The 114,307-nt window shown below is 71.3% G+C and carries 95 protein-coding genes, 5 tRNA genes, 1 other RNA gene and 1 pseudogene (1 of these 102 cut by a window edge); 50 read left to right on the forward strand and 52 right to left on the reverse strand.

What is annotated here, in order from left to right:
- Positions 1-199: 199 nt before the first annotated feature.
- Positions 200-1,501, reverse strand: coding sequence for a hypothetical protein (locus ABIE38_RS09085; RefSeq protein ID WP_354055584.1), 1,302 nt, complete (start codon positions 1,499-1,501; stop codon positions 200-202).
- A gap of 180 nt (positions 1,502-1,681) precedes the next feature.
- On the opposite strand from ABIE38_RS09085, the gene ABIE38_RS09090 reads away from it, so the two are divergent.
- Entirely contained in the window at positions 1,682-3,118 is a 1,437-nt protein-coding gene (locus ABIE38_RS09090) for a DUF5129 domain-containing protein (RefSeq protein WP_354055586.1), read from the forward strand.
- A 13-nt stretch (positions 3,119-3,131) separates the two neighbouring features.
- Here ABIE38_RS09090 and ABIE38_RS09095 read toward each other — a convergent pair whose 3' ends face one another.
- Positions 3,132-3,866 carry a peptidylprolyl isomerase gene (locus tag ABIE38_RS09095; protein ID WP_354055587.1) on the reverse strand — a complete coding sequence of 245 codons (735 nt, stop codon included), beginning with the start codon at positions 3,864-3,866 and terminating at the stop codon, positions 3,132-3,134.
- A 122-nt stretch (positions 3,867-3,988) separates the two neighbouring features.
- Between ABIE38_RS09095 and ABIE38_RS09100 the strand changes: the two genes are divergently transcribed.
- The 11 genes from ABIE38_RS09100 to ABIE38_RS09150 all read left to right on the forward strand — a co-directional run bounded on the left by ABIE38_RS09100 (position 3,989) and on the right by ABIE38_RS09150 (position 23,799).
- Positions 3,989-5,995, forward strand: a complete 2,007-nt coding sequence (locus ABIE38_RS09100; RefSeq protein ID WP_354055589.1) for a glycosyltransferase — start codon at positions 3,989-3,991, stop codon at positions 5,993-5,995.
- Entirely contained in the window at positions 5,979-6,641 is a 663-nt protein-coding gene (locus ABIE38_RS09105) for a phosphatase PAP2 family protein (RefSeq protein ID WP_354055591.1), read from the forward strand. The genes ABIE38_RS09100 and ABIE38_RS09105 overlap by 17 nt, the downstream gene beginning before the upstream one ends.
- On the forward strand, positions 6,638-7,672 hold the full coding sequence (locus ABIE38_RS09110; RefSeq protein ID WP_354055593.1) for a decaprenyl-phosphate phosphoribosyltransferase: 1,035 nt from the start codon (positions 6,638-6,640) through the stop codon (positions 7,670-7,672). Before ABIE38_RS09105 ends, ABIE38_RS09110 begins: the two co-directional genes overlap by 4 nt.
- Positions 7,673-7,688: 16 nt before the next feature.
- Positions 7,689-9,743 carry an arabinofuranosyltransferase AftB family protein gene (locus tag ABIE38_RS09115; protein ID WP_354055595.1) on the forward strand — a complete coding sequence of 685 codons (2,055 nt, stop codon included), beginning with the start codon at positions 7,689-7,691 and terminating at the stop codon, positions 9,741-9,743.
- Positions 9,744-9,937: 194 nt separating this feature from the next.
- Positions 9,938-11,080 carry an alpha/beta hydrolase gene (locus ABIE38_RS09120; RefSeq protein ID WP_354055597.1) on the forward strand — a complete coding sequence of 381 codons (1,143 nt, stop codon included), beginning with the start codon at positions 9,938-9,940 and terminating at the stop codon, positions 11,078-11,080.
- A 242-nt stretch (positions 11,081-11,322) separates the two neighbouring features.
- The gene (locus ABIE38_RS09125) at positions 11,323-13,314 is read left to right on the forward strand and encodes an alpha/beta hydrolase-fold protein (RefSeq protein WP_354055599.1); all 1,992 of its coding nucleotides are present in this window, start codon (positions 11,323-11,325) and stop codon (positions 13,312-13,314) included.
- Complete coding sequence (locus tag ABIE38_RS09130; protein WP_354055601.1) at positions 13,311-13,802, forward strand: hypothetical protein; 492 nt, start codon at positions 13,311-13,313, stop codon at positions 13,800-13,802. The genes ABIE38_RS09125 and ABIE38_RS09130 overlap by 4 nt, the downstream gene beginning before the upstream one ends.
- Before the next feature lie 197 nt (positions 13,803-13,999).
- Complete coding sequence (locus ABIE38_RS09135; RefSeq protein WP_095717076.1) at positions 14,000-14,965, forward strand: cutinase family protein; 966 nt, start codon at positions 14,000-14,002, stop codon at positions 14,963-14,965.
- A 111-nt stretch (positions 14,966-15,076) separates the two neighbouring features.
- Positions 15,077-17,077 (forward strand): long-chain-fatty-acid--AMP ligase FadD32, encoded by a 2,001-nt coding sequence (gene fadD32, locus ABIE38_RS09140; protein ID WP_354055602.1) that lies wholly within the window; start codon positions 15,077-15,079, stop codon positions 17,075-17,077.
- Between the two features lie 87 nt (positions 17,078-17,164).
- Positions 17,165-22,249, forward strand: a complete 5,085-nt coding sequence (gene pks13, locus ABIE38_RS09145; RefSeq protein ID WP_354055604.1) for a polyketide synthase Pks13 — start codon at positions 17,165-17,167, stop codon at positions 22,247-22,249.
- Complete coding sequence (locus ABIE38_RS09150; protein ID WP_179524237.1) at positions 22,246-23,799, forward strand: acyl-CoA carboxylase subunit beta; 1,554 nt, start codon at positions 22,246-22,248, stop codon at positions 23,797-23,799. Before pks13 ends, ABIE38_RS09150 begins: the two co-directional genes overlap by 4 nt.
- A 217-nt stretch (positions 23,800-24,016) precedes the next feature.
- Here ABIE38_RS09150 and ABIE38_RS09155 read toward each other — a convergent pair whose 3' ends face one another.
- The 6 genes from ABIE38_RS09155 to ABIE38_RS09180 all read right to left on the reverse strand — a co-directional run bounded on the left by ABIE38_RS09155 (position 24,017) and on the right by ABIE38_RS09180 (position 36,606).
- Positions 24,017-27,343: an arabinosyltransferase domain-containing protein gene (locus ABIE38_RS09155; protein ID WP_354055605.1), complete on the reverse strand. Its 3,327-nt coding sequence runs from the start codon at positions 27,341-27,343 to the stop codon at positions 24,017-24,019.
- A gap of 22 nt (positions 27,344-27,365) precedes the next feature.
- Positions 27,366-30,698, reverse strand: coding sequence for an arabinosyltransferase domain-containing protein (locus ABIE38_RS09160; RefSeq protein WP_502914766.1), 3,333 nt, complete (start codon positions 30,696-30,698; stop codon positions 27,366-27,368).
- 60 nt (positions 30,699-30,758) lie between these two features.
- Positions 30,759-32,720, reverse strand: a complete 1,962-nt coding sequence (locus tag ABIE38_RS09165) for an arabinofuranosyltransferase (protein WP_354055609.1) — start codon at positions 32,718-32,720, stop codon at positions 30,759-30,761.
- Positions 32,721-32,722: 2 nt separating this feature from the next.
- Positions 32,723-33,484 carry a decaprenylphospho-beta-D-erythro-pentofuranosid-2-ulose 2-reductase gene (dprE2, locus tag ABIE38_RS09170; protein ID WP_354055611.1) on the reverse strand — a complete coding sequence of 254 codons (762 nt, stop codon included), beginning with the start codon at positions 33,482-33,484 and terminating at the stop codon, positions 32,723-32,725.
- Positions 33,485-33,769: 285 nt separating this feature from the next.
- Entirely contained in the window at positions 33,770-35,218 is a 1,449-nt protein-coding gene (dprE1, locus tag ABIE38_RS09175; RefSeq protein WP_354055612.1) for a decaprenylphosphoryl-beta-D-ribose oxidase, read from the reverse strand.
- 29 nt (positions 35,219-35,247) lie between these two features.
- On the reverse strand, positions 35,248-36,606 hold the full coding sequence (locus ABIE38_RS09180; protein ID WP_354055614.1) for a lipase family protein: 1,359 nt from the start codon (positions 36,604-36,606) through the stop codon (positions 35,248-35,250).
- Positions 36,607-36,692: 86 nt separating this feature from the next.
- Here ABIE38_RS09180 and ABIE38_RS09185 point away from each other — a divergent pair, with 86 nt between their 5' ends.
- Positions 36,693-37,514 carry an ABC transporter permease gene (locus ABIE38_RS09185; RefSeq protein WP_354055615.1) on the forward strand — a complete coding sequence of 274 codons (822 nt, stop codon included), beginning with the start codon at positions 36,693-36,695 and terminating at the stop codon, positions 37,512-37,514.
- A 62-nt stretch (positions 37,515-37,576) separates the two neighbouring features.
- On the opposite strand, the gene ABIE38_RS09190 is transcribed toward ABIE38_RS09185, so the two are convergent.
- Complete coding sequence (locus ABIE38_RS09190) at positions 37,577-37,759, reverse strand: hypothetical protein (RefSeq protein ID WP_354055616.1); 183 nt, start codon at positions 37,757-37,759, stop codon at positions 37,577-37,579.
- A gap of 327 nt (positions 37,760-38,086) precedes the next feature.
- On the opposite strand from ABIE38_RS09190, the gene ABIE38_RS09195 reads away from it, so the two are divergent.
- Positions 38,087-38,593 carry a GtrA family protein gene (locus ABIE38_RS09195; protein WP_095717086.1) on the forward strand — a complete coding sequence of 169 codons (507 nt, stop codon included), beginning with the start codon at positions 38,087-38,089 and terminating at the stop codon, positions 38,591-38,593.
- Positions 38,594-38,705: 112 nt separating this feature from the next.
- On the forward strand, positions 38,706-40,577 hold the full coding sequence (locus tag ABIE38_RS09200; RefSeq protein ID WP_354055618.1) for a glycosyltransferase: 1,872 nt from the start codon (positions 38,706-38,708) through the stop codon (positions 40,575-40,577).
- Positions 40,578-40,617: 40 nt separating this feature from the next.
- On the opposite strand, the gene ABIE38_RS09205 is transcribed toward ABIE38_RS09200, so the two are convergent.
- Entirely contained in the window at positions 40,618-41,076 is a 459-nt protein-coding gene (locus tag ABIE38_RS09205; protein ID WP_354055619.1) for a MarR family winged helix-turn-helix transcriptional regulator, read from the reverse strand.
- Positions 41,077-41,138: 62 nt separating this feature from the next.
- Between ABIE38_RS09205 and ABIE38_RS09210 the strand changes: the two genes are divergently transcribed.
- Together ABIE38_RS09210 and ABIE38_RS09215 are read left to right on the forward strand one after the other, a co-directional pair.
- Positions 41,139-41,507 carry a VOC family protein gene (locus ABIE38_RS09210; protein ID WP_354055621.1) on the forward strand — a complete coding sequence of 123 codons (369 nt, stop codon included), beginning with the start codon at positions 41,139-41,141 and terminating at the stop codon, positions 41,505-41,507.
- Positions 41,508-41,635: 128 nt separating this feature from the next.
- Complete coding sequence (locus tag ABIE38_RS09215; RefSeq protein ID WP_354055623.1) at positions 41,636-42,649, forward strand: hypothetical protein; 1,014 nt, start codon at positions 41,636-41,638, stop codon at positions 42,647-42,649.
- 24 nt (positions 42,650-42,673) lie between these two features.
- Here ABIE38_RS09215 and ABIE38_RS09220 read toward each other — a convergent pair whose 3' ends face one another.
- Positions 42,674-43,873 carry a TerC/Alx family metal homeostasis membrane protein gene (locus ABIE38_RS09220; protein ID WP_095717090.1) on the reverse strand — a complete coding sequence of 400 codons (1,200 nt, stop codon included), beginning with the start codon at positions 43,871-43,873 and terminating at the stop codon, positions 42,674-42,676.
- Positions 43,874-43,941: 68 nt separating this feature from the next.
- A complete protein-coding gene (locus tag ABIE38_RS09225) occupies positions 43,942-44,415 on the reverse strand; it encodes a DUF4442 domain-containing protein (RefSeq protein WP_017837455.1) in 474 nt (157 codons plus the stop codon).
- A gap of 204 nt (positions 44,416-44,619) precedes the next feature.
- On the opposite strand from ABIE38_RS09225, the gene ABIE38_RS09230 reads away from it, so the two are divergent.
- The gene (locus tag ABIE38_RS09230) at positions 44,620-46,119 is read left to right on the forward strand and encodes a fatty acid desaturase (RefSeq protein ID WP_095717091.1); all 1,500 of its coding nucleotides are present in this window, start codon (positions 44,620-44,622) and stop codon (positions 46,117-46,119) included.
- 53 nt (positions 46,120-46,172) lie between these two features.
- Positions 46,173-46,367 (forward strand): ferredoxin, encoded by a 195-nt coding sequence (locus ABIE38_RS09235; protein WP_095717092.1) that lies wholly within the window; start codon positions 46,173-46,175, stop codon positions 46,365-46,367.
- Positions 46,368-46,383: 16 nt separating this feature from the next.
- Here the strand turns inward: ABIE38_RS09235 and ABIE38_RS09240 are convergent, their stop codons facing one another.
- The 4 genes from ABIE38_RS09240 to wzm are packed head-to-tail and all read right to left on the reverse strand — an operon-like array spanning position 46,384 to position 49,673.
- Positions 46,384-46,983 (reverse strand): maleylpyruvate isomerase family mycothiol-dependent enzyme, encoded by a 600-nt coding sequence (locus ABIE38_RS09240; RefSeq protein WP_354055626.1) that lies wholly within the window; start codon positions 46,981-46,983, stop codon positions 46,384-46,386.
- On the reverse strand, positions 46,980-47,966 hold the full coding sequence (gene glfT1, locus ABIE38_RS09245; protein WP_354055628.1) for a galactofuranosyltransferase GlfT1: 987 nt from the start codon (positions 47,964-47,966) through the stop codon (positions 46,980-46,982). Before glfT1 ends, ABIE38_RS09240 begins: the two co-directional genes overlap by 4 nt.
- The gene (gene wzt / locus ABIE38_RS09250; protein ID WP_354055630.1) at positions 47,956-48,774 is read right to left on the reverse strand and encodes a galactan export ABC transporter ATP-binding subunit Wzt/RfbE; all 819 of its coding nucleotides are present in this window, start codon (positions 48,772-48,774) and stop codon (positions 47,956-47,958) included. Before wzt ends, glfT1 begins: the two co-directional genes overlap by 11 nt.
- A gap of 11 nt (positions 48,775-48,785) precedes the next feature.
- Positions 48,786-49,673 carry a galactan export ABC transporter permease subunit Wzm/RfbD gene (gene wzm, locus ABIE38_RS09255; RefSeq protein ID WP_354055632.1) on the reverse strand — a complete coding sequence of 296 codons (888 nt, stop codon included), beginning with the start codon at positions 49,671-49,673 and terminating at the stop codon, positions 48,786-48,788.
- A gap of 66 nt (positions 49,674-49,739) precedes the next feature.
- On the opposite strand from wzm, the gene ABIE38_RS09260 reads away from it, so the two are divergent.
- The 4 genes from ABIE38_RS09260 (at position 49,740) to ABIE38_RS09275 (ending at position 53,903) form a co-directional block, all read left to right on the forward strand.
- Complete coding sequence (locus ABIE38_RS09260) at positions 49,740-50,756, forward strand: NADP-dependent oxidoreductase (RefSeq protein ID WP_182645448.1); 1,017 nt, start codon at positions 49,740-49,742, stop codon at positions 50,754-50,756.
- 49 nt (positions 50,757-50,805) lie between these two features.
- Positions 50,806-52,245 (forward strand): polysaccharide pyruvyl transferase family protein, encoded by a 1,440-nt coding sequence (locus tag ABIE38_RS09265; RefSeq protein WP_354055634.1) that lies wholly within the window; start codon positions 50,806-50,808, stop codon positions 52,243-52,245.
- A 133-nt stretch (positions 52,246-52,378) separates the two neighbouring features.
- Entirely contained in the window at positions 52,379-53,344 is a 966-nt protein-coding gene (locus ABIE38_RS09270) for an NAD(P)H-dependent flavin oxidoreductase (RefSeq protein ID WP_354055636.1), read from the forward strand.
- A gap of 4 nt (positions 53,345-53,348) precedes the next feature.
- On the forward strand, positions 53,349-53,903 hold the full coding sequence (locus tag ABIE38_RS09275) for a PadR family transcriptional regulator (protein ID WP_354055638.1): 555 nt from the start codon (positions 53,349-53,351) through the stop codon (positions 53,901-53,903).
- Positions 53,904-53,913: 10 nt separating this feature from the next.
- On the opposite strand, the gene ABIE38_RS09280 is transcribed toward ABIE38_RS09275, so the two are convergent.
- The gene (locus ABIE38_RS09280) at positions 53,914-54,369 is read right to left on the reverse strand and encodes an SRPBCC family protein (protein WP_354056086.1); all 456 of its coding nucleotides are present in this window, start codon (positions 54,367-54,369) and stop codon (positions 53,914-53,916) included.
- 91 nt (positions 54,370-54,460) lie between these two features.
- Positions 54,461-55,501 carry an NAD(P)H-quinone oxidoreductase gene (locus ABIE38_RS09285; RefSeq protein ID WP_354055639.1) on the reverse strand — a complete coding sequence of 347 codons (1,041 nt, stop codon included), beginning with the start codon at positions 55,499-55,501 and terminating at the stop codon, positions 54,461-54,463.
- A gap of 138 nt (positions 55,502-55,639) precedes the next feature.
- On the opposite strand from ABIE38_RS09285, the gene ABIE38_RS09290 reads away from it, so the two are divergent.
- Positions 55,640-55,725: transfer RNA gene (locus ABIE38_RS09290), tRNA-Ser, on the forward strand.
- 13 nt (positions 55,726-55,738) lie between these two features.
- On the opposite strand, the gene ABIE38_RS09295 is transcribed toward ABIE38_RS09290, so the two are convergent.
- Positions 55,739-56,203 carry an SRPBCC domain-containing protein gene (locus ABIE38_RS09295; RefSeq protein ID WP_354055640.1) on the reverse strand — a complete coding sequence of 155 codons (465 nt, stop codon included), beginning with the start codon at positions 56,201-56,203 and terminating at the stop codon, positions 55,739-55,741.
- A gap of 16 nt (positions 56,204-56,219) precedes the next feature.
- On the opposite strand from ABIE38_RS09295, the gene ABIE38_RS09300 reads away from it, so the two are divergent.
- The 3 genes from ABIE38_RS09300 (at position 56,220) to ABIE38_RS09310 (ending at position 59,209) form a co-directional block, all read left to right on the forward strand.
- On the forward strand, positions 56,220-56,555 hold the full coding sequence (locus ABIE38_RS09300; protein ID WP_502914755.1) for an ArsR/SmtB family transcription factor: 336 nt from the start codon (positions 56,220-56,222) through the stop codon (positions 56,553-56,555).
- 144 nt (positions 56,556-56,699) lie between these two features.
- Positions 56,700-57,971 carry a lipase family protein gene (locus ABIE38_RS09305; RefSeq protein WP_354055644.1) on the forward strand — a complete coding sequence of 424 codons (1,272 nt, stop codon included), beginning with the start codon at positions 56,700-56,702 and terminating at the stop codon, positions 57,969-57,971.
- 2 nt (positions 57,972-57,973) lie between these two features.
- Positions 57,974-59,209 (forward strand): alpha/beta hydrolase family protein, encoded by a 1,236-nt coding sequence (locus ABIE38_RS09310; RefSeq protein ID WP_354055646.1) that lies wholly within the window; start codon positions 57,974-57,976, stop codon positions 59,207-59,209.
- 62 nt (positions 59,210-59,271) lie between these two features.
- Here ABIE38_RS09310 and ABIE38_RS09315 read toward each other — a convergent pair whose 3' ends face one another.
- From ABIE38_RS09315 to ABIE38_RS09325, 3 genes are all read right to left on the reverse strand, one after another.
- Positions 59,272-60,186 (reverse strand): alpha/beta hydrolase family protein, encoded by a 915-nt coding sequence (locus ABIE38_RS09315; protein ID WP_354055647.1) that lies wholly within the window; start codon positions 60,184-60,186, stop codon positions 59,272-59,274.
- A gap of 230 nt (positions 60,187-60,416) precedes the next feature.
- The gene (locus ABIE38_RS09320) at positions 60,417-62,213 is read right to left on the reverse strand and encodes a bifunctional metallophosphatase/5'-nucleotidase (protein ID WP_354055648.1); all 1,797 of its coding nucleotides are present in this window, start codon (positions 62,211-62,213) and stop codon (positions 60,417-60,419) included.
- 129 nt (positions 62,214-62,342) lie between these two features.
- Positions 62,343-63,401, reverse strand: a complete 1,059-nt coding sequence (locus ABIE38_RS09325; RefSeq protein WP_354055649.1) for a pyridoxal phosphate-dependent aminotransferase — start codon at positions 63,399-63,401, stop codon at positions 62,343-62,345.
- Positions 63,402-63,506: 105 nt separating this feature from the next.
- Here ABIE38_RS09325 and ABIE38_RS09330 point away from each other — a divergent pair.
- Together ABIE38_RS09330 and ABIE38_RS09335 are read left to right on the forward strand one after the other, a co-directional pair.
- A tRNA-Ser gene (locus ABIE38_RS09330) sits at positions 63,507-63,598 on the forward strand.
- Between the two features lie 48 nt (positions 63,599-63,646).
- Positions 63,647-63,719, forward strand: a tRNA-Arg gene (locus tag ABIE38_RS09335).
- Between the two features lie 71 nt (positions 63,720-63,790).
- Here the strand turns inward: ABIE38_RS09335 and ABIE38_RS09340 are convergent.
- On the reverse strand, positions 63,791-64,780 hold the full coding sequence (locus tag ABIE38_RS09340) for an HAAS signaling domain-containing protein (protein ID WP_354055650.1): 990 nt from the start codon (positions 64,778-64,780) through the stop codon (positions 63,791-63,793).
- A complete protein-coding gene (locus ABIE38_RS09345) occupies positions 64,780-65,124 on the reverse strand; it encodes a PadR family transcriptional regulator (protein WP_354055651.1) in 345 nt (114 codons plus the stop codon). The genes ABIE38_RS09340 and ABIE38_RS09345 overlap by 1 nt, the downstream gene beginning before the upstream one ends.
- Positions 65,125-65,327: 203 nt before the next feature.
- On the opposite strand from ABIE38_RS09345, the gene ABIE38_RS09350 reads away from it, so the two are divergent.
- Both ABIE38_RS09350 and ABIE38_RS09355 read left to right on the forward strand, forming a co-directional pair.
- A complete protein-coding gene (locus ABIE38_RS09350) occupies positions 65,328-66,248 on the forward strand; it encodes a DMT family transporter (RefSeq protein ID WP_354055652.1) in 921 nt (306 codons plus the stop codon).
- A 53-nt stretch (positions 66,249-66,301) separates the two neighbouring features.
- A complete protein-coding gene (locus ABIE38_RS09355) occupies positions 66,302-68,254 on the forward strand; it encodes a DUF2339 domain-containing protein (protein ID WP_354055654.1) in 1,953 nt (650 codons plus the stop codon).
- Here ABIE38_RS09355 and ABIE38_RS09360 read toward each other — a convergent pair.
- Entirely contained in the window at positions 68,209-68,664 is a 456-nt protein-coding gene (locus tag ABIE38_RS09360; RefSeq protein ID WP_354055655.1) for a hypothetical protein, read from the reverse strand. The genes ABIE38_RS09355 and ABIE38_RS09360 overlap by 46 nt on opposite strands.
- A 183-nt stretch (positions 68,665-68,847) precedes the next feature.
- On the opposite strand from ABIE38_RS09360, the gene ABIE38_RS09365 reads away from it, so the two are divergent.
- Positions 68,848-71,292 carry a glycoside hydrolase family 65 protein gene (locus ABIE38_RS09365; protein ID WP_354055657.1) on the forward strand — a complete coding sequence of 815 codons (2,445 nt, stop codon included), beginning with the start codon at positions 68,848-68,850 and terminating at the stop codon, positions 71,290-71,292.
- Positions 71,293-71,320: 28 nt separating this feature from the next.
- Here the strand turns inward: ABIE38_RS09365 and ABIE38_RS09370 are convergent, their stop codons facing one another.
- Entirely contained in the window at positions 71,321-71,911 is a 591-nt protein-coding gene (locus tag ABIE38_RS09370) for a PGPGW domain-containing protein (RefSeq protein WP_354055658.1), read from the reverse strand.
- A 45-nt stretch (positions 71,912-71,956) separates the two neighbouring features.
- Positions 71,957-72,586, reverse strand: a complete 630-nt coding sequence (locus ABIE38_RS09375) for a hypothetical protein (protein ID WP_354055660.1) — start codon at positions 72,584-72,586, stop codon at positions 71,957-71,959.
- 232 nt (positions 72,587-72,818) lie between these two features.
- On the opposite strand from ABIE38_RS09375, the gene ABIE38_RS09380 reads away from it, so the two are divergent.
- The 3 genes from ABIE38_RS09380 to ABIE38_RS09390 all read left to right on the forward strand — a co-directional run bounded on the left by ABIE38_RS09380 (position 72,819) and on the right by ABIE38_RS09390 (position 76,477).
- Positions 72,819-74,366, forward strand: a complete 1,548-nt coding sequence (locus ABIE38_RS09380; RefSeq protein ID WP_354055662.1) for an alkaline phosphatase PhoX — start codon at positions 72,819-72,821, stop codon at positions 74,364-74,366.
- A gap of 121 nt (positions 74,367-74,487) precedes the next feature.
- On the forward strand, positions 74,488-75,801 hold the full coding sequence (locus ABIE38_RS09385; RefSeq protein ID WP_354055663.1) for a cytochrome P450: 1,314 nt from the start codon (positions 74,488-74,490) through the stop codon (positions 75,799-75,801).
- A 64-nt stretch (positions 75,802-75,865) separates the two neighbouring features.
- A complete protein-coding gene (locus ABIE38_RS09390) occupies positions 75,866-76,477 on the forward strand; it encodes a putative glycolipid-binding domain-containing protein (RefSeq protein WP_354055665.1) in 612 nt (203 codons plus the stop codon).
- Here the strand turns inward: ABIE38_RS09390 and ABIE38_RS09395 are convergent.
- On the reverse strand, positions 76,461-77,399 hold the full coding sequence (locus tag ABIE38_RS09395) for a prephenate dehydrogenase (protein ID WP_354055667.1): 939 nt from the start codon (positions 77,397-77,399) through the stop codon (positions 76,461-76,463). The two genes, ABIE38_RS09390 and ABIE38_RS09395, sit on opposite strands and share 17 nt — an antisense overlap.
- A gap of 45 nt (positions 77,400-77,444) precedes the next feature.
- On the opposite strand from ABIE38_RS09395, the gene ABIE38_RS09400 reads away from it, so the two are divergent.
- The 4 genes from ABIE38_RS09400 to ABIE38_RS09415 all read left to right on the forward strand — a co-directional run bounded on the left by ABIE38_RS09400 (position 77,445) and on the right by ABIE38_RS09415 (position 79,001).
- A complete protein-coding gene (locus tag ABIE38_RS09400; RefSeq protein WP_354055669.1) occupies positions 77,445-77,969 on the forward strand; it encodes a tRNA adenosine deaminase-associated protein in 525 nt (174 codons plus the stop codon).
- A gap of 42 nt (positions 77,970-78,011) precedes the next feature.
- A complete protein-coding gene (locus ABIE38_RS09405; protein WP_354055671.1) occupies positions 78,012-78,482 on the forward strand; it encodes a nucleoside deaminase in 471 nt (156 codons plus the stop codon).
- 162 nt (positions 78,483-78,644) lie between these two features.
- Positions 78,645-78,851, forward strand: a complete 207-nt coding sequence (locus ABIE38_RS09410; RefSeq protein ID WP_354055673.1) for a CsbD family protein — start codon at positions 78,645-78,647, stop codon at positions 78,849-78,851.
- 59 nt (positions 78,852-78,910) lie between these two features.
- Positions 78,911-79,001 (forward strand) — tRNA-Ser (locus ABIE38_RS09415).
- Between the two features lie 57 nt (positions 79,002-79,058).
- Here the strand turns inward: ABIE38_RS09415 and ABIE38_RS09420 are convergent.
- Positions 79,059-79,673, reverse strand: coding sequence for a TetR/AcrR family transcriptional regulator (locus ABIE38_RS09420; protein WP_354055675.1), 615 nt, complete (start codon positions 79,671-79,673; stop codon positions 79,059-79,061).
- A 98-nt stretch (positions 79,674-79,771) separates the two neighbouring features.
- Between ABIE38_RS09420 and tgt the strand changes: the two genes are divergently transcribed.
- Entirely contained in the window at positions 79,772-81,052 is a 1,281-nt protein-coding gene (gene tgt / locus ABIE38_RS09425; protein ID WP_354055677.1) for a tRNA guanosine(34) transglycosylase Tgt, read from the forward strand.
- A 54-nt stretch (positions 81,053-81,106) separates the two neighbouring features.
- On the opposite strand, the gene ABIE38_RS09430 is transcribed toward tgt, so the two are convergent.
- From ABIE38_RS09430 to gluQRS, 3 genes are all read right to left on the reverse strand, one after another.
- Positions 81,107-81,481: a CHY zinc finger protein gene (locus tag ABIE38_RS09430; RefSeq protein ID WP_354055679.1), complete on the reverse strand. Its 375-nt coding sequence runs from the start codon at positions 81,479-81,481 to the stop codon at positions 81,107-81,109.
- Positions 81,478-82,419, reverse strand: a complete 942-nt coding sequence (locus ABIE38_RS09435; RefSeq protein ID WP_354055681.1) for a queuosine precursor transporter — start codon at positions 82,417-82,419, stop codon at positions 81,478-81,480. The genes ABIE38_RS09430 and ABIE38_RS09435 overlap by 4 nt, the downstream gene beginning before the upstream one ends.
- Before the next feature lie 114 nt (positions 82,420-82,533).
- The gene (gene gluQRS / locus ABIE38_RS09440; RefSeq protein ID WP_354055683.1) at positions 82,534-83,457 is read right to left on the reverse strand and encodes a tRNA glutamyl-Q(34) synthetase GluQRS; all 924 of its coding nucleotides are present in this window, start codon (positions 83,455-83,457) and stop codon (positions 82,534-82,536) included.
- Between the two features lie 117 nt (positions 83,458-83,574).
- Here gluQRS and ABIE38_RS09445 point away from each other — a divergent pair, with 117 nt between their 5' ends.
- Positions 83,575-83,928: a 4a-hydroxytetrahydrobiopterin dehydratase gene (locus tag ABIE38_RS09445; protein WP_354055685.1), complete on the forward strand. Its 354-nt coding sequence runs from the start codon at positions 83,575-83,577 to the stop codon at positions 83,926-83,928.
- Between the two features lie 82 nt (positions 83,929-84,010).
- Here ABIE38_RS09445 and nuoN read toward each other — a convergent pair whose 3' ends face one another.
- From nuoN to ABIE38_RS09525, 16 genes are all read right to left on the reverse strand, one after another.
- Complete coding sequence (gene nuoN / locus ABIE38_RS09450) at positions 84,011-85,561, reverse strand: NADH-quinone oxidoreductase subunit NuoN (RefSeq protein WP_354055687.1); 1,551 nt, start codon at positions 85,559-85,561, stop codon at positions 84,011-84,013.
- On the reverse strand, positions 85,558-87,123 hold the full coding sequence (locus ABIE38_RS09455; RefSeq protein WP_354055689.1) for an NADH-quinone oxidoreductase subunit M: 1,566 nt from the start codon (positions 87,121-87,123) through the stop codon (positions 85,558-85,560). Before ABIE38_RS09455 ends, nuoN begins: the two co-directional genes overlap by 4 nt.
- Entirely contained in the window at positions 87,120-89,036 is a 1,917-nt protein-coding gene (nuoL, locus tag ABIE38_RS09460; protein WP_354055691.1) for an NADH-quinone oxidoreductase subunit L, read from the reverse strand. The genes ABIE38_RS09455 and nuoL overlap by 4 nt, the downstream gene beginning before the upstream one ends.
- A 10-nt stretch (positions 89,037-89,046) precedes the next feature.
- Positions 89,047-89,346: an NADH-quinone oxidoreductase subunit NuoK gene (gene nuoK, locus ABIE38_RS09465; RefSeq protein ID WP_095717142.1), complete on the reverse strand. Its 300-nt coding sequence runs from the start codon at positions 89,344-89,346 to the stop codon at positions 89,047-89,049.
- Positions 89,343-90,095 carry an NADH-quinone oxidoreductase subunit J gene (locus ABIE38_RS09470; RefSeq protein WP_354055693.1) on the reverse strand — a complete coding sequence of 251 codons (753 nt, stop codon included), beginning with the start codon at positions 90,093-90,095 and terminating at the stop codon, positions 89,343-89,345. The genes nuoK and ABIE38_RS09470 overlap by 4 nt, the downstream gene beginning before the upstream one ends.
- Positions 90,095-90,718, reverse strand: coding sequence for an NADH-quinone oxidoreductase subunit NuoI (nuoI, locus tag ABIE38_RS09475; protein WP_354055695.1), 624 nt, complete (start codon positions 90,716-90,718; stop codon positions 90,095-90,097). The genes ABIE38_RS09470 and nuoI overlap by 1 nt, the downstream gene beginning before the upstream one ends.
- Positions 90,711-92,096 (reverse strand): NADH-quinone oxidoreductase subunit NuoH, encoded by a 1,386-nt coding sequence (gene nuoH, locus ABIE38_RS09480; RefSeq protein ID WP_502914756.1) that lies wholly within the window; start codon positions 92,094-92,096, stop codon positions 90,711-90,713. Before nuoH ends, nuoI begins: the two co-directional genes overlap by 8 nt.
- Positions 92,093-94,639 carry an NADH-quinone oxidoreductase subunit G gene (locus tag ABIE38_RS09485; protein ID WP_354055697.1) on the reverse strand — a complete coding sequence of 849 codons (2,547 nt, stop codon included), beginning with the start codon at positions 94,637-94,639 and terminating at the stop codon, positions 92,093-92,095. Before ABIE38_RS09485 ends, nuoH begins: the two co-directional genes overlap by 4 nt.
- Positions 94,636-95,982: an NADH-quinone oxidoreductase subunit NuoF gene (gene nuoF / locus ABIE38_RS09490; protein WP_354055699.1), complete on the reverse strand. Its 1,347-nt coding sequence runs from the start codon at positions 95,980-95,982 to the stop codon at positions 94,636-94,638. Before nuoF ends, ABIE38_RS09485 begins: the two co-directional genes overlap by 4 nt.
- 1 nt (position 95,983) lies before the next feature.
- On the reverse strand, positions 95,984-96,778 hold the full coding sequence (gene nuoE / locus ABIE38_RS09495; RefSeq protein ID WP_354055701.1) for an NADH-quinone oxidoreductase subunit NuoE: 795 nt from the start codon (positions 96,776-96,778) through the stop codon (positions 95,984-95,986).
- Positions 96,775-98,079, reverse strand: a complete 1,305-nt coding sequence (gene nuoD / locus ABIE38_RS09500) for an NADH dehydrogenase (quinone) subunit D (RefSeq protein ID WP_354055703.1) — start codon at positions 98,077-98,079, stop codon at positions 96,775-96,777. Before nuoD ends, nuoE begins: the two co-directional genes overlap by 4 nt.
- Complete coding sequence (locus ABIE38_RS09505) at positions 98,079-98,714, reverse strand: NADH-quinone oxidoreductase subunit C (protein ID WP_502914767.1); 636 nt, start codon at positions 98,712-98,714, stop codon at positions 98,079-98,081. Before ABIE38_RS09505 ends, nuoD begins: the two co-directional genes overlap by 1 nt.
- Positions 98,715-98,800: 86 nt before the next feature.
- On the reverse strand, positions 98,801-99,355 hold the full coding sequence (locus ABIE38_RS09510; RefSeq protein WP_354055706.1) for a NuoB/complex I 20 kDa subunit family protein: 555 nt from the start codon (positions 99,353-99,355) through the stop codon (positions 98,801-98,803).
- A gap of 25 nt (positions 99,356-99,380) precedes the next feature.
- Positions 99,381-99,740: an NADH-quinone oxidoreductase subunit A gene (locus ABIE38_RS09515; RefSeq protein ID WP_354055708.1), complete on the reverse strand. Its 360-nt coding sequence runs from the start codon at positions 99,738-99,740 to the stop codon at positions 99,381-99,383.
- A gap of 231 nt (positions 99,741-99,971) precedes the next feature.
- Positions 99,972-100,385: an Rv3143 family two-component system response regulator gene (locus ABIE38_RS09520; protein WP_502914768.1), complete on the reverse strand. Its 414-nt coding sequence runs from the start codon at positions 100,383-100,385 to the stop codon at positions 99,972-99,974.
- A 116-nt stretch (positions 100,386-100,501) separates the two neighbouring features.
- Positions 100,502-100,589, reverse strand: a tRNA-Ser gene (locus ABIE38_RS09525).
- Positions 100,590-100,695: 106 nt separating this feature from the next.
- Between ABIE38_RS09525 and ffs the strand changes: the two genes are divergently transcribed.
- The 5 genes and pseudogenes from ffs to recR form a co-directional block, all read left to right on the forward strand.
- Positions 100,696-100,790: signal recognition particle sRNA small type (gene ffs, locus ABIE38_RS09530), an RNA gene on the forward strand.
- Between the two features lie 47 nt (positions 100,791-100,837).
- A complete protein-coding gene (locus tag ABIE38_RS09535) occupies positions 100,838-102,109 on the forward strand; it encodes an aspartate aminotransferase type Ic (protein ID WP_354055710.1) in 1,272 nt (423 codons plus the stop codon).
- A gap of 506 nt (positions 102,110-102,615) precedes the next feature.
- Positions 102,616-105,183, forward strand: coding sequence for a DNA polymerase III subunit gamma and tau (locus ABIE38_RS09540; protein WP_354055711.1), 2,568 nt, complete (start codon positions 102,616-102,618; stop codon positions 105,181-105,183).
- A 113-nt stretch (positions 105,184-105,296) separates the two neighbouring features.
- Entirely contained in the window at positions 105,297-105,632 is a 336-nt protein-coding gene (locus ABIE38_RS09545) for a YbaB/EbfC family nucleoid-associated protein (protein ID WP_095717156.1), read from the forward strand.
- 82 nt (positions 105,633-105,714) lie between these two features.
- Positions 105,715-106,320, forward strand: a pseudogene (gene recR / locus ABIE38_RS09550) (recombination mediator RecR); the annotation flags it as partial.
- A gap of 156 nt (positions 106,321-106,476) precedes the next feature.
- On the opposite strand, the gene ABIE38_RS09555 reads toward recR, so the two are convergent.
- On the reverse strand, positions 106,477-107,406 hold the full coding sequence (locus ABIE38_RS09555) for an amidohydrolase family protein (protein ID WP_354055713.1): 930 nt from the start codon (positions 107,404-107,406) through the stop codon (positions 106,477-106,479).
- Positions 107,407-107,630: 224 nt separating this feature from the next.
- On the opposite strand from ABIE38_RS09555, the gene ABIE38_RS09560 reads away from it, so the two are divergent.
- Both ABIE38_RS09560 and ABIE38_RS09565 read left to right on the forward strand, forming a co-directional pair.
- On the forward strand, positions 107,631-108,344 hold the full coding sequence (locus ABIE38_RS09560; RefSeq protein ID WP_354055715.1) for an ArsR/SmtB family transcription factor: 714 nt from the start codon (positions 107,631-107,633) through the stop codon (positions 108,342-108,344).
- Positions 108,337-109,101, forward strand: coding sequence for an SRPBCC family protein (locus tag ABIE38_RS09565; protein ID WP_354055717.1), 765 nt, complete (start codon positions 108,337-108,339; stop codon positions 109,099-109,101). Before ABIE38_RS09560 ends, ABIE38_RS09565 begins: the two co-directional genes overlap by 8 nt.
- A gap of 28 nt (positions 109,102-109,129) precedes the next feature.
- Here ABIE38_RS09565 and ABIE38_RS09570 read toward each other — a convergent pair whose 3' ends face one another.
- Genes ABIE38_RS09570 through ABIE38_RS09580 form a run of 3 tightly spaced genes read right to left on the reverse strand, consistent with a single transcriptional unit; the run spans position 109,130 to position 112,326 of the window.
- Positions 109,130-109,939: a type 1 glutamine amidotransferase gene (locus ABIE38_RS09570; RefSeq protein ID WP_354055719.1), complete on the reverse strand. Its 810-nt coding sequence runs from the start codon at positions 109,937-109,939 to the stop codon at positions 109,130-109,132.
- Positions 109,936-111,228 (reverse strand): MurT ligase domain-containing protein, encoded by a 1,293-nt coding sequence (locus tag ABIE38_RS09575; protein WP_354055721.1) that lies wholly within the window; start codon positions 111,226-111,228, stop codon positions 109,936-109,938. Before ABIE38_RS09575 ends, ABIE38_RS09570 begins: the two co-directional genes overlap by 4 nt.
- A 27-nt stretch (positions 111,229-111,255) precedes the next feature.
- The gene (locus tag ABIE38_RS09580; protein WP_354055723.1) at positions 111,256-112,326 is read right to left on the reverse strand and encodes a serine hydrolase; all 1,071 of its coding nucleotides are present in this window, start codon (positions 112,324-112,326) and stop codon (positions 111,256-111,258) included.
- 213 nt (positions 112,327-112,539) lie between these two features.
- Between ABIE38_RS09580 and ABIE38_RS09585 the strand changes: the two genes are divergently transcribed.
- Together ABIE38_RS09585 and ABIE38_RS09590 are read left to right on the forward strand one after the other, a co-directional pair.
- The gene (locus ABIE38_RS09585; RefSeq protein WP_354055725.1) at positions 112,540-113,481 is read left to right on the forward strand and encodes an exonuclease domain-containing protein; all 942 of its coding nucleotides are present in this window, start codon (positions 112,540-112,542) and stop codon (positions 113,479-113,481) included.
- A 113-nt stretch (positions 113,482-113,594) separates the two neighbouring features.
- On the forward strand, positions 113,595-114,307 hold the 5' portion of the coding sequence (locus tag ABIE38_RS09590; protein WP_354055727.1) for an aspartate aminotransferase family protein. The gene runs 649 nt beyond the window's last position; only the first 713 of its 1,362 coding nucleotides appear in the window; the start codon lies at positions 113,595-113,597; the stop codon falls past the right edge of the window.

Here is a 114,307-nt window from a genome sequence, read left to right on the forward strand (position 1 = left end):
AGCAGCAACCTCACGCACCTGGCATGCACCAACACCGACAACGTCACAACACGACCTCCACGATCCGTGTTGCACCGACCACTGGAATTCACCCAGGTGCGCGCGGCCGCCGAAGTCCATTTGCGACCACTCGGCGGATGCGACGGCGCGGGGCATCGGATCGGAGGCGGCGGGGCAGCGCGGGTCGGCGGTCCCGCCCTCAGGCGGCGGACCCGACGGTCAGGCGCCGCACGGCCTCGTCACGCTGGGCCGCGTGCACCAGGGCCGGCGTGGCCTCGCCGAGGTGCTCGAGTACCGGGGTGACCGAGGTCCAGAAGCGGCTGAGCGAGCTCAGGCCCTCGTTCTCCGCGCGGGCCTGGGCGCGTTCGGCCCGGGTGTCGTCGGGGCGGGTCGGGTGGTGGGCGGCGCGCTTGCCCTCGATGCGGTCGTCCTTGCGCTGGGAGATCACGTAACCGAGCGCGAACGCGACACTCCGTGGCATCCGGCCGGACAGCAGGACGTCGGCCTCGGGGTAGTCGTCGAGCACCTGCTCGACCGCACCGGAGAGTTCCTCGACCACTCTGGCGAACGCGCGCCGGTCGATCTGCCGGCCGCTCGCGCCCGGGTACCACCGGCCGGCGGGGAGAGCCCACGGGCGGAGCGTCTCCACTCCGTCGGTGGTGGCGGTGGGACCAACGACGACGACGAGGTCCGCCGTCGCCCGCAGTGGATGCTGCGCGTCGACCTCGGGGACGGCTCCGCCCCCGTCGAGCTGGATCGAGAGCCACACGCGACCCACGGCGGTCCGGTCCGCGGGCGCGGTTGTCGCTGCCGGTCGCCCGGTATCGAGGGTGACCATCGACAGTTCGGAGTCAGGTCGGCTCCGTCGCGACAGCCAGCGGCGCTCGGCCCACATGTCGTCGCCGTCGTCGAAGTACACGGTCCGCACCCCCGTGTCCCCGCCGGGCAACCGGCGTCTGCGGGCCTCGGTGGGCAGCTCCGCGAGGTGCGTGCGCTCGCGCAGGAGGGTGTCGTACCCCACGGCCAGCGCGGCGGGGAACGCCAGGTTGGGGGCGAGGACGTAACCGGTCGCGTCGTCGTCGTCGTTCATCGCCCTCTCGAGTTCGTCCGACACGTGGTCCACGGCCCGTCGCAGATCCACCACGTCGCCGTCGGTGCCGAACCAGCCGGTCGCCGAACGGAAGTCCAGGCTCCGGGCGTTGGCCACGTCCACGGCGGCGCGCATCCGGTCCGCGCTCTCGGCGGGGAGCAGCCGCAGGTAGTAGAGGGTGCCGTTGTGGGCGATCATCCAGGCGCGGACCGCCATGGCCGCGATGAGCACGGCCAGGGTGCCGACGAACCAGGCGAGGCGGGAGGGCGAGGTGCACTCCTGCGACCACAGGTCCGGCACCGCCGAGATGGTGCAGGCCGCGTCGCGGGTGATGAGGTCCTCCGCGACCAGTCCGCCGAAGGCCGTGGTCATGGCGACCGTGATCGCGATGATCGTTTCCAGGATGAACACCGGACGAGGCTAGCGGGACGCTCCGCGAGTTCATCACCGACCTGCCTCCGGCCGTCCACGGACCCGCTCCGGACGGGCGGGCATCGGCTGAGGCGAACACACCCGGCCATTGCCCGAGCTCCCCTCCGGGTGGTCGCTCAGGGGGAGACGACGACACCGCGCCACACCTAGAGTGGACTCATGACCAGCTCGGTGTCCCGCCCCCTCCGCCTCCTGCTCGTGGTGCTGTCCGGCGCCGCGGCCCTGCTGCTGATGCTGCTCCCGCTCGCCCCGGCCGGCGCCCAGGCTCCGGCACCTGCCCCCGCGCCTGCGCAGGCCGCGGCTGTGGGCGTCGGCATCACCGACCAGGTCGGAGTGCTCTCGCCCGGGGACCAGGACCTGCTCCGTACCGAGACGGAGCGCATCGAGTTCCCGCCGCAGGTGCAGCGGGTCGAGTACCTGGTCTTCGACGACGGGAACGAGAACCTCAACGACACCACCGAGCGCTACGCTCAGTCCGAGCGGCCGGACCTCGTCTCCGAGGACCGTGAGAAGTGGTCACCCGGAACGCTGATCGTGGCCAATGACACCGAGTCGCGTCAGGTCGGCATCTACTGCGGCGACGACGTCTGCGCGGCGCTCGACATCTTCGAGGGCCGACACCTCGACGGCTCGCTGGAGGCGATGAAGGACCCGATGCGCCGCGAGAACCACGCGGTGGGCCTGCTCGCGGGCGCGCAGGCGGCGGCCGATCCCACGGTCCTGGCACCGGAACCCGAGGGCATGCCGTCCTGGCTGCCGTGGGCCCTCGGCGGCGCCGGGGTCGTGGGCGCCGGCGCGATCGGTGCGGGCGTCGCGGCGAGCCGCAAGAAGAAGGCGACGACGGCGAGGGAGCGCTACGACCGGGTCTCCCGCGAGTACGGGCGGGTCGCGGGGGAGCTCACCGGGCTGGACATCCGCGCCAACTCGCTCACCTCCCCGCTGGCCGACGACGAACTGCGGTCACAGTGGGCGGACGTGCGGGACCGCTTCCTGGCGCTGGACACCGTCATGGGCCGGATCGGTGACCTGCGGCCGGAGTCGACCGACGCGGAGTTCCGCGAGAAGGCCGCCGACATCGAGACCGCGCACACCACGGTCGACCAGATGGAGACGGCGGAGAAGAACATCGACCAGCTGTTCCGTATGGAGCAGGGCGATGCCGACGTGCGCCGCCGCCAGCTCGGGGAGCTCCACGAGGACATGCTCGCCGCCGCGCTGGGGACGGAGGACGAGCGTCTCGCCGCCGAGGCCAAAGCCCTCGACGCGCGGGCGGACGAGCTCTCCCGAGACACGCAGGCCGCCGACTTCATGGACCGCTACGCCCGGCTCGTGGTGGACTACCGGCTCGTGGTGGAGGCCATCCGGGCCCGCGAGATGGCGGATGTCGAGGCGGCGGACGACGCGGGTGACCGCCACGCGCCGAGACTGTACGAGCGGGACTGGCGCGCGGGCTACGGTTACAACGGCTTCGTGCCGTTCTATGTGGTCTCGAGCTGGCACGCCCACGACGTGCAGGCGGCCCAGGCGGCGAGTTCCACCAACACCAGCTACTCCAATGCCTCGTTCTCCGGTGGCGGCGGGTCGAGCGGCTACTGACCCCCGGGCCGCCTCAGCCCTCGACGATCTCGACCGACTCGATCGTGTGCACCGTCCGGGGAGCGCCCTGCGGGCTGCCGTCGTCCTCGATCGCCGTGACGGCGTCCATCCCGTCGGTGACGGTGCCGAAGAGGCTGTAGTCCGGCGGCAGGGAGACCCCGGAGTCGCCGGTGACGATGAAGAACTGGGAGCCGTTGGTGTCCGGTCCGGCGTTGGCCATGGCCAACGAGCCGATCTCGTACTCGCCCTCGTCGGGGAGCTCGTCGGAGAACTGGTAGCCCGGGCCGCCACTGCCGGTGCCCTGAGGGTCGCCGCCCTGGATCATGAAGCCGGGGATCACCCGGTGGAAGGTGATGCCCTCGTAGTACTTGTGGCGGGCCAGGAAGACGAAGTTGTTCACCGTCTCCGGCGCCTTGTCCTCGAGCAGGTCCACGGTCACCACGCCGGCGTCCGTGGTGATCACGGCGGAGTAGTCGGCACCGGGGGTCAGGCACATCGGCGGGGCGGAGTCGAACGAGGTGACGCGCTCGTCGGTGCCCTCGGCGGGCGGGCACTCGATCGCGTCGGCCGTTCCTCCGTCGGACTGCTCGGCCCCGGTCTGCGTCCCCGCGGTCGTGCCGGTGGCCGCGTCCTCGTCGGGAGAGTCGTCGGTGCCGCACCCGGCGAGCGCCAGGGGTACCGACAGGGCGAGGACGCCCAGGGCGGTGCGGATGGTCGGACGGGGCCGGGCTGTGGCGGAGAGCTGCATGACACAAACCTACGTGGCGTGCCCACGCCGCCGAACCCCCGGATCCGCGTGGTGGGAGGGATCGCCCCGGCCCGCCGGGTACGATCGACCCGGCTTTCGACTAGGGACGGGGACTCATCCATATGCACCACCACGGCCACCACGAACTGGTCGACGAGGTCGAGCGGTCGGTCGCCGGGCTCGCGGACCCGCTCGGTCGGGAGTGCCTCCAGCGCGTCATCCTGCCCCGGGCCGGCGAACCGCTGGACGTGAGATCGCTCTACCTCGCCGAGGCCCCCACCAACGCCCGCCGCGCGCACTCCGCCGGTCGCACCACTCTGAGCGTCGGAGCGGACTCCGAGGTCTCCTTCGCCACCTACTTCAACGCGTTCGCGGCGGCGTACTGGCGGCGCTGGACGATCCTCGGCGAAGTGGTCCTGCGGTTGACGATCCGCGGCGCCGGCCGTGTGGACCTCTATCGGTCCAAGATCGACGGCTCGCGCATCGCGATCACCGGGGACGTCGTGGGCGAGCCGGGTGAGTCAGGGGCGCACCGGGTCACGACGGTCGAGTTCGTCTGCGACCTGGGCCCGTTCGAGGACGGTGGATGGATCTGGTTCGACCTCACCTCCGACACGGACGTCGAGTTGCTCGCCGGTGGGTGGTACTCGGCCGTGGACGCGCCGGCGACCCGCCCGGACGCGGGCCCGGACGGGACCCCCGATCCGTCGGTGCAGGTCCCCAACGACCGCCGGGTGACCGTCGGGATCCCGACCTTCAACCGCCCCGGGGACGCGGTCGCGGCGTTGCGGGCGCTCACCTCCGACCCCGAGGTGGACGCGGTCCTGGACGCGGTGCTCATGCCGGACCAGGGCGACCGCAAGGTGCGCGACGAGCCCGGGTTCGCGGAGGCCGCCGAGTACCTGGGCGAGCGCCTGCGGATCTTCGACCAGCCCAACCTCGGCGGCTCGGGCGGCTACAGCCGCATCATGTACGAGGCCCGGCGGCTCACGGATTCGCCCTACATCCTGTACATGGACGACGACATCGAGATCGAGCCCGACTCGATCCTGCGGGCCCTGGCCTTCGCCCGTTTCTCACGCGTGCCGATGCTGGTCGGCGGCCAGATGCTCAACCTCCAGGAGCGCAGCCACCTCCACACCATGGGAGAGGTGGTGGGGGCCCACGACTTCATGTGGACCGCCGCCCCGCACGCGGACTACGACTACGACTTCTCCCGGTACCCCCTCACCGACCGGGAGAACCCCAAGGAACTGCACCGCCGGATCGACGTGGACTACAACGGCTGGTGGATGTGCCTCATCCCGCGGGTGGTCGCGGAGAAGATCGGCCAGCCCCTGCCCTTGTTCATCAAGTGGGACGACGCGGAGTACGGCCTGCGGGCGCGCCGGGCCGGCCACCCCACGGTGTCGATGCCGGGCGTGGCGATCTGGCACATGGCGTGGTCGGACAAGGACGACGCGATCGACTGGCAGGCCTACTTCCACCTGCGCAACCGGCTGGTGGTGGCGTCGCTGTACCACGACGGCGACCACAAGGGCATCATGCAGTCCAGCCTCAAGGCGCTGGTCAAGCACCTGGTGTGCCTCGAGTACTCGACGGTGGCCATCCAGATCGAGGCCATCCGCGACTTCCTGCGCGGTCCGGAGGCGCTCTACGACCTGCTGCCGACCGCCCTGCCCAAGGTGCGGGCGATGCGCGCGCAGTTCCCCGACGCCGTGGTCATCCCCTCGGCCGTGGACCTGCCCGCGCCCTCCGGCGGCCCCGCGGGGATCCACTCCGAGCCCCGGGGCCCAGTCCGCAAGGCCCTCGCCCTGTCCAAGGGGCTCGTCCACACCCTCAGCCGGGACGACAAGGCGCACCACGAGGTGCCCCAGGCCAACTTCCCGCCCGTGGAGGCGCGCTGGTACTCGCTGAGCCGGGTCGACGGCGCCACGGTCACCACCGCCGACGGGCGCGGAGTGGTCTACCGCAAGCGAGACCGTGAGCAGGCCGGATCCCTGTTCAAGGAGTCGGTGGCCGTGCACAGGGAGCTCTTCCGCCGGTTCCCGGAGATGCGCCGACGCTACCGTGATGCGCACACCGAACTCGTCACCAAGGAGGCCTGGAGCCGTGTCTTCGACGCCTGAGACCGCACCCGGGCCGGCCGGCCCCGACCACGTCGGCACGGGTCCGACTGTGGAGATCCCCGTCCCGACCGGTGAGGTCCGGTTGCTGGCCGGGATCCAGCGTCGGCTCCTCGCGGTTCCCGGGTCGCGTGAGGCCGCCGTGACGCTCTCGCATGTCGGCGAGCACGCGCTGGGCTGGATGGCGATCTCGGCGGTCGGCGTGGTGGCCGACCCCGCCCGCCGGAGCCGGTGGGCGATGGTCGGTGTGGGCAGCTTCGGTGCGCACGCCACCTCCGTCGTCATCAAGCGGGTCGTGCGGCGGCGGCGGCCGGATCACCCCACCGTCGCGGTGGGGGTGGGCACGCCCTCCTCGCTCAGCTTCCCGTCCTCCCACGCCACGTCCACCACCGCGTTCGCCCTGTTGGCCGGGGCGGTGAGCGGCGTCCCCGTGGCCCCCGCACTCGTTCCCGTCATGCTGGCGTCCAGGCTCGTCCTGGGCGTCCACTACCCTTCGGATGTGTTCGCCGGCGCCGCGGTCGGCGCGGGCTGCGCCGCGCTCACCCGCGCGGTCTGGCCCACGGACCCCGTCCAGCGCCTGCTGCCGGAGTCGCTGCGTGACGGCGCGCCCGGACCGCGCACCACCCCGACCCCCGAGGAGAATCGATGACCGATCAGACCGGAGTCCCGGCCTCCCGGGGCGGGGGCGATCACCACCTCCTCGGTGCGGAGCCGCACACCGCCAACGAGATCGACCTCGCCGAGGCGGAGGAGGAGGCCAAGGGCTCACCGCCCAAGAACCTGCTCGACGGCATGATCAAGGCCCTCCGGCCACGGCAGTGGGTCAAGAACGTCCTCGTGGTCGCGGCGCCCGCCGCGGCCGGTTCGCAGACGCTCACCGACACCTCGGTCCTCTTCTCGGTCTTCATCGCCTTCGTGGCGTTCTGCATGGCGGCCTCGAGCGTGTACCTGATCAACGACGCGATGGACGTCGAGGCGGACCGCGCGCACCCCACCAAGCGGTTCCGTCCGATCGCGGCCGGGGTGCTGCCCGTCGGACTGGCCTACGGCATGGCGGTGGCGCTCATCATCGCCTCGATCAGCATCTCGGTGCTGTTCACCCACCCGGCGCTGGCGATCGTCGTGGCCGTGTACATCGTGCTGCAGCTCATGTACTGCTTCGGCCTCAAGCACCAGCCGGTGCTCGACATCGCGTTCGTCTCCTCCGGGTTCCTGCTCCGCGCGGTGGCGGGCGGCGCGGCGGCGGAGGTCGAGATCTCGCAGTGGTTCCTGCTGGTCATGGCGTTCGGCTCCCTGTTCATGGCGGCCGGTAAGCGGTACGCCGAACTGAATCTGCACCTGAGGACCGGCGCGAAGATCCGCAAGGCCCTGGAGAGCTACACCCCGACCTACCTGCGGTTCGTGTGGACGCTGTCGGCGACGGTGCTCGTGCTCTGCTACGCCCTGTGGGCGTACGACCGCGGTTCCGACCCCACCCAGCCGTCCGGCTCGGCCGTGTGGCTGCAGATCTCGATCGTGCCGTTCACCATCGCGGTGTTGCGCTATGCGGTCGACGTCGACGCCGCCCAGGCCGGCGAGCCCGAGGACATCGCGCTCGGGGACCGCGTCCTGCAGGTCCTGGCCGGGCTGTGGGTCCTGACCGTCGTGATCGGCGTCTACCTCGTGCCGTCCTTCGCCTGACCGGGGTGGGCGTGCGATGTCGGAGGTGACGGCGGGGAGTCCGGGAGCAGGGCGTCCGGCAGCGGACCGGCCCCCGGCGCCCGTGGCGTCGCGGACCACGGAGCGGATCACGGAGCGGATCGCCGAGCGGCCCCGGGCCGAGCCGGCGGCCTTCTGGGGTGGCCTCGTGGTGGTGGTGGCGGTGTTCCTCGCCGGCGCGTGGCAGCGCCGGTGGATCGCCGACGACGGGCTGATCGTCCTGCGCACGGTCCGCAACCTCATCGCCGGCAACGGGCCCGTGTTCAACGCGGGGGAGCGAGTCGAGTCCAACACCTCCACCCTGTGGACCTATCTCGTCTACCTCACGCACGAGGTCGTCGGCTACCGGCTCGAGTTGGTCGCCCTCGGGTTGGCGCTCACGCTGAGCATGGTCGCGGTCGCGTGCGCGATGCTCGGCACCCGCGTGATGTACCGGGGCACCCGGCACGCCCCCGCCGGTGGCCCGATGCTGCTGTTGCCGCTGGGCGTCGTGGTCTACATCATGCTGCCGCCCGCCCGGGACTTCGCGAGCTCGGGCCTGGAGACGGGGCTGGTGATCTGCTGGATCGGCGTCATGTGGCTCGGACTGCAGCGGTGGGCCCGCGCGCCGCACCGCGAGTACCGGTTCGGTCTGCCCGCGGTGGGCACGGCCGCGATGGCGTTCATCGCCGGGCTCGGTCCGTTGGTGCGCCCGGAGTTGGCGCTGGCGGCGGTGGTGTTCCTGGTGCTGCTGGCCGCGTCGCGGCAGTCGTGGCGGCACCTGGGCTGGCTGGTCGTCATCGCCGGAACCGTCCCGGTGGTCTACCAGATCTGGCGGATGTCGTACTACGCCCTGCCCTATCCGCTGACGGCCGTCGCCAAGGACGCGGGCGGGTCCAAGTGGGACAAGGGGGCCCAGTACCTGTGGGACCTGTTGTCGCCGTATGTGCTGCTCCTGCCGCTGGCGGTGGTCCTGGTCGCCGGTCTGGTCTCGCTGTGGGCCGTGCGCCGGTCGGCCCCTGCCGCCCCGGATTCGGGCGATGCGGGTGGGGACGACGACGAGGTGGGCGGTCTGCTCCGCCTGCGCAGCCGGGTCCGCTCGACCCCGGTCGTCACGATCGCCTTCCTCGTGGTGGCCGTCATCATGCTGGCGTACGTCACCCGGGTCGGCGGGGACTTCATGCACGGGCGGGTGCTGCTGCCGTCGGTGTTCCTGTTCCTCCTGCCGGTCTCCGTGGTGCCCCTGCCGGTCGGACCCGCCCGCGGGGCGGACGACGCCCGCGTGCGCCGGGTGGCGGTCCCGGTGGTCGCCGGTGCCTGGCTCGTCGTCGTCGGGTGGGCGGTGGCCGTCGAGGTGGCCCAGGACCCGTTCCGGGACGAACCGGAGACCATCACCGCCGCGGGGATCGTCGACGAACGGCAGTACTACATCCAGCGCACCGGTCACAGGCATCCGCTCCTCGCGGACGACTACCTCGACTTCCCGCGCATGAGGGCACTGGTGAGAGAGGTCTCGACCAACCGCACGGGTGCGGTCTTCCTGCCGGTCCCGGGCTTCCAGGACCGGTGGGACGTGGTGGCCTACGACCGCCCGATGCCCGGTCTGCAGCCGTTCGAACTCCCCGACGACCCCATCAAGACGGTCGTGTTCCTCAACCTGGGCATGACCAGCATGAACCTCCCGCTCGACGTGGACGTCTACGACACCGTGGGTCTGGCCTCGCCGCTGGCCGCGCACACCGACCGCATGGAGGACGGGCGGATCGGGCACGACAAGTTCCTCCCGTACGACTGGGTGCTCGCGCGCACCGGGGTGGTCGAGGACCCGGTCAACTTCCCGCGCTGGATCGACGTGAACTGGGTCAACCAGGCCGAGGTGGCGCTCACCTGCCCCGCGACCGAGGCGCTCATCGACTCGTATTCCGGCCCGTTGACGCTGGAGAAGCGCTGGTCCAACCTGGTTAACGCATTCTCATTCGCCGAGTACCGGATCAACAGAATCCCTGCATACGAGGTGCAGAGGTGCGGGTTGCCCATGCCTGAGAAAGTGGAGAAGTACCAGGGCACTCGGTAGTGTGGCCCGTACTGTTGTCTCGAATCGATAACAGTAGGGGATCGATCAGGTCCCCGACCTGTAACACCTGTCCCAGAATAAGCGACAGTAACGATGTCGCAGTTCCGGTCCTCCCCTGGTGGGGCCGGTCCGATGGACGTCACCGATGCCCCGGGTCAACTGGGGGCACCAGGAACGAACAAAGGAACCCACGAATGTCCCAGACCACCCTCCGGCGCAAGTTCGCCGCCGGGCTCACCGCCCTGGCGACGGCTGCAGGCCTCGTCGTCGGCGCTCCGGCCCTCGTCGGCGCCCAGGCCACCGAGCAGGGCTCGTCCGCCAGCCTCGGCTCTGCCGGATCAGCAGGATCGGCCGGATCGGGCGACGCGCCCAACCTCGCCCCCGCGTTCCAGCCGGCCGCCGGCGACGAGAACCCGGTCGGTTTCCGGAACTGGCTGCGCCCCGGGTGCACCTGGGATCCGGTCGCCTCGTGGGTCCAGCTGTGCGACGTCTGGTCGCCGGCGATGAACCGCCACATCAAGGTCCAGGTCCAGCCCGCCCGCTTCGGCGGCAACGCCGGCCTGTACCTCCTCGACGGCCTGCGCGCGCGGGACGACTGGAACGCGTGGACGCGCGACGCGCAGGCGCAGCGCATCTTCCTCCAGGACAACATCACCCTGGTCATGCCGGTCGGCGGCCAGGTCTCCTTCTACTCCGACTGGGATCGGCCCATCAACCTGGGCGGCAACCTCGTCGAGTACAAGTACGAGACCTTCCTGACCCGCGAGCTGCCCGGGTACCTGAACGCCCACTTCGGTGTGCGCACGGACAACAACGCCATCGCCGGGCTGTCCATGGGCGGGTCCGCCGCCGCGATGCTCGCCGCCAAGCACCGCAACCAGTTCAAGCAGGTCTCGGTGTTCTCCGGCTACATGAACCCCACCGCGCCGGGCATGTACACGATGATCCCGCTGGCGATGTTCGACCAGTGCAAGTGCGACCCGTTCGCCATGTGGGGCCTGCCGGGCTCGCCGCGCTGGGGTCAGAACGACCCGCTGCTCAACGCGGACAAGCTGCGCGACATCCCCATGTACGTCACCGCGGGCTCGGCCATCCCCGGCCGGTACGACCAACCCTCCAGCCTGCAGGCCGTGTTCAACACCTTCAACGGCATCATCCTCGAGGGACTGTCGCGCGGATCGACCATCGCGTTCCAGAACACGCTCAACGCCCGGCCCAACCAGGCCACGTTCGACTACCGCACCACCGGCATCCACGGGTGGGGCTACTGGAACGACGACCTGATCGCCGCCCGCTCGGCGCAGATCCTGCCCGTGATGAACGCCTTCGCGTGGTGATCACGACCGGTTAGCCGACGAATCGGGCTCCGCTCAGCGAGTCCTCACCCGTCACACCGGGGCCCCGTGCGTAGATTCTCGTGCGGGGCCCCGGTCGCTTGCGTGACCACCGGGTTCGGCCGCGGGAGGGGAGCCCGCGGGCGGATGACGGACCAGGGCCCCGGGCAGAAGCTGTCCGGGTCGCGCTCGCGGCCCGTTCACCGAGACGGTCGGCGACGACGCGGCAAGGAAGAGAACCTCACATGGCGACCCCCAGCGCACACGCGAGCCCCCGCACCCGGTGGGCGTCCCTCCTGGCGGCCCCACTCGTGGTGGGAATGGTGGGCTCCGGCCTCATCGTCCCGCCGGCTGCGGGCGCCCAGGAGACCCCGGTCCGGGTGACCCCGGGTCAGGAGACTCCCGCACAGGGCTCCCCGGTCCAGGGTTCCCCGGCGCAGACCGGCCCCGGCCAGGAGGACCCGGCCCGGTCGACTTCCGAGAACCGGGTGGACTCCCCGTCCCTCAGCGTGCCGACGACCCTCCCGACCGGAGTCCGCCTGGACAAGGTCGAGTGGAAGACGGCCAACCGGGTGGCACTGTGGGTGCAGTCCCCGGCCATGGAGCAGGCGATCCAGGTACAGCTCATGCTCCCGGCCCGGTGGAACGCCGAGCCGGAACGCACCTACCCCTCGCTGCTTCTGCTCGACGGCCTGCGGGCGCGCAACGACGCCAGCGGGTGGACCCTCGAGACCAAGATCTCCCAGTTCTTCGACGCCAAGAACGCGATCATCGTGCTCCCCGTCGGCGGCGAGTCGAGTTTCTACACGGACTGGGTCGCGGACGCCAACGGCTCGGCCTACCAGTGGGAGACGTTCCTCATGGAGGAGTTGCCACCGCTACTGGCCCGCGACTGGCGGGTGAACGACAAGCACGGCGTGGCCGGACTGTCGATGGGCGGCACTGCCGCGATGATGCTCTCGCAGCGCTACCCGGACTACTTCCAGTTCGCGGCGAGTTACTCGGGCTTCCTCGACACCACGAGCTTCGGCATGCCGGAGGCCATCAAGGTGGCCATGCAGGACGCCGGCGGGTACCAGGCGGAGAGCATGTGGGGACCCCTCGGCTCTGCCAGGTGGCAGGAGCAGGACCCCAAGCTCCACGCGGACAAGCTCCGTGGCCAGAGCGTCTACGTGTCCGCGGGCAGCGGGAACACCGGGCCGTGGGACCAGCCGTCGGGTCTGCCGGACATCCCCACCAACTTCCCGGGATACGGGCTCGAACTGCTGTCGCGGATGACCACCCAGACCTTCGTCAACAAGGCCCGGGGGGCCGGCGTCGAGGTGACCGCCAACTTCCGGCCCTCGGGCACCCACACGTGGCCGTACTGGCAGTTCGAGATGATGCAGGCGTGGCCCCAGTTCGCGGGAGCCGTGGAGATCGAGAACGTCGAGCCCCCGTGTGCGGCGCAGGGGGAGATCGCCCGGGTGGCCGAGCGTCAGCCCGGCCTGGGCCCGTGTCTGACGGGCGAGTACGACGTCAAGGGCGGCAAGGCCACCGATTTCCGCTTCGGTCGGGTCTTCTGGTCGCAGCAGACGGGCGCGCACTCGGTCCTCGGGGCCATCGGCGCCGCCTACCAGGCCGAGGGCGGACCTGACGGCCCGCTGGGTCTGCCCACCTCGGGCGAGACCACCACGCCCGACGGCAGGGGCCGGTTCACCCAGTTCCAGAACGGGGTCATCTACTGGTCGCCGACCACCGGGGCGCACGCGATCCGCGGGGCGATCCGGTCGATGTGGCAGGAGCGCGGCGCCGAGCGCGGCGACCTCGGGTACCCGACCACCGACGAGGTCACCAACCCGAACAAGCCCGGCGTGGTCCAGGGATTCCAGGGCGGCACCGTCTACTGGTCCTCCGCCACGGGCCCCAGGGTCGTCGAGGGCGCCATCCTGAGCACCTACCGGGAGGCCGGCGCGGAGAACTCGGAACTCGGGTACCCGACGACCGACGAGATCTCCCTGACCACGCGTGGCGGCGCCTTCAGTCGCTTCCAGGGCGGGGCGATCTACTGGTCGCCGCGCACCGGTGCGCACGCCATCCCCCGCGGTCCGGTGTTCGATGCTTGGGGCACGGTCGACTACGAGCGCGGCCGGCTCGGCTATCCCACCAGCGCGCTGCGCACCACCCGGGACGGCCAGGTCATGGAGTTCGAGGGCGGCCGGATCACGGTGACCGGCGGCCGGGCGGAGATCTCGTGACGGCCAGGGCGGCGGCTCTCGGCGCGGCGCTCGTGGTGGTGGGCGGGATGCTCACCGCGTGCGGCGGAGGCGACTCGACGGTGTCCGGAGTCCCCGACTCCGAGACGATGGCCCCGCCTCCGGGCGGCGCCGCCACCTCGCAGGCCCGCGTCCCGGCCACCGAGGACTCGGGGCGGTTCACCGAGGCGCCGGCACCGGTGGGCTCGGACGCCCCGGGGTACACGGCCCCGGTCGTGGGCGCGCGGGAGCGCGGGTACCTCGCGGCGCTCGAGGCCCAGGACATCCAGACCGCGGAACTGTCCGACTCGCTCGTGGCCGCCGGCAACACGATCTGTCGGATCCGGACCACCGGCGGGGCCGCGGGGGAGACCACCACGATCGCCGACGCCGTGGCCGGGCAGATCTCGGTCGGCGGGTACTCGGACCGCGAGGTCGACGAGATCTCCCGGATCGTCGTGGACTCGGCGGCCGGGCAGCTGTGTCCCTGATCCGGCTCTGCCCCTGACACTGCTCGGCCCCGGAGACGGCTCTGTCCCTGACACACGGGCGCCGCTCGCGCCGCCTCGGGCGGTGAGTCGTGACACGTGCCACCGCCACCGGCGGAACCCGGCGGCCCCGTGGCGCGTTGGACCTGTCGTCGGCCGCCCGCGGACTCGTGTCGGGCGCCCGGGAAGGAGTTCGTATCGTGGCTCGTGGATCGCGTCGTGGAGGCGGCCGCCGTCTCGGGTGCTCGCTCGGAGCGCTCGTCATGGTGGTCCTGTTGGTGCTGGGGATCGGCTGGTGGATCGGCGACCGGGGGTTGCCGACAGGCCCGGACGGCCCGCTGCCCGGCCCGGCCGAGCCGGAGTTGACCCAGCCCGCGGACTGCCCCGACGTGCAGATGATCGCCGTGCCGGGGACCTGGGAGAGCAGCCCCACCGACGACCCGTACGCGCCGTCGTTCCTGCCCAACGCGCTGCTCAAGACCATCACGGACCCGCTGGGGGAGCAGTACCCCGCCGAGCGCCTGGAGGTCTTCACGGTCCCGTACGTCGCACAGTTCCGGAACCCGCAGCGCCCCGACGAGATCACCTACGACCAGAGCCGGGCCGAGGGTACGGACCGCGCGCGCGCCGAGTTGGTCGCGGTCCACGACCGCTGCCCGTACACCTCCTACATCCTGCTCGGCTTCTCCCAGGGGGCGGTGATCGCCGGCGATCTCACCAGCGAGATCGGTACCGGCAACGGGCCGGTCCCGGCGGAGCTCGTCCGCGGTTCGGTCCTCATCGCCGACGGGCGTCGACTGCCCGGCGAGGGTCAGTCCCCGGGATTGTCGCCGGGGACCGGTCAGGGGATGGAGATCTCGCTCCAACCGGTGACGGGTTTCACGCAGCTCATCGCGGGTGCCACCATGACGGGCCCGCGGCCCGGGGGCTTCGGGGCGCTCGACGACCGGACCGCCCAGATCTGTGACTCCCGGGACCTCATCTGCAACGCTCCGCTCAACGTGGTGGACGGGGCGGCCCGGTTCCAGGAGTTCGTCGCCAACAACGCCATCCACGCCATGTACGCGACCAACCCGGACGTCGTCATGGGGACCACGGTGCCGGAGTGGACCATCGGACACGTCCGGGAACTCGTCGATGCGGCACCGGAGATCGCCCACGACTGACGGCCCGACCGAGTACCGTGCATGGGCGCGACACGCCTGGCCGGGTCAGGGATTCGGAGTTCGGATGTGCGCAGGGGCACGCTGTAAGATCGACCAAGCTTGTCGCCCGGTATGTCCGAGGTCGGCGACGTCGACCATCCAGTCATCGGTTCGGAACGGAGCAACGTGGAGTTCGAGCAGTACCACGACGCCAGCGGGGCGATCGTCATCCCTGATCGCACCACCCTGGTCGACTTCGTCGAATCCAACGTCTCCGCAGCACGACGGGACCCCGCGGCGGACGGGCTGATCTACCGCTACATCGACTACTCCTCGTCGCGGCAGGGTGAGGTCGCCGAACTGTCGTGGTCGGACTTCGGTGACCGGCTCTACGCCATCGCCGCACGGCTGCAGCAGGTGGCGGAGCGGGGAGACCGCGTGGCCATCCTCGCGCCGCAGGGACTCGACTACATCGTCTCGTTCTTCGCCGCCATCCACGCCGGTCTCACCGCCGTGCCGTTGTTCGATCCGGACGAACCCGGTCATCACGACAGACTCCACGCGGTCCTCGGGGACTGCACTCCGTCCGTCATCCTCACGTCCACCGACTCGGCGGCAGGGGTCCGCAAGCTCTTCCGCGACCTGCCGGCCCGGGAGCGGCCCCGGACGGTGGCCGTCGACGCGATCCCGGCCGAGCTGGGCTCGGGCTGGACCCGGCCCGATCTGGGTGCGGACGACATCGCCTACCTGCAGTACACCTCCGGGTCGACCCGCGTCCCCGCCGGCGTGGAGATCACGCACCGGAACGTCGTCACCAACGTGATGCAGCTCTTCGACGGGCTGGGTCTGACCCGCGCCTCCCGCGGCGTCACCTGGCTGCCGCTGTTCCACGACATGGGTCTGCTCACCGTGATCCTGCCGGCGATGGGCGGCGCCACGATCACCGTGATGAGCCCCCGGGCCTTCGTGCAGCGGCCCGGGCGGTGGGTCACCCAGCTCGGGGCGATGTCCGATGGCGACGGGGTCTTCGCCGCCGCCCCCAACTTCGCGTTCGAACACGCGGCCCGCCGCGGACTGCCCCGGGAAGGCGAGTCGCTCGACCTCTCGGGGGTCACCAGCATCATCAACGGATCCGAACCGGTCACCCCCGCCTCGATGCGCGCGTTCAACGAGGCGTTCGCCCCGTACGGGTTGGCGCCGACCGCCATCAAGCCCTCCTACGGCATGGCGGAGGCGACGCTCTTCGTCTCCTCGCCCCGCAAGGACGACGAGGCGATCGTCATCCACGTGGACCGGGAGGGCCTCAACAAGGGCGTCATGACCGTCCTGGACCCCGACGCGGTGGAGGGCAACGAGGACGCCATCCCGCAGGTGGCGTGCGGGTACGTGGCACCCAGCCAGTGGGCGGTGATCGTCGAGCCGGGTGTCGACGGGTCGACCGGCGAGCACGACGGCACCGGCCGGGAACTGCCCGAGGGACGGGTCGGGGAGATCTGGCTGTACGGCACCAACGTCGGGCGGGCCTACTGGGGTCGGCCGGAGGAGTCCGAGGCCACGTTCGGGAACAGGCTCACGGAGCGGCTCCCGGAGAACTCGAGGACGGTGCGCGAGTTCGGCACCGTCCCCTCCGACGCGCGGTGGCTCCGCACGGGTGACTTCGGCGCCTACGTGGACGGCCAGCTGTACATCACCGGCCGGGTCAAGGACCTCGTGATCGTCGCCGGACGCAACCACTACCCGCAGGACCTCGAGAACACCGCGCAGGACGCCTCCGCCTCGCTGCGCCCGGGTTTCGTCGCCGCGTTCTCCGTCCCGGCCAACCAGCTCCCGATCGACGCCCGTAACGGCGCCGTGATCCCCTCCGATGACTCCTCGGAGACCCTCGTGGTGGTGGGCGAGCGCGCCCCCGGAGCGGGGAAGGCGGATCCCGGACCCATCGCGGACGCGGTCCGCTCGGCGATCTCGGCGAGGCACGGGGTCACCGCGCAGGACGTGATCCTGGTCCCCGCCGGGTCCATCCCCCGCACCTCCAGCGGCAAGATCGCCCGTCGCGCCTGCAAGACCGCCTACGTCGACGGGACGCTGCGGGGAGGCCACCAGCAGACGGCCTTCCCCGACGAGCCGGCGGAGTAGTCTCCGGGCCGCTTCACGGCACCACCGGTGCGCGGCGGCGACGGGCGAGCACACCGGACGAGACCCGATCGAAAGGCGATCCCCACGATGGCACAGAGCGAGATGACGGTAGTAGAGCTCCGCGACTGGTTGCGGGGCTGGGTCTCCCGGGCCACCGGCCTCGACGTCGCCAAGGTGACCGACGACCGCTCCCTCGAGGAGTTCGGGCTGTCCTCCCGCGACGCGGTGACCCTCTCGGCGGACCTCGAGGACCTGCTCGGTCGTCCCCTGGACGCCACGGTGGCCTACCAGCACCCCACCATCGCCTCTCTCGCCGAGTACGTGGTCAACGGTCCGGCCGAGATCGACGAGCCAGGCGACCTCCACACCTTCCGCCACCGTGGGGCGGGGATGGAGTTCGACGTCGCCGTGATCGGGTTCGCCACCCGTTTCCCGGGGGGTGCGGACTCGCCCGAGGCCACCTGGGAACTGCTGTCCGAGGGCCGGGACGCCACCAGCCCGCGTCCGGCGACCCGCTGGTCCGAGTGGGCGGGTGACTCCTACGTCCAGCAGGTCCTGGCCGAGGCCCCGGACCGGGGCGGGTGGCTCGACGACTCCGAGGTGCGGGACTTCGACGCCGAGTTCTTCGGCATGAGTCCCCGCGAGGCGGAGATGGTGGACCCGCAGCAGCGGCTCGCCCTGGAGCTCACCTGGGAGGCCCTCGAGCACGCGCACCTGCCCGCGAGTGACCTCAAGGGGCACGAGGTGGGCGTGTTCATCGGTTCGTCGTCCAGCGACTACCAGGTGTTCCTGACCTCCGACTCCGCCGCCGCCTCCCCGTACGCGGTCACGGGCGCCTCCAACTCGATCATCTCCAACCGGGTGTCGTACACGTTCGACTTCCGCGGCCCCTCGATGACCCTGGACACCGCGTGCTCGACCTCGCTGGTCGCGATCCACGAGGCCGTCAACTCGCTGCGCCTGCACGAGTCCGACCTGGCCGTGGCCGGCGGCGTCAACATGATGCTGGCGCCCGCCGCCACCATGGGTTTCGCCAAGACCGGGGCCGCGCTCAGCCCGGACGGGCGCATCAAGGCCTTCTCCTCCGACGCCAACGGCATCTGCCGCGCGGAGGGCGGGGGACTGTTCATCCTGAAGCGCCTGTCCGAGGCCGAACGGGACGGGGACGTGGTCCTCGCCGTCATCAAGGGCTCCGCGGTCAACTCCGACGGTCGCTCCAACGGGATGACCGCCCCCAACCCGGACGCCCAGGTGGCGGTGCTGCGCCAGGCGTACGCCGACGCGGGCGTGGACCCGAGGGACGTCGACTACATCGAGGCCCACGGCACGGGCACGATCCTCGGTGACCCCATCGAGGCCACCGCGATCGGACAGGTGCTCGGCCGCGGCCGCGACGCCGATCGGCCGACCCTGCTGGGCTCGGCCAAGACCAACTTCGGGCACATGGAGTCGGCGGCCGGCGCCGCGGGCCTGGCCAAGATCATCCTGGGGATGGGACACGACTCGCTCCCGCCCACCCTCAACTTCGCCGGCCCCAACCCGTACATCGACTTCGACGCCGCCCGGCTGAGCGTCGTCACGGAGAACCGGCCGTGGCCGCGCTACAGCGGCCGGGCCCTGGCCGGTGTCTCCGGATTCGGCTTCGGTGGGACCAACGCCCACGTCGTGGTGGCCGAGTACCAGCCCGCCCCCGTCCGAGCCGCCCGGACCAACGACCCGCAGGCGACCGGCGCAGAGGCCACCGACGCGATGGAGGCCGGCGCGGAGGCCACCGACGCGCAGAACACCGGCGGCGATGACACCGCCGCACCGGGGTCCGCCCCGCAGGACGACGTGGCCCGCAGTGTCGCCGAGGCGGTCGCGCGCAACGCCGAGGTCCTCGCCACCACCGGCACCTCCGCCCCCGGCGCGGCCGCCACCGTCCTCGTGGTGTCCGGTTCGCTGCCGTCCCGCCGCAAGGCCACCGCCGGTCAGCTCGCCGACTGGCTCGAGTCGCAGGACGACTCCGTGGACCTCGGTGCCGTCGCCCGCACCCTGGCCACGCGCAACCACGGCCGCTCCCGCGGCGCCGTCGTGGGCCACACCCGCACCGAGCTGGTGGCGGGACTGCGCGCGCTGGCCGCCGGCGACCCCGGCCCCGGGGTCTTCAGCGCGGACGCCCCCGCCGGCACCGGCGACGTCTGGGTGTTCTCGGGCTTCGGCGCGCAGCACCGCAAGATGGCCAAGGAGCTGTACCTGTCCAACCCGCTGTTCGCCTCGTGCCTGGACGCGGTGGATGACCTCATCGACTTCGAGGCCGGCTACCGGATGGTCGAGATGTTCCTCGACGACTCGGTCACCTACGAGGTGGAGAACGCGCAGGTCGGCATCTTCGCCGTCCAGGTCGCGCTCGTCGACACGCTCAAGGCGCTGGGCGCCAAGCCGGAGGCCGTGATCGGTCACTCGATGGGCGAGGTCGCCGCCGCCTACGCGGCGGGCGGGCTGAGCCTCGAGGACGCGGTGCGGGTGATCTGCGTCCGCTCGCGCCTCATGGGCGATGCCGAGCAGCAGGTCTCCGACGAGGACGCCGGCGCCATGGCGCTGGTCGAGTACTCGGCCGAGGAGATCGCTCAGATCATCGCCGACAACCCGCAGTTCGCCTCGATCGAGCCCGCGGTCTACGCCGCCCCCACCCACACCACGGTCGGGGGCCGTGCCAAGCCCGTCGCCGAGTTCGTGGCCTGGGTCGAGGAGCAGGGCAAGTTCGCCCGCCAGCTGCAGGTCCGCGGTGCCGGGCACACCTCCGACGTCGACATGCTGTTGGGCGAGCTGGCCGCCGAGATCGCGGGCCTGGAGCCGCGCGAGCTCACCTCCGGCCTGTTCTCCTCCGTGGACAAGGAGACCTTCTACCGCGCCGGCCACGAGCCGATCCACGCGGAGGAGTACTGGGTCAAGGGCATGCGGCACTCGGTGTGGTTCACCCACGCCGTGCGCAAGGCCGTCGAGGCTGGGTACGTGACGTTCCTGGAGTTCGCGCCCAACCCGGTGGCCGCGATGTCCGTGGCGGCGACGTGCTTCGACGCCGGCCTGATGGAGCCCAACCTGCTCCACACGCTCAAGCGCAAGGAGTCGGAGGCCGACACCCTGCTCCACGCGATCGCCCAGCTGTACGTCCACGGCCACGAGGTCAACATGGACCAGGTCGTGGAGATGCTGCACGGTTACGTGACCGGTCCCGGCCGCTACGCCGCGGTGCCGGGCACGGCGTGGAAGCGCCGGACGCTGTGGCCGACCGTCACCGCCGGCGGCGGCTCGGGCGAGGGCCGTATGCCCGGCTCCCACGTGGCACTGCCCGACGGGCGCCACGCCTGGCAGGTGCGCGCCGAGGTCGTGCCCAGCGTCGACGCCCTGATGGGCGCCGCGGCGGCGTCAGTCCTCGAGGGCGCAGTCCTGACGGCCGTGCACCGCCCGGGCGTCCTCCCGGTGGCGGGCGCGGTCACCACCACCATGACCCCGCACCCCGGGGGTGCGTCCCTGCAGGTGCACGCGCACACCGGTGACGGCGCCACGCAGTCCTTCACGCTCGTCGCCGAGTGCGCGGTGAGCGGCGGGACGCCGATCGACCCCGAGGACCAGCCGGGGCCGCACTACGTGTCGGCCGAGTCGGACGCGCCGGTGGTGGATGGTGACGACGACGACGAGGCGGACAACCGCTGGAGCCCGGACTCGGACGAGTCGATCGGCGACCGCCTGGCCCGGATCGTGGGCTCCTCGATGGGGTACAGCCCCGATGACCTGCCGCGCGAGCTGCCCCTGCTCGACCTGGGCCTGGATTCGCTCATGGCCGTGCGGATCAAGAACCGGGTCGAGCACGAGTTCTCCATCCCGCCGCTCGAGCTGCAGGCCATGCGGGACGCGTCGATGAACGACGTCGTGCAGATGGTGACCTTCGCCGTCGAGAACCCGGACAAGGTCGGCGAGCTGGCGGACCAGCAGGCCCGCGGTGAGGGCGTGGTCGACATCGCCGCCCTGCGAGGGGACGCGCCGGCCGGTGGTGACTCCGCGGCAGGGGCCGGCGCCGGTGGGTCCGCCGCCCCCGACGTCGCCATCGCGCCCCGGGACGACACCGAGCGGATGGCCTTCGGCGCGTGGGCCGTGGTCACCGGCGCGGCGGCACCCGGTGTGATCGGCACGCTGCCCGCTCTCGACGAGTCCACCCGCACCGCACTGGCCGATCGGCTGTCGGCACGCTGTGGCGGCGAGATCACCGCCGAGCAGCTGGCCGGGGCCACGACGATCGCGGAGGTCGCCGACCTGCTGCGTCCGTTCACCGAGGTGGCGGTCGAGGGCAACATCCGCGTCCTGCGCGAGGGCTCGGCCGACAGCACACCCCTGTTCCTGTTCCACGCGGCCGGCGGCTCGTCGTTCGTGTACGAGCCGCTGGTCGATCGCCTGGACGGCGACACCCCGGTCTACGGCGTCGAGCGCACCGAGGGGCCGCTGGAGGAGAGGGCCGCCGGGTACCTCGACAGGATCCGGGAGATCGCCTCGGGGCGACCCGTCGCACTGGGCGGCTGGTCCTTTGGTGGGGCCCTGGCGGTCGAGGTCGCCCGCCAGCTGCGCGCCGCGGACGACGTCGTGGCGCTGGTGGCCCTCCTCGACACCGTGCAGCCCTCCGAGCCGATCCCGGACACCCTCGACGAGGCCGAGGCGCGCTGGAAGCGGTACTCCGAGTTCGCCAAGCGCACCTACGGGTTGGACGTGGAGGTGCCGCGGGAGTTCCTCGCCGAGCACGGTGAGGACGGCGTACTGGGCATGCTGCTCGAGGGCCTGGGCGCCGAGGCGAACGCCATGGGCGGCGGGGTCATCGAGCACCAGCGGGCCAGCTTCGTCGACAACCGCATCCTGCAGAGCGCGGACCTGTCCACGTGGGCGGGCGTCGGCGCGGAGGTCTCCTTCGTGCTCTACCGCGCCGAGCGGATGCACGAGGGTGCGATCGAGCTCGAACCCCGCTACGCCCGCGTCGACCGCGACGGTGGCTGGGGCCGCATCGTCAGCGATCTCGAGGTGGTCCAGCTCAAGGGTGACCACCTCGCGGTGGTGGACGAACCCGTGGTCGGTACGGTCGGTAGGCATCTGGCGCGTCGTCTCTCGGAGATCGACGCGGGAGTACTGAAGGGATCGGACGCGTGACGGCTAGGACCACCGCGGAGAAGCTCGCGGAACTGCGGGTCAAGACCGAGCAGGCCCGGGACCCGGGCAGTGAGCGGGCCAGGGCCCGCCGGGACGCCGCGGGCCACACTCCGCCGCGGGAGCGCATCGCGGAGCTGCTCGACGCGGGCAGCTTCGTGGAGATGGGCCAGTTGGCCAAGGCCCCCGGGAGCCCGGACAACCCGTTCGGGGACGGCGTGGTGACCGGACGCGGCACCATCGACGGTCGTCCCGTGGTCGTGTACGCGCACGACAACACGGTCTTCGGCGGGTCGGTGGGCGAGGGCTTCGGCAAGAAGGTCTGCGCGATCATGGACTTCGCCCTCAAGGTGGGGTGCCCGATCATCGGGATCAACGACTCCGGTGGCGCCCGCGTCCAGGACGCCGTCACCTCGCTGGCGTATTACTCGGAGATCTCTAAGCGTCAGTACCCGGCATCGGGGTATATCCCGCAGATATCGATCATGCTGGGCAAGTGCGCCGGCGGCGCCGTCTACGCGCCCGTGACCACGGACTTCGTGGTGGCGGTCAAGGACCAGGCGTACATGTTCGTCACCGGTCCGGACGTGATCAAGCAGGTCACCGGCGAGGACATCTCCATGGAGGACCTCGGCTCCGCCCTCCAGCAGGCCAAGAACGGCAACGTCAACCACGTGGCCGTGAGCGAGCACGACGCCTTCATGTACGTCCGGAACCTGCTCAGCTTCATGCCCTCCTCGGCGGCCGAGAAGGCGCCGCGGATCAACCCCGGTCTCGAGCCGGCACCCACCGTGTCCGATCTGGAGCTCGACTCGATCATCCCGGACTCGGACAACGCGGCGTACGACATGCACGACGTGCTCATCCGGATGTTCGACGACGGCGAGTTCGTCGAGACCTCGGGCCAGTTCGCCCCCAACATCATCACCGGCTTCGCCCGGGTCGACGGCGAGTCGGTCGGCGTGGTCGCCAACCAGCCGCTGCACCTGTCGGGGTCCCTGGACATCGACGCCTCGGAGAAGGCCACGCGGTTCATGCTGCTGTGCGACGCCTATTCGATCCCGATCGTCTACGTGGTCGACACCCCCGGCTACCTGCCGGGTGTCCAGCAGGAGAAGCTCGGCATCATCCACCGCGGGGCCAAGATGGGCTACGCGGTCGCCGCGAGCTCCGTGCCCAAGGTGACCTTCGTCGTCCGCAAGGCCTACGGCGGCGCCTACGCCGTGATGGGGTCCAAGAACCTCGGCGGCGACCTCAACTTCGCCTGGCCCACCGCACGCATCGCGGTGATGGGCGCCGAGGGCGCGGTGGACCTGCTGCAGCGTCGGCAGATCGAGGAGGCCGGACCGGAGGAGGGGCCCAAGCTCCGCAAGCAGCTGATCGACATGTACAACGAGTTCATCGCGACCCCGTACTCGGCCGCCGAGCGCGGGTACATCGACGCGGTGATCGAGCCGTCACAGACCCGTCTGGTCCTGCGCGGCGCGTTGGCCCAGCTGCGCGACAAGGTCCGCAACGAGCCCCCGCGCAAGCATCCCATCGCCCCACTGTGACCCTCCTGGGCGGCTGACCCGCCCTGACCCGGATCTGACCGGCCCGCCCTCCCCGGGGGCGGGCCGGTCCTCGTCTACGGCCATCCGCGACCCCGCCCGGGGGACAGGGGTTGTGCGGGCGGAACGGTCCATGCAGGCAGCGCACCTCGGGTCGGATGTGCACAGGGGCAGCGCACCCACCTCGGGATGCGCTGCCCCTCCGCCCCGGTGGCCCGGCCTAGGTCTCCGGGTCGGTCACGAGGATCGGGCCCTCGGGCTGCCACCAGCCCCAGCGGGTCTCGGTCCCGGTGGTCACCTCGGCCGGCGCCGGCGGGTCCTCCTGGTAGGTCCCCAGCGGGGTGTACGCCTCGATGGAGCCCCAGTCCCGGTTCCAGTCGTGCCGCAGGTACGAGGGGATCGTGCGGGCGCGCTGGGCGACCTCGATCCACCCGAGCGGGCCCCCGGACTCGTACGACTGCCACGTGCTGGTGGCGGCGACCGCCAGCGGCCGGTCCGGGAGGATCCGGTACTCCGGCAGCTCGGCGACACCCGCGTAGTGCGAGAACGGCCGCTGGCACGGGAACTGCAGGCTCACCGCCCAGTCCAGCATGACGGGCGACTCCGACCCGACCAGCTCCTGGACCGTGACGAGTTCGGGCGCGCGCGGCGGGGTGATCGCCGCCCACTGGTCGGGGGTGAGGTCGTCGTCGTCGACCAGGATCCGCATGACGTCGGCCTCGGCCGGCACGTCCTGCATGTCGACCCGGAGGTTCCGCCAGGTGGGGGCGGGGCCGATGTCGAACGGTACGACGGGCTCTCCCACCACGTCCGCGCCGCCCTCGGTGGCGCGGCCGAACTCGACGATGACCTCCTGCCCGTACCTGTACAGGCCGTCGGCGTCGTAGCGGCCGATCCGTCCGGCGGCCGAGATGACCAGGAGCGGATGCGTCTCGCGGTTCTCCGGGAGCCGGTACCACCCGGTCTCGAGGTTCGCCTCGCGCTGCGGGCCCACCAGGTACGACCCCAGCACCGGGGTCGTGGCCGGGTCGAGGCCGAAGGGCAGGGCGACCGTCGACTCGTTGACGCCCTCGGCACCCTGGCCGCCGGCGGTGCCGGCACTCTCGCCGGTGGTGACGGAGGGACCGCCGCCGGGCTCCTGGGTGGTGTTGGCGGCACCTGGATCGGCCACGACCGCGTCCGCGGAGAGGTCGGGGGCGACGCCGTCCGGGGTGAACCCCGAGTTGTCGCCGGCCTCGATGGCCGCCGCGCGGTCCGCGGGGTCGATCGACCCGTCCGGGCGGGGGGTCGCGGCGAGCGGGGTGAGCATGCCGGCGTTGGCGTCGGGCTCCACCAGCACACGGTCGGCGAGCATGCACGGGTTCCCGGCGAGCGCCGAGAAGTTGCCGGCCGCGATCGTGTACGCCGGGTACTGCTTGTGGACCCCCTTGGCGAACGAGGCGACGGAGAACACGACCAGCAGACCCGCGACCACCGCGATGGGTGCGGCGGCGATCGTCCTCATCCGCCGCCGGCCCTCGCGCGTCCTGGGCGCCTGCGTGCCGATGTAGTCCTGGCGGAGGTGTTGCCACCCCGCGTAGGCGAAGGTCAGCACGGACAGGCCCAGGAGGACGGTGGCGGCGTCGATGCCGCGGACACTGGGCGCCTTGTCCCACCAGGGGATGCCGTAGCTCGAGACGTACCACCAGCCGTTGGGGCCGGCGAAGGCCAGCGCGAGCACCACCAGGATGACCCCGAGGAACACCGTCCGGTTGCGGGCGGTGCGGACCGCGGACGCGGAGATGGCCATGGCGCCGAGCGCCGCGATCGCCGCGCCGATGCCCGCGTAGACGCCGAAGTGGTGGGTCCACTTGGTGGGGGAGAACATCATGAAGAACGCGGTGCCCACCACCACTCCGACCAGGCGCCAGACGGGTCCCGAGGCCGCGCCCGGGATCTTGCCGCGGCGCAGCAGGGTGCCGATCACCATGATGAGGCACAGCAGGACCAGCAACACCGGGAGTCGACGCGAGAGCGATCCGTCGACCGTCGGGATCATGAGGTAGTAGTAGCGGACGAACTCCTCGAACCAATTCAGGTTGGGTCCGATCTCGCCACGCACCCGGATCGCCTCGAGCACCGAGGCCAGGGACTGGATCCCGAAGACGCTGATGAGCACCATGGTCCCGGCGGCCAGCACCGGGGCGACGAGCGCGAGGTGTGAGCCGACCACGCGTCCGCGCACCACGACCGTGCGCAGGACGGGGCGCAGACCCATGACGAGTGCGGCGACGGCCATCAGACCGGTGGGGCCGGTGGCCAGTGAGAACGAGGCCAGGATCACCGCTATCGCATACGGCAACATGCGTCTGGTCGCGATGGCGCGTTCGACGGAGACCCAGGTGAGCAGCGCGCCCAGGGCGATGACGGGCTCGGGCCGCAGGCCGTTGTTGAAGGCCATCCAGAAGGCCAGGAACACGGCGGCGGCGCTCCACACGACCACCGGGGTGGTGCGCGCGGCGCGGCCGAGCCGGGGCAGGACCTCGCGGCTGATGACGAGCCAGCACAGGATCGCGGCGACGAGGGCGGGGAGCCGCATCCACGGACTCGCGGTGGACACGTGCGCGAGCATCGTGAGCAGGTCGTAATAGGGGGAGCCGAAGGGCGACTCGGGTACCCCGTACCAGCGGTAGTAGTTGGCCATGTAGCCGGCGGGGTCGGCGGCCCGGGCCATCGACATGATGTACCCGTCGTCGGAGGTGTTGCCGCCGACGAAGTGCCACACACCGAGCGTGCCGATCACGGCCACGTCCGGGAGCCGGATCCTGAACCACCCGCGGGGTAGGAAGCGGCGGGACCGGCGGCCGTCGGTCTGGTCGAGCCCGTGCAGGGCCCACAGCGCCACGGCGGTGGCGATCAGCCCGATCACGATGGCCGCCCACTTGAGGATGGTCGGATCGGTGGTGAAGCGGGAATCGACCTCCACGGCCACCTCGAGGCCGTCGGGGACCACGGTGTCGGAGGGCAGGTCGGTGTAGACGCCCACGACCATCGGTCGGAGGTCGTCGGCCTCGACCCGGCGTGCGGCGTCGTCGATGCCCTCGAACCCCGCCTCGACGAAGGTCGGGGCCGCGGTCACGGTCAACTGGGTGCAGTCCCCGGCGGCCACCTGGTCGCGCGGGGCCGAGACGATGACCCGGTTGCGCGAGACCACGTCGACCGTGTCCGCGGAGGCCCGGACGAACAGTGCCCGGTCGCCGGCCTCCTCGCCACCCGCCGGGGCGGTGGACAGCAGGATCCCGCCGTCGGCGGGCAGGTCCGCGACCAGGGTGCAGGGCACGGTGGCGGTGAACCGCTGAGGCGAGTGCGCCATCAGCGGCGCGGTCACCGAGTCGACCGATCCGTTCTGTGGCCACTGCACGCTCGAGGTGGTCTGGTTGACCGGCAGGAACGGCAGGGAGAGGAAGCACAGGGTGCCCAGGAGGCCGCTGACGATGGCGACGAGGCGGAGCCTCGCGACACGGGCGTCGGCGGCGACCGGGCCGGAAGCTGCGGTGGAGTCTGACACGACGCCCGATTCTAGGCGACGGTCACTTCATGGGACCCGGCGTGGTCCAGCCCCACTGGACGGAACTGCTGCGTAAGAGGTCTGCGGGCGTCGCCCCGGGGTCGAGGGGTTCGAACCGCTGGAGGGAACCCCAGTCCCTCGACCAGTCGTGATCGAGGTAGGTGGGGACCGTGACGGCCTCCACCGTCTGCGTGGTCCACAGCAGTGGTCCGCCGCCACCGGCGCTCTGCCACCAGTTCGCGGCGGCCGAGGACTCGCGGTCGGCGAGGATCCGGTAGCGGGGGATCTCGGCGACCCCGCCGTTGTGGACGAACGGGCGCTGACACGGGAAGGCCAGGGCCACCACCCAGTCGACGAGCACCGGGTCGGTGTGGCCCACGACCTCGTCGAGGGTGCGCAACCGGGGGTTCCGGGGCGGGGTCACGGCGAGCCACCAGTCGGGATCGAGGTTGCCGTCCGTGGCCACCACCCGCACGACCTCGGCGTCGGCGGGGATCGACTCCAGGGGGATCCTGAGGTTGCGCCAGGCCGGGGCCGGACCGATGTCGACGGGGGTCGTGGAGCCCATGACCTCGAAGTCGGTGGGGCCCGCCGCACCGACCCGGCCGGGCCGGCCGTACTCGATCGTCAGATCGCCGGAGCCGATGCGGCCCGCCGCGGCCATGACCAGCAGCGGACTGTTGGGGCGGCGGGCGGGCAACTCGTACCAGGCCGACGTGAGCTCGGCGGCGACCTGGGGCCCGCGGCGGTAGGAACCCAGGACCGGGGTGGTCTCGGGGTCCAGCCCGAAGGGCAGCGCGACGGTGGAGCCGTTGACGGTGACCTCACCACGGCCGCCGGTGGTGCCGGCGTCGACGCCGTCCCCCGGTTCGCGTTCACCGGAGTCGGACAGGGCCAGCGAACCCGAGGACTCCGTGCTGTCGACCGTGATCGTGTCCGGCAGGCCGTTGGGGGCGAACCCGTTGACCACGCCCGCACCCAGCGAGATCTCCGGTCCCGCGCCCACGGCCCGGAGCAGACCGTCGTTGGAGTCCTCCTCGACGAGCACCGAATCGGCGAGCGAGCACGGCTCACCACTCAGGGCGCGCAGGTTGGCGCGCCCGACCGTGTAGGCCGGGGTCTGCACGAACACGGCGGTCACGGCGGAGACGAGCTCGAAGATCACGACGGAGAAGGCCACGATCGTCAGCGGGGCGCCGTCGATGCCGGGGCCGCGTCCGGCCCCGACCCGGCGGCGGTCGCGGGTCCGGGCGGCGGGGGTGTCCGGACCCGAGCGGCGGAAGGGGACGGCCCGGGCGACCCTGCGGGTGACCGCCCCGTCGGGCGAGTCGGGCAGGATCCCGGCGTGGATGAGCCCGGCCACCAGCAGGCACACCAGTCCGCCGATGAACGCGACGTACTGGACCTGGACCCCCAGCACGTCGGGGAAGTTGTCGGAGAACGGGATGCCGTAGTCGGAGACGTACCACCAGGTGTTGTTGGTCGCCGTGGACAGGCCCACGACGAGGCACAGCGCGGCGCCGACGAGCCACCGGCTGCGGCGCAGCGAGACGGTCGAGGACCGCAGCGCGATCACGGCCAGGACGGCCAGCGCCCCGGCGAGCCCGGCGAAGACCCCGAAGTGGTGGGTCCACTTGGTGGGGGTGAACACCAGGAACAGCAGGGAACCGGCGATCACGCCGATGAGCCGGCGTGACGGTCCGGCGGCGGCCCCGGGGATCCTGCCCCGGCGCAACATCACGGCCGTGACGAGCGCGAGGCACATCAGCATGAGCAGGACGGGGAAGCGCCGGGCCACCCCGCCGTCGGCGGACACCCCGAACAACGCCTCCCAGCGGTCCTTCTCCCCGTACCAGGGCAGGCTCGGGCCGAGCTCGGTGCGGATGCGGGTGGCCTCGAGGACGGCGGCCAGGGTCTGGTCGGCGAACACCGTGTAGAGCAGTGCCAGTCCGACCGCGAGGACCGGCCCGAGGATCGGGGCCCAGCCGACCACCTGGGCGCGCCGGCGGACCATACGGACGAACTCGCGGGCGCCCGCGGCCAGCGCGGCCACGCACATGAGACCGGTGGGTCCGGCCCCGAGGGAGAACGCGGCCACGCCGATCGCCGCGACGCCCGGGACGAGCCTGCGTGTCGCGATCGACCGCTCCACGAGCGACCAGGTGAGCAGCGCGCCCAGCGCGATCACGGGCTCGGGACGCAGCCCGTTGTTGAACGCCATCCAGAAGGCCAGGAACAGCGCGGCGCCCGTCCAGCGCGGCCGGTGCCAGGTGCGGGCGAGCCGGCCCAGGCGCGGGACCACCTCCCGGCTGATGATCAGCCAGGCCAGGATGCCGCACGCCAGGGTGGGCAGGCGCATCCACGGGCTCGCCGTGGACACCTCCGCGAACAGCCGCAGGATCTCGTAGTACCACCCCACGGGCGATTCGGGGGATCCGAGCCACCGGTAGTAGTTGGCCATGTACCCGCTGGGCCCGGCCGACCGGGCCATGGTGAGCAGGTAGCCGTCGTCGGAGGTGTTGGCGCCCACGAGGTGCCAGAACCCCAGGACGCCCACCACCACGCCGTCCACCGCTGACAACCGGGTCCACGAGCGGGGGACGAACCGGCGGTCGGACCGTCCGTCGATCCCGTCGAGGCGGTGCAGGAACACCACCGAGGCGAGGGTGGCCAGGACCCCCAGCATCATCAACACCAGCTTGAGCACCGTGGGGCTGGAGGAGTAGCGCGAGTCGACGGTGATCTCCACCGTCGACTCGCCCAGCCCGTCGGGCGCGGAGGTGGGCGTGAGGTCGGTGAACACCCCTGTCACCTGCGGTCGCATGGTTCCCGGGACGGCCGCGCTGACCGGGTCCTCCCCGTTCTCGTCGTCGTCCCCGGCCTGGCTCCCGTCCCCGCCCTGGCCCCCGACCTCGGACAGTCCGGTGAGCTCGGCCACCAGCACCCCGACCTCGGCCCGGACCCGCAGCGACTCGCAGGCCGGGTCCCGGAGGGTGGACAAGGGGACCGAGAGCAGGGTGGTGTTGCGGACCGCCACCTCGATGGCGGGGTCCCCCGCGGCGTCGGCCGACCGCTGCACTACGAGGCCATCGGAGATCCGACCGGGTGCGCCCTCGGGCAGGGTCGAGAACACGATCGTGTCGTCGGGAACCTGCGACAGCGGACCACACGGGGCGGTGATGGTCAGGTCGAGCGGCCTGCCGGAGACCAGCGGGGCGGTGACGGAGGCGTAGTCGGGTCCGGCGGTCCAGCGCACCTCGGTGCTGTCCTGGTGGACCGGGAGGAAACCGGACAGGATCGCCAGGAACGCGCCGAGGAAGCCGGTGATCACGGCCAGTCGTCTGTCGCGGTCCATCCCCGGGTACGGGTGCAGCCCGAGGGGGCGCCCGTCGCTCGCCGTCACAGTGGGCTCACCTCATCGCACCACGATCACGGCGAACGGTCCGACGTCGTGGACCTCGAAGTGGGGGCCCTCCACGGCCTCGGCGGGGATGGTGACGCCGAACCGGCGCACGTTGGGGTCGTTGGGATAGGTGTCCTCGGCCAGGCGCAGCGCGTACCCGGAACCCGACGGGCGGGCGACCACGGCGTCCGGTCGCCGCCACGGCGTGTCGTTCATCATGGCGTACAGCTCGTCACCGCTGGTGGCGTCCTCCCAGCCGAGCATCGCCTCGTTGCGCTCGTCGTACCGACCGAGCGGATTGGCGTAGTGGGAGGTGACGGCCTGGTAGGCCAGGTACGGGTGGTAGGCCAGGAAGGCGTCGGCCGTGCTGACGACGACGAGGTCGGTCTTCTCGCGGCCCGGGAACGCCTCGAGGATGACCCTGTCGACCTCGGCGTAGTGGGACTCGGGCCCGGGCGGGAAGCGGTCGGCGCGCTCGCCGTCGCCGTCGGTGTCCGTGTAGGCCAGTCGGATCTCCTCGTGCAGGTGATCGGGGATCCCCTGCGCGTGGGCGAGTGCGGCGAGGGTGGCCACGACGCCCACGACGGCGGTGGCCCGGCGACGCCGGTCGGCGGCCTCGGCGGCGGGTCGGTCGACGCCGCCCTGGCGTCCCGCGGCCCGCACCGCGAGCCCGGCCAGCTCGGCGATCGCGAAGACCCCGGCTACCACCAGCAGCAGGATGAGCACCGGTTCGAGGCGGAAGCCCAGCATGGTGGTGCCCAGCACGGTGATCGCCATGGACGCCAGGCTCCAGAGGTAGACGGCCACCACGCCCAGGCCCAGGGCCTGCGCGCGCCGCGAGGTCCACGCCCGGGCGACGATCCACACCAGCCCGGCCAGGCACACCCACCCGGTCAGGCCGCCCGCGGTCATGGGTAGCGGCAGGCGGGCGCCGGCGTCCGGGAGGTAGTGCATCGCGGTCCCGGAGTCCGCCGGGGTCCCGCGCAGCGCGGCGAGGAGGTAGGGCGCCCACACCACCAGGGCGATGAGGAGCGACCCGACTCCGATCGCCGCGAGTCGGGCCGTGGGCAGCCACAGCGGGAACGGGGCGGGTCGGGCGCCACCGGGGTGCCGGGGGTGTCGGCGGGCCATCGCGGCGACGGTGGCGACGAACGCCATGAGGAACACGGTCCCCGCGGCCAGGCCCGTGTACAGCGTGTACGTGCTGGCCGAGGCGCCCAGGAACAGGGTGGTGGCCATCGCCGCGCCGCGGCCGGCGCGCGGGGCGGTGGGGTTGACGGCGTGCCAGGCCAGGATCAGCATCGGCGGGATGAACAGCGCCACCACCGCCCCGTAGGGCTCCGGGCTGCCATAGGCCAGCATCACCGCCGTCGAGACCACGCCGACCACCGCGCCGAGGTCGGTGCGCAGCAGGCGGGTCCAGAGCACCGTGACCAGCGCGGCGGCGACCGCGAGCGACAGTATCGACCACGGTTTGTACGCGGCCCAGCCCTCCAGGCCGGCGAGGTTCGCGAACCGACCGCCCAACCAGAACCATCCCGACGGGTAGAAGGACGGCAGGTCGGCGTAGGCCATGTCGGGGAGCCCGAGTGAGGTGGCCGAGCGGCCGAGGAACTGGGTGCGGAACTCCTGGTCCACGCTCACCCCGTGCAGGTACAGCCGGGACGCGGCGAGCGGGATGCCGAGCGTCGAGGCCACGAGCAGCGCCGACCCGGTGGGGGCGGCGAGTTTGCCCGCGCGGACCAGCGCCGCCCGGCCGCCCGGCCGCTCCCCGGCGCGCGCGCACAGCACGCCCGCCACCACCAGCGCGAACGCGGCGGTCTGGCCCACGACCGTGAGCGCCCGCAGGACGTTGGAGTTTCCGTAGGCGGGGAAGGAGACGAGGGAGAAGCCGATCAGGACCACGGCGGTGACGGCCGCGGCCAGCAGCGTCGCCGCGGCCGCCAGGCCCGGCCCCCGGAGCGCCACCGGCATGGTCAGAAGGGGAGCTTGCGGAAGATCGGTCGCGGCACGTGGGTGAGCACGGCCATGACCCCGCCGAAGGCGGCGGGGGCGAAGACCGCGCCCTTACCCGCCCCGGACTTCTTGACCGCGATGCGGGCCACGTCCTCCTTGTTGATGGTCAGCGGCGCCTCCTTGACGTGCGCCGACATGCGGGTGCGGACCTGGCCCGGGCGGATCACCAGGACGTCCACGCCGTGCTCGGCGAGCGCGTAGCCCAGACCCGTGTAGAAGGAGTCGAGTCCGGCCTTGGTGGAGCCGTAGACGAAGTTGGAGCGACGGGCGCGGAGCCCCGCGGCCGAACTCATGGCGATGATCCGGCCGTAACCCTGAACCTTCATCCGCTCGGCCAGCAGGACGCCCACCGAGACCGCACCGGTGTAGTTGACCTGGGCGATCTGCACGGCCTTGCGCTGATCGGACCAGAGCTCCTCGTTCTCCCCGAGCAGACCGAACGCGACGATCGCCACGTCGACGTCGCCCCCGGCGAAGATCTGCTCGAAGGCGGCCGGGTGGGAGTCGGTGGCGGCGGCGTCGAAGTCCACCACGTCGACGGCGGTGGCCCCGGCGGCCGTCATCTCGGCCCGTGCGTCCTCGATCCCCGGGTCTCCGGGGAGGCAGGCCAGCACCACGCGCATCGGCCCCTGTTGGAGGTACTCCCCGCAGATCGCCAGGCCGATCTCGGAGGTGCCTCCGAGCAGGAGCAGGGTCTGGGGGACGCCGACGGCATTGATCATGCGCAGGAGTCTACCGAGGCCTCCCCGCCGCAACGGGGAAGGTGGCCGGGACTACCCGGCGGGGCGCGGGCCCCGCGAGGGCGGACGGACCTCGGGAGGCGCCGGGGGTGGCCTCCGCGGTGCCCGTCTCCACGTGGTGGACGGCGGGGAGACGGCGACGAGGACGACGGCGGCGGCGACGGTGCGGAGGATCATGGCGGACTCCCGATCGGCCTCCGGGCGACCCTCGTCGTCCGGGGTCACCCTATTGTGGGCCCGCCGACGACGGTCTGTACAGCCCCCGGCTCAGAGCAGTTCGAGTCGGCGGCCCATGTCGGAGACGAAGACCCCGTTCGGGTCGATCCCGCGGCGGGTGGCGATCCACGAGTCGATCTGCGGGTACATCGCGTGGAAACGCTCGGCCGGGACCCGCGAGTCCTTGGCGGTGTAGAGCCGGCCGCCCATCGACATGACCTTGGCGTCGAGCTCGTTGACGAACGCGTTCAGACGGTCGTTGATGGGGAAGTCCACGCACACGTTCCAGCCCTCCATGGGGAACGAGAGCGGGGCCTGGTTCCCGGGTCCGAAGAGCTTGAACACGTTGAGGAACGAGTAGTGGCCCGACCGCTGGATGTCGCCGATGATCTCCTTGAACCCGTCGACCGCCCCGGGCGGGACGATGAACTGGTACTGCAGGAAGCCGTCGGACCCGTACGCCCGGTTCCACTCCCCGAACAGATCGAGCATGTGATAGAAGGCCGGGAGGGTCTTGATCTTGTTCCGTGAGGTGCCGCCGAGGCGGTAGTAGACCTCGCCGATGGGGCCGAAGGTGAACTTGTTGGCCAGGCCGTTGGGGAACACGTCCGGGAACGTGACCAGCGGCTTGGCGTTCATGGCCAGCGGGTCCTTGGCGAGCTTGGGTGCGTACTCCTCGAGCTGGGCCAGCGTGGCGAGCGAACCGCGGGACACCGCGGCGCGGCCGAGCTTCGGCGGCGCGCTGATCGCGTCGAACCACGCCGACGAGTAGGTGTACTTGGACTCGGAGCCGTCGGTGTGCAGCGCGATGGTCTCGTCGAGCGAGGCCGTCTGGTCGGAGTCGGCCAGGAAGAAGGCGGTCTCGGTGCGGGTCATGGCGATCCACACCTTGAGGACCACGCCGGTGAGGCCGTTGCCGCCCACCGTGGCCCAGAAGAGCGTGCCCCCGGGGTCGTCGGACGTCCCGCCGGGCTCGAGGGTGAGTACGCGGCCGTCCGCGACGAGCAGCTCCATCCGGATGACGTGGTTGCCGAAGGACCCCGCCGAGTGGTGGTTCTTGCCGTGGATGTCGTGCCCGATCGCCCCGCCCACGGTGACCTGGCGCGTGCCCGGGAGGACCGGCACCCACAGGCCGAACGGCAGGGCGGCGCGCATGAGCTGGTCCAGGTTCACACCGGCGTCGACCACGGCGAGCGCCTGCTCGGCGTTGAGTTCGTGGATGCGGTTGAACCGGCTCATGTCCAACACGAGACCGCCGGAGTTCTGCGCGCTGTCCCCGTACGAGCGGCCGAGTCCCCGGGCCACGACCCCGCGCTGCAGGTGTGCGGGGCCGGAGGCGTTGGCGTCGTTGACCGCCGCGACGGCCGCCGAGATCTCCTCCACCGAGCGCGGGGTGAGCACGTGGCTCACGGCCGGCGAGGTGCGTCCCCAGCCGGTGAGTCGCTTGAGTTCGGTGTCGAGGGAGGACTCGGCCGGGGGGGTCTGCTGCGTGGTACTCACCCGGTCGAGGTTACCGCCGGGATCGCCGATCAGCGGCACCCCGTGGTGAACGGCACGCCCCGGGCGCGGGCGTCGACCCAGTCGAGCGCGGGCCCGACCGCTGTGTAGGCACCGGTCACGTGTTCACCGGCCACGGGCGTGTACTCCACGTCCGCACCCGCCGCGCACCACTCGTCGACCAGCCTGTGGGCGGTCCACTCCGGGACGAAGGTGTCCCCGGGGCCCTGCGACGAGCCAGGGCCGGGGCCCATCGGGACGGTCGCGTCGGCGTGCCACACTTGCACGGGCCCGGTGGGGACCTCACGGGGGTCCGCCCCGTCGGCGGGGTCAGCGCGCCCCAGTCGGTTCCGCGCCATGACCTCGATCACCGTGGGATCGGTGCGGGGGTCGACGTCGGTGAGCGCCGACAGCGGGAAGGGGGCGAGTCCGCCGACCGTGTTGGTCGACGCGCAGGCGTCGCGGAGCTGGTGTGCCACCACGTCACCGGTGTCGTTGAGCAGCGGGTACAGCTGCGGGTACTCGCGGGCCAGCCCCAGCACCGCCGCGCGGTAGAGGCCGGAGGCGAGCGTCCCGTCCATCGTGTCGAACAGGTCCGCGTAGTCGGCGGGGACCCCGCCCACGGAGGACCCGACGAGCACGCCGGTGAGCTCGGGGGCGTACACCGGCTGCAGCTGGGCGGCCCATCCGGTGGCGATCCCCCCGCCGGAGTACCCCACCTGGACCACGCGCGACCCGGAGAAGAGCGGGCCCGGGTCGCCGGCCGGGGTGAAGGCACGGGCCGCGCGGATCCCGTCCAGGACGGCCCGGCCGTTGGCCCGTCCCGCCGCGTACGCGGCCTTGGGGCCCTGGAAGTCCGTGAGGACGAGCCCGTAGCCACGATCGGCGAGGATCTGCAGGAAGGGAGGCAGCTCCATGTTGAACTTGTGGGGCAGGACGTGCGAGGGCATGCACGTCAGCCCCAGCGAATCGATGGTCACGTTGAACGACACCAGCGGCCGGGGATCCGGGCCGGGCCACGGCGTGGCCGGCTCGATGATCGTGGACACGATCTGGTGCTGCTGGTCGTGCGAGTCGGAGCTCTGGACCAGGACCTGCCATCCGCGCCCGAAGTTGCGGACGTTGTGCGGTGGGATCGACACCGGACGCGTGGCCAGGATGGTGCCGGGAGCCGTGTCGGGGTCCACAGCTGGAGGGGAGGAGTACCACGGGTCGGGCGAGGGGCTCGGGAGGTACCGCTCCGGGGTGCGCTGGTCGGGTGGGACCGGCCGGAACGCGGCAACCGGGTCGACGGGCTGGGCGCCTGCGGGGGTGCCGGCGACCGCGCACGCGAGCGCGCACGCCACGGCGAGGGCCACGGTCCCGGGACGGAGTGGGCGGCGGGAGGACATGCGCGTACGGTAGCGCGACCGTCCCGGGGGGACGACGGATCCGTGCCGCGGGTCGGCGTCGCGCGGCCCCCGGCCGCTATACGCTCGTGCGCGTGGGCGCCACGATGATCGAGCTCGGCCCCGCTCTCGTGGTGGCCGTGGTGCTGTTCGTCGTCATCGGGACGGCGGCCGCCTGGCTGGGGCGGACGGGACTGGAGCGCGAGGTCCCGTGGGCCTCGATCCGCGCCGCCGTGCAGCTCATCGCGCTCGCGCTCGTCATCGGTTACGTGGCCGACCGGGCGTGGCTGGTCGGAGTGTTCGTCGTGGTGATGGCGACGACGGCGTCGTGGGCGGCGGCCGGCAGGATGGCCCGGCGCGGCACCCCGCGGGCGCAGATGGCAGGGCCGCCGAAGACGTGGCCGCCGAAGGCGTGGGCGCTGGGGACGCGGGCCAGGGTGCGCGACGCGCTGTGGTGCGCGCTGCCCGTGGCCGTACCTCCCCTCGTCGTGGTGGCCGGCCTGATCGCCGCGGGGGTGGTGCGCCCGAACGGCCTGTCCATCATCCCCGTCGTGGGGATCTTCCTGGGCAACGCCATGGCGATCGCCGGGCTGGCCGGACGGCGGGCGCACGACGAGTTGGAGGTGCGCCACGGAGAGGTCGAGGCGGCGTTGTCGCTCGGGTTCACCGACTATCCGGCGCGAATGATGGTCTGCCGCGAGGCGGCAGCGACCGCGCTCTCCCCGTCGCTGGACCAGACGCGGACGATCGGCCTCGTGACCATCCCGGGTGCCTTCGTGGGAATGATCCTCGGCGGTGCCGAGCCGTGGCAGGCCGGCGTGATGCAGTTGTTCGTCTCGACCGGGATCCTCGCCTGCGGGGCGATCGCCCTGGTCGTCACCACCCTGCTCGTGGCGGCCGACCGGCTGTAGCGGACCCGCTCCGGGTCGGCTGCAGCCGGCCCGCTGCGGCCGGTCCGCGGCAGCCGGTCAGCTCAGGCGGAACCGCGCGTGGTCGGCGTGGAGAGGACCACCCGACCGGTGGGCGTGCACGACGGCGCCGCCGGGCGGCGGGCGGGCGTGTGCGACGGGGAGGACGTCGGGATGGCCCGGCCGGTCGGCGTGTACGAGAAGACGGTCGGCGCGTTGTCGAGGGACGGGGTGCGGTACCGGGACATGGGGTTCCTCCTGGTCGTCGGGAGAAGGATCGACGACGGACCGCCACGGGCGGTGCCGACGCGTCCTTCCGGCGATGCGGTGCGGAGGCGACGTCGGCTCACCCGGGAAATGGCGCGGACCTGGTGGTGTGGACGCCGTGAGGAGATGGGGTGGCCGGAACCGATCGCTCCCGCGGAATCGAACGCTGTCGGCGGAGGTGCCGCCCGTCTGTTCGACCAGAGGCGCGCTGGTGGGCGCGCGATGGAACGACGATCGCACGTCCGGCAGCCGAGCACAAGTGGTCGTGCCGGTGCCCGCCCGGCGCGGCCGGGACCTACGCTGTCCTGGTGAGTACACCTACCGGCGGCGCGGACATCCCGGACGATTCCGTCCTCGACTCCCTGCGCGGGGCCGTCGACCCGCTCGAAGCCCGACACGAATCCGATCCGGCACGACCCACGGACTTCCGGACCCAGGTCACCCGCTTCTTCCTCACGGGAGTCCTCTCGGCGGTCGTCGACTACGGCCTGCTGCAGCTGTTGATGCTGTTCGGCCTGGGCTACGGGCCGGCCAAGGCGCTGTCCTTCGTGGCAGGCACCCTCACGGCGTACTCCCTCAACCGCCGGTGGACCTTCCAGGCCGAGCCCTCCCGCGCCCGCTTCGTCGCCACGATGGGCCTGTACGCGCTGATGTTCGGGGTGCAGTGGGGCCTGTTCATGCTGCTGGTGCCGTGGTTCCACGACCTGGGTTGGAGTACGTTCTGGGCCACGACGATCGGCTACGTCATCGCGCAGGGCGTGGCCACGGTCACCAACTTCATCGTCCAGCGGACCGTGATCTTCCGCGTGCGCTGACCGCCCTCCCGGGTTACCGCCCGACCGGGGTTAGCCTGGACGGCGCGCCCGGGCCACCAGCCGCCCGGGAGTGAGACGACCTCCGCCCCGACTCCCCAGGAGCACCCGCCACATGGACGCCACCACCGTGACAGTCGCAGGTGCCGACACCGGTTCCGCCCCCGACGAGCGCGACCTGCTGTTGCAGCGCACCCTGTTCTCGGGCCCGCGCAGGTGGGTCAACGACGACCTGTACTCGCGGATCGTGCGGGGGGTCGTGCGCCGCACGCGCGCCGAGGTGCACCTGGACGCCGGGGCCGTCGTCGACACCAACACCTACTTCGGCCGGTTCGAGGCCTCCTACTGGCAGCGCTGGACCACGGTCACCAGCCTCACCGTGCGGGTCGCGGTGGAGTCCGAGGGGCGCCTCGACGTCCTGGTCCGCGCGTCCGACATCGGGTCCCACGTGCGCACCGTGGACGTCTTCCACCACCACGGGGACGGGATGGCGGTGTTGCACGTGCCGGTGGACACCTTCGTCGACGGCGGCGCGATGTGGCTGGAGTTCCACGCCGTGGACGCGGCGGCGACCGTGTCCGAGGTGACGTGGAGTGTGACGACGACGAGCCCGGCCCGCCGCGCGGCGGTGGCCATCTGCACCTTCAACCGGGCGGACGACTGCGCCGCCACCGTCGACTCACTGGCCTCGGATCCGTTGGTGGCCGAGCTCATCGACGACCTCTACGTGACGGATCAGGGCACCGACCTGGTCGAGACCCGTGAGGCCTTCCGGCGCGCGGCCGGGGAGTTCGGCGAGCGGCTGCACTACCTGCGTCAGCCCAATCTCGGCGGCGCCGGCGGGTTCAGCCGCGGGATGTTCGAGGCCACCGCTCCCGGTTCCACCGGGCCGGTGGATGTGCTGCTCATGGACGACGACGTTCGGGTCGAGCCCGAGACGGTGTTGCGGCTGTTCGCCTTCGCGGCCGTCACCCGCGAGCCGATGCTCGTCGGCGCGCAGATGCTGTACCTGTTCAACCCGGACTACCTGCTGGTCTCGGCCGAGCGCACGCGACTCGACCAGCTCGAGGGCGGCCTGGACGCGGACGAGTTCGCGCTGCGCGACGAGTCCGTGGTCGAGAACCGGCAGGAGCGGCGGGTGGACGCCGAGTACAACGCGTGGTGGTCCTGCCTGGTGCCGGGGGAGGCCGTGGAGAGGGTCGGTCTGCCCCTGCCGTACTTCTTCCAGTGGGACGACATCGAGTACGGGTTGCGGTGCCGTCAGGCCGGCATGCCCACCTGCACCCTGCAGGGAGCGGCCGTGTGGCACGCCGACTTCTACTGGAAGGACGGCGACGACTTCGGCCAGTTCTTCTCGATGCGCAACTCGCTGACCACCGCCGCCCTCCGCCAGGGGATCGATCCGCGCGCGATGGCCAAGAACCTGGGCAGGAGCGTCCTGCGGGCGCTCGTGGCCATGCAGTACGGCCTCGCCGCCACCCGCATGCGCGGCATCGAGGCGTTCCTCGACGGCCCCGACGGTGTCCACGGCGTCGGCGACGGCGGGCAGGCCGCCCTGGCCGCGATCCGCGCCGAACGCGCGGGATACCCCGAGACGGCCAAACTTGCCGTCGACGCCCTTCCTCCGGGGATCAGAGTGGAGCGCAAGGTGGGCATCCCCCGCGAGGACCGCGAGGACCAGGTGCTGGCCAAGCGGCTGCTCGTCCAGAAGCTCGGCCGACAGCGCGGCGGTTCCGTGGCCGTTCCCTACGAGGACGCGGCCTGGTGGCACGTCTCGCTCTTCGACGAGGTCTACGTGACCGACGCCTCGCAGACCGGGGTGCACCACCGCAAGGTCGACCCACAACGGGTCACGGAACTGCAGAAGCGCCTGGCCGCCCTGCTGGCGCGGTTCATCCGCGAGGCCCCCGCGGCCCAGGAGCGGTGGCGCGAGGCGCAGGCACGCCTCACCACGCGGGAGAACTGGGCGCGGTTGTACGAGGTGTAGGACGTCCCGGTCGGAGCGGACGGCGGTTCATCCGACGCGGTTATCGTTCCTCGCCGGCCTCGCTCAGGGACCGGACCATCCGCTGCAGCGCGTGGAACGCCTCGGCCTGTTCGTCCTCGGTCATGCCCGCCAGCATCCGGACCTCGACCGATCGGACCGCCGTTGTCGCCGCCTGGAGTTCGCGACGTCCTCGGGAGGTGAGCCGGGTGGGCAGCACCTTGCCCACAGGTGCTTCGGCCGGACGGGAGACGTATCCCCGCCGTTCCAACGTGTGAAGCACCACGCTCATCGACTGCCTGGTGACGAACGCCCCCCGCGCGAGCTCCGAGTTCGACAGACCCGGGCGCTGCGCCAGGAGCTCGAGGCACGCGTAGTGCGTCACGCTCATTCCGAGTGGCCGGAGAGCTTCTTCCATCGCTTTGCGGAGTGCGGTCGACGCTTCCTTCAGCAGGTAACCCAGGGAGGTCCCGAGATCGACCCCCTCACCGTCTTGACCCATGTCAGCATTCTGACATAGTTTAGCCGTGTCAGAATACTGACATAGACGACAGGAGAACCCCCATGCCCGCCACCGGTCCCGATTTCATCTCCTTCCAGGTGCGTGACCTCGCCGGTTCCCAGGCGTTCTACGAGCGCTATCTGGGGCTCGTACGCTCACCGGCCGGACCGCCACACGCCGTCGTCTTCCGGACCGAGCCGATCGCTTTCGCGCTCAGGGAGATCGTCCCCGGCACCGATCTCGCTTCAGTCGACCAACCGGGCCTCGGTGTGGCGATCTGGCTCCACGCCACCGAGGTCCAGGCCGTCCACGACGCTCTCGCCGCGGACGGTCGGACCATCGTCTCCGAACCCGTTGACGGCCCGTTCGGTCGCACCTTCACCTTTGCCGACCCCGATGGTTATCACGTCACCCTGCACGACCGCGCCTGAGAACCGGGCCGACCCGTTCACGTGCCTGGATCCGTCCGTCATCCACAGGGCTGACCTCTCCACAGCGAGGGTCGGTGAAGGCGGTGTCCGGTCCTGGCCGGTCGACCACGTGCCGCAGAGTGGGCGGCATGAGCGAAACCGCCCCGATCCGAGTGCAGACCTCGAGAGCGCGGGAACCGCGCATCTCAGCCCCGCCGGATCCGGCGGGGCTGCCGCCGGGCCCGTTGACCACCGCCGAACTGGTCGCTGCGGTGCCCGATCCACGGGACCGCGGCCGCTACGTCCGGATCTGGCACGGGCACTACCGGCGGGACGACCAGGTCGACGACCTCAGGCTGCGGAGCGTGGCGCTGGCCCGGAGCTGGCCCGAGGGGGTCCTGCGCGGGCGCAGCGCCGCTCTGCTGTGGGGCGACGACTCGGCTCCGGCCGATTCGCTGCCCGAGATCTGGCTGCCGGCCACCCGTCGGACGCGCGAGGGGCGGGTGTACCGCTACGGCGCGATGCCACCGGCCTCTGTCACCCAACTGGACGGGATCCGGGTCACGACACCGTTGCGAACCTGCCGGGACCTGGCCTGCGATCTGGACCTCGAGGGCGCGGTCGTGGCGGTGGAGAGGCTGTGCGCGGCGATCCCTGGACTGGCGGGGCTACTCGCGGCGGCAGCCGAGCACCCGTCCGGGCGGGGAGCCCGCCGGTTCGCAGAGGTGGTCGCGGCGGTCGAGCCCCGGTCCGTGTCCGCCGAGACGACCCGCGCCAGGCTCCGGCTGGCGGCGGCGGGGTTCGGCGGATTCTCCGAGGGACACCGCATCAGGATCGCAGGGCGCGCCGTGTCGCTCCCTCTTGCCGACCCGGCCCTGCGTTGTGCGGTGGTGTTCCCGGACGGGCTTGGTGTCGAGCGCTACCGGTCCGCCCTGCGCCGGGCGGGGTGGACGGTCATCGTCGTGCGGGGGCCGGGCGCGCCCGGCCGCGCCCCCCGCCCGGCCGGCGCGGTTCTTCCGCAGCAGGGGAAGGGGTGTGACCCGGGTGTGGATGGCGTGCTCCCGGCGCTGCGGTCACTGTGGCCGGGGGCCCTGCTGCTCCCGCCGCTCCCCGGGGAACCGGTCGCCGATCCCCTCGGGATGTGGGCCGGCCGGAGCGCGTAGAGACCGGTCGGCTGGTGTGGTCGGTCAGCGGGTGTAGTCCGTGGCGCGCTCGTAACGGGCGTGATCGTCCCAGACCCGGCGCAGCAGTTGTTCGAGTTCCCAGACGTCGCCCTCGGAGCCGAAGTACTTCCGGTCGATCGACTTGAGCTTGTCCTCGTTGTCGAGGATCTTGGCCCACAGCTTGGCGCGCTCGACGGGGTCGTCGGTGAAGTTCTTGTTGAGGTACTCGTGCGAGTGCCGCTTGAGGTTGCCGAGCACGGTGAGCGCCTTCCCGGCCGGGCTCACCAGCGAGGCCACGACGGTCACCACGAGCACGGCCACGATGACGCCCAGTGACAGGTAGGTCGGTACCTCCACCACGTCGACGTGCTCGCCCTGGTTGATGAACGGCAGGTTGTTCTCGTGCAGGGCGTGGAGGATCAGCTTGACGCCGATGAAGCCCAGGATCGCCGCGAGGCCGTACTTGAGGTAGACGAGGCGGTCGAGGAGGCCGTCCAACAGGAAGTACAGCTGGCGCAGACCGAGCAACGAGAACGTGGTCGCGGTGAAGACGATGAAGACGTTCTGGGTGAGGCCGAAGATCGCGGGGATCGAGTCCAGCGCGAACATGATGTCGGTGCCGCCGATCGCCACCATGACGATCATCATCGGCGTCATGACCTTCTTGCCGTTCTCGATGGTGAACAGCTTGTCGTGGTCGTAGTGATCGGTCGCCGGGATGAACTTCTTGGCCAGGCGCACCACGACGTTGTCGGCGTCGTCGTCCTCATCGTCCTCGGCCAGGAGACGGCCCGCGGTGATGATGAGGAACAGTCCGAACACGTAGAACAGCGCGCTGAACGCGTTGAGCAGCGCCGCGCCGACGAAGATGAACCCGGTCCGGGCGATGATCGAGAACACGATGCCGAACAGGAGTGCCTTCTGCTGTCCCGCGCGCGGGACCTTGAAGCTGGTCAGCAGGAGCAGGAAGACGAACAGGTTGTCCACCGAGAGCGCCTTCTCGGTGATGTAACCGGCGAAGTACTCGACGCCCATCTGGTTTCCGCCGAAGATCCACACGAGGAAGCCGAAGACGATCGCGATCCCCACGTACATCGCCGACCAGATGGCCGACTCCCTGAGCGTCGGGATGTGTTCCTTGCGAACGTGGAAGAAGTAGTCGAACAGGAGGAGTCCGACGATCAGTCCGACGGACAGCGACCAGGCGAGCGGGGTGGCTCCCAACGGGATTCCTTTCCGAGGAGGGCCGGGGACCGGATAATCCTACGCGCCTCGGGCCGGATCGCCTTCGGTCAGCTCTTCCGTCGGATGAACATCGTGTGCTGCGCCTCCACGACCGTCGTGCCGCGGCTGTCGCTCACCACCGCGGTGTGGACGACGCTGGTGCTCGGATGGTCGGCCAGTCGCTCCCTGATGGCGTCCGCCTCCGGGCCGGGGACGTCCACCACGCACCGCAGTCGGCCCCGGCCGGGGGCCCGGAAGTCGATCGTCGCGCTCTTGGTCCACACCTGGTACCCGCCACCGAGCTGCCCGGACAGCAGGGCCCCGTAGAGGACGTCGGTCGCGGCGAACAGTGCGCCGCCGAACGCGGTGCCGTTGGTGTTGGCGGTCCACGGTGCGACGTGCATGCTCAGCTCCCCGCGGGTCCAGTCCGGGGCGATGTGCCGGATGCGGATCCCGGACCCGAGCAGAGGGGGGTACAGCGAAGCCAGCAGGGGGAACGCGCGGGGACTGGAGGTGTAGCGGTGCAGCAGGGTCTTGGGCACGCGTCGATCCTAACTTACTCGTGAGTCAGTTCCGGCCCACGGTCGAGCGGGCGCACGGAGGCGGGCCTGCGGGGCGGGGTGCCCGACGAAGTCTCTGGACAAAAAGAGGGTCCCTGTCTAGACAAACGGCTGATGTTTGTCTAGATTTGACGCACTAGGTGGCGTGCGACACACGCCGCCGGGCTCGATCAAGGGAGACTTGTGATGCACACCGACCTCCAGGCAGGGGAGACCGCGGCGCAGCCGTACCCTTGGACTGACGGCAAGCGATACCTGTGGCTGCTCGGGCTCATCCCCGCCGGCGCCCTGTTCATCTCTCTCGGCTTGTTCTCGTGGTTCTCCCACGCCGGGTGGGGCACCGCCGCAGTCGTGGCGTGGTTCGTCGCCCCCTTCGTCGTGTTCGTCTTCATCCCTCTGCTCGACATGGTCGTCGGGGTGGATGGTCGGAACCCGCCGGAGGAGGTCATCGAACGCCTGGAGGCCGACCCCTTCTACCGGTGGTGCACCTACCTGTACCTCCCGGTGCAGTACGCCGCCCTGATCTTCGCCTGCTACCTGTGGACCGCCGACGACCTGTCGTTCTTCGGCCACGAGGGCGGGCTGGGGCTGGTGGCCAAGATCGGCGTCGCCTGGGCCGTGGGCATCGCGGGGGGCATCGGCATCAACACCGCCCACGAACTCGGACACAAGATCCAGAACTCCGAGAAGTGGCTGTCCAAGATCGCGCTCGCCACCACGGCCTACGGGCACTTCTACATCGAGCACAACCGGGGACACCACGCCCGCGTCGCCACCCCGGAGGACCCGGCCAGCTCGCGGCTCGGTGAGTCGTTCTGGGCCTTCCTCCCGCGCAGCGTCATCGGCTCCCTCATCTCCGCCTGGGAGCTGGAGAAGAACCGCCTCGAGCGCCTCGGCAAGTCGCCGTGGACCCTGCGTAACGACAACATCAACGCCTGGCTCATGACGCTGGTCCTGTTCGGCGGACTCACCGCCGTCTTCGGACTCGAGGTCCTGCCCTGGCTGATCCTGCAGGCGGTGTACGGGTTCAGCCTGCTGGAGGTCGTCAACTACCTCGAGCACTACGGACTGCGCCGTAAGAAGCTCGACAGCGGCCGCTACCAGCGGTGCCGGCCCGAGCACTCGTGGAACTCCGACCACCTGGTCACCAACATCTTCCTCTACCACCTGCAGCGTCACTCGGACCACCACGCCAACCCGATGCGGCGCTACCAGGTCCTGCGCACCACGGACGACGCCCCGCAGCTCCCCGCCGGGTACGCCGCGCTCATCGTGGTGGCCTACTTCCCGCCGATCTGGCGCCGGATCATGGACCACCGGGTGCTCGACCACTACGACGGCGACGTCACCAGGGCCAACATCCAGCCGTCCAAGCGGGAGCGGATCCTCGCCCGCTACGGCGACCCGTCGGCCACCGGCGCGAGCACCGCGACCAGCCGGTCCTCCGCCCCGGCCGCCACGGCGACCGCCGTCCTGGATCCCGAGCCCGACGTGGACGCCGTCCGCGGCGCCGTCTCGCCGATCGGCACCTATGCCTGCCCCAACTGTGGACACCACTACGTCGAGTCGCTGGGTGAGCCGCGGGAGGGCTTCGCCCCCGGCACGCCGTGGTCGGCGATCCCCGACGACTGGCAGTGCCCGGACTGTGGCGTCCGGGACAAGGTCGACTTCGTTCCGGTGAGCTGACACTGGCCGGCCGTGACACCCGTGTACCCAGTGTTCCAACCAGGAGGTTTCCCATGAAGATCGCGATCGACCCGGACCGGTGCGAGGGGCAGGCGGTGTGCGTCGGCCTCGCCCCGAAGGTCTTCGCCCTGGGCGACGACGACGAGGTGGTGCGCCTGCTCGTGGAGGAGGTCCCCGAGGAACTCCAGAAGAGGGCTCGCAAGGCCATCGAGAAGTGCCCGATGGCGGCGCTCCGCGAGGCCGGGTAGGCCGTCGGCCAGAGCTCTAGGCCGCCGGCCAGGTGGAGGGGTCCCGACCGGTACGCGCGAGAGCGGCGTGCCGGGCCGGGACCCCTTCTCCGTCGAAGCCCGGTAGCGGAGCGGAGAACAGCTCGGGGGCCGGGTCGTCGGCGAGATCGGTCCGGACGAAGTCGAGGACGGCGTGTTCGAGCTCGTCGCCCCACGGAAGGTCGACCCCCTGGGAGACCGACAGGTCCCAGGCGTGGACGGCCAGATCGAAGGTCTGCTGCGCGAGGTAGTGCACCATCGGCGCCCGACCGTAGGAGAGGTGGACCTCGTCGTCGGTCGGGGTGCCCCGCCACGCCGCGGCCACCGGCGCGCGGAGGGTGTGCCAGTAGGCCACGAGCTCGGGACCGCTGGCCCCGCTGAGCCGACGCAGCGGCTCCTCGAGGTCTCCGGCCACCTCGTCGACCGTCCCTCCGGCCAACAACCCCGGGACCCACATCTGCTCGTCCACGACGTGGGCCAGCACCTCACGGGCGGTCCACTCGCTGCACGGGGTGGCGGCGTCCCAGTCGGTGACCATCGGTAGGACCCGGTCGTACAGGTCGACGGCCCGGGATTGCAGGGCGATCCAGTCGGTCATGGCTTGTCGAACCGCTCGCCCGCGCCCAGCCGCTGCAGACGCATCCACTCGCGCAGGCCCGCCGGATCCCGCCTGGTCACCAGGAAGTACCACCCGAAGCGCAGGATTTCCTGGGGGATGAGGCGCCGGTTGCCGGGCTGGGTGAGCACGTACCCGCGATTGCGGTAGGTGAAGTGCCGCTTGACCGGGTCGTCGGGGAACTGGGTGTGCATGCGCCCGCCGAGGATCGGCTTGAACTCGTCGGAGCCCTGCGGGTGCAGGTACGCGGTGGTCAGGCAGGTGCCGAAGGGCAGTCGGGAGCGCACCAGGCGCCGGTGCATCTCGACCTCGTCGCCGCGGATGAACAGCCGCAGGTCAGGGACGCCCACGCGGTCCAGGCAGTCCGCGGTGAACAGCGCCCCGTTGAACAGGGAGGCGATGCCCGGCAGCAGGTCCGTCTCCGCCCCGGAGGAGCCTCCCGCGCCCGGGTCGCCTGCCGCGCCGCCCTCGCCGTCGGCGAACAGCTCGCTGCGCCAGCGCCGCCACACCACGCCGCGGCGCAGCGGGAACGCCAACCGGTCGGGCTCGGCGAGGTCGCACACCACCGGAGAGACCTCCGCCAGCCCGTGGCGATCCATGCAGGCCATCAGCGTGGCCAGGACCTCGGGGCCCTCGGGGCGGCCGTCATCGTCCGCGCACCACACCAGGTCGGCGCCCGTGGCCAGGGCGTGCAGCATGCCCAATGCGAAGCCGCCGGCGCCGCCGAGGTTGTGCCTCGAGCCCACGTAGGTGGCCTCCACGGGCTGCGACTCGACGAGCTCGCGCACCGACTGCTCGTCGGCGTTGTCCACCACCACCAGGTGGTCGATCGGCCGGGTCTGCCCGGACACCACCTCGAGCGAGGCGCGGAGCTGGTCGAGCCGCCGGTGGGTGACCACCACGGCCACGACCCGCCGGGTGTCCGCGCTGGTCCCCGCGGCCCCGCCGGACGCCTCAGCCCTCACTCTTCATCCTCTCCATGTACGCGGCGATCGACCGCCCGGCCTCGGGGCCCTCGTAGGCGGTGACGATCTCTTCGATGCTGCCGCGCTGCCGGATGCGACCGTGGTCGATCCACATCGCCGAGTCGCACAGCTGGGCCAGGAATTCGTTGGAGTGGGAGGCGAAGACCAGCATCCCGGACCGGGAGACCAGGTCGGCCAGCTTGATCCGCGCCTTCTTCATGAACTCGGCGTCCACCGCGCCGATACCCTCGTCGAGCAGCAGGATCTCGGGGTCGATCGAGGTCACCACGCCCATCGCCAACCGGACGCGCATCCCGGTCGAGTAGGTGCGCAGAGGCATGTCCAGGTAGTCACCGAGCTCGGTGAAGTCCGCTATCTCGTCGACCTTGGCCTTCATCTGCTTGCGGGTCTGGCCCAGGAACAGGCCGCGGATGATGATGTTCTCGTACCCGGTGATCTCCGGGTCCATCCCCACACCGAGGTCGAAGACCGGCGCCACGCGCCCTCTGATCCGGGCGGCGCCGCGGGTGGGCTCGTAGATGCCGGACAGCAACCGCAGCAGTGTGGACTTGCCGGCACCGTTGTGCCCGACCAGACCGATGCGGTCCCCCTCCCGGAGGGAGAGGGTGATGTCCCTCAGGGCCTCGACGACGACGACGTTGGACGAGTTCCGGCCGATCGCGCCTCCGGCGGAACCGAGGACCGCCTTCTTGAGAGAGCGCGACTTGGCGTCGAAGATCGGGAAGTCCACGCACGCGTCCACGCAGTCGATGGACACGCCGCCGGGGGTGGGTGTGGCGGGGCTCATGGATATACCTCCTACACCCAGTACGGGACTCGGGAGCGGAACCGGCGCAGGGCGACAAAGGCGAGGATGAGCCCCACGGCCGTGCAGGCCAGGACGATCCACCAGTGGTACGCGGCGACGGGCTGGCCGATCATGGGGGCGCGCACGATCTCCAGGTAGTGGTAGAGCGGGTTGAGCTCGGCGATGCGCGCCCGGTCCGCGATGTCCCCGCCCTGCTCGTACAACGTCTGCGTGGTCCACACGATGGGGGTCATGTAGAACAGCAGCTGCACCATCGAGTCCAGCAACGGGGCGATGTCGCGGAAGCGGGTGGCGAGGATGCCGAACAGCATGGCCACCCAGACGCCGTTGACCATCAGCACCGCCAGCCCCAGGACGGCCAGCAGCAGGTCCCATCCCAGCGGCCGCGGGTAGATCATCATGAGCACGACCCAGATCACCAGGTTGTGGCACAGGAACAGGAACTGCCGCCACACCAGGCGGTAGACGTGGACGCTGAGCGCGCTGGGCAGCTGCTTGATCAGGCCCTCGTTGGAGATGAAGACCTCCGAGCCCTCCTTGATGCAGCCAGAGATGAAGCCCCAGAGGATCAGGCCCACGGTGACGTGCGGGAGGAACTCGGCCAACGGGATCTGGAAGAGGATCGAGTACAGCAGCCCCAGCGCCGTGGCCATGACGCCGGTGGCGATGGTGATCCATAGGGGCCCCAACGTGGAGCGGCGATAGCGCTGCTTGATGTCCTGCCAGCCCAGCGAGAGCCACAGCTCCCGCTGACCCAGCCCCTGGCGGAGGTCGGCCACGGCCCGGCGGAAGGTGTGGGAGTCGCTGACGATCTCACTGCGGACGCGCTCGTCGGGGAGCGTCGCCGAAGCGGGGTCGGGAGTGGGCTGGTCCTGCACGAAGGCGAAGCCTACTAGAGGTGTGGCCGGTGGCAGCCCCGCAGACAGGGCGCGTACACATGAGTGATGACGACCAGTACCCAGATCCAGCTCGTCAGCCGCCCCCGCGGCTGGCCGACCCATGACGACTTCCGCACCGTCGTCGTCGACCTCCCCGCGATCGCCGAGGGCGAGGTGCGCGTGGCCAACGAGTACCTCTCCGTCGACCCCTACATGCGCGGCCGGATGAACGAGGGCCGCTCCTACATCCCGCCGTTCGAGCTGAACGAGACGATGACCGGCGGCGCCGTCGGGCGTGTCGTGGAGTCCCGCTCCGACGCCCACCCGGTCGGGGCGGTCGTGATGCACGACCTCGGCTGGCGGGACGTCGCCCAGGGCGACGGCCGGCAGTTCCGGGTGGTGCAGGAGATCGAGGGCGTTCCCGTCTCCGCGTACCTGGGGATCCTCGGGACCACGGGCCTCACGGCCTACGTGGGGCTCCTGCACATCGGGCGGTTCCAGAAGGGCGAGTCCGTCTTCGTCTCCGGCGCGGCCGGTTCCGTCGGGTCGGCCGTCGGGCAGATCGCCCGGCTCATGGGCGCCTCGAAGGTCGTCGGCTCGGCCGGGAGTGCGGAGAAGGTCGACAAGGCCACCTCGAGCTACGGATTCGACTCCGCGATCAATTACAAGGACGGACCGGTCCGCACGCTCCTGCGCGAGCACTTCGGTCGCGAGAACGGCGAGGGCATCGACGTCTACTTCGACAACGTCGGCGGCGACCACCTCGAGGCCGCGCTCGACCTGATGAACGACGACGGTCGCCTGGCCCTGTGCGGCGCGATCAGCTCCTACAACGCCACCGAGCGCTCGCCCGGCCCGGACAACATGTGGCACGCCATCACCCGCGGGCTCACCCTGCAGGGCTTCACCGTGAACAAGTACATGCACCTGTTCAAGGAGTTCGCGGAGAAGGTCGGGCCGTGGGTGGCCTCCGGCGAGATCGTCTTCGACGAGACCGTGGTCGAGGGCATCGACAACTCGGTCGACGCGTTCCTCGACCTCATGCGCGGGGCGAACGTCGGGAAGATGCTGGTCAAGATCTGATCAGCGGGGTCGGCCCGGGCGCGACCCCACCGTGGGGCAGGGTGGACCCATGACGTCGACTCCTCGAGCCGCGCCCGCCTCCCGCCTGCGACGACGGGCCCGCCGTCGGCTCGACGCCACGAGGGCGGCCGCGGACGCGCGCTGGGGTCGACCCCGGGAGGTCCACCGTCCCGTCTACCTCATCGCCCCGGCCGGCCACCCCAACCACGGCGACGAGCAACTGCTGGCGGGGTGGCTGCGGTACCTCCGTCACCGGTTGCCCGGCACCCCCGTGGTGGTGGACTGCCACACCCCGGGGCAGGCGGCGGTCCTCCATCACGGCGAGCACCCGGACGTCCTGTTCACCGACACGCTGTGGCGCCTGGCGGGGGAACACACGGGCGCGGTGGAGGCCATCGGGTTCTGTCGCTCCGCCGTGGGCGAACTCGGGGTGCGACCCGCGCTCGCGTCGGGCATCGACCTGCTGCGCAGCGCGTCGGTCGTGCACCTGATCGGCGGCGGGTACGTCAACGACCTGTGGCCGCACCACCTCGGCGTGGTCGCCGCGGCGGGAGAGGCGGGCCGGCTGAGCGGGGCGCACGTGGTGGCCACGGGCCAGGGGTTCGTGCCGTGCGGGGACCCCGGGCTGTTGGCGGAGGCGTTGCGGGACCACCACCTGGTCACCGTCCGCGACGCGGCCTCCTCCGGGCTCCTCGAGGGCACGGGGGTGCCCGTCCGCCACGTGGCCGACGACGGGTGGCTGGCGCTGTCCTGCGCGGGGGGAGTGGAGGCCGGTGACCACCCCGTCTACTCCCCCGATCCGGACACCTGCCGCGATCTGGTGGTGTGTGCCCAGTCCGACCTTGTCGAGCCGGAGGTGCTCGCCGACACCCTCGGGCGGGTCCTCGCCGCGTGGGCGGTGCCGGGGGAGCGGATCACCGTGGTCGAGTCGATCCCCGGTGGGGACCGGGTGGTGTGGGACATGGTGTGTGACCGCGCGGAGGCCGCGGCCGGCACCGGTGCCGCGTCTGCCGCCGGTGGCGGACCCGGCGGACAGGGCGACGACGACGAGGTCGGCCGCGCCCTCGCCGACCTGCAGTTGCCCCGCGCGCGCTTCGTGCCGTTCCAGGAACTGTGGTCCACGGGACTGCCAGCCAGGCCAGGGCAGGTCTGGCTGACCACCCGATTCCACCCGCATCTCTTCGCGGCGGCCCGCGGCGCCTCCGGGGTGGCGCTGCGGACGGGGTCGGACTACTACGACGTCAAACACGGGTCTCTGCTGGCCGCCGGGTCGCCGTGGCGGTCGGTGAGAGCCGAGGAGGGGCTGAGGGCTGGGACCGATGGGACCGACGCGGCCGATGGGGCCGACGCGGCCGACTCGACTGGGATCCCTGCGATGCCAGACCCAGCGATGCCCGACTCGGGCGGCTTCGCTCCCGCGACGGTCGCCACACTGGTGTCGGGGGCGGAGCGGCTGGCGGAGGAGATCTACCCGGCCGGTGCGCGGTGAGGTGATGCGGTGAGGTGATCCGGACACTTCGCCGGGGTGCGTCCGGATCTTTGTGCAACTAGTTGCACAAAACCGTGGGCGGCCGTACGGTCGGGGGAAAGTCGACCACATCCCGGTCCCGAAAGGACTGCTCATGGCCCTTCCCTCCGTCCTCGCCGGCCCGCTCACCGTGCCGGTGGTCGCCTCGCCGATGTTCATCTACTCCGGCCCAGAGTTGGTGGCCGCGCAGTGCCAGGCCGGCGTGATCGGGTCGTTCCCGGCGCTCAACGCACGACCGCAGTCGGTCCTGGGGGAGTGGCTGGACCAGATCACCGAGAGCAACGCGGCCTACGCCGCGGCGAACCCGGACCGGTACGTGGCCCCGTTCGCCGTCAACCAGATCGTCCACCGGTCCAACGACCGGCTCGAGCAGGACCTGGCGACCGTCGTCGAGCACGAGGTGCCGATCGTCATCACCTCCCTCGGTGCCCGTACCGAGGTCAACGACGCCGTCCACTCCTACGGCGGCATCGTGCTGCACGACGTGATCAACGACAGGTTCGCCCGCAAGGCCATCGAGAAAGGCGCCGACGGGCTCGTGGCGGTGGCCGCCGGCGCCGGGGGACACGCCGGGACGCAGTCTCCGTTCGCCCTGATCCAGGAGATCCGGGAGTGGTTCGACGGCCCGCTGCTGCTGTCCGGGGCGATCGCGCACGGTCGCTCGATCCTCGCCGCCCAGGCCGCCGGCGCCGACCTGGCCTACGTGGGGTCGGCGTTCCTCGCGACCGAGGAGTCCCGCGCGGCCGCGGAGTACAAGCAGATGATCGTCGACAGCTCGGCCTCCGACATCGTCTACAGCAACCTGTTCACGGGGATCCACGGGAACTACCTCCGGGGCAGCATCGAGGCGGCCGGGTTGAACCCCGACGATCTGCCCGTCTCGGATCCCACGGCGATGGACTTCGGCTCCGGTGGGGGCGCGGACTCCAAGGCGTGGCGCGACATCTGGGGCGCGGGCCAGGGCGTCGGCGCGGTCACATCGACGGGGTCGGTCCGCGACCTGGTCGAGCGGCTCCGCGCGGAGTACGAGCAGGCGGCGTCCGCTCTGGCAGCGCGCTGACACCGTGTCGCTGAAGTTCGCGATCCTCACCGCCCTCACCGAGCGGGCGGGGAGTGGGATCGAGCTGGCGCGGAGGTTCGACAAGTCCATCGGGTACTTCTGGCCGGCGACCCACCAGCAGATCTACCGGGAGCTCGATCGACTGGGGGAGTCCGGACTGATCCGGGAACTCCCGCTCGAGGGCGCCCCCTCCCGCGGCAACCCGCGCCGATTCGAGGTCACCGAGGACGGTCGGAAGCTGCTCACCGAGTGGATCCGGGAGCAGGACGAGCCCGATCCGATGCGGTCCACCATGGCGGTGCGGGTGCGTGCCGCGGCCGCGACGGGGGCGGTCCACGAGGTCCGGGAGGCGCTGACGCACCACCGCGACCAGCGGTCCGCCAACCTCCGCCGCTACCGTGAGATCGAGGACAGGGACTTCGCCCGGCCCGATCCGGGGAACGCTCGCGATCTCCTCCAGCACCGGGTACTCACGCTGGGGATCCAGGTGGAACAGGCGTGGGTGAGCTGGTGCGACGAGGTGCTCGAGATGCTGGACCGCCTACCGGCGGGCCGGTAGGCGCACCGGCTCAGTTCGCCAGCGCCGATTCGAGCGAGGCCAGCGACGCCTCGAGGAAGTCGGGCCCGAACGGTGGCATCCCGCCGATCTCGGCGGCCTGCTCCTGGGACGTCGCCGACCAGTCGTACCGGAGGGTGACCTCGGTGGACGCGCCCGCGGGGGCAAGGTCGTACCGCCAGCGCCACCCGCCGGTGGCGATCTCCCCGGTCGCGTCGGGCTGGCCCGGCTCCCATTCGATCGTGCGGTCCGGTTCGAATGCCGTGACCACGTTGTGCATCACGTAGTGGCCGCCCGCGGCCTCGATGTACATGTTGATCACGAAGACGTCGCCGACGCCTCTGATGATCTCCGACGTGACCGCGTCGCGTACCCAGTCCCCGGGTTCGGTGTCCTTGTGGCGGGTCGGGTCGGTCAGCAGCGCGAAGATCTCGGACGGAGGCGCCGGGATCACGCGCGTCGCGGTCATGGAGGTGGGGGCCCCGTGCTCGGCATCGGGGTCGTGGGCGTCAGCGGTGGTGGACATCGTCGGGGTCTCCTCGGTCTGTCGATGGTCAGGGTCAGTCGACGGTCAGCAGGATCTTGCCGTGGCTCTCGCCCGAGTCGAGCAGGCTCAGCGCCTCCGCGGCCCGCTCCAGCGGGATCTCACGCGAGACGCGGGTGGTCACGTCTCCCGCCGCGATCATCGGCCAGACGTGGTCCACCACCTCCCTGCAGATGCCGGTCTTTCCGCCGGGGCCGTCCACCGGGCGGGCCCGGAGGTTGGTGGCCAGCACACCTGCGCGGCGCGGGAGCAGGGCTCCGAGGTTCAGCTCGCCCTTCATCCCGCCCTGCATGCCGATCACGATCACCCGGCCGTCCGGGGCGAGTGAGGCGATGTTGGGCTCGAGGTACTTCGCGCCCATCACGTCGAGGATCAGATCGACGCCACGGCCCCGCTCGTCGTCGTCGGTCCACTGCCTGACCCGGTCGGGGAACTCGTCCTCGCGGTAGTCGATGACGAGGTCGGCCCCGAGATCGCGACACTTCCGGACCTTCTCCGGGCCTCCGGCGGTGGTGGCCACGCGGGCGCCGAGCGCGCGGCAGACCTGGATGGCGTGGGAACCGATGCCGCCCGCCCCGCCGTGTATCAGCACGCGCGGGGCCCCGAGTTCGGTCTCTCCCCAGCGGGCGTGTGCCGAGAGGAGGCCGCGGCCGAGCCCGCCCGTCATGACGAGGTTGGACCACACCGTGCAGGCCACCTCGGGCAGGGTCGCGGCCTCGTGCAACGACACCCCGACCGGAACGGGCATGACCTGTCCGGCGGGCACGGCCACCTTCTCGGCGTACCCGCCGCCGGCCAGGAGTGCGCACACCTCGTCGCCGACGGCCAGGCCCTCGACGCCCTCGCCCACGGCCGAGATCCGCCCCGAGCACTCGAGGCCGAGGATCTCCGACGCGCCGGGCGGGGGCGGGTAGTGCCCCTTGGACTGCAGCAGGTCGGCGCGGTTGACGGCCGTGGCCGCCACGTCGACCAGGACCTCACCGGGGCCGGGGAGCGGATCGTCGACCTCGGTCAGCTGGAGGGAATCGGGACCGTTGCGATACTCGATGGCCTTCATGCCCTCGACCGTAGCCGCGATGGCCCCGGTCGGCAGCCGGGCTGGGTGTGAGCGGGAGGGGTCCACTACGATGAGCGGCGTCGTCACCGCGTGTTCCACGTGGAACCACGCACTCGAGCGTGTCGCGGCCGACGACGGGGAAGTGTGGCAGAGCGGCCGAATGCACTCGCCTTGAAAGCGAGCGTGCCTCAACAGCACCGGGGGTTCAAATCCCTCCACTTCCGCCCCTGGGTGGGTTCAGGAGTAGAAGCCCTCCCGCAGGTTGATGCCGTGCTCGACCCACGCCTTCAGGGCGGTGAGCATCATCGTCCACCCTGCGCAGTTGCCGAAGGCGTTCTCCGCGCCGCCGGGCGTCACGCGCCAGGCCCTCTCGGTGATCGTGACCAGCGTTCGTGCACCGTCGTCGATCGGTTCGAACTCGAAGACCGTGGTGGTGTCGTGTTCGGTGGCGTCGACTCCCTCCCACCTGATGACCAGGCGCCGGGGCGGGTCCGCCTCGACCACCGTCACCGGGAAGCGACCCGGGAAGTCGGCGAAGTCCCACGACACCTGTGTGCCCGGTTCGAGTCGGCCGCGCGCGCCTCCGGTCGCGAAGTAGCGGGACAACTGCTCGGGGTCGGCCACGGCCTCGTAGACGGCGTCGACGGGCCGCGCCACGCGCCCCGAGACGGTGAAGGTCAGTTCTTTCAGCTCTCCAGACATGTTGTATATTTACAACATGTCTGTCGGTGAGCGCAAGGGTCCGGGCGATGACGACGCCGTGTTCAAGGCCCTCGCCGCCCCGATCCGGCGTCGCATGCTGGACGCGCTCAAGGACTCACCGCGCACGACCGGCGAGCTCTGTGCCCTGTTCGCCGAGAGCGACCGCACCACGGTGCTGCAGCACCTGCGCGTGCTCGAGCGGGCCGACCTGGTGACGGGGCGCAAGGTGGGTCGCGAACGCCACCTGTCACTCGCGCCGCTGCCGATCAAGCGGATCCACGACCGGTGGATCGGTGAGTACGCCCGCGCGGCGGTCGATCTGCTCGACCGACTCGACGAACCAGGCGAATAATGACCTGTTTACACACAGCGGTCACTGCTGGGATGATCTGAGAGGTCATCGTGGTGAGCGCGAGGGTCCGTCCACCGCCGTCGAACGGCGACCCGGCTCGCACATCATCATCCTTAGAGCGCGACGAACCGCCTGGAGTGCGACATGGTCGGCACGAGCACCGCCATCCGTCAGACGCGTGGGGGTGTCGCGTGCGCCCTCACCCTCCTGTTCCTGTTCTGTGCCGGTCTCGGCGCCGGTGCGGGATCGGCCGGAGCCCAGTCCGCGGCCCCGCCACCAGTGCCCCTCCCGTCCGCCGACCCGTTCTACACCCCCGACGGACCGATCGCCGATCTCGCGCCGGGAACGGTGATCGAGAGCAGGACGATGACCTACGGCTCGCTCGAGTTCGCCACACCACTCACCAGCACCCAGGTGCTGTACCGGACCACCGACCAGGCGGGCGCCCCGAGCGCCACGGTCGCGACGATCCTCAGACCCCTGGTCCCGGGGCCGCCGAGGGTGATCTCCTACCACATGGCCTACGACGCCCTCGGCGCTCAGTGCGACCCCTCGTACACCCTGACCGGGAACGGAACGCCCGGTCAGGCGGGCATCGCCGAGCAGGGCGTGATCGCCGGGTACCTCGCGGCCGGGTTCACCGTGGTCGTCCCCGACTACGAGGGGCCCGACCTGGAGTGGACGATCGGGCGCCAGTCCGCGCACGCCGCCCTGGACGGCGTCCGCGCCACCATCGCCCACCTCGGACTGCCCGCCGCGACCCCGGTCGGACTGGCCGGATACTCCGGCGGGTCCGTCCCCACCCAGTGGGGTGCCGAGATGGCGCCGACCTACGCCCCGGAACTCAACATCGTCGGCGCGGCCGCCGGAGGGCTCCCGGTGAACGTCGCACACAACCTCCCCTACGTGAGCGGGAGCACCACGTGGGCCGGGGTCATCCCCGCACTGGTCGTCTCCTACCAGCGCGCCTACGGCATCGACACCGACAGCTTCCTCTCCGACTACGGACGCCAGCTCGTCGAGACGGTCAGCTCGGAGTGCATCAACGCCTTCGCCGCCGACTACCCCGGACTCACCGACGCCCAGATGGTCCGCGCCCCGTACACCTCCCTGCTGGACATCCCGGCGGTGGTGAGCGCGATCGGGGACAACGTCATGGGCTCCACCGGCACACCGCGGGTCCCGATGCTGCTCGCCGTGGGCAACGTCGACGGGATCGGGGACTCGGTCATGGTGACCGCGGACGTCGCCGGCCTGGCGTACGAGTACTGCACCCGCGGCGTCGCCGTCACCTATGCGCAGTACGACGGCCTCGGGCACTCCGAGGCCTTCGTGCCCTTCCAGGTGCAGACAGCCCAGTTCCTCACCGACCGGTTCGCCGGCGTCGCCCCCACCTCCAACTGTCAGGGGACCTGACCATGTCGACCTTCTTCTCCGCCCGCCCCCACCGCGCACTGAGCAAGGGCTTCTACAAGGACCCCGACTTCGACTACGAGGTGCGGTGTCTTCTCGGCGCCGTCGCCTACGGCGCCGCCGAGGCCGGCGAGATCCTGGCGACCGTCGACGACGTCGGCGACGGCGATCACGACCACTGGTTCCGGGCCTGGCACGACCTCGGGAGCAGGGTCCACGCCGCGGCGGACCGCGAGGCGGCGGCAGGGCGGACGGTGACCGCGTCGGCGGCCTACCTGCGCGCGGCCACCTACCTCGCGGTCGCGGTGAACGCGGCGAGCGGCCTGCAGTCCGAGGACGAGCTGACGTCCACCTTCCGCCTGCAGCGATCGAGCTGGGAGCGCTTCGTCGACACCACCGACCGGATCGTCGAGCGCGTGACGATCCCCTGGGAGCAGGACCCGATGCCCGGGTGGTTCCTCCGGCCGTCCACCGATCCGGAACCCCGTCGGACGCTGGTCATGGTCAACGGCAGCGACGGTGCGACCAGCGGGCTCTGGCACAACGGCGCGGCCGGCGCGCTCGCTCGCGGATACAACGTGCTGCTGTTCGACGGGCCGGGGCAGCAGTCGATGCTGTTCGAGCGCGGGATCGGTTTCCGCCCGGACTGGGAGTCGGTTCTCGCCCCCGTCGTCGACCTCCTCCTGGGTCGCTCGGACGTCGACCCCGGGAGGCTCGCCGTCTACGGGATCAGTCAGGGCGGGTACTGGGTGTCGCGGGCTCTGGCCTACGAACACCGCTTCGCCGCCGCGGTCGCCGACCCCGGTGTCGTGGACGTGGCGGCGTCGTGGACCACACACATCCCGTCCAACCTGATGTCGCTGTTCCGGGCGGGCAAGAAGGAGGCGTTCGACCGCGACATGTCCCTGGGGATGAAGTTCTCCGCCTCGACCGCGCGGACGTGGGCCTTCCGCGCCCGACCGTACGGGGAGACCGGGTACTTCGACACCCTTGCCGCGGTCCACCGCTATGCGCTGACCACCGACGAGATGGCGGCCATCACCACCCCGCTGCTCGTGACCGATCCCGAGGACGAGCAGTTCTGGCCCGGCCAGTCCGAGCGACTCGCCGCCGGCGCGGGCGGCCCCACCGAACTGGCGCGGTTCACCGCCGCCGAGGGCGCCAACTTCCACTGTCAGCCGTTGGCCAGACAGCTCACCGACGCGAGGATGTTCGGTTGGCTCGACTCGGTCCTGGCCTGACCGCCTGACCGCCTGACCGCCTGACCGCCCGACCACCGGGTCCGCCGCCCGCGAGAACGCGGTCAGGCGGTCGTCTCGTGCAGTTCCGCCGCCGACACGTGGCGGATGATCTCGAGCACCCGGGGGTAGGCGCGGGAGTCCCCGGACACCAGCGAGACGTGGTCCTCGTCGTTGAACATGACCAGCTTGGCCTTCCCGCCGGCCCGGGTGACCGCGTCCACGTAGCGCTGGGAGTTCTCGGGCGCCACGGTCACGTCGCGGGCCCCGTGCATCGCGACCACCGGTGTGCCGGGGTCGATGTTCTGGATGGGGTCCACCTTCGCGTACCGCCCCGGGACCTCCGCCGGGGTGCCACCGATCGCCGTGACGATCCTGTCGTCGCCGTGGGTGGCCGCGTAAACCATGTCCAGGGGACCGGCGATCGAGACCACCCGCGTCGGGCGGAACGCCGGCTTCGCGCCGACCTCGTCGTCGTCGAGCAGGTGTCGGGTGCCGCCCCACACGGCGAGTTGGGCTCCCGCGCTGTGTCCCACCACCAGTTCGTCGTCGGTGGTGATCTGCGGGAACCTCTTGTCCACCTCGACCACGTGGTCCAGTGCGCTCGCGACGTCGTGGAAGGTGGTCGGCCATCCACCGCCGGAGCCCACCCGCCGGTATTCGATGTTGTAGACGGCCATCCCGCGGCTGGCGAGTTTGCGGGCGAGCGGATCGAAGGAGTCGGCCCCGATCTGGTCCTGCCACGCCCCGCCGTGGATGAGGACCGCCAGGGGGATCGAGTCGACCCGCTGTTCCCCGGCGGGCAGGTAGAGATCAGCCCAGTTCTGGTCCGGATCGGGGGAGCCGTGCGTGGGGTACTCGAACCGCTGGACGGTCACCTCGTCGAGCCTCGCCGGGGCGCCCGGATCGGTCACCACCACCGGCGCCGCGCCGGTGGACACACATCCGGAGCCCAGCGCCAGGACGGTGGTCAGGCCCATGCTGATCCGCGCGGCTCTCCTCGGGCGGGAACAACGACGTCGCTGTGGCATGGGCACCAGTTTTCTCAGGATGAGTACAGGTCGAAGGCGGACCGGCTCGTGCTGGACGCGTCGGCCGATCGCGCCGATCCGGTGGGGGGCCCGGATCGGGTGATGAAATCGATCTTAGAATGCGCGACGCGAAAATACTAAGAAGCACCCGGAGTGGGAGGTGGTCCCCACCGGGTCGGCTACCGGACGACCCGGACCCGTCCCGGCTCAGGGGCGCTCAGCGGGCCCTCGTCCTCCACGTACCGGAGCAGGGCGTCGATGTCCGTGAGTCCGGCCTCGCGGCGATCCCCGCGCTCGGCGAGGGGCGAGCCGTTGAACTCCGGGGAGGCGAGGAACTCGTTGACCACGACGGTGTACTCGCGGGCCGGATCGACTGGTTGGTCGTCGACCCGGAGTTCGGTGACCCTGGCGCCGACCGGTCGACGTGCATCCACGGTGTAACTCACGTTCGACGAGACCGCCGGCCCGTTGTCGCCGATGTCGTCGGCGAAGTGGTCGAACGCCGCCTGGAGCTCCCGGCCGGTCACGGTCACCAGGTAGAGGCGGTCGCCGTAGGGCTGCACGGTGTGCAGGGTCGCGTAGTTCAGGGGGCCCTGCGGCAGGTCCGTGCGTAGCGAGTCCGGGTTGGACAGAGCGAGCTGCGCACCCCGGCCCCGGGTGGCGTGGAGCTGGCAGTCGGCGATGACGTCCGCCAGGGGGGACTCCCCGTTGGCGTCCATCCGCCGGGGGATCGTCTCGGTGGCGGCGCCCAGGGGCGTGCGGGCCGCCGGGGCGGCGGCGGCTCCGGCCTGGCGCACGAGTTCCTCGGTGCCGGGATCGGGTTCGATGTCGAGGTTCACCGTCTGGTTGAACGCCGAGGTCTGGGGACGGATCACGTCGCCGGTGGCGGGGTCGACCGCGAGGTCGACGACGGTGACCGACCGGCCGTGGGACGCGGGCGCCACCACCACCCGCTCGTCGTTCTCCGCGTCCCGCACCCGGCAGGTCGCGGGACCGCCCGAGGCGCCGACGATCAGCGCGTCGACGGCGGGGTCCAGGCGTTTGACCAGGTCCAGGTCGGTGAGTTCGTCGGGGCAGGCGCCGGGGTCGAGGTTGCCGTGCACGGTGGTGGACTGCACCAGGCCCACGATCGCCTCCACGCCGAGGAACTGCAGCGCCTCGACGGTCTCGTTGACCGCCTTGACGGGGTCGGCGAGCCGGGTCGTGGTCTCCGGGGCGCTGTCGGAGGGCAGCGTGACGGCCACGACCCCCACGCGGACGTCGCCGATGCGGTGGATCGCGAAGGGGAAGGTGGGAGCCGCGTCGGGGGAGGGGACGACGTTGGAGGCCAGGAACGGGAAGGCCGCGCCGCGGAACGGTGGCAGGGGCGGGTCCACCCGGCAGTCCTGCTCGGTGCGGCACCCCGGACGGACCAGGGAGCGGACGTGGTCGGCACCCTTCTCCAGCTCGCGCCTCCCGACTCCGGCGCCGTCCACGCCGAGACGGTTGAAGAACTCGATGGTCGGCCGGTCGCCCAGCAGCGCCGCCTCCGGAGCGGTCCCACCGATGGAGTCTCCGGTGGCCAGGAGCATCGCGTCACCTGCCTGGTCGCGCAGCTTGCCCACGGTGGCGGCCAGGTGGGCCCCCCCGCCCGCCGGCCGTACGTTTCCCGAGCCGTCCCGGAGTTGGCCCTGGAACCCCACCGGCCGGGTCAGCGCACCGGAGAACTCGCCGATGCCGAGGATGCGCACCGACTGGGCCTCCTCCGAAGGCGTCCAGGGTCGGCCGGACTCGCCGGTGCGGGCACCGGCGAGCGGGGCGGCGGCGAGGGTGAGGACCAGGGCGCCGATGGCCACGATCACCAGCGTGGCGAGCGCGGTCCGGCGGAGCGAGGGGGAGCCCGGTCCGAGAAGGTCTGCCGATGGACGTGAGCCGGACCATACGCGGGTGCCGACCAGCGAGTAGTTCATGTCGTCCCATGAACTCTGCTGTCTCATCCGGCTCCTTCGATGTCCTTCGGTGTCGATACGTCGCGGGCACGCGTGATCACGAGCGGGAGTACCGCTCTGCGCACGCGAACCCCGCCCACTGTGCCGGTGTGAGGTCACGGGAGCCCGCCGGAACAGTCACGTTCCGGTCACAAAAGCGCGTGCGGCATCGATCAGGCGGTCGTTCTCCGCCGCGTCGCCGATCGTCACCCTCACCCCGTGGCCGGCGAAACACCTGGTGACGACGAGGTGGTCGCGGCAGTGCGAGTCGAATGCGGCCGCGGTGTCACCGAGCGGCAGCCACACGAAGTTGGCCTGGCTCTCCGGCACGGCGTGACCGAGATCGATCAGCGCGTCCCGGACCCTCGTTCGTTCGGCCACCACCGCGTCCGTGCGGGCGCGGAGTTCGTCGCCCGCGTCGAGGCAGGCGATCCCGGCGGCCTGGGCGAGCGAGCTCACCGAGAACGGGACGACCATCTTCCCCACCGACACCACGAGGTCCGCCGGCCCGGTCAGGTAGCCCACGCGCAGCCCGGCCAGGCCGTACGCCTTGGAGAACGTGCGCAGAGCCACGACGTTGGGCCTGGCCATGGACTCGGCCACACCGTCGACCGGGTTCTCGGACCGGACGTACTCGTAGTACGCCTCGTCCAGCGCCACCGTGACCCGCTCGGGGACCCGGTCGAGGAACGCGGTGAGCTCGGCGTGGGAGACCGCCGGCCCGGTGGGGTTGTTGGGGGTGCACACGAAGATCAGCCGGGTCCGGTCGGTCACGGCGTCGGCGATCGCGTCGAGGTCCAGGGTGCCGTCGGTCCGGTTCGGGACCGCGACCGGGACGGCGTGCGCGATACGCGCGATGATGGGGTACGCCTCGAACGATCTCCAGCCGAAGAGGACCTCGTCGCCCGGCGCGCACACCGCCTGGACGAGTTGCTGGCACAGGGCCACCGATCCGCAGCCCGCGGTGACGTTCCGTGCCGGGATGTCCAGGAACTCCGACAGTCGCGACACCAGCGCACCGGCGGTGATGTCCGGGTAGCGGTTCGCCCCGGCCGCGGCCTCCGCGATGGCCGCCGCCACGCTCGGCAACGGGCCCGCGGTGGTCTCGTTCGAGGCGAGTTTGACCGCACCCGGGACGGTGGCGCCGGGGACGTATGTGGGGATGGCGTCGAGGTCGCTGCGCACGTCGGGGGACATGCGTACAGAGTAGGACCACCGGATGACGGCGGGGTGTCCGGCCGTTTTGCGCACCGCGCCGACCGGTGTGTACTGTTATCCCTCGTTGGCTCAGCAGAGCCTCCAGGAGGCGTGCCAGAGCGGCCGAATGGGACTCACTGCTAATGAGTTGTCCTCCTTAAAGGGGACCGGAGGTTCAAATCCTCTCGCCTCCGCCATGCCGGAGCACCGGGTGACCGGTTGAACTGGCACGACAGATGAATAATGCGCCCGTAGCTCAATGGATAGAGCACTTGACTACGGATCAAGAGGTTAGGGGTTCGAGTCCCTTCGGGCGCACAGCAGCGGTACCGGCAACGCCCTCGTCCACGCGGACGGGGGCGTTCGTCGTTCGTCCCCCCGCCGACGACTCACCGGGCCGCGGTCGTGTCCCGCCGATGCGCCCGGAGGGTCTCGACCTGGTCCCAGATCACGATCACCCAGACGGTGGCGATGACACTCCATCGGATCGCCGCGGCCGGCAGGTCGTCCCCGCCGGCCGAGACGAGGTCGGGGTGGATCACCGAATCCTGGCTCAGGACCAGGGCCGTGAGGAAGGCGCCGAACGCGACGTCGGAGACCACCTCGACAGCCAGTCGCCGCCGGGAGGCCCCCGGGCGGGCCAGGCGCCGGATCTGTACCAGTGCCAGCACCCCGATCAGGGCCAGGTAGCCCGCGAGCCAGACGGTGGGGATGTCCGGATTCACCACCGGTTCGCCGCCGTTGAGGTGGCCGATGTAGAGGAACGTCGACGGCACGAAGGGCACGGCGGCCAACACCGCGAGGAGGTTCAACGAGACGATCGCGTCGATGCGGGTGTCCGGCCGGGCCCGCGGATGGTCGAGTTCCGACGGGTCCCAGGTGGCCGACGTGGTGAGGGGGTTGCGGTCGCCCTCGGGCGTGGCCCGCTCGACGATCACCACGATCAGCGTCCAGGCCGCGAACGCCCACAGCAGGGCGGACACCACCCCGCTGACGACCTCACCGATGAGGCCACCCAACTCGGCCTGTGGGGCCGTCACCACGTAGACGATCGCGCTCGTGAGTGCCGCCAGGGCGCCGACGATCGGCAGGAGCCAGCGCACGACACGCAGCCACGCCGGGTAGACCTCGGGGCCGATGAGGTAGTGCCGTGTGCCCGAGTAGCGGCGCGCCAGCGCGGCGGGGTCACCGAGCCGGCCGAGCACGGCGCGCTCGATCGAGTCGGGGTCGGGCGGTGCGTCGCCGTCGCCGGGCCGGTCGAGCTCGGCCGCGACCATGTCGTCGATGGTCGCGGAGATCTCGGCGGAGATGTCGTCGCTCGCGCTGCCCGGCAGCCGCCGGACCACCTCGGCGATGTAGCGATCGGTCAGGGTGGACATCACGTCTCCGCCTTTCGCAGATCGGTGTAGGCGGCGCCCAGTGCCCGCCATTCGGAGTGGAGCACGTCGGCGGTCTCGGCACCGAGCGCGGTGGTCTCGTAGTACTTGCGGGGTCGGGGTTCCTCGGTCCGCCAGGTGGAGGTGAGCAGCCCCTGCCCCTCCAGGCGACGCAGCAGTGGGTAGAGGGTGTTGGCCTCGGTCGAGATCCCGGCCTCGGCCAACGTGGTGAGCAGGGCGTACCCGTATCGCGGTCGGCTGCAGGCCAGCAGGCTCGCCAGGACCACCGAGCCGCGCCGGAGTTCCTGCAGGTGGGTCCCCAACACCGCGTCCACGCCGTCGCTCATGCCTCACACGGTACTGTGCGGCACACAGTATGTGAAGGGGGGTCCGCAGGGACACCCGGCTCGAGACCGGAACGGTGATCGTCGACCTGGAGGGCGACCGCCCGCCGCTGCCCCCGCCGTCGCGGCCGAGGTCGTGTGCCGGGGCCGGGGGTGGGGCCGACGGTACGACGACGACGAGACGGGCCGCTTCGTAGGCTGTGCCGATGTCCCAGCCCGCTCGAGATGCGCTCCGCCGCAATGCCGGCCATCTGGCGTCGGTGGCACTGGTGATCATGTGGAGTTCGGGCTACGTCGGCGCGGAGCTCGGGACCCGGACCGGTGGGACCTCGCTGCAGCTGCTCGGCTGGCGGTTCTCGATCCTCGGGGTCCTGCTGCTCTCGGTCTGCCTGGTGCTCGGTGTGCGGTTGACCGACCGGCGGGCGTGGGCGCGGCAGGCGGTGCTGGGTCTGTTCAGTCAGGCCGTGTTCCTGTTCATGATCTTCGAGGGTGTCGCCCGCGGCGTCGACGGCGGGACGGCGGCGCTGATCGCTGCGCTGCAGCCACTGCTCGTGGCGACGGTCGCGGGCAGGTTCCTCGGGGAACGGACCACACCGGTCATGTGGATCGGCATGCTGCTCGGGATGGCGGGCGTCGTGGTGGTGGTCTCGGGCGGCCTGGGCGCCGGCAGCGCCCCGTGGTGGGCCTACCTGTTCCCGGTGGCCGGGATGCTGAGCCTGGCCACGGGGACGGTCCTCACCCAGCGCCTCAGGCCCACGGAGACCCTGCTCCAGTCCATCACCATGCAGTCGGTCGTCGCGGCGGTGGCACTGGTCGCCGCGATGCTGCTGGCCGGGCAGGGCGCGGTGCCCGCCGAGCCCGAGTTCTGGGTGGCGGTGGCCTGGCTGGTGTTCCTGTCCACGCTCTGCGGGTACGTCCTCTACGTGTTCGTCACCCGAACCCGGGGCGCCACGGTCGCCAGCGTCCTGCTCTATCTGACCCCGCCGACCACCATGGTCTGGGTGTGGCTGATGTTCGGGGTGCCGATCACTCTTCTCGCGGTGGTCGGTATGGCGGTCAGCGCGGTCGGCGTGATCCTGGTGCTGCGGTCCCGGGCCGCGGCGCAGGCGGAGCGCGAACGGCGGTAGGGCCCGGCAGGGAGCCTGTGGACGGGGGGACCCGGACGGGAGACTATTCAGGGGTGAACCCGGAACAGCCCGACCACGTCCAGCGCACACTCGCCGACCTCGACGCGAGGCTCGGGCGGATCACCGCCGAGGTGGCGGAGGTCCGGAGCGGACTGGCGGCGCTCGGTCGGCAGGCGCGGCCCGTGCAACCGGACCAGCCCGTCCAACCCCTGCAGCCGCCCCACCCCGCCCCGGGGGCGCCTCGCCCCGGCCCCCGACCCGCCTACGCGCAGCCTCCCGGCCCCGGGCGGGACTCGGTGTGGCGAGCAGGGGCCCCGCAGACCGGTGGTCCCGCGCTCGGCGGGTACCGCCCTGCCGGTCCGGTGGACGGGCCCCACCCGCAGCCGGGCCCCGCCCCTGCAGGGCCCGGGTGGCAGCGGCGCACCGCGCAGGCCCGCCCGCGCCGGGCGCCACGGTTCACCGCGGCCACGGTGATCGCCGCGATCGGCGGCTCCGTGATGCTGGCCGGGATCGCGTTCCTCCTGGTGGTCGCCATCCAGGCAGGGCTCTTCCCGCCGATCGCCCGGGTCGTCGCCGCGGCGGTGCTGGCGCTGGTGCTGGTCGGGCTGGGGTTGTGGTTGCAGTCCCGCCACGAGGCCACGCCCGAGCGCCCGATCAACCCCGGCGCGTTGGCCCTGGTCGGCACCGGTCTGGCGGCGGCCATGCTGGACGTGATCGCATGCACGACCCTCTATCAGTGGATCCCTGTGCCGGCGGCGTACATGTTCGTCGGCGGGTTGGCGCTCGCGGGTATGGCCCTGGCGCAACGATGGTCCTCGGGACTGCTCGCCTGCCTGGTCTCGGCCGGCACGATGGTGCTGGCCCCGTTCATCTCCACGGGCGTCGAGCTCCCCGTCTTCCTCGTGATCCTGGCCATCGCGACCGCCGTACTCGGCGCCGAACTCGGGATCGCGGTCAGGGTGGTGTGGTCGGTGTTCCCGGCACCGGTCCTCGCGGGCTACCTCACGCAGACGCATCTCCACGACCGGGGCGAACAGATCGCGCTGATCGTGGCGGCCCTGGTCTTCGCCGCGGTGGGCGTCGGGGTGGCCTGGGTCGACTCCGTGCGCCGCCGCCCGGCCCCGGAGAACGCGGCCCTCGTCGTTGTCCCCACCGCCGTCCCCCTCCTGCTCCTCTCCGGACTCGTCCTCCTGCGGCCGGGCTGGCCGGTCGGGGTGGTCCTGGCCGCCGCCTACCTCACCGTCGCCGTGCTCGCCGGACGCCGAGCCCACGAGTCGGGACCGGTGCTGCTGTCCGCCGTCTCGGGGGTCGTGGGCAGTGCGCTGCTGTTCGGCGCCTGGGTGGAACTGGGCGGACGGGAGATGACGAGCCTCGCACTCACCCTCAGCGCCACCGGGTACCTCGTGGCCGCGGGCCTGTGGGGTCGCCGCTGGGTGGACTGGGTGGCCGGCATCGGCGCCGCCATCGCACTGATCGTGTACCTGGTCGTCAACGAGCCGTTCCTCGCGCTCGACGAGCGTCTGGCGGTCCGCGAGCTGACCTACTGGGACGTGGTGGCGGCGTTCGCGGTCACGGTGCTCGCCGTCGCCGCGACGTGGTGGGCCTCCCGGCGGGTGCCCCGCCAGGCGTCCAGGGTGGTGATGGCGGGTGCCGTGGTGGCGCTGCTGGCCTTCTCGGTGATGGTCGTGGCGGCCGGAGTGGTGATCGGTGACCTGGCGGGCGCGGCGCGCAACGGCTTCCTCGTGGCCCACCTGGTGGTCACCGTGCTGTGGATCAGCTGCGCGGCCTGGTTGGTCCTCACGCCGAGGCCCCGGCTCTCGGACGCCCGCAGGATCGGCTTCGTCCTGGGGTCGCTCGCCCTCGCCAAGTTGCTGTTCCTCGACCTGGCCACGCTGCCCGGTCTGTTCCGTGTGCTGTCCTTCATCGCGGTGGGCGCGGTGATGTTGGCCGTGGCCGTCCGCTACCGCAGGGACACCGAGCCGTCCGGGAGCGGATCCCCCACGTAGACGCGGAAGGCGCGCGGTTCGGCGCCGGACATCAGGACCTCGACCTCGGGGTGGTCGACCTCGTCCGGATCGTCCGAGGGCAGGCTCCAGACCACTTCGCCGGAGTCGGTGAGTTCTCTGAGCGCGAGGCGCGTGGCGCGCACCCACGTCACGTGCCTGAGTGCCGGCTCATCACGGAGCTCGTCTTCGGCCATGCCCTCCCGGAGGTCGACCATGAGACGTTCCCCGTCGGGAGCCTCGTACGCGGTGCACACGTGGTCGACGAGGACGGACAGTGGCCACGACGGACCGGAGCCGAGCAGATCGACGATGATCATGCGCGCATCGCCGACCTGGCAGGCCGTCGGTGTGGTGAGGACGTGGAGCCTGTCGGCGACGTCCTCCGTGATCTCGATGAACTGAACGGTCATGATGAACCCCTGTTCCGGCGCGACGGTCGACGGCGGACCGCGAGGCGCGGCCCGGGCCGACGTCGACTGTGACGTAGATCATACAATACGTCGGTGGCCGACGAGTCTCGGCCAGATGACGATCCCGGAAACAAGCACGTGGGATCCCGTCGGAACCGCAGGTCAGTGGATAGGCTCGACCGCGTGACCACTCTGCAGACCGGGCCCTCAGACGACACCACGGCTGGGCAGTCCGACGCCTTCACGCTGTCCTATTCCGGGTTTGATCCCGGCGAGGAGGGGCTGCGCGAGACGCTCACCTCGACGGGCAACGGGTACCTCTGCACGCGGGGCGCGGCCGAATGGGAGGACGCCGACGGTGTCCACTACCCCGGGACGTACGTCCACGGCCTGTACAACCGCGCGACCACCATGCTCGGCGGCGTCCCGGTACACAACGAGGACCTGGTCAACCTGCCCAACTGGCTGCCGCTCAAGCTCCGGATCGGCGGCGCGGAGGTGCTCCGGCTCGCAGAAGTGGAGATTCTCGACTACAGGCACGAACTCGACCTGCGGTCGGCCACGCTCACCCGGCGGCTGCGGTTCCGGGACAGGGAGGGTCGCGAGACCGAGTTGGTCAGTCGGCGGTTCGTCTCGATGGCCTCGATGCACCACGCCTACCTCGAGTGGACGATCACCCCGCTCAACTGGTCGGGAGAGGCCGAGGTGGTCACCGCGCTCGACGGTCGGGTCACCAACGACGGCGTGCCCCGCTACCGCCAGCTCGAGAGCGACCACCTGCGCCCGGGGAGCACGCTCTTCCCGGAGCCCGAGGTCATCGCCATCAAGGCCCACACGCGGCAGTCCGAGGTGGTCGTCAGCCTGGCCGCCCGGACCCTCGTCCACACGGACGGGGAGAGGATCGACGTACCGCGGGCGGATTTCCGGACCTCCGACTACATCCAGCAGACACTGCGTCTGGACCTCGAGCGCGGGGTCGCGGTGACGGTCGAGAAGTCGGTGTCGCTGTTCACCTCGCGCGACCCCGCCACCGGGAACACCATGACGCGCGCGCACCGGTCGGTGATCCGTGCCCGGCCCTTCGACGCCGCCTACGCGCACCACTGCGAGGCATGGGGCCGGTTGTGGCAGGCGTGTGACATGCGGGTGTTCGGCGACGACGAGGCGCAGCACCTGCTGCGGGTCCACATCAGCCACATCCTGCAGACCTGCTCTCACCACACCGCGGACCTGGATGCGGGGGTGCCCGCCCGCGGGATCAACGGGGAGGCCTATCGCGGCCACATCTTCTGGGACGAGCTGTTCGTCTTCCCCTTCCTCACCTTCCGGACCCCCGATGTCACCCGGGGACTGTTGATGTACCGCTACCGCCGCCTGTCGGAGGCGCGGGCGGCGGCCGACGCCGCCGGCTACGAGGGCTTCATGTTCCCGTGGCAGAGCGGGTCACTGGGAACCGAGGAGACCCAGGAGGTCCACCTCAACCCGATGTCCGGTCGCTGGGACGAGGATCTGTCGCACAATCAGCGCCACGTGAGTGCGGCCATCTTCTACAACGTCTGGCAGTACGTCACGCTCACCGAGGACACGATGTTCCTCGAGTACCGGGGGGCGGAGATGATGCTCGGCATCGCCCGCTTCTGGTCGTCGATCGCCCACTACTCGCCGGAGCGGGACCGCTACGAGATCCACGGCGTGATGGGGCCGGACGAGTACCACGAGAAGTACCCCGGGGCGTCGGAGGCGGGTCTGCGGAACAACGCCTACACCAACGTCTTCGTGGCCTGGATCTGCGACATCGCCGCGAGCCTGCTCGACCTTCTGCCCGAACCCCGGGCGGACGAGGTGCGCGCCCGGCTCGAACTGCGTGACGAGGAGGTCACGCGGTGGAAGGACATGAGCCGGAAGATGTTCGTCCCGTTCCACGACGGGGTGATCAGCCAGTTCGAGGGGTATGAGGACCTCGTGGAGTTGGACTGGGACTCCTACCGCGCCCAGTACGGCGACATCCAGCGATTGGACCGGATCCTCAAGGCCGAGGGGGACACCCCCGACCGGTACAAGCTCGCGAAGCAGGCCGACGCGGTGATGCTGTTCTTCCTCTTCAGCGACTCCGAACTCAGGCGCATCGTCGGACGGCTCGGTTACGACTTCCCGGCCGACGCCGCCAGGCGCACCATCGAGTACTACGACCGTCGGACCTCGCATGGATCGACCCTGTCCTACATCACCCACGCCGGCGTGCTGGCGCGCTTCGATCCGGACGCCTCCTGGGAGCGGTTCAAGGTGGCGTTGGCGAGCGACGTCAACGACATCCAGGGCGGCACCACCCGCGAGGGGATCCACATGGGGGTGATGTCCGGGACGGTCGATCTGGTCCAGCGGTTCTACGCGGGCATGCGGGTCAGTGGCGGGATGCTGCGCCTCGACCCCAACCTGCCCAGCGGCATCGACGGTGTGTCCTTCGACATGACCTACCTGCGTTCCCCGCTGACGGTGACGGTGATGAGGGACCGGGTCACGGTCCAGCACCGCGACGGGGTGATCGACGCGATCCCCGTCAAGGTCCGGGTGGGTCGGGAGGAACGGATGGTCGCGGTGGGCGGGGAGGAGACGTTCAGCCTGACGTGACGCCCGGTCAGTCCGACGTGACGCCCGATCAGTCCGACGCGACGCCCGGCCCGGAGGGGGACGCGGCCGGGTACGGCCTCCGGTCCGGCGTGAGGTCGTGCCTCGCGCGGCGCCGTTCCTCTCTCTCCCGGTGGCGGGCGGCGTGGCGTTCCCTCTCGCGTTCGGTCTCCACCTCGTGGTCGTACGGGTTCCCCCGGAAGCGACGGATCGAGTAGGCGATCAGAATCAGGCCGATGAGGCCGGAGGCGATCAGGCTCCCGCCGGTGCCCCATCCGCCGATGAACCACCAGTCGGGGTCGAAGGGCCACCACCGTGGCGCCGGGGGGTGCTCGCCCCAGTAGATCCCGAGTCCGACCAGCCACGCCACGCCGAGCACCGACGCGGTGATCCTCGGCCAGGTCTGCACCCCTCGGGACGCGCCCTCGAGGGCCATGCGTTTGACGGGGTCGACCCGCTTCTCGAACCACTCGTATTGCTGGGAGAGCACCACCATGCCCGCGAACAGGGTGAGCAGCCCGGGGCCGGGCAGGAACAGGGCGGCGATTCCCAGCACGACCAGCGTCCACCCGAGTGTCTCGAGTGCGAGGCGCTTGGCCGCGACGTAACCGAGTCTTCTCACCAGACCATGGTGGCAGAGATCGGCCGGGACGGTACCGCGGCGAGGTCAGGCCGGGACCGGGGAACCGAAGGCCCGTGCCGCTGTGACGCCCGCCTCGAGGTCGACCTCGGGCCAGCCGTCGGGGGAGTGCAGGACGGCCGCCAGATCCCGGGCGGACAACCGCGCCCCGGCCGACAGGAGTGCGTCGACCGCGCCGGTCGACGGGGCGTCGAGGAGGGTCTCGTCGGCCAAGTCGTCGACGATGTCCCGGACGGCCGCGGCGGTCACCGGGTAGATCTCCGGGTCGAAGCCGTCGTCGGTCGGCTGGTCCAGCCGCCACCAGGTGGCGCCGTCCCAGCCGTACAGGAAGCCCAGGTAGAGGCCCTTGGACCGGGCGTGCTCGACCCCGCGTCTCCACCATCCTGGGGCGTCGCCGACGAGGTCCGTCCCGGCCTCTCCGGCGCGCCCGCTGCCCTCGGTGAGGGAGAACTCGTGGTGCCAGCCGGCGAGGAGCGCGCGCCCCTCGCCGGGCCGGACGAGGGCCATCCACATCCCGTCCGCGCCCGCCCAGTGCAGGGCCGAGGGGGTGGGCGGCGAGTGCTCCAGGCCCACCGCGGCGCGCACGGCGGCGTCCACGGCGAGGAGGGCGGCGATGTCGTCGGGCGTCGAGTCCAGGTCCACCGGGAGCAGGGCCATGCCGGTCACACTAGGCCAATTCCAGGACGCGGTCGATGGCCCGTCGGTGAACACTCGGCGAGTCCGGGATGGCCTGTCGGGACGGTGTCGCGGACCCTCGGACGCCCGTACCGGGTCTGCGCCGCGCGTTCATGTGCGCGACACCTGAACAGCGCGTTCCCGTTTCCCCCGGATCCTAGTGTCCAAGCTCGCGCGTCGGAACGGCCGGCCGCGGGGAGAGGACACCGGAACCATGGGAGAAATCAACATCGATCGTCGGCGATTCCTCGCCGGCGCGGCCGCCGTCGGCGCGGGGGTGTACGTTACCGGCAACCTCACCGGGACCTTCACCGGCTCCGGCGCCACCGCGAGCGCGACGGGCGTCGGCACCGAGGGGTACGGGGACCTTGTGCCGGACCCGAACGGCCTGCTCGATCTGCCGGAGGGCTTCACGTACTCGGTCGTCACCCACGCGGGCGAGCACTCGATGGAGGGCGGCGCGGCGTCCCCGTCCGATCCCGACGCCGCCGGGTACTTCCCGGCCTCCGGCCCCCTCGGTTCCCTCACGGGAGCACTCGGTTCGCTCGGTGACCTGGTAGGTGCGGGGGGTGGCTTCCTCATCCTCAACCACGAGATCGGCGGTAGCGAGCCGCATGTCGTGCCGGTGACCGAGGGCATCACCTTCGACGATCAGGCGGGTGGAGGGTGCACGGTGATCGCCGTCGACTCCCGGGGTGGTCGCAGGTCGCAGTACGTAGGCCTGGCCGGCACGGTGAACAACTGCGCGGGCGGCGTCACCCCGTGGGGCACGTGGCTCACCTGCGAGGAGACCGAACTCCGCGCCGGCGGCAGATCGCTCGCTGGAAAGACCGCGTCGGTGGACCACGGCTGGGTCTTCGAGGTCTCGCCGGACCCGGCGCTCAACCGTGCCCAGGCCACGGTGCCGCTCAGGTTCCTCGGTCGCTTCGCCCACGAGGCGGTCGCGGTGCACCCCACCACCGGCGTCATCTACCTCACCGAGGACGCCGGCAGTCCCAACGGCCACGTGTACCGCTGGACCCCGCCGGCGGGCTTCCGCCCCGGCACCGGCTCGCTCGCGGAGCTCGCCCGCTCCGAGGGCGGGGACACGGCCGGAACCTTCGAGATGATGCGGTGCGTCTCGGGCGGCGCGCACGTACCGGACCTGTCGGTGGCCACCACGGTCGGCACGACCTACCAGGTCGAGTGGGTCGTCGTCCCGGGCCGCGATCGGCTCGCCGAGACCACCTCGATCCGCAAGCAGTCCTACGCCGAGCGCGGAACCCGCTCCCGCAAGCTCGAGGGCGCATGGTGGAAGGAGGGCGCGTACGTGGTGGCCTCGTTCGCCCGGATGGGCGACGGTTCGGCGGCCGAGCACGACGGACAGGTCTGGCGTATCGCGCCGGACGGTGCCTCCATCACGCTGTACTCGATCTTCGGCCGGAACCCGGACCCGTCCGTCGAGCTCGCGGACGGCGGGGGCTTCGACGGTCCGGACAACATCACGGTCTCGCCCCACGGTGGCATCGTGATCTCCGAGGACGGTTCCGGGATCCAGCACGTCGTGGGCGTCGACGAGCGTGGCCGGGCGTACCCCATCGCACGCAACCGCGTGAGCAACTCGGAGTTCGCCGGCCCGGTGTTCAACGAGGACGGTTCGGTGATGTTCGTGTCGATCCAGGGCGACGGTTACACCTTCGCGGTGACCGGCCCCTGGGCGCGTCTGGCCGGTGGTGCCGGGGCCGGCACCGGTTCGCTCGGCAGCGCGGGTCTGGGAGCCTGAGACCCTTCGCCCGGCAGGACGTGTCCGCGCCGCCACCCCCGCAGCCGGGGAGGTGGCGGCGCGGGGCGGCGCGTTCGCCGGTCCGGCTGCGGCGACACCTGACGACTCCTACGGTGTCACCATGAACAGTGTGACCACAGACGACGGCGTTCCCTCCGGCCCACGGCTACCCGGCCTGGTGCAGGCCCTGCTCACACTCTCGGCTCCCGCGGTCGTCTTCCCGGCGGCCGCCAGAAGGTACGGGGTCCCGTTCAAGCTCGACCTGATGCCCAGGGGCCGGACGGTGGTCGCCGTCGCCGATCCCGCGGACGTCAAGGACGTCTTCGCCGGTTCGCCGTCGGTCTTCCACGCGGGCAAGGGCAACGAACTGCTGCGTCCGCTGCTGGGGGAGCACTCTCTCCTCCTCCAGGACGGCGACGAGCACGCGCGCGCCCGCCGGCTCCTCGCGCCGGCGTTCGGGCGCCGCGAGATCGAGGGGTACCGCTCACTGGTCGAGGAGGTCACGACCGAGCAGTTGGACCGCTGGCCGCGATCGGGCCGGGTCCGTGCGCACATCCTGTTCAACGAGCTCACCCTCGAGGTGATCCTGCGCGTGGTCTTCGGGGTGACGGACTCGGCACGTCTCGACCGGATCAGGCCGATCGTGGCGCGGGCGGTGGACGCCGGGCCGGTGGTGATGATCGGAATGGGCATCATGCCGCTGCGCCGCTTCCGGCCGTGGAGCCGGCAGGTCCGGGACCTCGCGACGATCCACGCGTTCCTGGGCGAGGAGATCGAGGCGACCCGCCGTGACCCGGCGCTGTCCGAGCGGCGGGATCTGTTGGCACTGCTGGTGCGGGCGTCCGCCCAGGACGCGCAGGGGTTGTCCGATCAGGAGCTGCGCGACCAGCTGATGACCCTGGTGGCCGCCGGACACGAGACCACGGCCACCGCCATGGCGTGGTCGGTGCTCGAGCTGGCCCGGCACCCCGGGATCCAGGACCGCTGTGTGTCCGAGATCGCCGCCGGCGGCACGGAGTACCTCGACGCCGTGCTCAAGGAGTCCCTGAGACTGCACCCCGTGGTCCCGATGGTGATGCGGGAGCTGCAGGAGCCCGCCACCGTCGGCGGCCGCACCTACCCGCGGGGGATGACCATCTCGCCGTCGATCATCCTGGCCCACCGGGCGCCGGCCGCCTACCCCGGGCCCAAGGAGTTCGATCCCGGCCGGTTCCTCGGCGACGTCCCGACCCCCACCACCTGGTTGCCCTTCGGCGGCGGCGCCCGCCGGTGCATCGGTGCGTCCTTCGCCATGATGGAGGGCGAGGTGATCCTCCGGCAGGTGTTGGAGCGGTATCAGCTCGGCCGCGTGGGCAGTGGCCACGAGTGGCCCAGGGCGCGGAACGTCACGCTGTATCCCTGGCGACGCGCGCGGGTGGAGCTGCGACCGAGGTGACACCGGGTCGCCGCGACGGGCCGATGATGTGCGTTTCGGTGGAGATTTTCCTACCGTAGGAGGGGTGAACGCTTCCCAGTCGCCCTCGCCGCAGGTCGAAGCGCCTCGCGCCTCGGCTCCCCGCATGTACACGTGGATCTCCGAGACGGGCAGGGTGATCGAGCAGGTACGGCTGGTCCGGAAGGGCGATTCCTCCCGCGCCCGGGGCCGGATCGTGTCCGCCGCGCACCCCGACCACCAGGCGTTCACGCTGGAGTACCAGGTCGAGATCGGATCGGACCTGGCCCCTCACCGGGTGCAGCTGACCGTCTCCACCGAGGAATACGAGCGCACCATCGACCTGGTCCGCGACGCCGAGGGATCCTGGCTGCTGGACGACCCCTCCGACACCCGCTCCCGCGTGGGCGGCGACGGGGTGGTCGACGTGGACGTGACGTTCAGCGTGTTCTTCGCCAGCGTCATCAGCCGACGGCTCGGACTGCACTCGCAGCCGGGTTCGGTCGAGCAGCGGGTGCTCTCGGTGGACTCCCTGACGCTCGACGTCACCGAGGACTCGGTCACCTTCTCCAGTGACGACGAGAAGGTCCACGGGATCACGGCCACCGCGGCCACGAGCGCGACCGTCGACTCCGACGGGTTCATCCTCGACGTCACCGGGCTCAGCCGGCGGGTCTGACCTCCAGCCCGGCGGCCCCGGCGGCGCGGAGGTCCGCGAGCCAGCCCGGTGCGCCCGGGGTCACCGACACGGCCGTGCCCGCGCGCCCCGCCTGCGCCTCCTCGTAGGCCCGGCGCGCGCGGTGTCCCTCGTCGACGAGCGCCCCGAGCGCACCCTCGCCGGCCAGCGAGTCGCGGGCGGCCGTGAGATCCGCCAGGCACTCATCGAGGACGGTCAGCAGCGCGTCCCGGTTCGGTTCGCAGATCGCCCGCACGAGGTCGGGCGCGGTGCCCGCCACGCGGGTGCCGTCGCGGAACGACCCCGCGGCGAGGGCCAGGGCGAGGTCTCCGCCCCGGGCCCCGGCCGAGGCCAGTGCCTCGGCCACCACGTGGCCCAGGTGGGAGATCCTGGCCACGGCCGCGTCGTGGTCGGCGGAGGTGGACGAGACCACCCGGGCGCCACAGTCCACCGCCATCCGGGCCACACGGGACCAGGTGTCGGGATCGGCGTCGTCGTCCGCGGCCACGAGCCAGGTCGCACCGCGGAAGAGGCCCGGGTCGGTGGCCGCCCAGCCGGAGTCCGCCGTCCCCGCCATGGGGTGGCCGCCCACGAACCGCGCGCCCAGCCCCCGTTCGCGCACCGCGGCCAGGACCGGCCCCTTGACGCTCACCACGTCGGTCAGCGCGGCCCCGGGTGCGTGCTCGGCCACCGCGTCGAGGACCGCGCCGAGGGCGGGCAGGGGGACACCGATGACGACGAGGGCGTCCGTCCGCGCGGCCCGGCGGAGCGTGTCGGCCAGATCCGTCGAGACGTGGAAACCGGCCGCCGTCGCCGCCTCCGCGCCGGGGGTCGAGCGGTTCCATCCGAACGCCCGATCCGGGCCCAGGACCCGCAGCAGCGAACCGCCGATCAGGCCCACTCCGAGCACGCACACGTCCGTCACCGCCGCCACCTGACAAGGTTCTCACAGCAGACTACGGTTGGGCCCATGGCCAGCACCTCCGACCGAAACACCCGCGACAGCGACAGCACCGACGACGCCGTCACCGGTTCCGCTCTCGGGGTGTTGCAGGCGGGCGGTTCATGGCAGATCACCAGACTCGATGACACCGCGCTCACCAGTCTCGACGACGCGGCGCGGCAGGTCCGCTCCCTGCGCACCGAGGGGGCGTCGTTCGGCCTCGTCGACGTCGATCACGAGTTCTTCGTGATCCTGCGTCCCGGCCCGTCCGGGATGCGCCTCATGCTCTCCGATGCGACCGCGTCCCTCGACTACGACCTCGCGGCCGACGTGCTCGACGAGCTCAACGTGGACCTCCCGGACGAGGATCTCGAGGACGCCGACCCCTGGGGCGAGGGGGACATGGCGATCCTCGAGGACGTGGGGTTGCCACCGGGGGTGCTGGAGATCATCGTGTCCGAGACCGACCTCTACGCCGACGAGCAGCTGCAATCGCTCGCCGAGCGGATGGGGTTCGGTGAGGAGCTCGAGCGGCACCTACCCGACTCGTGAGGCGGTCGTGCTCGTGAGGCCGTCATGCCTGTGACGTCGCCCATGTCACCGACGTCGCCCCGATCCGCGGACGAGCGGCTGGTACGGCGGGCCCTAACGGTCGCCGGCGACACCCCCGACGGTGATGTACCGGTCGGCGCGCTCGTGGTGGGCCCGGACGGTCGGGAACTGGCCGCCGCCACCAACCGGCGCGAGGCCGACGGCGACCCCTTCGCCCACGCCGAGATACTGGCCCTGCGCGAGGCGGCCCGGGTGCTGGGCGACGGGTGGCGCCTGCAGGACTGCACCCTCGTCGTGACTCTCGAGCCGTGCACGATGTGCGCGGGCGCCGCGGTCGCGGCGCGCGTGGGCCGGATCGTCTTCGGCGCGTGGGAACCCCGGACCGGGGCCTGCGGGTCGCTCTGGGACGTGGTCCGCGACCGCAGGCTCGTCCACCGCCCCGAGGTCCGGGGCGGGGTGCTCGAGACCGAGTGCGCGGCGCTGCTGGAACAGTTCTTCCGCGCCCGGCGGTAGCGGCGCTCCCGTCCGGCGCTCCCGCCCGGTGTTTCCGTCAGGTGTTCCCGTACGGCGGTGACGGGATCGTGACCGCGGTCCGGTGGAGGCCCGGCGCACATCTCCGTACGGTGGATGAGGAGAGGCGCCGGGCACCGGCGCCGCGATCGAGAGGAGCACCACATGGGTGTGGGAGACAAGTTCTCGAACAAGGCCGAGGAGCTCGGGGGCCGCGCCAAGGAGTCGGCGGGCGCCGCATCGGGCGACCGCGACCTCCAGGCCGAGGGCCAGGCGGACCAGGGCAAGGCCGGCATCAAGCAGGGCGCCGAGAAGCTCAAGGACAAGGCCAACGAGGCCGCGAGCAAGCTCACCGGCAACGACAAGGCCTGATTCGCCCCGGCGAACAGGCGATTTCCGCCTGCGGCCGCTCGTGAAGTAGCCTGATCGGCGGTGGCGTGTCCGAGCGGCCGAAGGTGCAGCACTCGAAATGCTGTGTTGGGTAACCCCCAACCGTGGGTTCAAATCCCACCGCCACCGCCACGGGAGGGTCCCGGAACTCATCGGAGTTCCGGGACCCTCCTCATTTCGGGACACATCTCATCGAGCGTCGTCACCCGGGAAGACGTCGGCGACGAAGTCCGGCAGGGCGGCGACCGCCCGGAGCGTGGTGATCGCGGAATCGATCACGGTCTCCTGGGGCAGCCCGGACTCCTCGCCCAGTAGCGCCAACTCCTCGACGCCGGCCAACCAGGCGCGGGTGAGCACCAGGGCCATCGGGCCGGGCCGGGAAAGCCCGATGCTGTGGAGGATGCGCAGGCTGATGGTGCGGTGCATCCCGTCCACGACCTGCTCGAGGACCGGGTCCACGGACCTGCCCGACCGCAGGACCGCCACGTAGTTGTCGCGGCGCCGCTGGATGTAGCGCACCAGTGCGGTGATGATCGCCCGGGTCCGGTCCTCCGCGCTGGCCCCCTCCGGCACCTCGGTGAGCGACAGGACGTGTTCCGCGGCCGCGTTGACCACCGCCGTGAGGTAGTTCAGTTTGGTGGGGAAGTAGTGGAAGAGCAGGCTGCGCGAGACCCCGGCCCGCTCGGCCACGTCATCCATCGACAGTGCGTGGAACGGCACCGTCTCGAGGAGCCTCACCCCCAGGACCACCAGTTGGTCGCGGCGCTCGTGCCGGGAGAGCCGTCGGCCACTCGTACCGGGCATCGCTCACCTCGTCGTCGTCGTCGATTCCTGCCGTCGTCGATTCCCCCCATCGTAGGGCCAGGGCCGGCCCCCCGGATCGTCGTGCCACGATGGGACCCATGTCGGATCACACGCCCCCCACCCCACGCGCGACCACCTTCGACGTGGGGACCCGGATGGTCCTCGAGGGCACCGCGGGGGGCCGCACCGGCGTCATCCACACCCCGCACGGTGACATCGCCACCCCGGCGTTCGTGCCCGTCGGCACCAAGGCGACCGTCAAGACCCTGACACCGGAGCAGGTCCGCTCGACCGGCGCGCAGGCCGTCCTGGCCAATGCCTACCACCTCTACCTGCAGCCCGGCCACGACGTGGTGGACGCCGCCGGCGGGCTGGGTGAGTTCATGCGCTGGTCCGGGCCCACCTACACCGATTCCGGCGGCTTCCAGGTGATGAGCCTCGGGGTGGGCTTCAAGAAGGTGATCGAGATGTCGGCGGGCGCGGGCAAGGCCCCGGACGACTCCGCGACCAACAAGGGCCAGGGGAGGCTCGCGAAGGTCGACGAGGACGGCGTCACCTTCACCTCGCACCTCGACGGCTCGCCGCACCGCTTCTCCCCGGAGGTGTCGATGCGGATCCAGCACGGACTGGGGGCCGACATCCTGTTCGCCTTCGACGAGCTCACCACGCTCATGAACACCCGCGAGTACCAGGAGAGGTCGGTCGAGCGCACGCGTCGCTGGGCGCAGCGGTGCCTCGACGAGCACGAGCGCCTGTCGGTGGAGCGCGGGCACCGGCCCGGCCAGTCACTGTGGGGCGTGGTCCAGGGCGCGCAGTTCGAGGACCTGCGGCGGCAGGCCGTCCGCGGGCTCGTCGAGATGAGCGACCGCGCCGAGGAACAGGGGCGGCGCGGGTTCGGCGGCTACGGCATCGGCGGGGCGCTGGAGAAGGAGAACCTCGGCACCATCGTGGGTTGGTGCACAGAGGAACTGCCCGAGGACCGGCCGCGCCACCTTCTGGGGATCAGCGAGCCCGACGACATCTTCACGGCCGTGGAGAACGGTGCCGACACCTTCGACTGTGTCGCGCCCACCCGGCTCGCCCGCCACGGCGGGATCTACACACTCGACGGCCGGGTCAACGTCACCCGGGCCCAGTTCCGGCACGACCACAGCGCGCTCGACCCCGAGGGGCCGTCCGAGGTCTCGCGGGAGTACAGCCGCGCTTACCTCCATCACCTGTTCAAGGCCAAGGAGTTCCTCGGTTCGACCCTGCTCACGCTGCACAACCTCGCCTTTGTGGTGCGGCTGGTCGACGAGGTGCGCGCCGCGATGGACGCCGGGCCCGAGGCTTACCTGGCGTACAAGTCCGAGTTCCTGGGGCGGTACTACTCGACGTAGCAGGAGTGCCGACGCGGGGGCAGCCGTGGGCGCGGACCCCGGCGGAACTCCGGGTCAGCCGTCGAAGTAGATCGAGTGATGCAGCGAGCAGCTCGGGTTGAACGGCGCCCCGCAGGCCGGGCACCCGTCTGTCTCCAGGTACTCAGCGATCGACAGCGTGGTCCGGCAGACGCCACAGAGGATGGCCGGGGCGTCGAACTCGGCCCGCGGCCACGCCGAGACCGCGTGGTCGGCGGCCTCGGCGTGGCAACGGAAGCACGGGTAGAACTCCCGGCAACAGTGGAAACGGATCGCCACCACGTCCAGGGGCCCGCCGTAGTGGACGCAGCGGGTCTGGTCGTCGACGGTGGCGCCGAGCACGCGCAGCGATGGCCCGCCCGCGTCGCCCGCGCGGCCCGGGTCTCCCGCACGCTCGTCGTGGGAGGTCATGCCCTCGAGTCTGCCAGGGGCGATCCGGCCTCGGTCGACCCGGCCAGGGCGGTCTGATAGCTGGGCTCGCGCTTCTTGATCCACGCGATCACGACGTACGTCACCGGCAGCAGGACCGCCTCGACGAGGGTCTTCCACACGAACCCGATCACCACGTAGTTCCAGTAGTCACCCGACCCGAGCACCATCCCCAGGGCGGGTGCGGCGATGGTGCAGAAGACGATGGTGTCCGCGAGCTGCCCCACCACGGTCGAGCCGAGCAGTCTGGCCCACAGAGTCTTCTCCCCGGTGCGGCGCTTCATCCACACCAGGACGTAGCTGTTGAGCAGCTCGCCCACCACGTAGCCGGCCAGACCGGCCAGGAAGAACTGCGGGATCACGCCGGCCACAGCCTCGAACGCGTCCTGGTTCTCGTAGAACGGGGCCGGCGGCAGATGGACGGTGAACGTGAAGCTCAGCGCGGCCAGCGCCAGGACGGCGAAGCCGGAGAGGACGACCCGGCGCATCGCCTTGAAGCCGTACACCTCGCTGATCACGTCGCCCAGCACGTACGCCAGCGGGAAGAGCAGGAAGGCGCCGTCGGTGACGAGCCCGTCGAGGCTGAGGAACCCGAGCTCGAAGCTCAGGTCGGGGAAGAGCAGGACGCCCTTGGTGCCGGTGACGTTGCTGATGAGCATGACGCCCACGAACAGGGCGATCAGGTAGCCGTAGTACGGGCTGGCGACGGTGGCGAAGACCGCGCGGTCGGTCCCGCTGCGGTCGGTCGGGGTCGGGGTCGGGTTCGCGGTAGTGGTCTCGCTGCCGAGGTCGGCGCCCGAGCGGGGACCGGAGGTGGTCGGGTCGGAGGAGTCCCGGGTGCTGCGCGCCGGCTCGGGAGTGGTCCCGTCCGGCCGCCCAGGCCCCCGAGGATCAGGGTTCTGCTGCGATGAAGTGGTCACGGGCGTCGATTATCCGCGCAGACGCGCCCGACCGGCGAATCCACCGACCCCCCCGACCCCGATCGCCCGGATCTCGAGGGGCCGGGGCTGGGGGCGGGGCTCGAGGGGCGAGGGTCAGGCGACGACCCAGGGGCCGGACCGCAGCGACCCGGGAGTGACCACCCCGCGCAGCGCGTCGATCGAGTCCGCGCCGGACGGTCCACCGAGAGACGCCACGATCCGGGCGACGGCCGCCCTCGTCGTCGTCCCTTCCCGCGCCAGGTCGGCCAGGGTAACCGCCCCGTCCCGCTTGGCCAGGCGCTCGCCGGCGGCGTTGACCGCCAGCGGAACGTGGACGTACTCCGGCCGGCGCAGGCCGAGGAGATCGGCCAGATATGCCTGGCGGGGGGTGGACGGCAGGAGGTCCTCGCCGCGCACGACCTGGTCGACGCCCTGGTCGGCATCGTCGACGACGACGGCGAGGTTATACGCCCACACGCCGTCACCGCGTCGCAGCACCACATCGTCCACAACGCCTGTATAGGGGCCGTGGGCCAGGTCGTCGACGGTGAGCTCGGGGATGCCGGCGCGCAACCGCAGGGCGGGCACGCGACCAGGGCCGAGTGCCTCTCGGCGGGTTGCCCGCTCGGCCTCGGTCAGGTTCCGGCAGGTTCCGGGGTACGCGCCGGGCGGGGAGTGGGGGGCACGCGGCGCCTCGGCGATCTCGCGGCGCGAGCAGTAGCACTCGTAGACCAGTCCGCGGTTGGTGAGGCGGCCGGCGGCGGCGGCGTAGGCCGCCCCTCGCTCGGATTCCCACATGATCTCGCCATCCCAGTCGATCCCGATCGACGCCAGGTCCTCGAGCTGCCGCTCGGCCATGCCGGGGCGGGCGCGCGCGGTGTCGAGGTCGTCGACGCGCATGCGGAACGCGCGACCCGAATCCCGGGCCAGCACCCATGCGACCACCGCGGTGCGCAGGTTGCCCAGGTGCAGGTCGCCCGACGGGCTGGGGGCGTACCGGCCGGCGCCGCGGGGAGGCTTGCTGGCGGGGGAGTCCACGTTCTCAGGGTAGGCCGCGCGCCCGGGGAGGTCGGAGGTGGCGGACCTGCCTGGTGCTGCGTCGAGCCGGCGCGCCGCAGAATGCCGGGCACGGCGAGAGGTGCCAGACTGGACGACATGAGCGCAGACGCCGAGAACGCACGCCCCGACGCCGACGACCGGGCCCGCCTTACCGAGGAGCAGATCGCCGAAGGTCTGGCAGACCTGCCGGGCTGGGCATACTCCGAGGGATCGCTGACCTACACCGCGGTGTGCGAGACCCCGCAGGCCGCGATCAATCTGGTCGCCGCGATCGGGCAGGCCGCCAATTCGCAGGATCACCACCCCGACCTGCTGTGGAGCTACGACGAGGTGACCCTGGACCTGCGGAGCCACGACGTCGACGGCGTGACCCGGCGGGATCTCCGGCTGGCCCGGTCGGTCTCGGCGTTGTCCGGGGAGTTCGACGCCACCCCGCTGGGCATGGACTGACCTACCCCATCGAGAAGAGCGTTCCGCACACTTGCTCTCGGCAGATGCGGGCGGAACGCTCTTCTCGATGAGGACTGAAGGCTCACCAGGCGAACGTCGAGGCGGCCTCTGCCAGATCGAGGAGCGGCTGCGGGGCGATCCCCAACGCCAGGGTGAGCACCGTGGCGGCCGCGACCACGGCCAGCGTCACCGGCTGGCGGGCGAAAGCGACGTCCGGTTCGTCGCCGTCGCCGTCGCCGTCGCGGAAGAACATCACCACGATCACGCGCACGTAGAACGACGCCGCGATCGCGCTGGTGAGCACGCCGATCACCACCAGGGTCACCGCGCCCCCGGCCACGGCCGCCGAGAAGACGGCGAACTTGGCGATGAACCCGCTTGTCAGCGGAATTCCCGCCAGGGCCAGCAACAGCACGGCGAACGCGCCCGCCACCAGCGGCTGACGCCGACCGAGTCCGGCCCAGGCCCGCAGGTCGTTGATCTCGGCACCGTCGGCGTCGCGGACCAGCCCGGCCACCGCGAACACGCCCACCGTGCTGACGGCGTACGCCGCGAGGTAGAACAGCATCGCTATCGCCCCGGCGGCCTGGACCGCGATCACCCCGGTGAGCAGGAACCCGGCGTGGGCGATGGAGGAGTAGGCCAGTAGCCGCTTGACGTCGTTCTGCGCGACGCCCACGATCGTCCCGACGATCATCGTCAGCGCCGCGATCACCCACAGCACGGGCGCCCAGTCCGCCTCGAGCCCGGGCACCGCGGTGTGGAAGAACCGCAGGATCGCGCCGAACGCGGCGACCTTGGTGCCGGCGGCCATGAACGCGGTGATCGCGGTGGGCGCGCCCTGGTAGACGTCGGGCGTCCAGGTGTGGAACGGCACGGCGCCGACCTTGAACAGCAGGCCCACCGACATCATGGCCACGCCGATGAGGATCAGCGAGCTGGCGCCCTCGGCCTCCACGACGCCGGCGATCCCACGGAAGTCCACGGTCCCGGCGTAGCCGTACACCAGCGCGACGCCGTAGACGAAGAACGCCGAGGAGAACGCGCCCAGGAGGAAGTACTTGACCGCGGCCTCCTGCGAGAGCAGCCGTCGGCGCCGGGCCATCCCGCACAGCACGTACAGCGGCAGGGAGAGCACCTCAAGCGCGATGAACAGCGTGATCAGGTCGTTCGCCGCGGGGAACAGCATGAGGCCGCCCGTGGCGAACAGCGCGAGCGGGAAGACCTCGGTCTGGGTGAATCCGGCGCGTTCGGCCTCGCGTTCGCCCGAGCCGCCGGGGGCGACGGCGGCCTGTGGAGCGAAGCCCGCGAGCACCTTCCTGCGGGAGGCGGACGGGATGACGGTGCGTTCGCCGATCAGCACCCCGGCCCCGATGGCCACCACCACCGTGAGGCCCTGCAGGAAAAGCGCGGGGCCGTCGACCGCGACCGCACCCTCGGCCGTGACGATCCGGGTCCCGGCCAGGAGGACCACCGAGACGAGCGCGGCGGCCAGACCGATGAGGTAGACGGCCATCTGTGTGGCATAGCGGCGCCGCGCGGGGACGAACGCCTCCACCAGCACGCTGACGATCCCCGCGCCGAACACCACGAGCAGCGGCGCGAGCGATCCGTACGCGATGTCCGGGGTCATCGGGTTCCTCCCACCAGTGCGACGGTGTGGGCGACCGCCGGTTCGATCACGTCCAACGCGGGCTGCGGGTAGAAGCCCAGCACGATCAGCGCCACCACCAGCGGGATCACCACCACGAGTTCCCGGACGTCGAGATCCGGTGTCCGGGCGAGTCCGGGTGCCGGGGGTCCGCCCATCACGCGCTGGTAGGTCCACAGGATGTAGATCGCCGCCAGGACGAACGTGCTCGTGGCGAGCACGGCGGCCACCGGGTACGGACCGAAGGTCCCGACGAACACCAGGAACTCGCTGACGAACGGGGCCAACCCGGGCAGCGAGAGGGTGGCCAGGCCGGCGATGAGGAACGTCCCGGCCATGACGGGCGCGACCTGCTGCACGCCGCCGTAGTAGCCGATCTCCCGGATGCGGTGCCGGCGCACCAGGAACCCGGCCACCAGGAACAGCGCGGCGGTGGCGACGCCGTGGTTGACCATGTAGAGCGCCGACCCGGCCGCGGACTGCTCCGTCCGGGCGAAGATCCCCAGGACGATGAACCCGAAATGCGAGATGGAGGCGTAGGCGATCAACCGGAGCAGGTCGGTCTGGGCGATGGCCATCACGCCGCCGTAGACGATGCTGATCACCGCCAGCGTGACGAGCACCGGCGCCGCCGTGGCCGCGGCGTCCGGGAACAGCGGCAGGCTGTAGCGCAGCATCGCGAACGTGCCGACCTTGTCCACGACCGCCATCATCAGCACCGCGGAGGCGGGGGTCGCGGCCACGGCCGCGCCGGGCAGCCAGGTGTGGAACGGCCACAGCGGCGCCTTGATCGCGAAGGCCAGGGTGAAGGCCGCGAACATCAGCAGCGCCACGCCGGTCGGGATCTCGAGCCGGCCGTCCGCCACGGCCGCGGTGATGAGGCGGTGGTCGAACGTCCCCGCCCCGATCGATCCGCCGTCCGTCCGAGCAGCCCCCAGCCCTGCGCGGGCGGTGAGCACGTACAGGCCGATCACCGCGACGAGCATGACCAGCCCACCGAGGAGGTTGTAGATGAGGAACCGCACGGCCGCCGCCGCCCGGTCGGCTCCGCTGGAATCGCTGCGGCCGAATCCGCCGATGAGGAAGTACAGCGGGATGAGCATGGCCTCGAACGCGACGTAGAACAGCAGCACGTCCAGGCTGGTGAACGCCACCAGCGCCAATCCCTGCGTGGCCAGCATGAGCGCCGGATACGCCTGCGCGCGGCGACTGTCGGACGCGGCGACGTCGTGCCACCCGGCCAGCAGGAGCAGCGGCATGAGGGCGGCCGTGAGCAGGACCAGCACCAGCGCGATCCCGTCGAGCCCGAGCGTGTAGGAGGCGCCGAAGGCGGGGATCCACGGGCGGGACTCGACGAACTGGTGGGTCTCGCCGCCGGGGTCGAACCCCACCGCGAGCGCGACCGCCACTGCCAGCACGACGAGCGAGGTGGCCAGGGCGAGGGGCCTGGCCGCGCGTCGCGCGCCGGAGGGCAGGACGACGACGACGAGGGCGCCGATCAGGGGCGTGAGCCACAGCGCGGAGAGCAGACCGAGCCCGTTCACAGCACACCTCCGGCCGACATGGCGGCGATGATCAGGGCCGCGCCGAGGAGCATGTACAGCGCGTAGGAGCGGGTGAGTCCGGATTGCAGGAGTCGGCCGCGGGCGGACAGGAGCCCGATCGCCGCCGCGACACCGCCCGTCGCGCCGCCCACGACCCTGCGGTCGACCACCGCGGTGCCCGCGACCAGGGCCTGACCCGGCCGCATCAGCACACCCTCGTTGACGGCGTCGGCGTACAGGTCGCGGCGGGCGGCGCGGGTGAGCGCGGAGACCTCTGAGGGCGCCTGCTCCGGGATGTCGGCGCGGCCGTACCGTCGCACCGCGACCGCGATCCCGGCGGCCACGACCACCAGCGAGGCGGTGGTGACCAGCCACACCGGTAGCACGTGCTCGGCGTGATGCTCGCCCACGACCGGGGCCAGCCAGCCCTCCAGCCGTCCGCCGATCGCGAGCAGGGCCCCGGAGATCACGGACCCCACCGCGATGAGGATCATCGGCGCCGTCATGGACACCGGAGACTCGTGGGGATGGGCTCCCTCCCGCCATCGCTGCCGGCCGAAGAAGGTCAGGATCATCACGCGCGTCATGTAGAAGGCCGTCAGTCCGGCTCCGAGCAGCGCCACCGCGCCGAGCAGGTATCCGGCCGCTCCGCCGCCGCCCACGTCGAACGCCGCGGAGATGATGCCCTCCTTGGAGTAGAAGCCGGAGAACGGTGGGACGCCGATGATCGCGAGGTAGCCGAGTCCGAAGGTGACAAAGGTGACCGGCATGACCGCGCGCAGGGCGCCGTAGCGGCGCATGTCGACCTCGTCGTCCATCCCGTGCATCACCGAGCCCGCGCCGAGGAAGAGCCCGGCCTTGAAGAAGCCGTGGGTGAGCAGGTGCATGATCGCCAGTGCGTATCCGGCGGGGCCGAACCCGGCGGCCATGACCATGTATCCCACCTGGCTCATGGTGGAGGCGGCGAGCACCTTCTTGATGTCGTCCTTGGCGCAGCCGATCACGGCGCCGAACAGCAGCGTCACCGCGCCGACGGCGATCACCGCGGTCCGCGCCGCCGGGGCCGCGTCGAAGATCGGGTTGGCCCGGGTGATCAGGTAGACGCCGGCGGTGACCATGGTGGCCGCGTGGATCAGCGCCGAGACCGGGGTGGGGCCCTCCATGGCATCCCCGAGCCACGACTGCAGCGGCACCTGGGCGGACTTGGCGCAGGCGCCCAGGAGCAACAGCAGGCCGAGCGCGGTGACCAGGCCGGAGCCGACCCCGGGCGCGGCACCGTCAGCACCGTCGACGGCGGCGAAGACCCCGTCGAAGGACAGGGTGCCCAGCTGCGTGACCATCACCATCAGGGCCACGGCGAGCCCGATGTCCCCGACTCGGTTGACCAGGAACGCCTTCTTGGCCGCCGTGGCCGCGGACGGCTTGTGCTGCCAGAACCCGATGAGCAGGTAGGAGACCAGGCCCACGCCCTCCCACCCCAGGTAGAGCACCAGGAAGTCATCCGCCATCACCAGCAGCAGCATCGCGGCCAGGAACAGGTTGAGGTAGGCGAAGAACTTGCGTCGCGCCGGGTCGGCGGCCATGTACCCGGTCGAGTACACGTGGATGAGCAGGCCGACGCCGGTGATCAGCAGCACGAACACCATGGAGAGCTGGTCCAGTCGCAGGCCCATGTCCACGTGGAGGTCGCCCACCGAGATCCAGGTGAACAGCGTCTGTTGCAGGGTCCGGTCGGCGGCCCCGCGGCCGGCCATGGCGGCGAACTGCCAGGCGGCCGCGCAGAACGCGGCCAGTGCGGTGGCGCATCCCAGCACGTGCCCCCACGGGTCACTGCGGCGGCCCAGGATCAGCAGGAGGGCGGCGCCGAGCAGCGGCAGGCCGGGGATCAGCCACAACGTCACATCAGGAGTCATCCGCGCGTCCTCAATACCTGAGCAGACTGGCGTCGTCGATCGAGGCCGATCGGCGGGAACGGTAGATGGCCATGATGATCGCCAGGCCGATCACGACCTCGGCCGCGGCCACCACCATGACGAAGAACGCGAACACGTGACCGCCCACGTCGCCGTGCATCCGGGCGAACGTCACCAGGGCCAGGTTGGTGGCGTTGAGCATGAGCTCGATGCACATGAACACCACGATCGCGTTGCGCCGCAGCAGGAACCCGGCCGCACCGATGGTGAACAGCACGGCCGAGAGGTAGAGGTAGTTCTCCGGGTTCACGGTCGTCCCCCCTCGCCGGACTCCAGCTCCCCGCCGCCGCCGTGCCGGCGCAGTACCTCGCTCACCGAGTCGGTGGAGTCCGAGCCGTCGGGCAGCCGTGCCGGCATGTCGGCGGAGTTGCGACGCGCGTAGACGCCGGGGCTGGGCAGGGGCGTCACGCGGGCGTGGCCGTCGTGCTGCCAGTCCAGGAAGCGTTGCTCGGACATCTCGCGCTGGGTCCGGCGTCCGGAGAACCGCTCGCGATGCGCCAGCACCATGGCGCCCAGGGTCGCGATGATCAGCAACACGCCGGTGAGCTCGAACGCCCACACGTGGCGGGTGAACAGCAGCTCGGCCAGTGCGGGCACGTCGTTGTGGTCGGCGTCGAAGCCGGTGAAGGGGGGCAGCTCCGCGCGGGCGAGGCCGGTCGCCAGGAGGACCCCGAAGCCGAGCCCGGCGACGATCGCGGCCACGCGGTGTCCGCGGATCCGCTCCACCAGGGACTCCGAGGACTCCACGCCGATGAGCATCACCACGAACAGGAACAGCATCATCACTGCGCCGGTGTAGACGACGATCTGGCCGACGCCCAGGAACACGGCACCTTGCGCCATGTACAGCACGGCCAGGGCGACCATCGTCATGGCCAGGCACAGGGCGGAGTAGACCGCCTTCTTGGCGGAGACCACCCCGAGTGCGCCGACGACGACGACGACCGCCAGCACCCAGAACAGGACCGACTCGCCGGTGGACACCGGTGCCCCGGCCATCAGGACCCGTCCCCGTGTGCGGGCGCGCCCTGGGTCGTCGGGGCAGCCTCGCCCGGCGCCGCCCCGTGGGGTGAGCTCTGCGCCGCCCCGTGGGATGCGTGCTGCGCGGCCCGGAGGACGTCGCCGCGGTAGTAGTCGGCGTGCGTCGTGCCCGGGGCCATGTCGTGGGGGGCGGGGACCATCCCGTCGAGCATCGGCCCCAGCAGGTCCTGCTTCTCGTAGATGAGTCCGGCCCGGTCGTCGCCGACCATCTCGTACTCGTTGGTCATGGTCAGCGCGCGGGTCGGGCAGGCCTCCACACAGAGCCCGCACCCGATGCAGCGCAGGTAGTTGATCTGGTAGATCCGCCCGTAGCGCTCGCCCGGGGAGTAGCGCTCCTCCTCGGTGTTGTCGGCGCCCTCCACGAAGATCGCGTCCGCCGGGCAGGCCCACGCGCACAGCTCGCAGCCGATGCACTTCTCGAGGCCGTCGGCGTAGCGGTTGAGCTGGTGGCGGCCGTGGTAGCGGGGAGCGGTGGGGACCTTCTCCTCCGGGTACTGCTCGGTGTGCTTCTTGCGGAACATCGTCGCGAACGTGACACCGAACCCGGCGATCGGTTCGAGGATCCTCGGAACCCTAGGCATTGCGGGCCTCCTCCGATGAGGTGCGCAGGGGCGTTGCGCTGCGCTGGGACAACGCGTCTTTCTGGGACAACGCGGTGCGCTGGTGGGGCAGCGGTGGGACGGGGAACCCGCCCGCGACCGGGTCGAAGGGCGCCGGGTGGAGGGCGTCCGCGGCGGACCGAGCAGAACCGGCGGGCCCCCCGGACCCGGCCGGCCCACCGGAACGGGGAGCGGCGGCGCCAACGCGGTGGGGGCGGGTGCCGATCCGGGAGCGGAGGGCCACCACGATCACGACCGCGGCGATCACGCCGGCGGTCACCAGCGCGATGGTCAGACCGTCGTAACCGGCGTTCGAGAACGCCCGGATGCTCGCCACGGCCATCACCCAGGCCAGGGAGACGGGGATGAGCACCTTCCAGCCGAAACCCATGAACTGGTCGTAGCGCAGCCTCGGCAGGGTGGCGCGCAACCAGATGAACAGGAACATGAAGCCCCACACCTTGATCACGAACCACAGCAGCGCCCACCACCCGGAGTCCGCGCCGTCGATCAGGGAGAACGGCAGCGGGGCCTGCCAGCCGCCGAGGAACAGGGTGGCCGCCAGGGCCGAGACCGTGGTCATGTTGACGTACTCGGCCAACATGAACATGGCGAACCGCAGCGACGAGTACTCGGTGTGGAACCCCCCGACCAGTTCGCCCTCGGCCTCGGGGAGGTCGAAGGGCGCCCGGTTGGTCTCGCCGACCATGGAGATCACGTAGATGAGGAACGAGGGCGCCAGGAGGAACACGAACCAGACCTCGGACTGGGCGGCGACGATCCCCGAGGTCGACATGGTTCCGGCGAACAGGAACACACCCACGAAGGACAGTGCCATCGCGATCTCGTAGCTGATCACCTGCGCCGTGGACCGCAGCCCGCCGAGCAGGGGATAGGTGGAGCCGGAGGACCACCCTGCCAGCACGATGCCGTACACGCCGATCGACGTGACGGCCAGGATGTAGAGCACCCCCACGTTCAGGTCGGTGAGCTGCAGCGGCGTCCGGTGTCCGAAGATCGAGACCTCGGGGCCGAAGGGGATCACGGCGAACGCCATGAACGCCGGGATCACCGCGATGACCGGGGCCAACAGGAAGATGGGCTTGTCCACCCCGGCGGGGATCAGTCCCTCCTTGAGGGCGATCTTGACGCCGTCGGCGAGGCTCTGCAGCATGCCCAGCGGGCCGACCCGGTTGGGCCCCACCCGCATCTGCATCCAGGCGATGACCTTGCGCTCGAGGTAGATCGCCGCGAGCACCGTCACCACGAGGAACACGAAGACCGCGAGCACCTTGAGCAGCACCAGCCACCACGGGTCGATGCCGAAGGCGGACAGGTCCGAGTAGCCGACCGAGGTCACGAGGCCACCTCCCCGGCGCCGATCCGGACGACGTCCCCCGCGGCCGCGGCGAGCGTGGCGTTGACGGTCGACCCGGGTGAGTTCTGCGGCAGCCACACCACGCGATCGGGCATCCCGGTGACCGCGCAGGGCAGGGTGATCGATCCGCTCTCGGTGGAGACTGTCACCGGTTCGCCGTCCGCGACGCCGGCCTCGAGGGCGGTGGCCGCGGAGAGCCTGGCCACGGGGGTCCGGGCCGTCCCGGCCAGGTGCGGTTCGCCGTCCTGCATCCGTCCCGAGTCGAGCAGCATCCGCCAGGTGGCCAGGACGGCGTGCCCGGCGGCGAGTTCGGAGTTCCGCTCCCGGCTCGGGGGAGCCGACCTCGTCGTCGTCGTGGTGGTCGACGGCGCCGTCGTGGCCTGTCCCTCGTCGGCCGCCGGCCGCGACCCCAGGGTCTCGCCCACGGCGGCCAGTTCCCGGCGAACGGACTCGACGTCGGTGAGGCCGAACCAGGCGCCCATCTCCTCGGCGAGGGCGTTCAGGACCCGGTGGTCGGGGAGGGCGTCACCACCGGTCAACGCGGCGGCGAAGGGTCGCTCGCGGCCCTCCCAGGTGAGGAAGGTGCCGGCTTTCTCGGCCACGGGTGCGACCGGCAGGACCACGTCGGCGCGGTCGCTGATCTCGCTCCGGCGCAGCTCGATGCTTACCACGAACCCCGCGGCGTCGATCGCGGCGAGGGCCGCGCGGGGGTCGGGCAGGTCCGCGGCCTCGACCCCGCCCACCAGCAGCGCGGTCAGGTCCCCCGAGGCGACCGCGCGGAGCTGGTCGTCGGTGGACCGGCCGGGTGAGTCGGGCAGCGGCTCCGAGCGCCACAGGTCGGCCAGCGCGCGGCGGGCACCCTCATCGGTGACGGGCCGGCCTCCGGGCAGCAGGCCGGGCAGGCAGCCCGCCTCGAGGGATCCCCGCTCGCCGGCCCGACGCGGGACCCACGCCAGGCGCGCCCCGGTGGCCTCGGCGAGTGCTTCCGCCGCCGGCAGCCCCCCGGGGACCGCCCCCAGTCGCTCGCCCACCAGGATGACGGCGCCGGGAGCGCGCAGGAGTTCGGCCAGGTCGGCCAGCTCGGGCCCGTTCGAGCCCGCCACCCGGGCCAACGCGGCGAGGACCCCGGGCTCGTCACCCGGCACCGTCGGCACGAGCGTGGCGCCGGTCTTGCGCACCGACGGCGTCGCGAACGGGGCCACCGAGAAGACCCGCACCCCGAGGTCGCGCGCGGCCCTGCGCAGGCGGAGGAAGACGATCGGCGACTCCTCCTCGGGGTCGAAGCCCACGAGCACGACCACCGGGGCGGTCTCGAGATCGGCGTAGGTGACCGCCCCGGCCCCACCCGGGCTGCGGCCGACCACCTGCCGGGCGAGGAACTCCGCCTCCTCGGAGGACTGATGGCGCGCACGGAAGTCGATGTCGTCAGTCCGCAGGACTGCTCGGGCGAACTTGGCGTAGGCGTACGCGTCCTCCCGGGTCAGTCGCCCACCGGTCAGGACGCCCGTGCGACCGCGTGCGGCGGACAGCCCCGCGGCGGCCGTGGCGAGCGCGGTGCTCCACGGGACCGGCACCAGGCCCCCGTCCCGGCCACGGATCATCGGCGTGGTGAGGCGGTCGGGCTGCCTGGCGTAGGCGAAGGCCCACCGGCCCTTGTCGCAGTTCCACTCCTCGTTGACGTCAGGGTCGTCACCGGCCAGCCTGCGCAGGACCTTCCCGCGGCGGTGGTCCGTCCGCTGCCCACAGCCGCTGGCACAGTGCTCGCAGACGCCGGGGCTCGAGACCAGGTCGAACGGGCGTGCCCGGAAGCGGTACGCGGCACCGGTGAGCGCTCCGACGGGGCAGATCTGGACGGTGTTTCCGGAGAAGTACGACTCGAAGGGCTCGTCCCCGTAGACCCCCACCTGCTGCTGGGAGCCCCGTTCCATCAGGTCGATGAACGGATCGCCCGCGATCTGGTCCGAGAACCGGGTGCACCGCGCGCACATCACGCACCGCTCGCGGTCGAGCAGGACCTGCGACGAGATCGCGATGGGCTTGGGGAACGTGCGCTTGACCTCGGTGAACCGGGAGTGGCCGTGGCCGCTGGACAGTGCCTGGTTCTGGAGTGGGCACTCTCCCCCCTTGTCGCAGACGGGGCAGTCCAGCGGGTGGTTGATCAGCAGGAGCTCCATGACCCCGCGTTGGGCCTTGTCCGCGATCTCGGAGGTGAACTGGGTGCGCACCACCATGTCCTCGGTGACCGGGGTGGTGCAGGAGGTCACCGGTTTGGGGGCGCCCTCCACCTCCACGATGCACTGGCGGCACGCGCCGGCAGGCTCGAGCAGCGGGTGGTCGCAGAACCGCGGGACCTGCACCCCGAGGCGTTCGGCGGCGCGGATCACGAGCGTGCCGGCGGGCACGGAGACCCGGCGACCGTCCACGGTGAGGGTGACCAGGTCCTCGTCCCCGCCGGGCGTCAGGTCGGCCACGGTGTCGTCGGCGCGCGGGGTGATCTTGTTGGGCACGGGGTCACCGGTGGTCATCGGGCCACCTCCTCGGTCCGGGCGAAGACGGTCGAGCGGCTGTGGTCGAAGGGGCAGCCGCCCGGGATGTGGGCCAGGTACTCGTCCCGGAAGAGCGCGATGGACGACATGATGGGAGCGCCGGCGGCGTCGCCGAGTGCGCAGAACGACTTGCCGACGATGTTGTCCGAGATGTCGAGCAGCCGGTCCAGGTCGCTCTCGGTCGCGGTGCCGTCCTCGAGCCTGCGCATGATCTGCACCAACCAGAACGTGCCCTCGCGGCAGGGTGTGCACTTGCCGCAGGACTCGTGGGCGTAGAACTCCGACCAGCGCAGCACGGCCCGCACCACGCAGGTCGTGTCGTCGAAGATCTGCAGCGCCTTGGTGCCGAGCATGGAGCCCTCGGCCGCACATCCCTCGTAGTCCAGCGGCATGTCCAGCTGGGCGTCGGTGAGGATCGGGGTGGAGGAACCACCGGGGGTCCAGAACTTGAGGGTGTGCCCCTCCCGGATACCGCCGGCGTGATCCAGCAGTTCACGCAGGGTGATCCCGAGCGGCGCCTCGTACTGCCCGGGCCGGGTCACGTGGCCGGACAGCGAGTACAGCGTGAAGCCGGGGGACTTCTCCGAGCCCATCGAGCGGAACCACTCGGGCCCGTGCTGGAGGATCGACGGGACGCTCGCGATGGACTCGACGTTGTTGACGACGGTGGGACAGGCGTAGAGGCCGGCGACGGCCGGGAACGGGGGACGGAGCCGGGGCTGACCTCGACGCCCCTCGAGGGAATCGAGGAGTGCGGTCTCCTCACCACAGATGTAGGCGCCGGCGCCCGCGTGGACCACGATGTCCAGGTCGAACCCGCTGCCCAGGATGTCGCGGCCCAGGAACCCGGCCTCGTAGGCCTCGGCGACCGCGGTCTGCAGGCGCCTCAGCACCGGTACCACTTCGCCACGCAGGTAGATGAACGCGTGGGAGGCGCGGATGGCGTACGCCGCGATCGCCATCCCCTCGATCAGGACGTGCGGCGTGGCCAGCATGAGGGGCATGTCCTTGCAGGTGCCCGGCTCGGACTCGTCGGCGTTGACCACCAGGTAGTGGGGCTTGGCGGCGGGGTCGGAGGCGTCGGGGTCCTCGGGGGAATCGGGGCCATGGGCCTGCGGGATGAAGCCCCATTTGCGGCCGGTGGGGAAGCCCGCCCCGCCCCGGCCGCGCAGACCCGCGTCGAGGACGGTGGAGATGACCTCGTCCGGGCCGGTGGCCAGGGCGCGTCGCAGGCCCACGTAGCCGTCGTTGGCCAGGTAGGTCTCGAGCGTCCAGCTCTCCGGGGCGTCCCAGTAACGGCTGAGGTACGGCGCGAGCGGCATGTCAGGCCTCCTCGTCGGTGGGGGCGGAGGGCTGGGGCCCGGATGTGTCGGCGTGGGTATCGGGCGCGTCGGGCGCCCGCATCCCGGCAGCCTTCGCGGTACGCAGACCGGTCAGGGTGGGCCCGCCCGGCGCGCCGTCATTGGCGCCGGGGCGCGGGTCGGGGAAACCCGCGAGGATGCGGGCGGTCTCGCGGAAGGTGCACAGCGGGGCGCCACGGGTGGGGGTCACCGACCGCCCGGCCCGCAGGTCGTCGACGACCCGCCGGGCCGAGGCGGGGGTCTGGTCGTCGAAGAACTCCCAATTGACCATCACCACCGGGGCGTAGTCGCAGGCGGCGTTGCACTCGATGTGCTCCAGGGTCACCCGGCCGTCGTCCGTGGTGCCGGGTCCGTCGAGGTCCAGGTGGTCGGCGAGTGAGGCGAGGATCTCGTCGCCGCCCATCACCGCGCAGAGCGTGTTGGTGCACACCCCCACCAGGTAGTCGCCCGTCGGCGTGCGGCGGTACATCGAGTAGAATGTCGCCGCCGCCATCACCTCGGCCGCGGTCAGGTCGAGCACCCCGGCACAGAACTCGATGCCGGCCGGGGTGATGTGACCGTCCTCGGCCTGCACGAGGTGCAGCAGCGGGAGCAGCGCCGACCTGTCCTGCGGGTAGCGGGCCACGATCACGGCGGCATCGGCGGCCAACCGCTCCCGGACCTCGTCCGGATACGTCCGCCGTGCGCCCGGGTGGACGATCGCGCCCGGTTCGTCGGGCTTCTGACCGAACTGGAGGAAGACCGGCTCGCGGCTCATCGGTCCACACCCCCCATCACCGGGTCGATGCTGGCGACGGCGGCGATCACGTCGGCGAGCATCCCGCCCTCGCACATCGCGGCCACCGCCTGCAGGTTGGTGAACGACGGGTCGCGGTAGTGGACGCGGTACGGGCGGGTGCCGCCGTCCGAGACCATGTGCACTCCCAGTTCGCCGCGGGGCGACTCGACCGGCACGTATACCTGTCCCGGGGGCACCGCGAACCCCTCGGTGACCAGCTTGAAGTGATGTATCAGGGCCTCCATCGAGCTGTCCATGATGTGGCGGACGTGCTCGGCGGAGTTGCCCAGGCCGTCGGGGCCCACCTTGAGCTGGGCGGGCCACGCGATCTTGGGGTCGTCGACCATCACCGGGCCGGGTTCGAGCCGGTCCAGGCACTGCTCGACGATCTTCAGCGACTCCTTCATCTCGTCCACGCGTATGACGAACCGGTCGTAGCAGTCGCTGCCCGACCCGGTCACCACGTCGAACTCGTAGGTCTCGTACCCGCAGTACGGATCGGTCCGGCGCACGTCGTGGGGCAACCCACTGGCCCGCAGTACCGGTCCTGTCACCCCGAGGGCGATGCACCCGGTCAGGTCGAGGTAACCCACGCCCTCGAGCCGCATCTTCCAGATCGGGTTCTGACGCAGGAGGAGCTCCATCTCGCGGATGCGCCCGGGCATCACGTCCAGGAGTTCGCGCACTTTGGGCACGGCCTCGTCCGGGAGGTCCTGGACCACCCCGCCGGGCCGGACGTAGGCGTGGTTCATCCGCAGACCGGTGATGATCTCGAAGACGTCCAGGACCATCTCCCGCTCGCGGAAGCCGAACAGCATGGGGGTACTGGCGCCGAGCTCGAGGGCGCCGGTGGCGAGCGCGACCATGTGCGAGGAGATCCGGTTGAGCTCCATGAGCATCACCCGGATGACCGACGCCCGCTCCGGGATCTGATCGGTGATCCCGAGCAGCCGCTCCACCCCGAGGCAGTAGGCGACCTCGTTGAACAGCGGCGAGAGGTAGTCCATCCGGGTGACGAAGGTGACGCCCTGGGTCCAGTAGCGGTACTCGAGATTCTTCTCGATGCCGGTGTGCAGGTAGCCGATCCCGCAGCTCGCGCGGGTGACGGTCTCGCCCTCGATCTCGAGGATGAGCCGCAGTACCCCGTGGGTGGACGGGTGCTGGGGGCCCATGTTGACGACGATGCGGTCGTCGTCGGCGTTCCGTGCCGCGTCGCTGATCGCCTCCCAGTCCTGCCCGGTCGCGGTGAGGACGGTGTCCGAGTCGGTTCTGTCGGCCATCAGCTGTAGGCCCTCCGCTGGTCCGGGGGCGGGATGGTCGCGCCCTTGTACTGCACGGGGATACCGCCGAGCGGGTAGTCCTTGCGCTGCGGGTGGCCCTCCCAGTCGTCAGGCATCTGGATGCGGGTGAGTGAGGGGTGTCCGTCGAAGTGGACGCCGAAGAAGTCGTAGGTCTCCCGCTCGTGCCAGTCGGTGGTCGGGTAGACCCTGGTCAGGGACGGGATGTGCGGATCGGAATCGGGGGCCGAGACCTCCAGCAGCAACCGGCGGTTGTGGGTGATCGACTGGAGCGGATACACCACGTGGAGTTCGTGGCCCGCGGCGTCGGGGTAGTGCACCCCGCTCGCCCCGAGCGACATCTCGAAGCGGAGTGTGGGGTCGTCCCGGAGCGTCAGCGCGACCGCCGGCAGATGTCGGCGTCGGACGTGCAGGGTCAGCTGCCCGCCGTGCACCACGATCTTCTCCACCGCCTCGTCGAAGGTCGGTCCGCCCCGCGACGCCAGTGCGGCGGTGAGCGCGGCGACCACCTCGTCGTCGTCCCCTCCGTCGGGCGGCCGGGTACCGCCCGGCATGTCGACGGGGCGCACGAGCCCGCCGAACCCGGAGGTGTCCCCGGAACCTCGCACCCCGAACATGCCGTGGCGGACCCCGACCGTGGTCGGGTCGGATCCGGTCGGGCCCGCGGGGTCGGGGGCATCGGCCGGGACCGGACGGTCGCCGGTCACCGGAACATCCCCTCGACGGGGATGAGCGGACGCTGGTCCAGGGCCGCCTGCTCCGCCGCGCGGACGGCCTCGGCCCGGTTGGCGCCGAGGGGCATGTCCTGGATCTTGTCGTGCAGGGTGATGATCGCGTGCATGAGCATCTCGGGCCGCGGGGGGCATCCGGGCAGGTAGATGTCCACGGGGACGACGTGGTCGACACCCTGGACGATCGCGTAGTTGTTGAACATCCCGCCCGAGGACGCGCACACGCCCATCGCCAGCACCCACTTGGGTTCGGCCATCTGGTCGTACACCTGACGCAGGACCGGGGCCATTTTCTGGCTGACGCGGCCGGCGACGATCATCAGATCGGCCTGGCGGGGGGAGGCCCGGAACACCTCGGTCCCGAACCGGGCCAGGTCGTAGCGTCCACCACTGGTGGCCATCATCTCGATGGCACAGCACGCCAGTCCGAAGGTGGCGGGCCAGAGCGACCCCTTGCGCATGTAGCCCGCGAGTTGCTCGACCGTGGTCAGCAGGAACCCGCTCGGCAGTTTCTCTTCCAGTCCCATGACTGTCTCCTCCTCCCGGTTCCGGTCAGTCCCAGCTCAGTCCGCCCCGACGCCACTCGTAGGCGTAGGCGACGGAGACGTTGAGGACGAACAGGGCCATCGCGGCCAGTCCGAACAGCCCGAGGTTGTCGAAGTGGACGGCCCACGGATAGAGGAAGAGGATCTCGATGCCGAAGATGATGAACAGCATCGCGGTGAGGTAGTACTTCACCGGGAACCGTCCGCCGCCGACCGGCTGCGGGGTGGGCTGGATGCCGCACTCGTAGGCCTCGAGTTTCGACCTGTTGAACCGGCTCGGGCCGGCCAGCGAGGAGACCAGGGAGGAGAAGACGGCAAAGGCGACGGCGACGGCTCCGAGAGCCAGGATCGGCACGTACTCGTTCATCGCGTCACTCCTCGCGCGTTCCTCGGGAAGGCACCTGTGGGCAGACTTCTCCTGCAACCGCATGGGATCGTCGGCGACCGTGGTGGTGGGTTCACGGCCCGCCGTCTCCCTGTCGGATCCGGGTGTCCCGGTCCTCGACTGTGACTCTACTCACATTGCTTTGACGTGTGCCTGGACTTTCGGCAGGCGATCTGCGGCGGTCCGTGGCGGCTTTCCGTGTCGGCCCGGAGCTCAGGCCGGCGCGAGGAGCGAGGTGACCGTGTCCCGCAGGCGCAGCGGGTCGATCGGGTGCGGGACCGACGCGTCGGCCCGGGACCAGTCGGCCAGCCACCGGTCGTCCGCGCGTCCGAGCAGTACGAGGATCGGCGGCGTGTGGTCGAGCTCGTCGCGCAGCTGCTTGGCCAGACCCAGCCCGCCGGTGGGGGCGGCCTCGCCGTCGAGGATCGCGAGGCCGATCCCCCCGGCGTCCATGTGCTCGATCACCACCGGCGCCGTGGCGACCTCGGTGAACTGCAGTCGGGGGAGGTCGGGGTGCGGGCGCGTGCCCAGTGCGGACATGACGCGGCCGCGGGTCGCGGCGTCGTGGCTGTAGACGAGCACCCGCAGCTCGACGTCCGGACTGGTGATCTGGGTCACGTCCGCGATGCTACCGAGCGGGCTCGGCGCCGGTGCGGGTTGCGGTGGACGCGACTCGTGGTGCGGCGAGGGCCGGGAAATGGGAGACGCGGCCCGGGCTCGAGAGCACCGGGCCGCGTCTGCGGCGGAGGATAGGGGATTTGAACCCCTGAGGGGCTATAAACCCCAACCCGCGTTCCAGGCGAGCGCCATAGGCCACTAGGCGAATCCTCCGTGGACGAGAGTACCCAGCGCGGCCAACCACTGGCAAACCATCCGGGAATCACCGGCCACATCCCGGGCTGCGTGCAGCGGCGGAGGCGGCACGGCTAGACTCGTCACCGGACCCCGCGCGGCGTCCATCCTGTGAACTCCCCCAGGGCCGGAAGGCAGCAAGGGTCAGCGGGCTCTGGCGGGTGCGCGGGGTCCCTTTACGTCTGGGTACACACACCACCGACGATGTCGACCCCCCGGAGGCCACTATGGCGCTGTCCGATCTCTCCGCCGACGAACTGACCCGACTCGAATCGGAGTTGTCGTCCGAGTACGACACGCTCGCCGACCGGGGGCTGTCCCTGGACCTGACCCGCGGCAAGCCGTCGCCGGAGCAGCTGGACCTCTCCGAGCGACTCCTGGCGCTGCCGGGGGAGGGCGACCACAACGCCGGCACGACCGACGTCCGTAACTACGGCGGCGGCGCCGGTCTGCCGGAGCTCCGCGGGATCATCGCCGAACTGCTGGGGGTGGACGCCGGCCGAGTGATCGCCCAGGACAACGCGAGCCTGTCGATCATGTACGACCTGCTGACGTTCTCGATGCTGTTCGGTACGCCCGACTCGGAGCGTCCGTGGAAGGACGAGCCGAAGCTCCGCTGGTTGTGCCCGGTCCCCGGGTACGACCGGCACTTCGGCATCACCGAGGCCCTCGGTATCGAGATGATCCCCGTGACGATGGGGCAGGACGGTCCGGACATGGACGAGGTGGAGCACCTCGTCGCCACGGACCCGTCGATCAAGGGCATGTGGTGTGTGCCGATCTACTCCAACCCGACCGGCACCGTCTACAGCGACCACACCGTGTCCCGGCTGGCCCGCATGGCCGCGGCCGCCCCGGACTTCCGGGTGATCTGGGACAACGCCTACGTGGTCCACACGCTGACCGAGGACTTCCCCAAGGTGCCCGATGTGGATTCGCTGGCCGCCGAGGCCGGGCACCCCAATCGGTTCCTGCAGGTGTGTTCGACGTCCAAGATCACCTTCGCCGGGGCGGGCGTGTCGTTCCTGTCGGCCTCCGAGGCCAACCTCGACTGGTACCTGGGGCACACCGGGATCCGGTCGATCGGCCCCAACAAGGTCAACCAGTTGGCCCACGCGCGCTTCTTCGGTGACGCCGACGGGGTACGGGACCACATGCAGAAGCACCGCGAGATCGTGGCCCCGAAGTTCGAGGCGGCCGCCGCCGCGCTGGACCGGAGGCTCGGCGGGTACGACGTGGCCCGCTGGACGAGTCCCGAGGGCGGGTACTTCATCGACCTCGAGGTGCCGGACGGCACCGCCACGGAGACCGTCCGCCTGGCCAAGGAGGTCGGGGTCGCGCTGACCCCGGCCGGTTCGGCCTATCCGTACGGGCAGGATCCCGACGATCGGCACATCCGTCTGGCCCCCACGTTGCCGCCACTGGTCGAGGTCGAGACGGCGATGGACGTGGTGGGGCTGTGCGCGCTGCTCGCCGCGAGCCGCGATGCGCGAAACTGATGTAACAGCACCTCCCCCTTCGTTAATCACCGTCCCCCGAGGAACGCCAGCGCTGCGCGCCTGCGTATGCCCTCCGGCTCGGTTCGCCACGCCGCTTTCACCTGCGAGACGTGCCCGGACGTGATCTACAACACGTTCCCATTTGGTGGGCGTGCCGAAGCGGACCGCGGCGGTGGCGCTGACGTGCACGTATGTCGGCCGCCGCATAGTTGAGCAATAGTCAACGAAGGGAGGTCCTTGATCCCCGCAGGTCGGCATGGTTGTATCTCTACCGTCCGGACCCCACAAGGGATCGGGCACCGGAGTGCGGCTGAGGGGCTGCGAGGGGCCGGTGCTTCGATCCTGGTCCGGAACCGCGCCGCGAGGGTCTGAGGGGGCCCGCACCGCCGCGCGAGGGACGTCGGGAGGGGCTGCGGAGACGCGGCCCCTCCGGTCATTTCCGGAGGTAGTGTCCCGGGACGCGGAGGGCGGACCTCGTCGTCGTACCCCCTGGGTACCCTCTACACGTGGCCCTCTATCGGAAGTACCGCCCCGCCTCCTTCGCCGAGGTCGTGGGCCAGGAGCACGTCACCGAACCGCTGTCGGTGGCCCTGTCCTCCGGTCGCATCAACCACGCCTATCTCTTCTCCGGCCCGCGCGGGTGCGGCAAGACCTCGTCCGCCCGCATCCTCGCCCGGTCGCTGAACTGCGTGGAGGGACCCACGGCCACGCCGTGCGGGGAGTGCGACTCGTGTGTGGCCCTGGCGCCCGGGGGTACGGGCACGCTCGACGTCACCGAGCTCGACGCGGCCAGCCACGGCGGCGTGGACGACACCCGGGACCTGCGCGAACGGGCGTTCTTCGCGCCGGCGTCGTCGAGGTACCGGGTGCTCATCATCGACGAGGCGCACATGGTCACCAATGCGGGCTTCAACGCCTTGCTCAAGATCGTGGAGGAGCCGCCGGAGCACCTGATCTTCATCTTCGCCACCACCGAGCCGGAGAAGGTGCTGCCGACCATCCGCTCGCGGACGCATCACTACCCGTTCCGTCTGCTCACGCCGTCGTCGATGCGCGGGCTGGTCGAGCGGATCAGCGAGCAAGAGGGGGTGAAGGTCGAACCCACGGTCTTCCCCCTGGTCATCCGGGCGGGTGGCGGGTCGCCGCGTGACACGTTGAGCGTGCTGGATCAGCTGATGGCCGGCGCCGGCGAGGACGGCATCACCTATCCGCGGGCGGTGAGCCTGCTGGGGGCCACCGAGGTCGCGTTGATCGACGACACCGTGGACGCGCTCGCCGCGGGGGACGGGGCGACGCTGTTCCGGACCGTCGACAAGGTCATCGAGGCCGGGCTGGATCCCCGCCGGTTCGCCGCGGACCTGCTCCAGCGGTTGCGGGACCTGATCATGGTGCAGTCGGTGCCGCAGGCCATCGAGCGCGGGCTGGTCGACGCCCCGGTCGAACAGGCCGACACCATGCGGCGCCAGGCCGAGAACATCGGGCCCGCAACCCTCGCGCGGTGTGCGGACATGGTGCACGAGGGGATGGGGTCGATGCGCGGCGCCACCTCGCCCAGGCTGCTGCTGGAGATCCTCTGCGCCAAGCTGCTCCTGCCCTCAGCCGACGACTCGATGATCGCGCTGCTGCAGCGAGTCGAGGCGCTGGAGTCGGGCACCGCGCCGGCGGTCACCGCCCCGCCCGACGGGGCCCGAGTTCGCGACGGGGGTCCGGCCGGAGCGGGTGGGGCTTCGCCGGACGACGACGAAGGGCGCCCCGGCCCGGGCGGCGCACCCGGCACGCAGTCTCCGCCCCAGGCGGAGGGGCGGCCGAAGTTCGTGCGCCGATCCCAGACACAACCCGCCGAGCCGCAGGAGCCGCAGGGGGACGCGGCGACTCGGCAGCCGCCCGCGCCCGCCGCACCCGCGCCCGCGCCGGTTGCGCACGACCCCGCGCCGCATTCGCGCGAACCCGAGCCCGCGGCCCGGCCGGTACAGGCCACGCCCGATGGATCGGCCGTGCCCGCCGAGTCCGTCGCGCAGCAACTGGCAGAGAACCAGCGATCGACCGGTGGTCCCTCGGTTCCCGACCCCGCGCCGCGCGACGCCGCACCCGAGCCTGCCGCGGACGTGCCCTCCGACGTGAACGCGGGCCCCGCGACCCCGCCTCAGGCCGCGCCCGCGGAACCCGAAGAGTCACGATCCTCCGCAATCCGGTCTGCCCCTGTCGAGTCCCCACGGGCGCCCGCGTCCGAGTCCGCGCCCTCACCCGAGTCGGCGCCCGCCGCGGAACCGATCGCGGACCCGTGGCGGGAGCCTGGAGCGGCACAGGACCAGTCGCAGGACCGGGGCCAGGACCATCCGCAGCCCGCGACCGGGGCTCGGCCGGGGCCTGCCGTGGAGCCCGGGCCTGAGCCTGAGCCCGCCGCCGCTGCCTCCACCACCGCTGCCCCCGGCATGGAGGCCGAGGACATCCGTCGCGCGTGGCCGGCGATCCGCGACGCGGTCCGCAGGAGGACCCGCACCGTCGAGGTGATGCTCGCCGGCGCGACGGTCGCCGGGGTCGACGGCCGGGTCATCCACCTCGTCCATGACTACGCCCCGCTGGCCAAGCGACTGTCCCAGCCGCACAACGCCACCGCGATCACCGACTCGGTCACCGAGGTGGTGGGCGGTGACTGGACCATTCGCTGCACCTCGGGTGGAGCCGCGGCCACCGCGGCGGGCGGTGCCCCGGCGCCCGCTCCTGCCCGTGGCGCGGCCCCGGCGCCAGCGGACGCGCCCGGGAGCGCGCAGCAACCCGAACCCCAGGGGTGGCAGCGCCGGCTACGCGGCGGTGACGGCGGTCAGGGTGCGGGATACGGGCGCTCCGGCGAGGCCGGTGCGCCCGGTGGCGGTTACGACGACATCCCGCCGCCGCCCGAGGAGCCCGAGCCGGAGGCCGGGGGACCCGACGGTCCGCCACCACCCCCGGTGAGCGAGGAGGAGATGGTGGACGAGGCCCGCAGCGGGCCGCAGAACATCGATCACCGGACCGGCGAGGACATCGCTCTCCAGTTGCTCAGAGAGCACCTCGGGGCTCGACCGCTCGAGCGCTGAGCGGCCCGGCCCGCCGCGCGGCGGGGCACGCTGTCCGATGGTGCGGTTACCCTGGGTTCCGACCGACCGGGGCCGCCCCGGCTTAGATGAGGCACCAGCCGAAAGGACCCCCCATGCAGCCCGGACCCGACATGAACGCCCTCCTCGAGCAGGCACAGCAGATGCAGGCCCAGCTCGCCCAGGCGCAGCAGGAGATCGCCGCGAGCACGGTCGACGGCCAGGCCGGTGGCGGACTCGTCACCGTCACCATGCGCGGCACGGGCGAGGTCACCGGTGTCACGGTGGACCCCAAGGTCGTGGACCCCGAGGACATCGAGACCCTCCAGGATCTGCTCGTCGGTGCGTTCGGCGACGCCCACACCAAGGTCCAGCAGCTCGCGGAGTCGCGGCTCGGCCCGCTGGCCTCCGGCGGCGGCCTCGGCGACATGATGGGCGGCCTGGGCATGTGAGCCCGGCGGGACCCGGGGAGCTCCGGGACCCGCCACCCGGCGTCGAATCCGTCGCCGGGAACGACACAGCACAGGAACGGCGATGTACGAGGGACCAGTCCAGAACCTGATCGACGAGTTCGGCAAGCTGCCGGGCGTCGGTCCGAAGTCCGCGCAGCGGCTGGCCTTCCACCTCCTGCAGGCGGAACCGGAGTCGGTGGAGCGGCTGCGTTCCGCGCTGCAGGCGGTGGTCGACGGCGTCACGTACTGCGAGGTCTGCGGCACGGTGTCGGCGGCCGAACGCTGCCGCATCTGCTCCGACCCGCGGCGCGACCCCACGCTCATCTGTGTGGTGGAGGAGCCCAAGGACATCGAGGCCATCGAGCGCACCCGCGAGTTCCGCGGGCTCTACCACGTGCTCGGTGGCGCGCTCGATCCCATCAACGGCATCGGGCCCAACGAGCTGCGCATCGCCGGCCTGATTAGGCGGGTCGGGGAGGAGTTCGAGGGCGAGGAGATCGCGGAGATCATCATCGCGACCGACCCCAACACCACCGGCGAGGCCACCTCCACATACCTGGCCAGATTGCTGCGGCCGTTCCCCGAACTCGTGGTGAGCCGCTTGGCCTCGGGCCTGCCCATGGGCGCGGATCTCGAGTTCGCCGACGAGCTGACCCTGGGCAGCGCCCTGTCCGGCCGCCGCATCCTGTCAGGCGGCCCCTCCCAGCCCGCGCGGTCGGGAGGCGTGCTCCGTCCCGAGCAGAGTGAGCCACGGACCCCCCGGCCGTTCCCCGAACCGTCTCCCGAACCGGCAGAGCAGCGAATGCAGGGAGCGGACAGTGACGCGGCGGGCCGGACCGGTCTGTCAGAGGTCGAAGAGCCTCGCGGCGTTCCCGTGCCACACCGCCCGTAGCCAGTCGTCGCCCATCCCCAGTCCCGCCAGGGCGTCGAGTTGGTGCGCGAACGGGTAGGGGATGTTGGGGAAGTCGGTCCCCAGCAGGATCTTGTGCCCCAGATCGGCGAGCCGCCCGCGCTCTGAGGCCGGGAACGGGCTGATCTCCTCGACGAAGTCGGTGAACGCCATGGTGGTGTCCAGGTAGACGCCGCTGTACCGCTCGGCCAGGTCCAGGAACTCCGAGTACTCACCCATGCCCATGTGGGCGATGATCAACGGGAGATCCGGGAACCGCTCGAGAACGTCCGCGACCGGCTCCGGGCCCGTGAAGGGGCCCGCCACGGGGCCGCTGCCGCAGTGGATCACCGTGGGCACCTGCGACTCCGCGAGTTGGCCCCACACCGGGTCCAACAGCGGATCGCGAGGGTCGTACTCGCCCACCTGGATGTGCGACTTGAACACCCGGGCCCCGGCCTCGATCGCGTCCCGGACATAGTCGCCCGCGGTCGGCTCGGGAAAGAAGGTCGCGGTGTGTAGGCAGTCGGGGTGCCGAGAGGCGAAGTCCGCCGACCACGAGTTGAGCCACGCCCCCATGTCCGCCTTGTGTGGATAGAGCATCGACGAGAACGCCAGCACCCCGTACGACCTCAGGCGGGCGACGCGCTCGTCCTCGGCCTCCCGATAGGTGATCGGCCACGTCCGGCCGATCTTGGGGCCGGCGGCGTCGAAGTAGTCCCACACCTTGGCCATCACCCGGTCGGGCATGAAATGCGTGTGGACGTCGATGATTCCCGGAAGACCCAGCGGCTCCCACAGGGCGCGTACCTGTGCCGCCTCGTGCGCGGGATCAGGAGGGGTCACGGAGCCGGCGAGGGTGGCGGTGCCGTGGTGGATACACATGGATCCGAGCGTAGGCGAGCGCTGCCAAACGGCCGGCTGATCGGGTTCGGCACGGGGGCGTCCACCCCCGGGTCATGACCGCTGTGACAGCACGCCCCCCGGGTCATCACCGCCCGGGAGCACTCACCCCGAGCGTAGGAGATCGGGCCGGCGAGCAGGTCTCGCCTGTCGAGCGCCGACGAAAAGATTCTTCTTGACAACATTGTTTGTCGGTAGGAGGCTGGATGCCACACAACGGGAGGGCCGGGGGCATGCAGGACATCGGAGTGATCGACAGCGCCGAGGTGGCGACTGCTGCCCTGGCCCCGATCCGCACGCGCCTGTTGGCCGAACTCTCGGAGCCGGCGTCAGCCACCACGCTCGCCGCCCGCCTGGGTGTGCCGAGGCAGAAGCTCAACTACCACCTGCGGCAGCTCGAGAAGCACGGGCTGGTGGAACTGGTCGAGGAGCGACGGCGGGGGAACGTCCACGAACGGATCCTGAGGGCCTCGTCGTCGTCGTACGTCGTCTCTCCCGGGGTGATGGGACGGACCCAGCCGGCCGTCGGCGCCGACCGCGACCGGGCGTCCCCACGGTGGCTGCTCGCGCTGACCTCGCGCATGGTGCGCGAGGTGGGTGACCTGATCGTCGGGGCGCGTCGGACCGGCAAGCGGGTCGGGACGTTCGGTCTCGACGGCGAGGTGTGCTTTGCCACCCCGGCGGACCGCGCGGCGTTCGCGGACGAACTCACCGACGCGGTCACCAGGCTCGTGTCCAAGTACCACGACGACTCCTCCGATGGGGGCCGCCGACACCGGCTCATCGTGGGGATGCACGCCGTCCCACCGGGGAGCGCCGACACCGCCGGGAGCGCCGGGCCGTCCGAGCGCGCTGACTCATCTGGCAGCGACCCAACCGAGAGCGACCCATCTGAGAGTGAGGAGAGAAACGATGTCTGACCAGCACAAGCGGATCGAGAAGTCCATCGAGCTCGACGCCACCCCGGAGGAGGTGTGGGAGGCCGTCGCCACCGGTGAGGGGATGGCGTGCTGGTTCGTGCCGCACCGGTTCGACCCGCCGGAGGGAGGAGTCGGCGCCCGCGTCGTGTCCGACTTCGGATCCGGCAACGTCTCGGAGGCCACGGTTCGGGAGTGGGAGCCCGGGCGACGGTACTCGTCCTCTGCGGACGGCCAGCCCCAGGTCGTGGAGTTCCTCGTCGAGGGCAGGGACGGCGGCGGAGCCGTGCTGCGGCTCATCCACAGCGGAATCACCGGCGAGGACTGGGAGGCCGAGTACCACAGCCACGGCTGGGACGGCTTCCTGGAGAATCTCCGCCGCTACTTCGACCACTTCCGCGGTCTGCCGCCGACCACCGTGTCGATCATCGCGTTCACCGACCTCGACAAGGACGGCATCTGGGCGCGGTTCGACGACGCACTGGGCATCGACCGACAGCCGGCGGTCGGCGACACCGTGCGCCTGACACCCGACGGGCTCGACCCGATCGACGGCGTCGTGGAGGTGGCCGAACCGGGAAACCTGGGCATCCGTAGCAATAGTGGCGCCCACTTCTTCAGCGGGGACGGGGCATGGGGCATGGTCACCGTCGTCCACTACTACTTCGGCGAGGAATTCGACCGCGACGCGCTCACCGCCGGGTGGCAGCGCTGGACCGACTCGCTGTTCCCGCAGCCGGCCGCCCCACCGACGGACTGACAGCCCCCGCTGGCGGACCGGGCAGGGGTCAACGGCGGGCGGCCGCCAGGCGTTCGCGGCGCAGCTGCTCGACCGCCGGCACCTCGACGGGCGGCAGCGAGTCCACGCCGAGCGCGCGGCTCAGCAGCAGGTCCGCCAGCTCGGGATTCCGCGCGAGCACCGGGCCGTGCATGTAGGTCGCGATCATCGACCCCTGCACCACCCCCTCGACCCGCCCGCCGGCGCGCGCGGGCTCGCCGGCCGGGACGCCGTTGCCCACACCCGAGGTGGCGCGTCCGAGCGGGGCCGCATCGGGGCCCAGCACGGTGGCGCCCATGTGGTTCTCGAAGCCGGTCAGGGTCTGGGTGAGCCCGGCCAGCTGCGGCTCCACCACCAGCTCGCCGATCGAGCGGGTGGCCTGCGGCGAGGTGGTCACGTCGAGCAGGCCCAACCCCGGAGCACGGGAGCCGTCGGCCACCATGAACCACTCGCCGAACACCTGCATCCCGGCGCAGATCGCCAGCACCGGCACCCCGCGCGCGACGGCCCGCTGCACACCGGGCGACCCCGACAGGTGCCGGGACGCGAGCTTCTGGGCGGTGTCCTCGCCCCCGCCCACCGTGTAGATGTCGCACGAGTCGGGAACGGCGTCGTCGAGGGTGATGCGGACGATCTCGGCGTCGTACCCGCGCCACCTCAGGCGCTGGCGCAGGATCAGGGAGTTGCCGTCGTCGCCGTAGGTGCCCATGACGTCGGGCAGCACCAGGCCGATGCGCACGGTCGACTCGGTGGGCCGCGGGGAATCGGGGGAGACGGTGTCGAGCGGTGAGGCGGAGGCCCCGGCGTCGCGGTCGGTCATCGCTGCTGCTCCTTCCGGGCGGCGATCGCGCGTCCGAGGTCGCGGAACGCGGTGTAGTTGGCCAGCACCTCGACCCGTCCGGGCGGGCACCGCCTGATCGCGGTCAACGGGTCGGGCTCGAGTCGGTGCTCGACCCCGGCGTAGCTCAGGCGCACCGACAGGTCCGCGGCGCGCTCACCGGAGGCGTACACGGACACGCCCTCGAAGCTCTCGAAGCGCACGTCCCACAACCACGACAGGTCCACGCCGTCGGCGACCTGCCCGTTGACCGCGATCACCAGGCCGTCTGCCGAGGTGTCGATCATGCCGAGCGCCTCCTGCCAGCCGGCCGGGTTCTTGGCCAGCAGCAGGTGCGCGGCGCGGCCGTCCACGTCCACTGTCGAGTAGCGGCCCGCCACGTCGTCGACGCCCTCGACGGCCCGGACCGCGGCCGCGGGATCGGCGCCCATCGCCACGGCCGCGGCCACGGCCTGGGCGGCGTTGCCGCGGTTGGCCCGCCCCGGGATGGCCAGACTCATGGGCGCGGTGAAGCCGTCGGGCCCGTGGATCGCGTCCTCGGTGACCCACCAGTCCGGCTCGGGCCGGGCGAACCGCCGCCCGTCGGGCAGGGTGCCCTTCGCCTGCCAGCGCACGGCGCCGGTCTCGTCGACCGTGCGGGTGATCGGCTCGCCGGTCCGCGGGCAGCTCACCGAGTCGCCCGCCCACGCGTTGCCGGCCGCCACCCACACCACCGACGGGTTGTCGAAGGCGACGGAGGTGATCATCACGTCGTCGCAGTTGGCCACCACCGTGGCCTGCGGCTGCGCTGCCACCCCGGCCCGCAGCCGCCGCTCGATGGAGTTGATCTCACCGACCCGGTCCAGCTGGTCGCGGCTCAGGTTGAGCAGGACGATCGCCTCGGGGTGGGTGTTCTCCGCGACCGCCGGGGTGTGCAGCTCGTCCACCTCGATCGCCGCGAGCGGGGCCGCCCGGTCGGCGCCGAGCGCGGAGACGATCCCGGCGTCCATGTTGTCGCCGTTGGCGTTGGAGGCCACCGGGGCGACCGTCGACAGCGCGGAGGCGACCATCCTCGTCGTCGTCGACTTGCCGTTGGTCCCGGTGACCAGCACCGTCCGCCGCCCGGCGGCGAGCTGGGACATCAGGCCGGGGTCCAGCTTGAGCGCGACCAGCCCGCCGATCATCCCGCCCGACCCGCGGCCGGACACCCGCGAGGCCCACGTGGCCAGACGGGAGACGGCCACGGCTGCGCGGCCACGGGGGGTCAGAGCGGAGTGCGCGCGGGAACTCATGCGACGAGTCTAGGCAGGGGCGCCCGCTCAGAAACGCGCCGCACCGCCGAGCGCCCGCGCCACGTCCCGACCCAGCCCGGCGATCACCTCGTCCGGTGTGTCCCACGGCCCGGCCGCGGTGCCGATCACGGCGATCGCGTACCGGCCGGAGGTGGTGTTGACCACGGCGATGTCGTGGGACTCGGAGTCGGTCTCGCCGGTCTTGTTGGCGGTGGACCCCGCGGGCAGGTGGGCCGGGAGCTTCCACAACCGCTCCTGGTCGCTCATCAGACCGAGCACGATCCGGGCGACCGCGGGCGAGGTCAGGGCCTCGCTGCCGGACGCGCGACCGTCGGCGGCCCGGACCAACTCGGTCAGGTACTCCACGCTGCCGCGGGCGCTGACCCGGCTCCAGTCGCCGGTCCACTCCCAGCGGAAGGCGCCGCCGGTGTGGAACTCGTCGGCCAGGTCCACCCTGTCGGCCACGTCGTTGATCGCCTCGATCGGGTCGTCGGTGTCGGGCGCCTCCGGGCCCTCGACGGAGAGGTCGTAGAGCAGGTTCGCGGCCTCGTTGTCCGAGACGGCGACGGCCTGCTCCAGCAGGTCACCGAGGGTGCCGTAGGGGGTCTCGGCAATGGGGTCGGCGTCCCAGGCCTCGAGCGCGGCCACCGCGTACGCCACCTTGATCACCGAAGCCGCGTAGCGGGGCTCGTCGTCGCCCGAGCACACGACGCGCTCATCCGGCGAGTCGATCGCCAGGACGCACGCCGCCAGCTGGTGGCCCGCTTCCCCCGCCTCGGTCACCGCCCCGGACAGCAGCGGGCCCACTTCTCGCCAGCCGGACGGGACCGGCCGCATGCGGTGGGCGGTGTCCTCCACGCGGCCGTCGGGCACGGAGGTGGAGGGCTGGGCCGAGGCGGGACGGGTGCTGGCCGACGCCGTGTCCGGGCTCCCCAGCTCGGTCCCCGGAGCGGTCATCGCCACGCCCAGCAGCGCCGCGAGGCACAGCGCGCCGTAACCGCCCGCGGCCAGTCGGAACAGCCGCCGGGTACGCCGTTGCGCCCGCACCGGCGCGTCCCGCAGGCGAGCGGCGGGGGTGTCCGACCGGTACCGCGCCACGGGCTCTCCTGGGTCTGGCCGGACCGGCGGTGGCCGGCGCTCTGAGCTGTCGGCCTCGACAGTAGTCCGCCGACGCGACCCGGCGGAATCGGGCAGATGGACGGCAGGTGGCGGGAAAAGCGGCTGGGAAGCCGGAGATGTCGGGGCGGTCTGCCACGATAGGCGGACGCGGGCAGAGGTGGTCGGCCCGGGCGGCACGGGAGACGGGGTGGCATGAGCGGCTGGGTGGTGGTGGACGTCGAGACGTCCGGGATGAGGCCGTCGGTCGACCGGGTGCTGTCGGTGGCGGCGGTGGTGATCGACGACGACGGCGAGGTGGTCGAGGAGTTCGCGACCCTGCTCAACCCCGGGGTCGATCCGGGGCCGGTCCACGTGCACGGCCTCACCCCGGCTCTGCTCGCGGGCAAACCCCGCTACGCCGACGTGGCCGCGGACCTGGCCCGGGTGCTCGACGGCCGCACCGTGGTGGCCCACAACGCCACGTTCGACGCGTCCTTCCTGGCCTCGGAGGCGCGGCGGGCCGGACTCGAGCCGCCGCTGGAGCGGTTCCTGTGCACCCTGGACTTCGCGGGCCGGCTGCACCTGTCCACCGCCGACCTCAAGCTGGTCACGCTCGCCGCGCACTTCGGGGTGGAGCAGCGGGCCGCGCACGACGCCCACGACGACGCCCTGGTCCTGGCCGGGGTGTTCTCGGGGATGCTGCAGGTGGCCGCGGCCAAGGACGTGCAGCCGTCGGTGCGCGAGCTCGAGGGCATGCTGGCGGACCCGGTGACCGGCTTCCTGGTCTCGCGCGTGTGGGCCGATGCCCTCGCGGCGCCCAGGCTCTGGCGGCCGGCCGGGCGGCTGAAGCGTGGCGGCGGGCTGGTGCAGGGCATGGAGGTGGTCTTCACGCAGGACGTGGACCGCGACCCGGAGGAGATCGCCGGCCTCGTCGTCGACTCGGGTCTCTACCTGGCCGACCGCATCTCCTCCCGCACCTCGCTGGCCGTGTGCGACGCCCCCGGCGCGGTCCGGGGCCGCGCGGCGTTCGCCCGCAAGAAGGGGCTCGAACTGGTCCCGTTCGCCCGATTCGAGGAGATGCTCGCCGACGTGGCGCCCGGGCGGCCCGTCGCGGGCGCCCAGGCGGTGGACAGCGCGCAGGAGGCGCTCTTCTGACGCGTGGCTGCTGACGCGCGCGTTCCGCATCGTGGGGCGCCGGTCCGGGAGGGCGCCGCGGAACTGACATGATGGGCTGCGGCCCACGTCGTCGACAACAGGAGTACCGTCCCGTGCCCGCACCCCAGAACGCCGCCGCCCGCGAGGTCTACGAGAAGGAGCGGGCCCACGTCCTGACCCCGTGGTCCGCCTGGGGCGCCAGCGACCCGATGGTCGTCACCGCCGCAGAGGGCTGCCACCTCACCGACGGCGACGGCAACCGCCTGCTCGACTTCACCTCCCAGCTGGTCAACACCAACATCGGCCACCAGCACCCCGTGGTGGTCAAGGCCATCCAGGACCAGGCCGCCGACCTGTGCACCATCAACCCCGCGCACGCCAACGCCGCCCGGGCCGAGGCCGCCCGGCTGGTCGCCGAGGTCGCCCCCGCCGGCATGAACCGCGTGTTCTTCACCAACGCCGGCACCGAGGCCGTCGAGCACGCCGTCCGCATGGCGCGCCGCCACACCGGCCGACACAAGACCCTCTCTGCGTTCCGCAGCTACCACGGCGCCACCACCACCTCCATGAACCTCACCGGCGACGCCCGCCGCTGGGCCAACGACCACGGCAACACCGGCGCCGTGCACTTCCACGCGCCCTACCTGTACCGGTCGCAGTTCTACGCCGAGAACGAGAAGCAGGAGTGCGACCGCGCACTCGAGCACCTGGACTCGCTCATCGCGCTGGAGGGCCCGGACCACTTCGCGGCCCTGATCATCGAGTCGGTGCCCGGCACGGTCGGGATCATGGTGCCGCCGGCCGACTACCTGCGCGGTGTGCGCGA

Source organism: Dietzia sp. 2505 (assembly GCF_040546785.1).
GTDB lineage: Bacteria > Actinomycetota > Actinomycetes > Mycobacteriales > Mycobacteriaceae > Dietzia.

Excerpts from the sequence above, each read along its gene's own strand:
- nuoI (WP_354055695.1), bottom strand. The coding sequence starts at position 90,718 with ATGCCTAGGGTTCCGAGGATCCTCGAACCGATCGCCGGGTTCGGTGTC.
- ABIE38_RS09560 (WP_354055715.1), top strand. The coding sequence starts at position 107,631 with ATGCCACACAACGGGAGGGCCGGGGGCATGCAGGACATCGGAGTGATC.
- ABIE38_RS09240 (WP_354055626.1), bottom strand. The coding sequence starts at position 46,983 with ATGACCGACTGGATCGCCCTGCAATCCCGGGCCGTCGACCTGTACGAC.
- ABIE38_RS09410 (WP_354055673.1), top strand. The coding sequence starts at position 78,645 with ATGGGTGTGGGAGACAAGTTCTCGAACAAGGCCGAGGAGCTCGGGGGC.
- ABIE38_RS09210 (WP_354055621.1), top strand. The coding sequence starts at position 41,139 with ATGCCCGCCACCGGTCCCGATTTCATCTCCTTCCAGGTGCGTGACCTC.
- ABIE38_RS09270 (WP_354055636.1), top strand. The coding sequence starts at position 52,379 with ATGGCCCTTCCCTCCGTCCTCGCCGGCCCGCTCACCGTGCCGGTGGTC.
- ABIE38_RS09095 (WP_354055587.1), bottom strand. The coding sequence starts at position 3,866 with ATGCAGCTCTCCGCCACAGCCCGGCCCCGTCCGACCATCCGCACCGCC.
- ABIE38_RS09470 (WP_354055693.1), bottom strand. The coding sequence starts at position 90,095 with ATGGCCGGGGCACCGGTGTCCACCGGCGAGTCGGTCCTGTTCTGGGTG.
- ABIE38_RS09300 (WP_502914755.1), top strand. The coding sequence starts at position 56,220 with ATGTCTGTCGGTGAGCGCAAGGGTCCGGGCGATGACGACGCCGTGTTC.
- ABIE38_RS09100 (WP_354055589.1), top strand. The coding sequence starts at position 3,989 with ATGCACCACCACGGCCACCACGAACTGGTCGACGAGGTCGAGCGGTCG.
- ABIE38_RS09325 (WP_354055649.1), bottom strand. The coding sequence starts at position 63,401 with ATGTCCCCCGACGTGCGCAGCGACCTCGACGCCATCCCCACATACGTC.
- ABIE38_RS09535 (WP_354055710.1), top strand. The coding sequence starts at position 100,838 with ATGGCGCTGTCCGATCTCTCCGCCGACGAACTGACCCGACTCGAATCG.
- nuoF (WP_354055699.1), bottom strand. The coding sequence starts at position 95,982 with ATGCCGCTCGCGCCGTACCTCAGCCGTTACTGGGACGCCCCGGAGAGC.
- ABIE38_RS09125 (WP_354055599.1), top strand. The coding sequence starts at position 11,323 with ATGGCGACCCCCAGCGCACACGCGAGCCCCCGCACCCGGTGGGCGTCC.
- ABIE38_RS09505 (WP_502914767.1), bottom strand. The coding sequence starts at position 98,714 with ATGTTCGGGGTGCGAGGTTCCGGGGACACCTCCGGGTTCGGCGGGCTC.
- ABIE38_RS09405 (WP_354055671.1), top strand. The coding sequence starts at position 78,012 with ATGTCACCGACGTCGCCCCGATCCGCGGACGAGCGGCTGGTACGGCGG.
- ABIE38_RS09380 (WP_354055662.1), top strand. The coding sequence starts at position 72,819 with ATGGGAGAAATCAACATCGATCGTCGGCGATTCCTCGCCGGCGCGGCC.
- ABIE38_RS09315 (WP_354055647.1), bottom strand. The coding sequence starts at position 60,186 with ATGGGCCTGACCACCGTCCTGGCGCTGGGCTCCGGATGTGTGTCCACC.
- ABIE38_RS09090 (WP_354055586.1), top strand. The coding sequence starts at position 1,682 with ATGACCAGCTCGGTGTCCCGCCCCCTCCGCCTCCTGCTCGTGGTGCTG.
- ABIE38_RS09555 (WP_354055713.1), bottom strand. The coding sequence starts at position 107,406 with ATGTGTATCCACCACGGCACCGCCACCCTCGCCGGCTCCGTGACCCCT.
- nuoE (WP_354055701.1), bottom strand. The coding sequence starts at position 96,778 with ATGAGCCGCGAGCCGGTCTTCCTCCAGTTCGGTCAGAAGCCCGACGAA.
- ABIE38_RS09445 (WP_354055685.1), top strand. The coding sequence starts at position 83,575 with ATGAGCGCAGACGCCGAGAACGCACGCCCCGACGCCGACGACCGGGCC.
- ABIE38_RS09310 (WP_354055646.1), top strand. The coding sequence starts at position 57,974 with ATGTCGACCTTCTTCTCCGCCCGCCCCCACCGCGCACTGAGCAAGGGC.
- ABIE38_RS09180 (WP_354055614.1), bottom strand. The coding sequence starts at position 36,606 with ATGTCCTCCCGCCGCCCACTCCGTCCCGGGACCGTGGCCCTCGCCGTG.
- ABIE38_RS09345 (WP_354055651.1), bottom strand. The coding sequence starts at position 65,124 with ATGAGCGACGGCGTGGACGCGGTGTTGGGGACCCACCTGCAGGAACTC.
- nuoL (WP_354055691.1), bottom strand. The coding sequence starts at position 89,036 with ATGACTCCTGATGTGACGTTGTGGCTGATCCCCGGCCTGCCGCTGCTC.
- ABIE38_RS09200 (WP_354055618.1), top strand. The coding sequence starts at position 38,706 with ATGGACGCCACCACCGTGACAGTCGCAGGTGCCGACACCGGTTCCGCC.
- ABIE38_RS09430 (WP_354055679.1), bottom strand. The coding sequence starts at position 81,481 with ATGACCTCCCACGACGAGCGTGCGGGAGACCCGGGCCGCGCGGGCGAC.
- ABIE38_RS09575 (WP_354055721.1), bottom strand. The coding sequence starts at position 111,228 with ATGAGTTCCCGCGCGCACTCCGCTCTGACCCCCCGTGGCCGCGCAGCC.
- fadD32 (WP_354055602.1), top strand. The coding sequence starts at position 15,077 with ATGTCCGAGGTCGGCGACGTCGACCATCCAGTCATCGGTTCGGAACGG.
- ABIE38_RS09165 (WP_354055609.1), bottom strand. The coding sequence starts at position 32,720 with ATGCCGGTGGCGCTCCGGGGGCCGGGCCTGGCGGCCGCGGCGACGCTG.
- nuoN (WP_354055687.1), bottom strand. The coding sequence starts at position 85,561 with ATGACCCCGGACATCGCGTACGGATCGCTCGCGCCGCTGCTCGTGGTG.
- pks13 (WP_354055604.1), top strand. The coding sequence starts at position 17,165 with ATGGCACAGAGCGAGATGACGGTAGTAGAGCTCCGCGACTGGTTGCGG.
- ABIE38_RS09120 (WP_354055597.1), top strand. The coding sequence starts at position 9,938 with ATGTCCCAGACCACCCTCCGGCGCAAGTTCGCCGCCGGGCTCACCGCC.
- ABIE38_RS09160 (WP_502914766.1), bottom strand. The coding sequence starts at position 30,698 with ATGGACCGCGACAGACGACTGGCCGTGATCACCGGCTTCCTCGGCGCG.
- ABIE38_RS09305 (WP_354055644.1), top strand. The coding sequence starts at position 56,700 with ATGGTCGGCACGAGCACCGCCATCCGTCAGACGCGTGGGGGTGTCGCG.
- ABIE38_RS09375 (WP_354055660.1), bottom strand. The coding sequence starts at position 72,586 with ATGGCCCTGCTCCCGGTGGACCTGGACTCGACGCCCGACGACATCGCC.
- ABIE38_RS09515 (WP_354055708.1), bottom strand. The coding sequence starts at position 99,740 with ATGAACGAGTACGTGCCGATCCTGGCTCTCGGAGCCGTCGCCGTCGCC.
- ABIE38_RS09285 (WP_354055639.1), bottom strand. The coding sequence starts at position 55,501 with ATGAAGGCCATCGAGTATCGCAACGGTCCCGATTCCCTCCAGCTGACC.
- ABIE38_RS09420 (WP_354055675.1), bottom strand. The coding sequence starts at position 79,673 with ATGCCCGGTACGAGTGGCCGACGGCTCTCCCGGCACGAGCGCCGCGAC.
- wzt (WP_354055630.1), bottom strand. The coding sequence starts at position 48,774 with ATGAGCCCCGCCACACCCACCCCCGGCGGCGTGTCCATCGACTGCGTG.
- ABIE38_RS09260 (WP_182645448.1), top strand. The coding sequence starts at position 49,740 with ATGACGACCAGTACCCAGATCCAGCTCGTCAGCCGCCCCCGCGGCTGG.
- ABIE38_RS09565 (WP_354055717.1), top strand. The coding sequence starts at position 108,337 with ATGTCTGACCAGCACAAGCGGATCGAGAAGTCCATCGAGCTCGACGCC.
- ABIE38_RS09340 (WP_354055650.1), bottom strand. The coding sequence starts at position 64,780 with ATGTCCACCCTGACCGATCGCTACATCGCCGAGGTGGTCCGGCGGCTG.
- ABIE38_RS09350 (WP_354055652.1), top strand. The coding sequence starts at position 65,328 with ATGTCCCAGCCCGCTCGAGATGCGCTCCGCCGCAATGCCGGCCATCTG.
- ABIE38_RS09115 (WP_354055595.1), top strand. The coding sequence starts at position 7,689 with ATGTCGGAGGTGACGGCGGGGAGTCCGGGAGCAGGGCGTCCGGCAGCG.
- ABIE38_RS09280 (WP_354056086.1), bottom strand. The coding sequence starts at position 54,369 with ATGACCGCGACGCGCGTGATCCCGGCGCCTCCGTCCGAGATCTTCGCG.
- ABIE38_RS09570 (WP_354055719.1), bottom strand. The coding sequence starts at position 109,939 with ATGACCGACCGCGACGCCGGGGCCTCCGCCTCACCGCTCGACACCGTC.
- ABIE38_RS09400 (WP_354055669.1), top strand. The coding sequence starts at position 77,445 with ATGGCCAGCACCTCCGACCGAAACACCCGCGACAGCGACAGCACCGAC.
- tgt (WP_354055677.1), top strand. The coding sequence starts at position 79,772 with ATGTCGGATCACACGCCCCCCACCCCACGCGCGACCACCTTCGACGTG.
- ABIE38_RS09205 (WP_354055619.1), bottom strand. The coding sequence starts at position 41,076 with ATGGGTCAAGACGGTGAGGGGGTCGATCTCGGGACCTCCCTGGGTTAC.
- ABIE38_RS09545 (WP_095717156.1), top strand. The coding sequence starts at position 105,297 with ATGCAGCCCGGACCCGACATGAACGCCCTCCTCGAGCAGGCACAGCAG.
- ABIE38_RS09385 (WP_354055663.1), top strand. The coding sequence starts at position 74,488 with ATGAACAGTGTGACCACAGACGACGGCGTTCCCTCCGGCCCACGGCTA.
- ABIE38_RS09295 (WP_354055640.1), bottom strand. The coding sequence starts at position 56,203 with ATGTCTGGAGAGCTGAAAGAACTGACCTTCACCGTCTCGGGGCGCGTG.
- ABIE38_RS09320 (WP_354055648.1), bottom strand. The coding sequence starts at position 62,213 with ATGAGACAGCAGAGTTCATGGGACGACATGAACTACTCGCTGGTCGGC.
- ABIE38_RS09215 (WP_354055623.1), top strand. The coding sequence starts at position 41,636 with ATGAGCGAAACCGCCCCGATCCGAGTGCAGACCTCGAGAGCGCGGGAA.
- dprE2 (WP_354055611.1), bottom strand. The coding sequence starts at position 33,484 with ATGATCAATGCCGTCGGCGTCCCCCAGACCCTGCTCCTGCTCGGAGGC.
- ABIE38_RS09110 (WP_354055593.1), top strand. The coding sequence starts at position 6,638 with ATGACCGATCAGACCGGAGTCCCGGCCTCCCGGGGCGGGGGCGATCAC.
- ABIE38_RS09360 (WP_354055655.1), bottom strand. The coding sequence starts at position 68,664 with ATGACCGTTCAGTTCATCGAGATCACGGAGGACGTCGCCGACAGGCTC.
- ABIE38_RS09230 (WP_095717091.1), top strand. The coding sequence starts at position 44,620 with ATGCACACCGACCTCCAGGCAGGGGAGACCGCGGCGCAGCCGTACCCT.
- ABIE38_RS09190 (WP_354055616.1), bottom strand. The coding sequence starts at position 37,759 with ATGTCCCGGTACCGCACCCCGTCCCTCGACAACGCGCCGACCGTCTTC.
- ABIE38_RS09265 (WP_354055634.1), top strand. The coding sequence starts at position 50,806 with ATGACGTCGACTCCTCGAGCCGCGCCCGCCTCCCGCCTGCGACGACGG.
- nuoD (WP_354055703.1), bottom strand. The coding sequence starts at position 98,079 with ATGGCCGACAGAACCGACTCGGACACCGTCCTCACCGCGACCGGGCAG.
- ABIE38_RS09510 (WP_354055706.1), bottom strand. The coding sequence starts at position 99,355 with ATGGGACTGGAAGAGAAACTGCCGAGCGGGTTCCTGCTGACCACGGTC.
- ABIE38_RS09485 (WP_354055697.1), bottom strand. The coding sequence starts at position 94,639 with ATGACCACCGGTGACCCCGTGCCCAACAAGATCACCCCGCGCGCCGAC.
- ABIE38_RS09585 (WP_354055725.1), top strand. The coding sequence starts at position 112,540 with ATGAGCGGCTGGGTGGTGGTGGACGTCGAGACGTCCGGGATGAGGCCG.
- ABIE38_RS09235 (WP_095717092.1), top strand. The coding sequence starts at position 46,173 with ATGAAGATCGCGATCGACCCGGACCGGTGCGAGGGGCAGGCGGTGTGC.